82 protein-coding genes, 4 tRNA genes and 1 pseudogene (2 of these 87 cut by a window edge) are annotated in these 115,343 nt (G+C 61.8%); 29 read left to right on the top strand and 58 right to left on the bottom strand.

Annotated features, from left to right (window positions below):
* Together rpsG and rpsL are read right to left on the bottom strand one after the other, a co-directional pair.
* Positions 1-421, bottom strand: the 5' portion of a protein-coding gene (rpsG, locus tag ACCO56_RS13680; protein ID WP_433641304.1) for a 30S ribosomal protein S7. Its footprint begins 50 nt before the window's first position; 421 of the gene's 471 nt are visible here — the first part of the coding sequence; it begins with the start codon at positions 419-421; its stop codon lies beyond the left edge, outside the window.
* A gap of 64 nt (positions 422-485) precedes the next feature.
* Complete coding sequence (gene rpsL, locus ACCO56_RS13685) at positions 486-857, bottom strand: 30S ribosomal protein S12 (RefSeq protein WP_008837709.1); 372 nt, start codon at positions 855-857, stop codon at positions 486-488.
* Between the two features lie 487 nt (positions 858-1,344).
* On the opposite strand from rpsL, the gene ACCO56_RS13690 reads away from it, so the two are divergent.
* Positions 1,345-1,626 carry a transcriptional regulator gene (locus tag ACCO56_RS13690; RefSeq protein WP_433641518.1) on the top strand — a complete coding sequence of 94 codons (282 nt, stop codon included), beginning with the start codon at positions 1,345-1,347 and terminating at the stop codon, positions 1,624-1,626.
* Here ACCO56_RS13690 and ACCO56_RS13695 read toward each other — a convergent pair whose 3' ends face one another.
* From ACCO56_RS13695 to ACCO56_RS13830, 28 genes are all read right to left on the bottom strand, one after another.
* Positions 1,627-3,051 (bottom strand): APC family permease, encoded by a 1,425-nt coding sequence (locus ACCO56_RS13695; protein WP_433641305.1) that lies wholly within the window; start codon positions 3,049-3,051, stop codon positions 1,627-1,629.
* Between the two features lie 235 nt (positions 3,052-3,286).
* A complete protein-coding gene (rpoC, locus tag ACCO56_RS13700) occupies positions 3,287-7,483 on the bottom strand; it encodes a DNA-directed RNA polymerase subunit beta' (protein ID WP_433641306.1) in 4,197 nt (1,398 codons plus the stop codon).
* A 174-nt stretch (positions 7,484-7,657) separates the two neighbouring features.
* The gene (rpoB, locus tag ACCO56_RS13705) at positions 7,658-11,797 is read right to left on the bottom strand and encodes a DNA-directed RNA polymerase subunit beta (RefSeq protein WP_433641307.1); all 4,140 of its coding nucleotides are present in this window, start codon (positions 11,795-11,797) and stop codon (positions 7,658-7,660) included.
* Positions 11,798-12,049: 252 nt separating this feature from the next.
* Positions 12,050-12,427, bottom strand: a complete 378-nt coding sequence (gene rplL, locus ACCO56_RS13710) for a 50S ribosomal protein L7/L12 (protein ID WP_433641308.1) — start codon at positions 12,425-12,427, stop codon at positions 12,050-12,052.
* A 54-nt stretch (positions 12,428-12,481) separates the two neighbouring features.
* Positions 12,482-13,000 carry a 50S ribosomal protein L10 gene (gene rplJ / locus ACCO56_RS13715; RefSeq protein ID WP_433641309.1) on the bottom strand — a complete coding sequence of 173 codons (519 nt, stop codon included), beginning with the start codon at positions 12,998-13,000 and terminating at the stop codon, positions 12,482-12,484.
* A 362-nt stretch (positions 13,001-13,362) separates the two neighbouring features.
* Entirely contained in the window at positions 13,363-14,064 is a 702-nt protein-coding gene (gene rplA, locus ACCO56_RS13720) for a 50S ribosomal protein L1 (protein ID WP_433641310.1), read from the bottom strand.
* 4 nt (positions 14,065-14,068) lie between these two features.
* The gene (gene rplK, locus ACCO56_RS13725) at positions 14,069-14,497 is read right to left on the bottom strand and encodes a 50S ribosomal protein L11 (RefSeq protein WP_433641311.1); all 429 of its coding nucleotides are present in this window, start codon (positions 14,495-14,497) and stop codon (positions 14,069-14,071) included.
* A 153-nt stretch (positions 14,498-14,650) separates the two neighbouring features.
* Positions 14,651-15,178: a transcription termination/antitermination protein NusG gene (gene nusG / locus ACCO56_RS13730; protein WP_433641312.1), complete on the bottom strand. Its 528-nt coding sequence runs from the start codon at positions 15,176-15,178 to the stop codon at positions 14,651-14,653.
* A 23-nt stretch (positions 15,179-15,201) separates the two neighbouring features.
* Entirely contained in the window at positions 15,202-15,402 is a 201-nt protein-coding gene (secE, locus tag ACCO56_RS13735) for a preprotein translocase subunit SecE (protein ID WP_433641313.1), read from the bottom strand.
* Between the two features lie 359 nt (positions 15,403-15,761).
* Positions 15,762-16,511 carry a F0F1 ATP synthase subunit A gene (locus ACCO56_RS13740; protein ID WP_433641314.1) on the bottom strand — a complete coding sequence of 250 codons (750 nt, stop codon included), beginning with the start codon at positions 16,509-16,511 and terminating at the stop codon, positions 15,762-15,764.
* 355 nt (positions 16,512-16,866) lie between these two features.
* The gene (locus ACCO56_RS13745) at positions 16,867-18,129 is read right to left on the bottom strand and encodes an alpha/beta hydrolase (protein WP_433641315.1); all 1,263 of its coding nucleotides are present in this window, start codon (positions 18,127-18,129) and stop codon (positions 16,867-16,869) included.
* Positions 18,130-18,525: 396 nt separating this feature from the next.
* Entirely contained in the window at positions 18,526-28,098 is a 9,573-nt protein-coding gene (locus ACCO56_RS13750) for an isopeptide-forming domain-containing fimbrial protein (RefSeq protein WP_433641316.1), read from the bottom strand.
* Entirely contained in the window at positions 28,086-30,128 is a 2,043-nt protein-coding gene (locus tag ACCO56_RS13755; protein ID WP_433641317.1) for a site-2 protease family protein, read from the bottom strand. Before ACCO56_RS13755 ends, ACCO56_RS13750 begins: the two co-directional genes overlap by 13 nt.
* A gap of 18 nt (positions 30,129-30,146) precedes the next feature.
* A complete protein-coding gene (locus ACCO56_RS13760; RefSeq protein ID WP_433641318.1) occupies positions 30,147-31,925 on the bottom strand; it encodes an HlyD family efflux transporter periplasmic adaptor subunit in 1,779 nt (592 codons plus the stop codon).
* A complete protein-coding gene (locus ACCO56_RS13765) occupies positions 31,922-32,767 on the bottom strand; it encodes an efflux RND transporter periplasmic adaptor subunit (protein ID WP_433641319.1) in 846 nt (281 codons plus the stop codon). The genes ACCO56_RS13760 and ACCO56_RS13765 overlap by 4 nt, the downstream gene beginning before the upstream one ends.
* Positions 32,754-34,739, bottom strand: coding sequence for a TolC family protein (locus ACCO56_RS13770; protein WP_433641320.1), 1,986 nt, complete (start codon positions 34,737-34,739; stop codon positions 32,754-32,756). The genes ACCO56_RS13765 and ACCO56_RS13770 overlap by 14 nt, the downstream gene beginning before the upstream one ends.
* A gap of 137 nt (positions 34,740-34,876) precedes the next feature.
* Positions 34,877-35,446, bottom strand: a complete 570-nt coding sequence (locus tag ACCO56_RS13775; RefSeq protein WP_433641321.1) for a hypothetical protein — start codon at positions 35,444-35,446, stop codon at positions 34,877-34,879.
* 144 nt (positions 35,447-35,590) lie between these two features.
* On the bottom strand, positions 35,591-36,553 hold the full coding sequence (locus ACCO56_RS13780; RefSeq protein WP_433641322.1) for a DUF2950 domain-containing protein: 963 nt from the start codon (positions 36,551-36,553) through the stop codon (positions 35,591-35,593).
* 16 nt (positions 36,554-36,569) lie between these two features.
* Positions 36,570-37,967 (bottom strand): DUF3300 domain-containing protein, encoded by a 1,398-nt coding sequence (locus ACCO56_RS13785; protein ID WP_433641323.1) that lies wholly within the window; start codon positions 37,965-37,967, stop codon positions 36,570-36,572.
* A gap of 74 nt (positions 37,968-38,041) precedes the next feature.
* On the bottom strand, positions 38,042-38,809 hold the full coding sequence (locus tag ACCO56_RS13790; protein ID WP_433641519.1) for a transporter: 768 nt from the start codon (positions 38,807-38,809) through the stop codon (positions 38,042-38,044).
* Positions 38,810-39,058: 249 nt separating this feature from the next.
* Entirely contained in the window at positions 39,059-40,468 is a 1,410-nt protein-coding gene (locus ACCO56_RS13795) for a DUF1254 domain-containing protein (protein ID WP_433641324.1), read from the bottom strand.
* A gap of 119 nt (positions 40,469-40,587) precedes the next feature.
* On the bottom strand, positions 40,588-42,045 hold the full coding sequence (locus ACCO56_RS13800; RefSeq protein ID WP_433641325.1) for a DUF1254 domain-containing protein: 1,458 nt from the start codon (positions 42,043-42,045) through the stop codon (positions 40,588-40,590).
* Between the two features lie 183 nt (positions 42,046-42,228).
* Positions 42,229-43,134 carry a helix-turn-helix domain-containing protein gene (locus ACCO56_RS13805; RefSeq protein ID WP_433641326.1) on the bottom strand — a complete coding sequence of 302 codons (906 nt, stop codon included), beginning with the start codon at positions 43,132-43,134 and terminating at the stop codon, positions 42,229-42,231.
* A gap of 335 nt (positions 43,135-43,469) precedes the next feature.
* Positions 43,470-44,348 carry a helix-turn-helix domain-containing protein gene (locus tag ACCO56_RS13810; RefSeq protein ID WP_433641327.1) on the bottom strand — a complete coding sequence of 293 codons (879 nt, stop codon included), beginning with the start codon at positions 44,346-44,348 and terminating at the stop codon, positions 43,470-43,472.
* A 613-nt stretch (positions 44,349-44,961) separates the two neighbouring features.
* On the bottom strand, positions 44,962-45,141 hold the full coding sequence (locus tag ACCO56_RS13815) for a hypothetical protein (protein ID WP_433641328.1): 180 nt from the start codon (positions 45,139-45,141) through the stop codon (positions 44,962-44,964).
* Between the two features lie 73 nt (positions 45,142-45,214).
* Entirely contained in the window at positions 45,215-46,762 is a 1,548-nt protein-coding gene (locus ACCO56_RS13820; protein WP_433641329.1) for a DUF1254 domain-containing protein, read from the bottom strand.
* A 70-nt stretch (positions 46,763-46,832) separates the two neighbouring features.
* Positions 46,833-48,311, bottom strand: coding sequence for a DUF1254 domain-containing protein (locus ACCO56_RS13825; RefSeq protein ID WP_433641330.1), 1,479 nt, complete (start codon positions 48,309-48,311; stop codon positions 46,833-46,835).
* Positions 48,312-48,351: 40 nt separating this feature from the next.
* Positions 48,352-48,927, bottom strand: a complete 576-nt coding sequence (locus ACCO56_RS13830) for an SMI1/KNR4 family protein (protein WP_433641331.1) — start codon at positions 48,925-48,927, stop codon at positions 48,352-48,354.
* A 165-nt stretch (positions 48,928-49,092) separates the two neighbouring features.
* Here ACCO56_RS13830 and ACCO56_RS13835 point away from each other — a divergent pair, with 165 nt between their 5' ends.
* The 11 genes from ACCO56_RS13835 (at position 49,093) to ACCO56_RS13885 (ending at position 62,100) form a co-directional block, all read left to right on the top strand.
* Positions 49,093-50,112, top strand: a complete 1,020-nt coding sequence (locus ACCO56_RS13835) for a helix-turn-helix domain-containing protein (RefSeq protein ID WP_433641332.1) — start codon at positions 49,093-49,095, stop codon at positions 50,110-50,112.
* Positions 50,113-50,829: 717 nt separating this feature from the next.
* Complete coding sequence (locus ACCO56_RS13840) at positions 50,830-52,596, top strand: ATP-binding protein (RefSeq protein WP_433641333.1); 1,767 nt, start codon at positions 50,830-50,832, stop codon at positions 52,594-52,596.
* A gap of 126 nt (positions 52,597-52,722) precedes the next feature.
* Positions 52,723-53,079, top strand: a complete 357-nt coding sequence (locus tag ACCO56_RS13845; RefSeq protein WP_433641334.1) for a response regulator — start codon at positions 52,723-52,725, stop codon at positions 53,077-53,079.
* A gap of 145 nt (positions 53,080-53,224) precedes the next feature.
* Entirely contained in the window at positions 53,225-54,805 is a 1,581-nt protein-coding gene (locus ACCO56_RS13850) for an arylsulfatase (protein ID WP_433641335.1), read from the top strand.
* An 80-nt stretch (positions 54,806-54,885) separates the two neighbouring features.
* Positions 54,886-55,875, top strand: coding sequence for an HAD family hydrolase (locus ACCO56_RS13855; RefSeq protein WP_433641336.1), 990 nt, complete (start codon positions 54,886-54,888; stop codon positions 55,873-55,875).
* Complete coding sequence (locus ACCO56_RS13860) at positions 55,872-56,861, top strand: AAA family ATPase (protein WP_433641520.1); 990 nt, start codon at positions 55,872-55,874, stop codon at positions 56,859-56,861. Before ACCO56_RS13855 ends, ACCO56_RS13860 begins: the two co-directional genes overlap by 4 nt.
* Positions 56,862-56,869: 8 nt before the next feature.
* On the top strand, positions 56,870-57,856 hold the full coding sequence (locus ACCO56_RS13865; protein ID WP_433641337.1) for a DUF58 domain-containing protein: 987 nt from the start codon (positions 56,870-56,872) through the stop codon (positions 57,854-57,856).
* Positions 57,853-58,326 carry a DUF4381 domain-containing protein gene (locus ACCO56_RS13870; protein ID WP_433641338.1) on the top strand — a complete coding sequence of 158 codons (474 nt, stop codon included), beginning with the start codon at positions 57,853-57,855 and terminating at the stop codon, positions 58,324-58,326. The genes ACCO56_RS13865 and ACCO56_RS13870 overlap by 4 nt, the downstream gene beginning before the upstream one ends.
* Positions 58,323-59,309 (top strand): VWA domain-containing protein, encoded by a 987-nt coding sequence (locus ACCO56_RS13875; RefSeq protein ID WP_433641339.1) that lies wholly within the window; start codon positions 58,323-58,325, stop codon positions 59,307-59,309. The genes ACCO56_RS13870 and ACCO56_RS13875 overlap by 4 nt, the downstream gene beginning before the upstream one ends.
* The gene (locus ACCO56_RS13880; RefSeq protein ID WP_433641340.1) at positions 59,267-60,820 is read left to right on the top strand and encodes a VWA domain-containing protein; all 1,554 of its coding nucleotides are present in this window, start codon (positions 59,267-59,269) and stop codon (positions 60,818-60,820) included. Before ACCO56_RS13875 ends, ACCO56_RS13880 begins: the two co-directional genes overlap by 43 nt.
* Positions 60,817-62,100, top strand: coding sequence for a hypothetical protein (locus ACCO56_RS13885; RefSeq protein ID WP_433641341.1), 1,284 nt, complete (start codon positions 60,817-60,819; stop codon positions 62,098-62,100). The genes ACCO56_RS13880 and ACCO56_RS13885 overlap by 4 nt, the downstream gene beginning before the upstream one ends.
* 20 nt (positions 62,101-62,120) lie before the next feature.
* On the opposite strand, the gene ACCO56_RS13890 is transcribed toward ACCO56_RS13885, so the two are convergent.
* Positions 62,121-64,847: an autotransporter outer membrane beta-barrel domain-containing protein gene (locus tag ACCO56_RS13890; protein WP_433641342.1), complete on the bottom strand. Its 2,727-nt coding sequence runs from the start codon at positions 64,845-64,847 to the stop codon at positions 62,121-62,123.
* 387 nt (positions 64,848-65,234) lie between these two features.
* Here ACCO56_RS13890 and ACCO56_RS13895 point away from each other — a divergent pair, with 387 nt between their 5' ends.
* Positions 65,235-66,056, top strand: a complete 822-nt coding sequence (locus ACCO56_RS13895; protein ID WP_433641343.1) for a response regulator transcription factor — start codon at positions 65,235-65,237, stop codon at positions 66,054-66,056.
* Positions 66,057-66,277: 221 nt separating this feature from the next.
* Here the strand turns inward: ACCO56_RS13895 and ACCO56_RS13900 are convergent, their stop codons facing one another.
* The gene (locus tag ACCO56_RS13900) at positions 66,278-67,219 is read right to left on the bottom strand and encodes a complex I NDUFA9 subunit family protein (protein WP_433641344.1); all 942 of its coding nucleotides are present in this window, start codon (positions 67,217-67,219) and stop codon (positions 66,278-66,280) included.
* 55 nt (positions 67,220-67,274) lie between these two features.
* Complete coding sequence (locus ACCO56_RS13905) at positions 67,275-69,818, bottom strand: NAD-dependent epimerase/dehydratase family protein (protein WP_433641345.1); 2,544 nt, start codon at positions 69,816-69,818, stop codon at positions 67,275-67,277.
* Positions 69,819-70,030: 212 nt separating this feature from the next.
* Here ACCO56_RS13905 and ACCO56_RS13910 point away from each other — a divergent pair, with 212 nt between their 5' ends.
* On the top strand, positions 70,031-70,231 hold the full coding sequence (locus ACCO56_RS13910) for a hypothetical protein (protein WP_433641346.1): 201 nt from the start codon (positions 70,031-70,033) through the stop codon (positions 70,229-70,231).
* Between the two features lie 69 nt (positions 70,232-70,300).
* Positions 70,301-70,804, top strand: a complete 504-nt coding sequence (locus ACCO56_RS13915) for a GXWXG domain-containing protein (RefSeq protein WP_433641347.1) — start codon at positions 70,301-70,303, stop codon at positions 70,802-70,804.
* 118 nt (positions 70,805-70,922) lie between these two features.
* Here ACCO56_RS13915 and ACCO56_RS13920 read toward each other — a convergent pair.
* The 4 genes from ACCO56_RS13920 to ACCO56_RS13935 all read right to left on the bottom strand — a co-directional run bounded on the left by ACCO56_RS13920 (position 70,923) and on the right by ACCO56_RS13935 (position 72,884).
* Positions 70,923-70,998 (bottom strand) — tRNA-Trp (locus ACCO56_RS13920).
* Between the two features lie 243 nt (positions 70,999-71,241).
* A complete protein-coding gene (tuf, locus tag ACCO56_RS13925) occupies positions 71,242-72,417 on the bottom strand; it encodes an elongation factor Tu (protein ID WP_433641302.1) in 1,176 nt (391 codons plus the stop codon).
* 279 nt (positions 72,418-72,696) lie between these two features.
* Positions 72,697-72,770, bottom strand: a tRNA-Gly gene (locus tag ACCO56_RS13930).
* A gap of 29 nt (positions 72,771-72,799) precedes the next feature.
* Positions 72,800-72,884, bottom strand: a tRNA-Tyr gene (locus tag ACCO56_RS13935).
* 194 nt (positions 72,885-73,078) lie between these two features.
* Here ACCO56_RS13935 and ACCO56_RS13940 point away from each other — a divergent pair.
* Positions 73,079-73,933 carry a TrmH family RNA methyltransferase gene (locus ACCO56_RS13940; RefSeq protein ID WP_433641348.1) on the top strand — a complete coding sequence of 285 codons (855 nt, stop codon included), beginning with the start codon at positions 73,079-73,081 and terminating at the stop codon, positions 73,931-73,933.
* A gap of 40 nt (positions 73,934-73,973) precedes the next feature.
* On the opposite strand, the gene ACCO56_RS13945 is transcribed toward ACCO56_RS13940, so the two are convergent.
* From ACCO56_RS13945 to gcl, 3 genes are read right to left on the bottom strand one after another with little or no spacing between them, the layout of a single operon-like run.
* Positions 73,974-74,861 (bottom strand): 2-hydroxy-3-oxopropionate reductase, encoded by an 888-nt coding sequence (locus tag ACCO56_RS13945; protein ID WP_433641349.1) that lies wholly within the window; start codon positions 74,859-74,861, stop codon positions 73,974-73,976.
* 27 nt (positions 74,862-74,888) lie between these two features.
* The gene (hyi, locus tag ACCO56_RS13950) at positions 74,889-75,686 is read right to left on the bottom strand and encodes a hydroxypyruvate isomerase (RefSeq protein ID WP_433641350.1); all 798 of its coding nucleotides are present in this window, start codon (positions 75,684-75,686) and stop codon (positions 74,889-74,891) included.
* A gap of 10 nt (positions 75,687-75,696) precedes the next feature.
* Positions 75,697-77,478 carry a glyoxylate carboligase gene (gcl, locus tag ACCO56_RS13955; protein WP_433641351.1) on the bottom strand — a complete coding sequence of 594 codons (1,782 nt, stop codon included), beginning with the start codon at positions 77,476-77,478 and terminating at the stop codon, positions 75,697-75,699.
* A 179-nt stretch (positions 77,479-77,657) separates the two neighbouring features.
* On the opposite strand from gcl, the gene bhcR reads away from it, so the two are divergent.
* Positions 77,658-78,521, top strand: a complete 864-nt coding sequence (gene bhcR / locus ACCO56_RS13960; RefSeq protein ID WP_433641352.1) for an HTH-type transcriptional regulator BhcR — start codon at positions 77,658-77,660, stop codon at positions 78,519-78,521.
* On the opposite strand, the gene ACCO56_RS13965 is transcribed toward bhcR, so the two are convergent.
* A complete protein-coding gene (locus ACCO56_RS13965; RefSeq protein WP_433641353.1) occupies positions 78,500-78,667 on the bottom strand; it encodes a hypothetical protein in 168 nt (55 codons plus the stop codon). The two genes, bhcR and ACCO56_RS13965, sit on opposite strands and share 22 nt — an antisense overlap.
* A 354-nt stretch (positions 78,668-79,021) precedes the next feature.
* On the opposite strand from ACCO56_RS13965, the gene ACCO56_RS13970 reads away from it, so the two are divergent.
* Positions 79,022-81,265, top strand: coding sequence for a tetratricopeptide repeat protein (locus tag ACCO56_RS13970; protein ID WP_433641354.1), 2,244 nt, complete (start codon positions 79,022-79,024; stop codon positions 81,263-81,265).
* Positions 81,266-81,292: 27 nt separating this feature from the next.
* Here the strand turns inward: ACCO56_RS13970 and ACCO56_RS13975 are convergent, their stop codons facing one another.
* Together ACCO56_RS13975 and ACCO56_RS13980 are read right to left on the bottom strand one after the other, a co-directional pair.
* On the bottom strand, positions 81,293-81,802 hold the full coding sequence (locus ACCO56_RS13975; RefSeq protein ID WP_433641355.1) for a YHS domain-containing (seleno)protein: 510 nt from the start codon (positions 81,800-81,802) through the stop codon (positions 81,293-81,295).
* Positions 81,803-81,843: 41 nt separating this feature from the next.
* On the bottom strand, positions 81,844-82,434 hold the full coding sequence (locus ACCO56_RS13980; RefSeq protein ID WP_433641356.1) for an ankyrin repeat domain-containing protein: 591 nt from the start codon (positions 82,432-82,434) through the stop codon (positions 81,844-81,846).
* 350 nt (positions 82,435-82,784) lie between these two features.
* Here ACCO56_RS13980 and ACCO56_RS13985 point away from each other — a divergent pair.
* The 3 genes from ACCO56_RS13985 (at position 82,785) to ACCO56_RS13995 (ending at position 85,406) form a co-directional block, all read left to right on the top strand.
* Positions 82,785-82,860 (top strand) — tRNA-Thr (locus tag ACCO56_RS13985).
* Positions 82,861-82,886: 26 nt separating this feature from the next.
* Complete coding sequence (locus ACCO56_RS13990; RefSeq protein ID WP_433641357.1) at positions 82,887-83,660, top strand: NAD kinase; 774 nt, start codon at positions 82,887-82,889, stop codon at positions 83,658-83,660.
* Between the two features lie 282 nt (positions 83,661-83,942).
* On the top strand, positions 83,943-85,406 hold the full coding sequence (locus ACCO56_RS13995; RefSeq protein ID WP_433641358.1) for a DEAD/DEAH box helicase: 1,464 nt from the start codon (positions 83,943-83,945) through the stop codon (positions 85,404-85,406).
* Between the two features lie 70 nt (positions 85,407-85,476).
* On the opposite strand, the gene ACCO56_RS14000 is transcribed toward ACCO56_RS13995, so the two are convergent.
* Entirely contained in the window at positions 85,477-85,800 is a 324-nt protein-coding gene (locus tag ACCO56_RS14000) for a TfoX/Sxy family protein (RefSeq protein ID WP_433641359.1), read from the bottom strand.
* A 36-nt stretch (positions 85,801-85,836) separates the two neighbouring features.
* On the opposite strand from ACCO56_RS14000, the gene ACCO56_RS14005 reads away from it, so the two are divergent.
* On the top strand, positions 85,837-86,334 hold the full coding sequence (locus ACCO56_RS14005) for a GFA family protein (protein ID WP_433641360.1): 498 nt from the start codon (positions 85,837-85,839) through the stop codon (positions 86,332-86,334).
* A 47-nt stretch (positions 86,335-86,381) separates the two neighbouring features.
* Here ACCO56_RS14005 and sufA read toward each other — a convergent pair whose 3' ends face one another.
* Entirely contained in the window at positions 86,382-86,771 is a 390-nt protein-coding gene (gene sufA, locus ACCO56_RS14010) for a Fe-S cluster assembly scaffold SufA (protein ID WP_433641361.1), read from the bottom strand.
* A 225-nt stretch (positions 86,772-86,996) separates the two neighbouring features.
* Here sufA and ACCO56_RS14015 point away from each other — a divergent pair, with 225 nt between their 5' ends.
* Positions 86,997-87,311 carry a DUF1236 domain-containing protein gene (locus tag ACCO56_RS14015; protein ID WP_433641362.1) on the top strand — a complete coding sequence of 105 codons (315 nt, stop codon included), beginning with the start codon at positions 86,997-86,999 and terminating at the stop codon, positions 87,309-87,311.
* Positions 87,312-87,352: 41 nt separating this feature from the next.
* Here ACCO56_RS14015 and ACCO56_RS14020 read toward each other — a convergent pair whose 3' ends face one another.
* The 6 genes from ACCO56_RS14020 to ACCO56_RS14045 all read right to left on the bottom strand — a co-directional run bounded on the left by ACCO56_RS14020 (position 87,353) and on the right by ACCO56_RS14045 (position 94,076).
* Positions 87,353-87,727, bottom strand: a complete 375-nt coding sequence (locus ACCO56_RS14020) for an SUF system Fe-S cluster assembly protein (protein ID WP_433641363.1) — start codon at positions 87,725-87,727, stop codon at positions 87,353-87,355.
* 5 nt (positions 87,728-87,732) lie between these two features.
* Positions 87,733-88,977, bottom strand: a complete 1,245-nt coding sequence (locus ACCO56_RS14025) for a cysteine desulfurase (protein ID WP_433641364.1) — start codon at positions 88,975-88,977, stop codon at positions 87,733-87,735.
* 4 nt (positions 88,978-88,981) lie between these two features.
* Positions 88,982-90,250, bottom strand: coding sequence for a Fe-S cluster assembly protein SufD (sufD, locus tag ACCO56_RS14030; protein ID WP_433641365.1), 1,269 nt, complete (start codon positions 90,248-90,250; stop codon positions 88,982-88,984).
* A 9-nt stretch (positions 90,251-90,259) separates the two neighbouring features.
* On the bottom strand, positions 90,260-91,015 hold the full coding sequence (gene sufC, locus ACCO56_RS14035) for a Fe-S cluster assembly ATPase SufC (RefSeq protein WP_433641366.1): 756 nt from the start codon (positions 91,013-91,015) through the stop codon (positions 90,260-90,262).
* Positions 91,016-91,109: 94 nt separating this feature from the next.
* The gene (gene sufB / locus ACCO56_RS14040) at positions 91,110-92,624 is read right to left on the bottom strand and encodes a Fe-S cluster assembly protein SufB (protein ID WP_433641367.1); all 1,515 of its coding nucleotides are present in this window, start codon (positions 92,622-92,624) and stop codon (positions 91,110-91,112) included.
* A gap of 288 nt (positions 92,625-92,912) precedes the next feature.
* Positions 92,913-94,076 carry a cysteine desulfurase family protein gene (locus ACCO56_RS14045; RefSeq protein WP_433641368.1) on the bottom strand — a complete coding sequence of 388 codons (1,164 nt, stop codon included), beginning with the start codon at positions 94,074-94,076 and terminating at the stop codon, positions 92,913-92,915.
* A gap of 223 nt (positions 94,077-94,299) precedes the next feature.
* On the opposite strand from ACCO56_RS14045, the gene ACCO56_RS14050 reads away from it, so the two are divergent.
* On the top strand, positions 94,300-94,974 hold the full coding sequence (locus tag ACCO56_RS14050; RefSeq protein ID WP_433641369.1) for an alpha/beta hydrolase: 675 nt from the start codon (positions 94,300-94,302) through the stop codon (positions 94,972-94,974).
* Between the two features lie 100 nt (positions 94,975-95,074).
* Here ACCO56_RS14050 and ACCO56_RS14055 read toward each other — a convergent pair whose 3' ends face one another.
* Entirely contained in the window at positions 95,075-96,430 is a 1,356-nt protein-coding gene (locus ACCO56_RS14055; protein ID WP_433641370.1) for an esterase-like activity of phytase family protein, read from the bottom strand.
* Positions 96,431-96,711: 281 nt separating this feature from the next.
* On the opposite strand from ACCO56_RS14055, the pseudogene ACCO56_RS14060 reads away from it, so the two are divergent.
* A pseudogene (locus ACCO56_RS14060) lies at positions 96,712-96,891 on the top strand (YegP family protein); the annotation flags it as partial.
* Between the two features lie 360 nt (positions 96,892-97,251).
* On the opposite strand, the gene ACCO56_RS14065 reads toward ACCO56_RS14060, so the two are convergent.
* Entirely contained in the window at positions 97,252-98,370 is a 1,119-nt protein-coding gene (locus tag ACCO56_RS14065; RefSeq protein WP_433641371.1) for an anhydro-N-acetylmuramic acid kinase, read from the bottom strand.
* 104 nt (positions 98,371-98,474) lie between these two features.
* Here ACCO56_RS14065 and tyrS point away from each other — a divergent pair, with 104 nt between their 5' ends.
* Positions 98,475-99,728: a tyrosine--tRNA ligase gene (gene tyrS / locus ACCO56_RS14070; RefSeq protein WP_433641372.1), complete on the top strand. Its 1,254-nt coding sequence runs from the start codon at positions 98,475-98,477 to the stop codon at positions 99,726-99,728.
* 16 nt (positions 99,729-99,744) lie between these two features.
* Here tyrS and ACCO56_RS14075 read toward each other — a convergent pair whose 3' ends face one another.
* The gene (locus tag ACCO56_RS14075) at positions 99,745-103,170 is read right to left on the bottom strand and encodes a YhdP family protein (protein ID WP_433641373.1); all 3,426 of its coding nucleotides are present in this window, start codon (positions 103,168-103,170) and stop codon (positions 99,745-99,747) included.
* A 93-nt stretch (positions 103,171-103,263) separates the two neighbouring features.
* Here ACCO56_RS14075 and ACCO56_RS14080 point away from each other — a divergent pair, with 93 nt between their 5' ends.
* The gene (locus ACCO56_RS14080) at positions 103,264-103,740 is read left to right on the top strand and encodes a peroxiredoxin (protein WP_433641374.1); all 477 of its coding nucleotides are present in this window, start codon (positions 103,264-103,266) and stop codon (positions 103,738-103,740) included.
* 67 nt (positions 103,741-103,807) lie between these two features.
* Here ACCO56_RS14080 and ACCO56_RS14085 read toward each other — a convergent pair whose 3' ends face one another.
* The gene (locus ACCO56_RS14085) at positions 103,808-106,135 is read right to left on the bottom strand and encodes a Tex family protein (RefSeq protein WP_433641375.1); all 2,328 of its coding nucleotides are present in this window, start codon (positions 106,133-106,135) and stop codon (positions 103,808-103,810) included.
* Between the two features lie 517 nt (positions 106,136-106,652).
* Between ACCO56_RS14085 and ACCO56_RS14090 the strand changes: the two genes are divergently transcribed.
* Positions 106,653-107,918: a M23 family metallopeptidase gene (locus tag ACCO56_RS14090; protein ID WP_433641376.1), complete on the top strand. Its 1,266-nt coding sequence runs from the start codon at positions 106,653-106,655 to the stop codon at positions 107,916-107,918.
* A 177-nt stretch (positions 107,919-108,095) separates the two neighbouring features.
* Here ACCO56_RS14090 and prfB read toward each other — a convergent pair.
* From prfB to ACCO56_RS14105, 3 genes are all read right to left on the bottom strand, one after another.
* Positions 108,096-109,227 (bottom strand): peptide chain release factor 2 gene (gene prfB, locus ACCO56_RS14095; RefSeq protein ID WP_433641377.1). Its coding sequence is split into 2 segments (ribosomal slippage): positions 108,096-109,160 and positions 109,162-109,227, totalling 1,131 coding nucleotides; the frame shifts between segments, so codons are not numbered across the junction.
* 222 nt (positions 109,228-109,449) lie between these two features.
* The gene (locus ACCO56_RS14100; RefSeq protein WP_433641378.1) at positions 109,450-111,906 is read right to left on the bottom strand and encodes a penicillin-binding protein 1A; all 2,457 of its coding nucleotides are present in this window, start codon (positions 111,904-111,906) and stop codon (positions 109,450-109,452) included.
* Between the two features lie 200 nt (positions 111,907-112,106).
* The gene (locus ACCO56_RS14105) at positions 112,107-113,354 is read right to left on the bottom strand and encodes an N-acetylmuramoyl-L-alanine amidase (RefSeq protein WP_433641379.1); all 1,248 of its coding nucleotides are present in this window, start codon (positions 113,352-113,354) and stop codon (positions 112,107-112,109) included.
* A 625-nt stretch (positions 113,355-113,979) separates the two neighbouring features.
* Here ACCO56_RS14105 and ACCO56_RS14110 point away from each other — a divergent pair.
* Positions 113,980-115,343, top strand: the start of a protein-coding gene (locus tag ACCO56_RS14110) for an Rne/Rng family ribonuclease (protein ID WP_433641380.1). 1,528 nt of this gene lie beyond the right edge of the window; only the first 1,364 of its 2,892 coding nucleotides appear in the window; its start codon is at positions 113,980-113,982; its stop codon lies beyond the right edge, outside the window.

The following is a 115,343-nucleotide window of genomic DNA, read 5'->3' on the forward strand; positions in this document are numbered from 1 at the left end:
TGTCTTCGCGCTTCTTTACGGCGGTGCCGCGGTTGTTGGCGGCATCCAGAAGCTCGCCGGAAAGCCGGTCGATCATCGTGGTTTCGTTGCGGTTGCGCGCAGCCGTGATCAGCCACCGGATCGCCAGGGCCTGACGACGCTCAGGACGAACATCGACCGGAACCTGGTAGGTGGCGCCGCCGACACGACGCGAGCGGACTTCCACATGCGGCGCGACATTGTCGAGCGCCTGATGGAAAACAGCCACCGGCTCCTGCTTGGTCTTCGCCTGAACCTGATCCAGCGCGCCATAGACGATCGACTCGGCGATCGACTTCTTGCCGTCATACATGACGGCATTCATGAACTTGGTGACAACCAGATCACCGAACTTCGGATCCGGATTGATCTCGCGCTTCTCTGCACTGTGACGTCGGGACATGTTTCTCGTCTCTCGCTATCGACGGCCTGGCGCAGCACAAAAAAGCGCCAAAGCCGGGGAACCCTTACTTCGGACGCTTGGCACCGTACTTCGAACGGCGCTGCTTGCGGTTCTTCACTCCCTGGGTGTCGAGCACGCCACGGATGATGTGATAGCGCACACCAGGAAGATCCTTCACACGACCGCCGCGGATCATGACAACGGAGTGCTCCTGAAGGTTATGGCCTTCGCCGGGAATGTAGCCGATCACTTCGAAGCCATTGGTGAGGCGGATCTTCGCCACCTTGCGAAGCGCGGAGTTCGGCTTCTTCGGCGTCGTCGTGTAGACGCGCGTGCAAACGCCCCGCTTCTGCGGGTTGGCCTGCATGGCCGGAACCTTGTTGCGCTTCACCGGCGCTATGCGCGGCTTGCGGATCAGCTGGTTTACGGTAGGCATTAAACCTTCCTCTTGTCTCTCAATCTCGTGTCGCACGCCCTTGTTGGGGCCGTCTCAAGCTGTTTTCCATACGCAAATTCGGGCCGAAACCGCTCTCTCGCGGTCTTGCCCGAACAAAAAGCAGAGGAAGCGGAAGCCGCTTCTTGCGCGCCGGAAATGTCTTTCGCTCGTAAAACGAACCCTGTTTGAGGCCAACTCCAGCGCGCGACGCCCCGGAAAGGCAAGCCTCACATCGGCTCAGATGCGGCGGGTCATACTCGCAACGCCCCATTCCGTCAACCCCGCAGCGCCAAATATAGCGCGGAAAAACCGACGGGCCGGCTTCGATGAAGGTGCAGGAAATTTTCTTTCGCTATTTCGCGCGAAGGGCAACAGAATATGTCTCGCGAGAGGCTGTTGCCGGCACGTCGTCCTGACAGAATCGCCACAAATCGTTTCGAATCTTCTAAGCAGCTCGAGAAGGACAAGAATCATGAGTATCTCCGGCATGAACGACAACGAAAACCGCCCCGTCACAATCATCACGGGTCGCGTCTGGAGGCGGAAAGGCGGCAAGCCGGAGGGGGTGCATGTGCTACTCGTCGCCCCGGACGATGATTCCGCCGTTCGCATGGCGCTGGATGCCCTATCGCGGGAAGGTTACGCTGAAGCCGAGTTCGACCAGATCGGCGACCTTGACGGCGTGCCCGACGACGAGCCCCACCTCTCCGCCTACCAGGGCGCAATCGAGGGCGAGGTCTCGATCGTCACCTTCAACGCTCCCGACTGATCAGTTTATAGGTCCGGATCCGCCGATTTCTGCCATCTCGGGTTCCGACGGCCGCACGCCCGTCGCCCGATTGATAAGGACGGTGACGAACCACAACACGATGCCGATCCCGATGAGAACGCCGGCGATCTTGTACTGCACAGGATCCCGGCCCGTCCACGGCCCGGCGAGGAAGGCGCAGCAAACCGCGCCTACCAGCGGAAGGATCGTCGGCGCCCTGAAGTGACTGTGGGCCACAGTATCCTTGCGCAGCACGAGCACGGCCACGTTGACTATGGTGAAGACGCAGAGCAGCAGCAACGCGGTCGTGCCACCCAGGGCGGGGACCTCGCCGACAAAGGTGATCAGGGCAAATGCCAGCAGGCTCGTGAAGCCGATAGCGATGTAGGGTGTCCGGCGCGAAGGGTGAACTTTCCCCAGCACTGCCGGGAGCACGTGTTCCCGGCTCATGCCATACACGAGCCGGCTGGCCATCAGCATGTTGATCAGCGCGGTATTGGCCACGGCGAACATGGTGATGAAGCCGAAGATCGCGACCGGGAAGTTTGGCGCGCCCGCCTCCACGACCTTGAGCAAGGGCGTCTCCCCCTCCGCCAGCTCGGCGGGCGGGACAAGCGTGATCGCCGAGATGGAGACGAGGACATAGATCACGGCGGTGAACAGCAGCCCCGCCAGCAGGACCTTTGGGAAGATACGCGTGGGCTCCTTGCTCTCCTCCGCCATGTTGACGGCATCCTCGAAGCCGACCATCGCGAAAAAGGCAAGTGTCGTCGCAGCGATCACCGACCAGAACGCGCCACTGTCGGCGGATGCGGAGAATTGCATGACACGCGACACGTCGCCCTGACCGCCGAAGATTGCCGAGAGGCCGATGAAGATGATGATCAGAAGACCGGTCAGCTCGACACAGGTGAGCACCACATTGGTCTTCACGCTTTCACCCACGCCGCGTAAGTTGATGGCGGCCACGATCGCCATAAACGCCAAACCTATGAGCGTGATGCCGAAGGTGCCGGAAAGTCCAAGATTGAAGGCGCTCGACATGTTTGCCGCGAAGGCGCGCGACGCCGTCGACGCGGACGTTATGCCCGAGCACATCACGGCAAAAGCCACGATGAACGTCACGAAATGGATGCCGAATGCCTTGTGGGCGTAAAGGGCTGCCCCTGCCGCGCGGGGATATTTCGTGACCAGTTCCAGATAGCTGAAAGCCGTGATGAGCGCGACCACGAAAGCCACGAGGAACGGGAGCCAGACCACGCCGCCCACTTGCTTCGCGACCTGCCCGGTGAGCGCATAGATGCCCGTGCCTAGTATGTCGCCGACGATGAAGAGCAGCAGAAGCCAGGGACCTATGACCCTGTGCAGGCTGGGCTCGGCTTTCGCCGTCGCTTCGGAGGAATTGGTAGGGGCAGCTTCCGGCATGTCGGTATCCTCCAACGCAGGCAAACCATGCCCCCCGAGACAAGACTATTTCGCAGTGAGAATAGTCTGTCAAACGCGGTAGCCAGCCGCCCCCTTCACACCCATGGCGAGCATACCCCGGCCAGCCCCCTTTTGACCGACAATGAAGCGATTGCTTCGGTATGCCGCAAGCCGGCCCTAACAAGAAAGCCGCCGGGTTGCCCCGGCGGCTTCGGAATTTTCCTGGCGTCCGCCGTTACTGTGCGGCGGTCGACATGTCTGCAAGCATCGGATCGACCATCTCGACGCCGGATGCCTTGCGGCGTTCGTCGAGGATGAGTTCGTCGCGCGAGGTCGCGATGCGCCGGATCTGAGCCATCGTGCCACCGGTGCCGGCCGGAATCAGTCGGCCGACGATGACGTTTTCCTTCAGGCCCTGCAGCATGTCGGTCTTGCCGGCGACTGCCGCTTCGGTGAGCACCCGGGTCGTCTCCTGGAACGAGGCGGCCGAGATGAAGGACGGCGTCTGCAGCGAGGCCTTGGTGATGCCGAGCAGCACCGGCTGGCCGGCGGCCGGCTTCTTGCCGTCCTCGACCAGGCGGTCGTTGACCTCGTCCAGTTCGATCACGTCGACATGATCGCCCGGGATGTAGGTCGAATCGCCCTGCTCCGTGATCTCGACCTTCTGCAGCATCTGGCGAACGATCACCTCGATGTGCTTGTCGTTGATCAACACGCCTTGCAACCGGTAGACCTCCTGGATCTCGTTGACGAGGTAGGAAGCCAGTGCTTCCACGCCCTTGATCGCCAGGATGTCGTGCGGCGCCGGATTTCCGTCGAGGATGTAGTCGCCCTTCTCGATGGCGTCGCCGTCCTGCAGATGGAACGGCTTGCCCTTCGGGATGAGGTATTCGACCGGCTCCAGCGTCGAGTCATGCGGCTCGATGATGATACGGCGCTTGTTCTTGTAGTCGCGGCCAAAGCGGATCGTACCGTCGATCTCGGCGATGATGGCATGATCCTTCGGACGGCGTGCCTCGAAGAGTTCGGCAACACGCGGCAGGCCGCCGGTGATGTCCTTCGTCTTCGCGCTTTCCATCGGGATACGGGCCAGCACGTCGCCCGGCTTCACATGAGCACCGGGCTCGACCGAAAGGATGGCCTCGACCGAGAGCAGGAACCGGGCGTCGCCGCCCTTCGACAGCTTGCCGACCTTGCCCTTGGCGTCCAGCACCGTGATCGCCGGCTTGAGATCCGAACCGCGCGGCGTCGAGCGCCAGTCGATGACCTCGCGCTTGGTGATGCCGGTCGACTCGTCGGCCGTTTCCTGAACCGAGATACCGTCGACCAGATCCTCGAACGCTGCCTGACCCTCGATTTCGGTGAGGATCGGGCGGGTGTAAGGATCCCACTCGGCGATACGCTGGCCGCGTTTCACCTTGTCGCCGTCGTCCACATAGATGCGCGAACCATAGGTCACGCGGTGCGTGGCGCGCTCCTTGCCCGTCTCGTCGAGGATGAGGATCGCCATGTTGCGGCCCATCGCCACGAGATGGCCGTCGGAGTTGCGCACGACATTGCGGTTGCGGATCTGCACCGTGCCCTCATACGAGGCTTCCAGGAACGACTGGTCGACGACCTGCGCCGTGCCGCCCATGTGGAAGGTACGCATGGTGAGCTGGGTGCCCGGCTCACCGATCGACTGGGCGGCGATAACGCCGACAGCCTCACCGATGTTGACCGGGGTACCACGGGCCAGATCGCGGCCGTAGCAGACCGCGCAGACGCCGGTCCGGATCTCACAGGTCAGCGCCGAGCGGATACGGACGGACTGGATGCCGGCCTTCTCGATCGCATCGATGTCGCGCTCGTCGATCAGACGGCCACCCTTGACCAGCACTTCACCGGTCAACGGATGTACGATGTCGTCGAGCGCCGTGCGGCCGAGTACGCGCTGGCCGAGCGAAGCCACGACCTGGCCGGCATCGACGATCGGCTGCATGGTCAGGCCCTTTTCGGTGCCACAGTCGGCCGCGTTCACGATGCAGTCCTGCGCAACGTCGACGAGACGGCGCGTCAGATAGCCCGAGTTGGCCGTCTTCAGCGCGGTGTCGGCGAGGCCCTTCCGGGCGCCGTGTGTCGAGTTGAAGTACTCGAGCACGGTGAGGCCTTCCTTGAAGTTCGAGATGATCGGCGTCTCGATGATCTCGCCCGAAGGCTTGGCCATCAGGCCGCGCATGCCGGCGAGCTGGCGCATCTGGGTCGGCGAACCGCGCGCACCTGAATGCGACATCATATAGATCGAGTTCATCGGCTTCTGACGGCCGTTTTCGTCGAACTCGACCGCCTTGATGCGGCCCATCATCTCGTCCGCCACCTTCTCCGAGCACTTGGCCCAGGCGTCGACGACCTTGTTGTACTTCTCGCCCTGGGTGATCAGGCCGTCATTGTACTGCTGCTCGTATTCCTTCGCGAGCGCCTCGGTATCGGCCACCAGCTTGTGCTTGGTGTCGGGGATGAGCATGTCGTCCTTGCCGAAGGAGATGCCGGCCCTGCAGGCGTGGCTGAAGCCCAACGCCATGATGCGGTCGCAGAAGATCACCGTCTCCTTCTGGCCGCAGTGGCGATAGACCGTGTCGATCATCTTGGAGATGTTCTTCTTGGTCATCTCCTGGTTGGCGATCTCGAAGGGGACGTTGGGGTTCTTCGGCAGGAGCTCGCCGATGATCATGCGGCCCGGCGTCGTGTCGTAGATCTTCGACACGACGCTGCCTTCGGCGTCCACCGTCCTGTAGCGGCCCTTGATCTGGGCGTGCAGTGTCACGGCCTTGCTTTCCAGCGCGTGCTGGAGTTCGCCCATGTCGGCGAAGATCATGCCCTCTCCCGGCTCGTTCTGGTTGACGATCGAGAGATAGTAAAGGCCCAGAACCATGTCCTGGGACGGCACGATGATCGGAGCGCCGGAGGCCGGATGCAGGATGTTGTTGGTCGACATCATCAGCACGCGGGCCTCGAGCTGCGCTTCGAGCGACAGCGGCACGTGGACGGCCATCTGGTCGCCGTCGAAGTCGGCGTTGAAGGCCGTGCAGACCAGCGGATGAAGCTGAATGGCCTTGCCTTCGATCAGGATCGGCTCGAAGGCCTGAATGCCCAGCCGGTGCAGCGTCGGCGCGCGGTTGAGCAGCACCGGATGCTCGCGGATGACCTCGTCGAGGATATCCCAGACTTCCGGTTTTTCCTTTTCGACCAGTTTCTTCGCCTGCTTGACGGTCGAGGAATAACCCTTGGCGTCGAGACGGGCATAGATGAAGGGCTTGAAGAGTTCGAGCGCCATCTTCTTGGGCAGGCCGCACTGATGCAGCTTCAGTTCGGGACCGGTAACGATCACTGAACGACCGGAATAGTCGACTCGCTTGCCGAGCAGGTTCTGGCGGAACCGGCCCTGCTTGCCCTTGAGCATGTCCGACAGCGACTTCAGCGGACGCTTGTTGGCGCCGGTGATGACGCGGCCACGGCGGCCGTTGTCGAACAGCGCGTCGACGGCCTCCTGCAGCATGCGCTTTTCGTTGCGGATGATGATGCCCGGCGCGCGCAGTTCGATCAGCCGCTTCAGGCGGTTGTTACGGTTGATGACGCGGCGATAGAGGTCGTTCAGGTCCGACGTTGCGAAGCGGCCGCCATCCAGCGGAACCAGCGGGCGCAGGTCCGGCGGGATCACGGGAATGATCTTCATGATCATCCACTCCGGACGGTTGCCGGATTCCATGAAGTTCTCAACGACCTTGAGCCGCTTCAGGAGCTTCTTCTGCTTCAGTTCCGACGTGGTCGAGGCAAGTTCGGAACGCAGGTCGCCTGCGATCTTCTCCAGATCCATGCCGGCTAGGAGATCATGGATCGCCTCGGCGCCGATCATGGCGGTGAAGGAATCCTCGCCGTAATTGTCGACGGCGATCATGTACTCTTCCTCGGACAGAAGCTGATGCTGCTTCAGATCCGTCAGGCCGGGCTCGATGACGATGTAGTTCTCGAAGTAGAGCACACGCTCGATGTCCTTCAAGGTCATGTCGAGTAGTGTGCCGATACGCGAGGGCAGCGACTTCAGGAACCAGATATGGGCGACGGGCGCGGCCAACTCGATATGGCCCATCCGCTCGCGCCGAACGCGCGAGAGCGTGACTTCCACGCCGCACTTCTCGCAGATGACGCCCTTGTACTTCATGCGCTTGTACTTGCCGCACAGGCACTCGTAGTCCTTGATCGGGCCGAAGATGCGCGCGCAGAACAGGCCGTCCCGCTCCGGCTTGAAGGTACGGTAGTTGATCGTCTCCGGCTTCTTGATCTCGCCGAACGACCAAGACAGAATCTTCTCGGGCGACGCCAGCGAAATCCGGATGGAATCGAACACCTGCGTCGGCGCCTGAGGATTGAAGAGATTCATGACCTCTTGGTTCATGCCGTTCTCCTTGTCGGGACCGAAGTCCCTTTTCGATATTGTCGGGCATTGACGCCCATCTCGTGATCTCTCACCCCAACGCCGCCGCTCAGGCGAGGTTCACGCAAGTCATTCCTGCCGGCCCTCGGGCGGGCCGTGGGCGCATCGCGGCGACCCGCGATGCGCCGATCTTCATCACTCGGCCGCGTCGGGCAGGCGCGCCGGACCTTCTTCGGCCGTCCTGGAATTCTCCAGTTCGACATTGAGACCGAGCGAGCGCATTTCCTTGACGAGAACGTTGAAGCTCTCCGGAATGCCGGCCTCGAACGTGTCGTCGCCGCGCACGATCGCCTCGTAGACCTTGGTGCGGCCCGCGACGTCGTCCGACTTGACCGTCAGCATCTCCTGCAGCGTGTAGGCCGCGCCGTAGGCCTCCAGCGCCCAGACCTCCATCTCGCCGAAACGCTGACCGCCGAACTGCGCCTTGCCGCCCAGCGGTTGCTGCGTGACGAGGCTGTACGGTCCGATCGAACGCGCGTGGATCTTGTCATCCACCAGATGGTGAAGCTTGAGCATATAGATATAGCCCATCGTCACCTTGCGATCGAACGGCTCGCCTGTGCGCCCGTCATAAAGCGTCGACTGACCGCTGGTATGCAGCCCGGCCTGTTCGAGCATCTCGTTGATGTTGACCTCATGCGCGCCGTCGAACACCGGGGTCGCGATGGAGACGCCCCGCTTCATCTGTTCGCCGAGGCGCAGGATGCCCTCGTCGTCATAGTCGCGGACCGGCTCGTTGCGGTCGTTACCGGGGATGATGCTCTCGATCGTCGAGCGCAGCGGCTTGATGTTGCCGGACTGCTTGTAGGCCTCGATGAGCTCACCGATCTTCCGGCCCATGCCCGCGCAGGCCCAGCCGAGATGCGTCTCCAGGATCTGGCCGACATTCATGCGGCTTGGCACGCCCAGCGGATTGAGCACGATATCGGCATGCGTTCCATCCTCGAGGAACGGCATGTCCTCGATCGGAACGATACGCGAAACGACACCCTTGTTGCCGTGACGGCCGGCCATCTTGTCGCCCGGCTGCATCTTGCGCTTCACCGCCACGAAGACCTTGACCATCTTCATGACGCCGGGCGGCATCTCGTCGCCACGCTGCACCTTCTCGACCTTGTCCATGAAGCGCTGCTCGAGCGCCTTCTTGGAGTCGTCGTACTGGCCGCGCAGGGCCTCCAGCTCGCCCTGGAGCTTCTCGTCCTCGACGGCGAACTGCCACCACTGAGAACGGGGATAGTCGTCCAGGATCTCCTTGGTAAGCCTGGAGCCCTTCTTGAAGCCCTTCGGGCCTGCGATCGCGTCCTTGCCGACGAGCATGTCGTTCAACCGGCTGTAGACGTTGCGGTCGAGGATCGCCTGCTCGTCGTCGCGGTCCTTGGCGAGACGTTCGATCTCCTCGCGCTCGATCGCCATTGCGCGCTCGTCCTTCTCCACGCCGTGACGGTTGAAGACGCGCACCTCGACGACCGTGCCGAAGGTCCCGGGCGGCATGCGCATGGAGGTGTCGCGCACATCCGAAGCCTTCTCGCCGAAGATGGCGCGCAGAAGCTTCTCTTCCGGCGTCATCGGGCTCTCGCCCTTCGGCGTGATCTTGCCGACCAGGATGTCTCCGGGCTGAACTTCGGCGCCGATGTAGACGATGCCGGCTTCGTCGAGGTTCTTCAGCGCCTCCTCCGATACGTTCGGAATGTCGCGCGTGATTTCCTCGGGCCCGAGCTTGGTGTCGCGCGCCATGACTTCGAATTCCTCGATATGAATCGAGGTGAAGACGTCATCGGCGACGATGCGCTCCGACAGAAGGATGGAGTCCTCGTAGTTGTAGCCGTTCCACGGCATGAACGCGACGAGCACGTTGCGGCCGAGCGCCAGGTCGCCGAGATCCGTCGAAGGACCATCTGCGATGATATCGCCCTTCTCGATCCGGTCGCCGACATTCACCAGCGGACGCTGGTTGATGCAGGTATTCTGGTTCGAGCGCTGGAACTTCATCAGACGATAGATATCGACGCCGGACTTGCCGGGATCGAGGTCTTCCGTCGCCCTGATGACGATACGGGTCGCGTCCACCTGGTCGACGATGCCACCGCGACGGGCGGCGATCGCGGCGCCGGAATCACGCGCGACGATCGGCTCCATGCCGGTGCCGACGAACGGCGCCTCGGCACGTACCAGTGGCACGGCCTGACGCTGCATGTTGGAACCCATCAGCGCGCGGTTGGCGTCGTCGTTCTCGAGGAACGGGATCAGAGCCGCGGCTACCGACACCATCTGCTTCGGCGAGACGTCCATCAAGTCGACGTTTTCGCGCGGCGCCATCATCACCTCGCCGGCGTTCCGGCAGATGACGAACTCGTCCTTGAAGCGGCCCTCCTGGTCGAGCTCGGCATTGGCCTGCGCGACGAAGTGCTTGGCCTCTTCCATGGCCGAGAGATACACGACCTCGTTGGTCAGCTTGCCGTCCACGATCTTGCGGTACGGGCTCTCGATGAAGCCGTACTTGTTGACGCGCGCAAAGGTGGCGAGCGAGTTGATCAGGCCGATATTCGGGCCTTCCGGCGTTTCAATCGGGCAGATGCGGCCATAATGCGTCGGATGCACGTCGCGCACCTCGAAGCCGGCGCGCTCGCGGGTCAGACCGCCCGGTCCAAGCGCCGACAGGCGCCGCTTATGGGTTATCTCCGACAACGGATTGGTCTGGTCCATGAACTGCGAGAGCTGCGAGGAACCGAAGAACTCACGCACGGCGGCGGCCGCCGGCTTGGCGTTGATCAGGTCCTGCGGCATGACCGTGTCGATCTCGATCGAGGACATGCGTTCCTTGATCGCACGCTCCATGCGTAGCAGGCCGACGCGATACTGGTTCTCCATGAGCTCGCCGACGGAACGCACGCGGCGGTTGCCGAGATTGTCGATGTCGTCGATCTCGCCCTTGCCGTCGCGCAGCTCGACGAGCGTCTTGACCACGGCAAGGATGTCTTCCTTGCGCAGCACGCGCACGGTGTCCGCGGCATCCAGTTCGAGACGCATGTTCATCTTGACGCGTCCCACGGCCGACAGGTCGTAGCGCTCGGGATCGAAGAACAGCGAGTTGAACATCGCCTCGGCTGTCTCGAGCGTCGGCGGCTCGCCCGGACGCATGACCCGGTAGATGTCGAACAGCGCGTCCTGACGGCTCTCGTTCTTGTCGACCGCCAAAGTGTTGCGGATGTATCCGCCCACATTGATGTGGTCGATATCGAGGATCTGGATCTCTTCCTCGCCGGCCTCATTGAGAACCTTGAGGGTCTTCTCGTCGATCTCGTCGCCGGCCTCGAGATAGATCTCGCCGGTGGCATAGTTGACGATGTCCTCGGCAAGATAGCTGCCATAGAGGTCGTCGTCGGTCGCCTTGATCGCCTTCAGGCCCTTTTCGGCAAGCTGCTTGGCCTGACGGGCCGTGATCTTCTTGCCGGCCTCGACGACGACCTCTCCGGTATCGGCGTCGACAAGGTCGCTGACGGCCTTGAGGCCGCGGAAGCGGTCGACGTTGAACGGAATCCGCCAATGATCACCCGAGCGCTTGTAGGCGATCTTGTTGTAGAAGGTGGAGAGGATCTCCTCGCCATCCATGCCGAGAGCCATCAGCAGCGACGTCACCGGAATCTTGCGGCGACGATCGATGCGGGCATGCACGACATCCTTCGAGTCGAATTCGATGTCGAGCCACGAGCCGCGATAGGGAATGACGCGCGCCGCGAACAGCAACTTGCCCGACGAGTGCGACTTGCCCTTGTCGTGGTCGAAGAAGACGCCCGGCGAACGGTGCATCTGCGAGACGATCACGCGCTCTGTGCCGTTGACGATGAAGGTGCCGTTCGACGTCATGAGCGGCATGTCGCCCATGTAAACGTCCTGCTCCTTGATGTCCTTGATCGACTTGGCGCCGGTGTCCTCGTCCAGATCGAACACGATCAGGCGCAGGGTCACCTTCAACGGCGCGGCATAGGTCAGGTCGCGCTGCCGGCACTCGTCGACATCGAATTTCGGTGCCTCGAATTCATATTTGACGAATTCCAGCATCGACGTGCCGGAAAAGTCCTGGATCGGGAACACCGACTTGAAAACGGCCTGCAAGCCCTCGTCGGGACGCCCGCCCTTGGGCTCCTCGACCATGAGGAACTGATCATAGGATGCCTTCTGAACCTCGATCAGGTTCGGCATCTCCGCAACCTCCGGGATTTTTCCGAAGAACTTGCGTACGCGCCTGCGACCGTTGAAAGTCTGGGTCTGGGCCATCGTCGCTCCTTGCTGCCTTTCTTGGGGCGCACCTCGCCAGGCTCGCCTTGCAGTTCGTGACCGCCGCCGCGGCAGTCTTCTTCCAATTTGCTCGCCGCCTGCCGGCGGCAGGCCAAAACGGTTGAAAACCCGTTTCCTGAAAGCCGCAAAATCGGCCCTCAGGAAAGAGGTTCCCCATGACTCCGCCCCGGCTTCCCCGATTGCCCGGGGAATCGGCGGACAGGACCTGCCCGTCCGCCGAGAACCGTGACGCTACTTCAGTTCGACCTTGGCGCCCGCAGCTTCCAGCTGAGCCTTGAACTTGTCGGCATCGGCCTTGGAAACGGCTTCCTTGATCGGCTTCGGAGCGCCTTCGACCAGGTCCTTGGCTTCCTTGAGGCCGAGACCGGTGATGGCGCGCACTTCCTTGATGACGTTGATCTTCTGGGCGCCGGCGTCGGCGAGGATGACGTCGAACTCGGTCTTTTCCTCAACCGGGGCGGCAGCGGCAGCGGCACCGCCAGCAGCGGCGACGGCCACCGGAGCGGCAGCCGAAACGCCCCACTTCTCTTCCAGCAACTTCGACAACTCGGCCGCCTCGAGGACGGTCAGCTGCGACAGGTCTTCAACGATCTTGGCGAGATCAGCCATTTTTCACTTCCTTTAAAGGTTCGAACAGGTGTTTGGTGACAGCGAGGAACGGCCTCATGCCGCCTCGTCCTTCCGGGCGTAAGCGCCAATGACACGCGCGACCGAAGCCGCGGGAGCATTGACGACCTGGGCGATCCGGGTTGCCGGGGTGGCAATCATGCCCACCAGCTTCGCGCGGAGCTCGTCGAGCGACGGAAGCGTGGCGAGTGCCTTCACCCCATCCGCATCGAGAGCCGTCGCGCCCATGGCGCCGCCGAGAATGATCAGCTTGTCATTCCCCTTGGCGAAGTCGGACGCGACCTTGGGAGCCGCAACCGGATCATCCGAGTAGGCGATCAGCGTCTGTCCCTTGAACAGATCGATGATGGCTTCGGACTCCGTGCCCTGAAGAGCGATTTTGGCGAGACGGTTCTTCGCGACTTTGACGGTGCCGCCGGCCTGACGCATCTTCGTGCGAAGATCGTTCATTTGCGCGACGGTGACACCGGCATAGTGGGCCACGACGACTGAACCTGCGCTCTTGAACGCATCGTTCAGGCCCGTGACGAGTTCGCGTTTTTCCGCTCTGTCCACTGCCTATCTCCAGTTGACAGCCGCTTCACCTTGAAACGGCCATCGGTTGCCTTTTGCCGGGCGGGCCATCCAATCCTGGATCACCCGAACGACGCTCGAGGATCCTGCCCCCTTTCGCCACACCGGCCGGTCGCCCGGACGGAGTGCTGGACAAAAGGTCAACACGGTTCGAACCTTTCATCGGAGCCTTCGCTCCTTTGTCGGGTCTTCACCCGTCTCATGCAGGCCCCTGAGGAATTAAGGCGAGCCGCCTGCAATCTCGGACAGGATTTCCGGAAGCCTTTCGGACTTCCGGATCCGGGCCCAAGGGCCCGGAATTCGTTCGGGATCAAGCGCTTGGAGCTTGATCCCGATAATTCACATCAGGACGCCACGGTGAGGCTCGACAGATCGAGCCTCAGGCCGGGGCCCATCGTCGTGCTGAGCGACGCCTTCTTCAGGTAGTTGCCCTTGGCGCCGGCCGGCTTGGCCTTGGTCACGGCATCCGCGAAAGCACGGATGTTCTCTTCGATTGCCTTCGCATCGAACGACGCCTTGCCAACGCCCCCATGGACGATGCCAGCCTTCTCGACCCGGAATTCGACGGCGCCACCCTTGGACGCCTTGACGGCGCCAGCAACGTCGGCCGTCACCGTGCCGACCTTCGGGTTCGGCATCATGCCGCGCGGACCGAGCACCTTACCGAGGCGGCCGACCAGCGGCATCATATCGGGAGTAGCGATGCAGCGATCGAATTCGATCGTGCCCTTCTGGACAGTCTCGACCAGATCCTCCGCCCCGACGATGTCGGCACCGGCAGCGCGCGCCTCGTCAGCCTTGTCTCCCTTGGCGAACACGGCAACGCGCACGGTGCGGCCCGTGCCGTTCGGCAGATTGACCACGCCGCGAACCATCTGATCGGCGTGACGCGGGTCGACACCGAGATTCATGGCGATCTCGAAGGTCTCGTCGAACTTCGCCGTGGCACGCTCCTTGAGCATCTTCACGGCCTCGTCCAGGCTATAGGCCTTGTTGCGATCGATTCCCTCGCGGGACTTGGCAACACGCTTTGCAATCTTAGCCATCGTCTCAGCCCACCACTTCCAGGCCCATCGAGCGGGCAGAACCTTCGACCATACGCATCGCCGCCTCGACGTCGTTCGCGTTCAGGTCCTTCATCTTCGCCTCGGCGATCTCGCGAACCTTCTCGCGGCTGATCGTGCCGGCCTTGGCTTTTCCCGGTTCCTTCGAGCCCGACTTCAGGTTGGCCGCCTTCTTCAGGAAGAAGGTCACCGGCGGCGTCTTCATGACGAAGGTGAACGACTTGTCCTGATAGTAGGTGATGACGACGGGAATGGGCGAACCCTTCTCCATCTCCTGGGTCTGCGCGTTGAACGCCTTGCAGAACTCCATGATGTTGATGCCACGCTGACCAAGCGCAGGACCGATCGGGGGCGACGGCGTCGCCGAACCCGCGGCTACCTGAAGCTTGAGCTGGCCTGCAATTTTCTTAGCCATACTCTTGTCTGCCTTTTCGACGTGCCGGATATCCGGCGGTTGCAGTCTGGTGGTCCGGAGACGGACGGCCGGCTAAGCCGCCAGTTTCCTCCCACCTGTTTCGGCGGCAAGCCGCCGTCCCGCGCCACCGATCCGGCAGCGAGGACAATCGGATCAGCCCTTCTCGACCTGACCGAATTCGAGATCGACAGGCACCGCGCGCCCGAAGATCGAAACCTCCACCTTGAGCCTGGAGCGCTCCTCGTCCACTTCCTGGACGAAACCGTTGAACGACGCGAACGGACCGTCGGACACGCGCACCTGCTCGCCGATCTCGAAGGTGACGGACGGCTTCGGCCGTTCGACCCCCTCCTGGACCTGATGAAGGATGCGCTCGGCCTCCTTGTCGCTGATCGGCACCGGCTTGGAGTCACCCAGGAAGCCGGTGACCTTCGGCGTATTCTTGATCAGACTGAACACGGCGTCCGAAAGATTGGCCCTCACCAACACGTAGCCCGGAAAGAACTTGCGCTCGGCATCGACCTTGCGGCCACGACGAACCTCGACGACCTTTTCCGTCGGGACGACGATCTGCTCGATCTGATCGGCAAGCCCCTTCTGCTTGGCCTTGTTCTCGATATCCTCGGCGACCTTCTTCTCGAAATTCGAGTAGGCGTGGACGATGTACCACCGCGCAGTCATTCAGATACTCCGTAGTCGCCGGTCTATCGGGCAATGCCGAGGATCTGCTCGATCCCAAAGGCCATGAGCTGGTCTGCCGCGAAAAAGAAAATGGACGCGATCACCGCGAATGCCAGAACCATCAGCGTCGAGATCATGGTTTCGCGCCGAGAAGGCCATGTCACCTTCTGGGTTTCCGACCTTACCTGCTGGATGAAGGTAAAGGGATTGGTGGTCTTTGCCATGCGCCGCTCTACTTTCGAGACCCGTCGACCGGGCCACCTGGATGATCCCGCGAAGCCGGGAGATGTCGCCTGGACCGGAACGCCCGCGAATCAGTCGCGATCACTCCACCCATGCATTAAGGGCGCGTAAAGCAGGTTTCCCAGCTCCACGCGCCGCGTGTCCGTCCATCTACATAAAGCCGATTCACGACACATGCAAGTGCGATCAAACCGCTTTATTGTTCGGGCGCCGGCATGAGACCATCCAGTCGTCCCTTCCCGGCTATGGCCGGTCTTATGCCCCAAAACGCCGCTTTTGGCAAGGTGTCTTGTGATTCTGCGCTCTTTCCGCGCGTAAAAACGGCTTGAAGCGTTCGCAATCAGTGGCCTGGGTGGAGGGCATCGTTCAGATACATGCAGGTCAGCATCGTGAAGATATAGGCTTGAATGCCGGCCATCAGCAGTTCGAGTGCCGTGATCGCGACAGTCATAGCCAGCGGAAATACGGCACCGATGATCCCGACGGTCCCGAACCCCGACATGGAGACGATGAAACCGGCAAAAACCTTCAGAGTGATATGGCCGGCCAGCATCACGGCGAACAGACGCACCGAGTGACTGATCGGCCGGGAGAGATAGGACACGATTTCGATCGGAACGATGATTGGGGCGAGGACCAGCGGCACGCCTGAAGGGAGAAACAGCCGAAAGAAGCCGAGGCCATTCTTCCACAGGCCATAAATCGTCACGGTCAGGAACACCAGCATGGCCAGCGCGAATGTGACGATGATCTGGCTGGTCACCGTGAAGGCATAGGGGAACATGCCGATCAGATTGGCGACGAGGATGAACAGGAACAACGAGAAGACCAGCGGAAAGAACCGCATGCCGCCCTCGCCCGCATTGTCCCGGAGCGTCTTCGAGACGAACTCATAGGCCAGTTCGGCGATCGACTGCGCCCTGCCGGGGATCAGTCGTCTACCGGCAGTCGCCAGCAACAGGAACGCTCCACCGGCAACGGCCGCACCGATCATATGGGCCGCCGAGTTGGTGAAGGCGAATTGATGCCCGCCGAGCTCGAAGAGGTCGAAAAGCGGCTTGATTTCGAATTGTTCGATTGGTCCGGCCATGGTCTCTACTTTCGTGAATCAGTTGCTGGCGAGCGCTCGGCGAACGGCGAGCCGCGCCTCGCGGAAGCGCGAGCACGCGGATCGCCACGCAACAAGCGTGCCTTCGGCCTGATCATGTTTCGATTTTGGGATGTGACGAACTGGCGGGGATGCAAAAATGGCTCCATCGTTCTCGATGGGGCCGTCCCCGACGTGCTCAAGGCGCCGGTCGTCCAGCGCGCGCTGCTTCTAGCTCACGAAGGACCGCAAGCCAAGGGGCGTGATCTTATTCAACAGTGCTTCCCTGAACACTCAAAAATCGCGCCCGCCGGCAAAAGCACATTCATCCACTATCTCCTTCTTTGGCTCGGGCGCGCTAATGGGCTGCACTCTCGGCCTGCGCGCCGCTCGCCAACGTTTCCTCCAGCCTGATTCTCTTGGGAGGCGGGCCGCTCCGTTCTATGACGCTCACCGGCGCGGCGATCGTTGCTGCCGCGATGGTACCTACGTTCTTGGCCGTCCCGGCAACGACCGCGGTGATTCCCTCGGCCAGCGAGATTTGCGAGTCGGTGAGTGTCTGGCCCGTGATGATGCGCTGGCCGATCAACTGTACGATCTCCGGACTTTCGGCGAACTTGCCATGATGCAAACCGTCGTCAGTCTCGACCTTTGTGAGGTCGATCGCCGTGATACCGGCGCGCTCGAGCTGCGTGCGATAGGGCTCGGCCGTGGGATCGATCGCGCCAAGGCGCGAAACGTCGCCGGAGATCAAGCTCGACACGGCAAGTGCGCGGTCGTCCTGGGACACGAAGATCGTGAATTTCGGGCGGCCCTCCCCCATGTCGGTCCATTGCTTGGCGAAGACATCGAGGTCGATATCGGGTGAAGCGAGGATCACGTTTTGGATTTTGGGAGCGATCTTTCCATCCCGAATCCCCATTTGGCGAAGAGCCTCCATCGTCAGCCAGGTTCCCATGGAATGGGCAAGGATCGTGACATCCTTCACATCGGGTGCGGTTGCCAGGGCACGCAGTGCGTCTTCGAGCGCTGTGCGGGAGTAGTTCGTGCTTTCCTTGTCGTAGTTGTAGTCGAGCACGCGGGCGCGGGACGGCCAGGTGAACAGCATAGGCGTCGCCTTGGCGCCGGAATCGTGCACGATCTGCGCCAGGCGGAAGACCCCATCCTCGTACCGGTTGTTGAAGCCATGCACGAACAAGAGGATGTGGCCGCCGACGCTGTGCTGGCGAAACCATTCGCGAGCCTCGTCGCGCGACGCCAATTGACGCACGCGCGTCACGGCAAAATCAGTCTCAGGATTGGGCGGCAGGCGACGCGGCCATTGCACGGTGCCTGGCTTGCGTCGATCGTCCGGCGGGATCGACACCGCGACGTCCGTCAAGGCGAGGGTCGGGCTACGCTCGCCTGAAAACAAGGTGGCCGGGTCTCCAGACGGCTGGCGCGTCGTCCCTACCAGCATGTCGACCTGAGAGGTGGCGGAGGTCGCCACGGCTACCGGAGTCATCACGCCTTTCGGATGCCCCCCGCAGCCAGCCAGAATAAGGATAGCGAAAAGCGTGGAAGCAACCCGTCCGGGTTTCGGGGATTGGACTGCGACGCTGAGACCCAACTGTTCAGGCATCGGTGCTTTCTCTGACAAACTCATCAACTCCGCGCCCGCACGACAAAATGAAGACACCCGAATCTTTGCGCAGCCCTAGCTCTCCAGTTCGCAGGGTAGCTTCGCAGGCCAGCGGACGTGACTATTGGAGTGCATGCCAGCGAGCGATAGTTGGACTTTGGGATAATATTAACGATCTGGCAATTGACCGCATCGGCCAGCACTGTCCCGCCCCCTCTGGCGTGCCGGCCATCTCCCCACAAAGGGGAGATCATCTCGGCGTCTCTTCCGCCACGTTGACGATTGGCGAAACCATGCGTGAGCCGATTCTCCCCTTGTGGGGAGATGGCCGGCAGGGGTACTGCGCGGTACAGGCGGGAAGGCCAGGATGGATCTGGGGTCGCTCCGTGCCTAGGCCTAGTAGTCGCTGATCGCCGTGCCGCCCACCTCATTGAAGTTGATGTACCTGCGCGACGTCACCGCCAGCGGGTCCTCCGATGCTGCCATCTGGTCCCTCAGCACGACGTCGCTACCCGAATCCATGGCACTGAAAACGTCGAAGCGCCGGTGGAAATCGATCGGCGTGTTGGCGCCGGGATTGAAGAAGACGTTGGTCCTGTCCAACGGGCCCAACGCCGTCACTGTCGGTGGCGATGTGGTGACGATGGCCGAAACGGGCGCCGGTCCTTCGACATCCTTCATCATAAGTATCCAATTGCCGTCCGGGCTGGCGACGGTCGTTCCCGTGTCGATGGGCGCTCCGCCGGGGCCGATAAGGGTGATCCTTACCTGCGCGCCTGTCGCCGACTTTCCGGTGAAGATCGGCGCGATATAGAGCGGCTCCTCGATTTCTTCTTCCTCTTCCTCCTCGTCGTCGCCGAGCACACGCTCGATCTCGAATGGATCCGGCGCGGCGTTGAGGATATCGCTGTCAGTCGCGATGTTGTTGTTCGGATTGGCATCGCGCCCACGCGTGCCGTCCCCGTTCACCTCGACCACATTGACCGCTTGGTCGATATCGGCCGACGTGGGGAACATAACCTCGAGCGTCAGGCCGAGGATTATGGGAGGATCTCCGGGATTGACCGTGCCGAGCCTCCAGGTCACGACGCCGGTGGCAGGATCGAAGACGCCGCCATTGGTCGCGCTCACGAAGCGGAAGACGCGCGTGTCGATGACGTCGCGCACCACGACGCCGTCGGCGCGGAATTCGCCGACGTTCTGCACGGTTATCGCATAGTCGACGATGTCGCCCGGGGAGACCTCGTCGACGCCATTCGCCTTGGTGATCACGAGATCCGGATAGATCAGCCGGTCCGTGTGGGTGTCGATGTTGTTCTGCGGCGTCGGATCGGGGCCGCCTTGCCCGTTGTCGTTGATGGTCACGACATCGGTCGTGTCGTCGATCGAGGGCGGAAGCCCCGGACGCACCCTCAGCACCATGGTGAAGTCGAGCACACCATCGTCCGGCGACAGCGTGTCGAGCCGCCAGGTGACCGTCCCGGACACCGGGTCGAAGACCCCTCCGTCGCTGGCTGAAACGAACTCGAATACGGTGGTGTCGACGCGGTCGATAATCTGCACCCCGGCTGCGACGCGGTCGCCGACATTCTGGGCGGTAAGCGTGAACTCGACGGTTTCGCTGCCGCCGATCACTTCGACAGCGTTCGTTTTCGTCACGACGAGATCAGGAATGGCGCGGGTCGTGATTGTCGCATCGTCGATATTGTTCTCGGGCGTGGGGTCCGTCTGGATCATGTCTACCTCGGCGACGTTGATCAATTGCACGTCGCCTGTTCCACCGGAAGGCGCCGGCGAGAACGTGTCGCTCGCCTGCATGAAAAGTGTGATGAGCCGTGTTTGATCAGGAGGAATGTCAGCGAGCGCGACCGTGATCACCCGGGTCGTGAGATCGAAGGTGAAGGGTGTGTCCACGCCGTCCACACTGACGGAAAGGAGCTCCACGTCTACGGGCAAAACATCTGTGAACACGACGTTGCGCGCCGTTTCGACCACCGGATTGTCCAAATTCGGTGCGCCAACGTTCAGCACCTCAATGTCGTAGGTGAAGAGCTCGCCGGGCTCGACAATGTCGACGGACGCTTCCTTTACAAGTTGCAGATCCGGCCCGACAATCGTTACCGAATCCGTATCAGAGCGGGTATAACCGCGCTGTTCATCGGGCGCCTGAACGTCGGGAATGGTGTCGTAGCCGAGCGTGGACGTGTTCGGAATTGTTGCGCCGTCCGCGCCCGCTACGACCACGCTTTGCGCCGTGAACCTGATCACGAGCGTCGCGTTGCGCTCCAGCTTGTCGAGGTTCACCTGGAACCCGGTGCCGACAAGGGTCACCACGGCCGTTCCGGAACCGCCCTCCACCGTCGCGGTGATCGAACCCGGGTTCAACGTGAGCAGCGGGTCGTTGAAAGGATCCGAAACGACCAGGTCGAATGCGTCGACATGGGAGTTGGCGGTGTGGTTCACACGGATCTCGTAGGGGGCCGTCCCGCCGACCGGGACGAGGGGGAGAAGTGCGCGCTTGTCGATCACGAGGTCGGGTTCAACCAATGAAATCGTCTCGGTCGCATCGTCGGGCGCGATCCCGCCTCCCGCGCTCACCGTTGCGGTGTTCGAGATGACATCGCCGTCCTGGTTGAGAATATTGTCCAGGACCGTCGCCCGGTAGGTGACGCGGATCGTGTCGTTGCCGCTCGCATTGTCGCCGGGGTTGACGAGCTGGATTTCCGGCGTGCCGGGCGTGTTGTCGAGCTGGAAACTCAGCGTCGCCACGCCTGTGATCGGATTGACATCGAGCGTCGGGTTCACGATCGTCACGTCGCCGCCGGCGAAGCCGATGTCTTCGACTGTCAGTGAAGAGAGATCGATCCCCATCCAGGACTCGGTCACGTCTACGACCATCAAATTGCTGGTCGTCCCCTCGGAGACGGTGATATCGAGCGCGAAATCCCCTGTCTCGCCGATAGTGAGTTGATTACCCACGGTCTCCGCAACGGAGGAGGATTCGAGCGACTTTTCGATCGAAATCGGGAATGCGCCCAGCTGGACAGTGGCGTCATCCACGGCCTGGTAGTTGTTCAGGTTGTCATCGGGATCGATATCGTTGGGATCTGTGCTGTCTGGCGGAACCGGAACCGCGTCGTCGGTGAAATCGCCGTCGAGCAACCCCTCCGAGCCGTCGCGCTCGTCGGGGTTCGTTCCTGACGTCGAGGTCCAGCGCACGTCGACGTCGTTGGTCAGCGTCTCGTTCGGGGAGGCGGTGTTCGCCACCACCAGGGAATAGGTGAGCCTAACGGTCCCGCCGACGGCAATCTGGTTGATAGTCCCGGTGATCTGGCCCGCAGTGACCGTGAAGCCGCCAACCACCACGCCGTTCTCGTCCAGAACGTCGCCAGTAAAGTTTGTGTCCGCGGGCGCCGTGTCGGTGAAGGTCACGTCGAAGGCGTCCGACGTTCCGATATTGGTCAGCACCACCTGATAGGTGACCACGTCGCCGGCGTCCTGGATCTGGGCAGGATCGGTCAGCACCGTCTTGTCGACCGTAATGACCGGCTCAACGATCGCGAGCGATGCAGCGCCCGTAGCCCCAATCGTGTTGTCCGCCTGAACGTCCGCGGCGTTGTCGATCTGCTCCCCGTCCTGATTGATGCGCTCGTTCGTCACGACCGCGGTGTACGTGATTCTGATCGTGTCGTTGTCCGTCAGATCGCCGATCGGATCGCCCGGGTTGAGAAGCGAGCCGTCCGCGCTGTTCTGGAGCTGGAAGGTCAGCAGGCTTGCGCCCGGCACGTTCGGCGAGGGCACGAGCGACGCTCCGACGATTTGCAATCCGGCCGCGCCGGCGAAACCGCTCGGGATGATCGTCAGCGAACTCAGATCGATCCGCTGCCCCGCTTCGGTCAGATCCTGAACCACGACGTTCTGAAGCGTTCCCTCGAACACTTTCACGTCGAGCGTGTAGGTGACCGTCTCGCCGATCGTCGCTTGTGGGACACTTACCGATTTGACGAGGTCAATCACGCTGTCGGTGACGACTTGCGCCTGAGCTGTCGCTACATAGTCGTTCACGTCGCGGGGGAGATTCCCGATCCGCTCTCCCGTGGGCGAACCCGGATTTACACTTCCGTCGAGCGAACTCCACCTCCCGAGGACGCCGTTCGGGATGGTCTCGCTAGGCCCTACAGTGTTCTGCACTGACACTGTGTAGACAAGCTCGAATGTGGCACCGAGCGGAATATCGATATCCGCCCCGTCTATCGTCTGGATGGTATTCCCGACAATCTCGATCTGGTCCAGCACGTCGACGCCGTTGACGGTCGCTCTGACGAGGCTCGCGGCGAAGTCCTCCGGTATGCTGTCGGTGAAAGTGAATTCGAACGCATCCGACTTGGAGCTGGAGCTGTGCTGCGCGGTTACCGTGAAGGTGATTTCGTCCCCGGCGTCAACCGTGGCGGGGGCGTCGTGTGTCTTGGTGAGAACCAGTTCCGGCTCGACAATGGAGAAGGAAGCGTCGTCGGAGCTGCTCCCATTGTCATGCGTCCAGGTAACGGTGTTGGGCTTGGAATCGTTGTTCTGGTTTTCGAACACGTTGTCCACGCGTGCCTGGAAGGTGACTCGCAGGAAATCGTTCGACAAGTCGTTGTCGCCCGGGGTGACGAAGTCTTCCAGATCGAGCGTCAGGGTCTGTCCGGATTGTGTAAAAACAAATCCGGTGATCGGGTTGCCATCGCCGTCCTCAACTGTCCCGGTTCCGGGTAAGAACGTTATTCCCGGTGGCAGGATATCCACGCCGAGGGGATTGACGGTCGTGCCTTCGATGACAGGAATTTCGAACGTGTAGGTAACGATCTCGCCGATCGTAGCGGTCGGCTTGTCCACCGTCTTCACGATCGGGCCGGGGTCGGCGATGGTGACGGTTTGCTCGGTCTCGAAGAAATAGTTGTTGACCTCGTTCGGATCGTCGCTGTTGACGTTGCGCGGTACCATGTCCGAACCGTCACGGGTTTGGCTGACGCTGCCCGCGATATACGTCGCGTCATCCTCAGGATCGAGGGATGGGTTGAAATCCGTGATCACTGGCCTCGACGGATCGAATCCGTCCGCCGGGTCGAAATCCGGCAGAGACTGATAGGTGAGTTGCACCTCGTTGGTGAGCGCCTCCCCCTGAACCACGGCCTCAGCGACCGTGACGCGGTAGGTTATTGTCACGGTTTGAGTGCGCGGCAGGTCGAAACCGTTGACGGTCAGCGTGTTGGTGGCTGCGTCGAAGGCGATGTTGGCGTCACCGTCGAACCCTGCTGCCGTGAACCCGTTGAAAACAACGGAGCCGGGCACGATCTGCAGGTTGGGCGGAATCTGATCCGTTAGCGTCAGCGCGTAACCGTCGCCCGTCGACAGCGTGTCGTTGTGGGAAAGCGTCAGAGTGTAGGTGAGCTCGTCTCCTGCGTCGAGGTCCGGCGTGACCCCCGTCACGGTTTTCGCGACATCGATGGCAGGCTCGGTGATGGTGATGTTGACGGAATCGTCGAAATTCTGTGCCACGCCGGCTACGTCATAAGTGACCCGTGCGCCGTTGACGTGAACGTCGCCGCTATCGGTCTCCACCACATTCATGACTTGGGCACGGAATACCAGAAAAATCGATTCCTCCAGCGGGACCGGGTTGTCCGGGTCACCCACATTGAGGACTCCGCCGATGTTGAGCTGAAGCCTGTTGTTGATCCCGTCGCCATTGGTGTCGCTTACGACGACATTGCCCACGGTTAGTGCGTCCGGGTTGCTGAGGACGAGGTTCGAGCCGACGCGCACTTGATCGACCGAGACGATCCCCACAATCCCCACTGCGCCGGCGGCGTTGAAGAAATCAGTGTCATCGAACATGATGACATTGTCGGCCTGTCCGACCGGAAAGGAGACCTTCAGGACATACGTCAGCACCTCGCCGACCACGACGTTCGGGTCGGGGTCCAGGGGGTCTGGATTGGTCGGTAGGGCCGGATTCATCGGGAAGGCGATCGGCTGGCCTCCGAGCGAGGTGTTGAGCAGGAATTTCTCGATCTCGGGTCCCGAGATCGTCAGCGTATCGGACCCGCTTGTCGGGCCGAAAACCCGCTCGACCAGTTGGTTGCCCGACAGCGAGGAATAGCTGTCGATTGTTGCGGTGTTCTCCACGACCGTGCCTTCGATTGCATCGGGCTGGATCGTGACATTGAAGCCAAGCAGAAGCTTTTCGCCCTTGGCGATGGCAAAGGTCGGATCGGTAACCACGGTAATGACGAAATTGCCACTTGGATCAGTCGGGGGCGTGATCGTGACGGTAACGAGGGAAGGGTTGGCGTCGAGTTGGGTCTGGACGGAGCCGGTACCGGAAACGCTGACTTGGACAATGCTTGCAAAGACAGCGCCGGTCATGTCGGTGTCGGCGTCCGTGATCGTCAACCCGAAGGCGGTCGTGTCGAACGTGCCGGAGCCGTTCACGATCTCGTAGGTCATCAAGACGGACTCGTTCCCCTGCGCCTTGTCCGGGGAAAAGGTCTTGGTGATGGTGAGATTGGGCTCGACGATATCCACGCCTTCGGTATCGCTGACGGGATTGGTGGTCGGCGTGTCCAGGGTCGCCGTGTTGATCGCGCGCGTTCCTGCATCGAGCGCCGGATCGTCGGTCGCCTGCGCCTGATATTGGATAACGAAAGATTGGCCGCTGAGATCAGTGCCCGGCGCGGCATTGGTGATGAGGTTGCTGAAGTCGAAGGTCAGCGTGTTTCCCGTCTGGGTGAAAGCGAGTGCAGAGCCGTCCGACAAGGCGCCGCCGCCTTGCTGCACAATCCCCTCGAAGGTGACCGTTTCGCCATTCGCGTTGATGAAGGTCAACAGCAGAACCGGAGTCCCGACCAGCGCCATGCCTTGCGGCAGGACGTCGGTGACGATGGCCTGCGTCGCGCCGTCAGGCAGCGTCACCTCGATCTGGAACGTGCCGATCTCGCCAATGGTGAGGTCGTCGCCAGTGGTGAAACCCTGATCGGTGGCGATCAGTCGCTTGTCGATTTCGACGGTCTGCGCCGTCAATTCCGCGTCGTCGGTGAATTGCCCGTCCACCCCCTCGGTAAAGTCGTTGCCGCCCTCGATGGCGGCAAAGGAGAGTATCTCGGCGGTGTTGTTTACAGTGATGCCCGGATTGAGGTTGTCCACGGCGACCAACTCATAGGAGATGATGATGATGTCGTGGCCATTGGCGGCGCCGCCGGCCGCAATTCCTCCGAGACCGTTGGCATCGTCATCGTTGATCGTGATGCCGGTCCCGCCGAAAAAGTCGTCGATGGTGCCGGTGAAGCTCACGAGCGATCCGTCGCCATACTGCACGGTCAGCACCGCGCCGGCGGGGATCGCGAAACCCGGCGGGAGCGTGTCGTTGATCACGACGTCGAAGGCGTCCTGGCCGCCGGTGTTCTGCACGGTCACCGCGAACTTCACCGTATCGCCGGCATCGAAGCCCGACATGTTGCTGTCGATCGGCGTCGTTGCCAAATCCGCGGCGGTAAGGGTGGAGGTCGTGGTGAAACCGGCCGCGCCGAGGGCGAAAGTCATCTTGCCGGGCGCGACCCTCGTGGGGTCGAACGCCAGAGAATTGTCGACCGCTCCATCCGCATCCGTGGCCACGGTTCCCTTGGTGAGCGACAGGACCGGCTGGCGCAACACGACATCGTCGATGATGATATCCGTGTCGACGTTCCCCTGGCTGTCGGTGTTCTGGATCTGCGCCTGGTTGGTGAGGAGAAGGCCGTCGGCAAAGGGATGATCGGTGGCGGTGATGGTGTAGAGAAGCTCGATCACGCCGGACTGAGACGGCGCAAGGTCGAAGTCGGCGAAGCTGAAATTTATGGAGTTTGCCGCGCCGTTGGTCGTCACCGTCGGGTTCGGTGCAATTCCTCCGGATATGAGCGTGTCGCCCGTGCCGAGCGTGACCTGGTACGGCGCTGGGGTACCCGTACCTCCTACGAAGACGAACCCCGATCCGTTCCCATCAACGTCGAAGACCGGCGACGGCAGGAAGTCGGTGATGTTCAGATCGTTCACGTCCGCCGACGAAACTTCGATTCTGATACGATAGGTGACCGTGTCGCCCGGCGCGATTGTCGGACTGCCGCCAGATGGCGGCTGCCCGTTGATCGCCAGGACGGACTTCGTCGAGTTGGGCGGTGTGATGTCCACATCGCTGCCCGAGCCGTCGGGTTGCGCTGGGTTGGTGCCGTCTCCCGTCGCGCTGTTCAGCGTAGCGTTCACGGAATTTGCAAGCGTGTCACTGACGACCACCGGCGCACCGCCGTTGCGGTAGTTCTCCTCGATCAGCGCGTAATAGGTAAGGGTCACCCGTGTTGGGCCCTGCTGTGCATCGCCGTTGAAGAGGTCGCCATAAAGTATCTCGTCCAAGGCGCCTGCATTGCGCACTGCCGCGCTCAGGAAGAAGGTGACCGATTGCGACCCGTTGGCCTGGAAGGTTGTGGCGATCTCCGTCTCGTCGCCCGGTTCCAAGGTTTGAGTCAGAGGGAAGAGATAGACTTGGCCGTTCATCTCGACGCGGAGCACCGGCGTGTGGTCGAGCGTAGCGTTGTCCGTCGTGTCAAGCGTCAACCCATCCGCAAGGACATCGGTCAGGACGGCTTCCCTCAAAGCAAGGTAATCCGAGATGTCGGCTTCGATCGTGTATTGCACATACTTGCCCGGCGCCGCCGCCCCGCCACCTTCTATGTTGGACATCTTCAGGACCGTATATGGGCGTATGATGACGTCGATGCTGTCCTCGAGCTGGCCGCTATTGTCCGGGTTGATCGCAACCTCCGAACCGTCGGCCGCGGCATAACTGGCGGAGACGACCTCCGCCTGATTGGTGGCGAGATAAGCGGCCGGACTGTCGACGTTCATCTCGTCGAGGTCTGTGCCGTCGGCAGCGAACTCCGGCGCATAGGCAGTCAAGGTGATGACGATATCGCCTTCGCCTGTCCGGCCTGTGACGGTGTCGAAGGTCCATTGCGCCGTGGTGATCGTATCAATACCAGGAACGCCCTCCGCCGTGCCTCCAACCCCGGGGGCGGTCTGACTGCTTGCTGCGACGTTTGTCGTCGCCGTCAGGAAAAACAGGTTAGTCGGAAGCAGGTCCTCGATGTTGATATCCGTCACCGTCACACCCGTCGCGATATCGACGGAAATCGTGTAGGTGAAGGGGAAATTCGGCCCCTGGGCCGTCTCGCCCTCGGCAAGCTGGAGTTCCTTGTCCAACCGCATCACGATGGGAGTGATGGTGTCCGATACTGCGGCGCCCTGCTGCACCGGCGGGTCCGTCGTCGGGTTGTCGAGGGGATCAAGGCCGAACTGGAATCCGCCGCGTGCCGTCACGGTGATGTCTTCGCCAGGCACCGCGCCGGTTTCGGGATTCGCGTCCGGACTATCGTCCAGCGTAGCGGAAAAGACGAGGTCGATCGCCGGCTGGTCCGGCGTGTAGCTGCCGAACGGGGCAAGAACGTTGATCCACGTCTCGCCTACCGTCGAGCCTATCGGCAGTGCCAGTTGCCCGCCGACATTGTCGAGCGGATGCTGAGTGACCGGATTCCCCGAGCTGTCGACCCATTGCGTGCCGTCCCAGGTTCCCACTTCCTCGGTCTGCAGCGAGACACCCAGATAGGTGACGTCGTTCACCTCGATGCCCGGTCCAACGGTGACGTCCACGAACGGGCCATAGCCCGTGCCTTGCGGGTCGGCGCCGGTATTGTCGAACGTGACCCCGAAGGTGAAGCTTTCGTTGATGAGTTCCTCGTCGGGCAGGTCGACTACGGTCGCCACAGGCGTCGCGCTCAGCAACACTCGGTCTTCGAGCCGGCGCAGGCGCGGTCGATAGTATGCCGGGACCGTCGGGAGTCGAGCCTGTCCCCGCGCCGAGCCGCCGGCCTCGGAGGGATTCAAGTTTGTCAGAGCGTCCATCTTGAAGGTTCCCTCAGATCGAAATCGTCAAACCAGCCGCGGATGATCGTGTTGACGGGCCGCCAGACGACATTTGAAATCAGGCGGCCCGGTGCGCCCGGATACCAGCCTCTCGTGCTGCCCTCGGGGGAGAAGGTGGAAAGGAAGCGGGTCTCGGCAAGCCTGCGCTTCTCGCCGCTGGCGTCCACCGCGAGAGGCCCGCCGCCCTCGGCAGTGATCGAGGCGGGCGGCAACTCGATCGCGACGGCCGGATCGAGCCTTTCGAGGAGGACCGGCAGCGAGGATATTCCGAAGCCCAACGGCCGGAAGGTGAACCGTGCGGAACGGCTTTTCAGCAACGCCACATCGTCGGGAAGCAGCCATGCCTTCACCTCCAGCGTTTCGAGGTCGGCGATCTCGCCGATCAGATCGCCGCGTTTCACCCAGGCGCCCCGGAGATCACGAAGTTCCCCACCGAAGATGATGCCCGAACGCGGAGATCTCACATCCAGCTCGCCGAGCCGCCGCTCGGCCTCGCCCATCTCCTCGCGCACCGCCTCCAGCAGCTCGCGCTTGCCCTGAAACGCGGTCGGGTTTTCGCTGCTGCGCGCCTTCTCCAGCTCGATGCGGGCATGTTCGTGGCGCGCCGCAAGCCTTCTGTATTCGGTATCGAGCGCATGATTCGCCAGGGTCACGACAGGGCTGCCCTTCTCGACGTTCACCCCTTCCTTCACCGAAATGTCGACCACCGCGCCCGAGGCTCCTGCCCGAAGCTGCAGGCTGTCCCGGTAGTCCACCACGCCCGGTGCGGAAATCCAGGTGGGTATGGGCGCGAACCAGAGCGCCACAAGGCCCGCGGCCGCCATCGCGCCGCGCAGCGCCGCCCGCCGCCGGGCCGCCGGGCCGATCTTCCAGATTGTTTGCAGCAGCCGGCCGAGCGGAACGAGCAGCATCCCCCAGATCACCGCCAGGGCAAGCACCAACCCGAAGCCGAATGCAAGCCGTGCTGCGAGAATGCTTAACGTAGCGGCGAGAACCAGACGCCAGGCCAGTGCCGCCCAGCCGTAGAGTGCAATCAGCGGTGGGTGCGGTTCCCTCGCCGGGACGCCCGTGAGGTGGCGGACGGTAAAGTCGCGCGTCGCCGCGGCGCCGCGCTGATAGAGATTTGGAACGCGCAGCAAATCGGTCAGGGCGTAATAGCCGTCGTAACGCATCAGCGGATTGGCATTGAAGACGATCGAACTCACCATCGTAGTGATGACGAGCGCGTGCAGGAACGCACGCCAATCTCCATCGGGTGCCCAGGACCAGAGCAGGACGGCGAGCGATCCGAGGCCCAGCTCGCCGACGATGCCGGCCGCCGTGATGTGCAGGCGCCGCCACCGGCTCTCTAGGCGCCAAGCTCCGGTGATGTCGACATAGGCGCCGAGCGGCAGGAAGATGATGAAGAGCAGGCCGAATTCGCGCACCTCGACGCCGTGCAGGCGCGCGACGATGCCGTGCTGAAGTTCATGCCAGGCCTTGCTGATGATCCAGGCGAGCCAGAACATCAGAACCAGGTTGACGCTCAGTACCGCCTGAAGCTCATGATAGAACTCGCTCCACTGGGCGATCAACGTGGCGAGCCCCACGCCAAGGAGGGCCAGCCAGCCGACCAGCATGGCCGGGCTGTAGAGCCATCCGAGGGTGCGTGCCCCCCAGGCAAAGAAGCGGTCGCCCGAGCCTAGCCTCAGCCGTTGTGATACGGGCCCTATGCGCCGGGCGGCAGTCACGCCCTGAGGCGGCCCGGCCCTCTGACCCAGCAACAGCCCGTGCGCCTCCAGCTCTTCGAGCACTGGCTTGACTTCCAACTGCGATAAGGCGGCATTCGGCCGATCGCGAAGCAGGCGCTCATAGGCTTGGGCCGGCGATCTCTCGCCATTGAGAAGCCGTGCAAAGGCCGCGGTATCGCGGTCGGTTTCGATGAACGCGCCTCCCATAGGATCTTCGATCAGCACGGCCTTGGCGGCATCGCCTTTCCGATAGAAGAAGCGAAGCTCGGGGCGGAGCATCGGACGGTCCTCGGCCATCTACAAAGCCCACCGTTCAAGCGCGTTCCACGCATTGCGGAAGAGGATCTTGCCGAGCATGGCGGATCCCGTCGGAAGGAGGACGACGCCTTTCTGGCCCGGTCTCAAGGCGCTTTCGGGATTATCGATCCCCGTGCGCAGCGGGATGACCGTTCGCTCGTCGATCGTCTCGGCGCGCGCGGCGCGGGAAAAACCGCTGACGGTGACCGGTTCGCCGGACACTCCGTCGAGGTGGAGCTTGCCCTCCGTTACAGAAGCGAGGCGCTCGTAATCCTCGACCGGCACGTCGATGCGAACCCGCAGCCGGTCGAGAGGCGCCACTTCGGCGACGATGTCGCCTTCTCGCACAGGTGCGCCATCGGAATGTTCGAACGGGCTCGCCAGGACGACGCCGTCGATGGGCGATTTGAGCTGTAGTTGTGAGATCTGCCAGTCGAGCAGGTCGCGTTCGGACGCGAATGCCTCGCCTTCGAGCCGTGCCAGTTCGGCCTCCGTTACCTCCTTGGCTCGAACGGCTGCATCGCGCGTTCGAAACGCCTCTTCAGCCTTGGCTGCAGCCGTCGCCCTGGACAAGACGAGCTCCTCACCCTCAAGCTCGGCGAGCGTATCGCCCCGCGCCACGGTATCGCCGGGTGCGGCTGAGGTGTGCCGCAGCACTGCGTTGAACGTTGCGGTGACGAAGCTGCGGCCCTCCGGTTCGAGTTCGGCTTCGGCGCGAATACGGTCCGGGATGGGCACGAACATCGCCACGACCACGAGACTGGCGGCCACGAGCGCGCCGGCGTTCTTCGTCCATCGCCTTAGCACCCTTGCCCTGTCGCGGCCCGGCGCTTCGGAGACGGAATCGAGCAAGGTCTGGACGACCACCCAGTCTTCCGCGCCCAGGCGCGTGAACGCAGGCTTCGGATCGACCAGCAGGCATGTTGGCCGCGCGGTGTCGCGAGGGTCGCCGGCGCGAAGGGCCACAACCGTGTCGGCCTTCAGGATCGCCGTGAGCGATCCCACCTCCTGCCCGCGCTCAAGGATCGGGCCGTCCGCTCCGTTCGAGCGGGCGACGAGATCGCGCACGGCCTGCTCGCCGACGGAATCCCTGCGCGCCGGACCGGACGGTGCCATTCCCGCGACCTTTCCGTTGGAGGCAGCGATGATGACCTGGCGGGTTTCGAAGGCTGAAGCGAAGAGGGCGGCGAGTTCGACGGGATCCGCCGGCTTCGTCCCTCTCAGCCGGAGGACCAGCGTGGATAGCGCACCCGGTAATCCATCATCATCGGATCGGGCGGCGGGATTGAGTACGCGGCAGGCGAGTTCGAGCGTGGCGCGTGCCTTTGCCATCTCGGCTTTATTGCCAGCCTTGAGAGCCGCAACGGCGCCCTTGCGATCCTCAAAGCCGCTGGCGATCACGAACAGGCCGGGCAAGGCGGAGGAGGGTTCCGCGCGCGTGCCGGAGCCGCGAAGTGCCTCGCTCGCGGCCATTCGCAACTCACTTGCAAGCTTGGTCCGGATATCGCGATGACGAGCGTCGATCGTCAGGTCGCTAACGACCAACGTTCCGTTTTGCTCGACGACAAGCGCGGCCGCATCTGCGTCGATCAGCTCGGCCAGAGCCGCCAATACCGGAGCCGCGCCGGACTTGTTGTCTCCCCGCGACAGATCGACCCGCCTCAATCCCGACCGCAGCCGATCGTACAACGGCGGCGCTTCACCCTTGCCGCTTTCGTGCGGGCCGGACGACGTGCTGATCCGGGCAACCGGCTCCTTGATGTCGACCGGCCGATTCATCGCTCGAGCCCGCCCACCGGCAGAGCCAGCACGAGCCGCTCGCCGCCAAGCAGTTCGTAGCCGGCATTGTCGATCTCGACGCTGATCCGCCGCATGCCTGTCGGTGCATCGACGTCGAGCCCGAGATTGCGCAGGCGCGCCTCCATGGCGCGGTTGGCGCGTGACAGCACCACCGTCAGCGCCGCCCCTTTTGCGACCTTGCCGATGCATCCCGACGGTACGAAGAAATCCGCATGAAGGCGGTCGAGCTTGAACAGCGTGACGACCCGGGCATCGCCCGCCGAGCCGACAAGCTCGCCAGCCTCGCGATGCACTTCGTTTACAACGGCGTCGAAGGGCGAGCGAACGTCCAGCAGCGAAAGCCGGGCAGCGACGGAGTCGGCGTCGAGGCCTGCAATTCGGAGTTCGTCCTGGGCCGATTGGAGTTCCGCTTCCGCGACCGCCAGCTCCGCTTTTGCCGCGATCAGCTCCAGCGGCCGAACGGCGCGGGACTTTTCGAGCTTGGCGATTTCTTCGGAACGTCGCCGGGCGTGGCTGAGCTTCGCTTCGGCTGCGGAAAGCCTGCCGGTCGCCTCGGCCCGGGCGCGAGCACCTTCTAGCTCCGCCAGTGTGACGGTCTTGTCAAGGTCGGCGAGGATATCGCCGGCCTTCACACGATCGCCGGGCTCCACCAAAATATGGGCAACGATTCCGGGTTCGCGGGCCGCAACCTCAATCACCGCCGCCGGTTCGGTAAAACCGGTCGCTTCCTTCAGCTCGCAATCCAGAGGCTGTGCTGCCGCCTGGGTCCAGACGAGTGCGCCGGCGGTCAATGCCCAGGCAACGCACCTACGGCGTTGCACCTTTCTGTCTCCTTCTGTCGGAAACGCCAACCGCGCGCGGGTCGGCAAGGATATTTTCGCTCTGGTTGACGGTCACGGTCGCGCCGTCCTTCGACACGGCGCCCTTTGAGACGACGATGCGATCAAGACCGCCGTCTCCGCCGACACGCCTTGCCTCCACGCCGCGAGCACTGAGCATGGTGCCGGCCGTGCGCTCGATCGTATAGAGCGCAAGGTTGTAGGATAAGGTGGCCTCCAGCAGGCGCTGTTCCGCGTCCGCCCTATTCTCGATGCCGGAAATAAGGGTGGCGAGGAATGCGCTGCCGCCTTCCAAGCCTTCGTCGGCGCGCGTTCTCAACGCTCTGATCTCCGTGTTGAGGGCGGCGAGTTCCGTCTCGCGAGCCCTCATTTCCTGGTATGCGGTCCGCGCCTCCCGCACGGCGACCTGCGCTTCGAGGAGGATCGTGTCGCTCACATTCCTCAGCTGCGATGTGAGTTGGCGCAGTTCGAAGCGCCGCCGTGTATAGACCGAGCGGTCGCGCTTGTTCTGGAACGGCATCTTGAAGCGGACGCCGACGAAGCTGTCGACATCGGTCTGGTCGAATTGGTCCGACATCGCCTGGCCGACATCGAAGTCGCCGGCGAGACCGGCATTGGAGATGCCGGCGGTCAGGTCCAGATCGGGCAGTAGCTTGTTCCTGGCAACCCGCTCACGCAGTTCGGCGCCGCGCAATTGCAGGGCGACCGACTTGACCTCGGGACGGTTCTGCAAGGCCAGCAGAGCGACATCCTCGAGAGGAATATCGGTGAATTTCCGGACAGGACGCTGTCCCGGTATCAGCTCGACACGGTCGCCATAGAGCGAGGTATCGCTGAGCAGCGCGCTCAACCGCGCCTGAGCGTTGTCCACGCCGGAGCGTGCACGGATGACCGAAGCTTCCGCTCTTCGAATGGCCGCGGCAGCCTGTTCCGCCTCGCCGGCACGCGCATCCAGATCCGCTCGTGCCGAGATGCGCGACGCGACCTGCCGAAGATCGCCGACGAGCCGCTGACGCTGGAGCACACGGCCACGTTCGCCGTAGAGTGTCCAATAGGAGCGGACCACTTCGGTGAACTGGTCTTCTATCTGCCGCTCGAACTCGGCGACGCTGCGGTCGCGTTCCAGCCTCGCGAGCCTCATCGGAGCGGCGTTGACGTCGATCCCCGCGCCGTCCAGCAGCGGCTGTCTGATCTCGAGCCGGATATCGGCATTCGCCTGGTCATTGGGAACGAAGAACTCGGAATTGCTTCTTTCTGTCCCCACGCCCTGTGAGAGGCGCACTTCGCCGCCGGTCACCAGTGGTTGGCCGATGCCGACTCTGGCACCGAAAACGTCGTTGGACAGGTTTTCCGGCGCGGTGGAAGACGTGCCCGTTTCGAGCAGGCTCGACCGTGGATTTTCCGTGCTGTCGTAGTCTCCCTCCGCGAAGAGGAACGTGTCGAACCGGCCCTCCTCTTCGGTCACGACCGTATCGCGAATCAACGGGATATCCGACGAAGCAGCCAGCTGATTCGACCGCGCAAGCATCCGGTCGATCAGGTCATCGATATCGAGTGAAACAGCCTGAGACCCCGGTTTCTGCCGCTGGGCGACGCCTTGCTCCCAATAGGCGGCCGCCGGTGCGCCGCCGCGCGGCAGCGTTTCCACTATCGCCGGCATCATCGGCTGGGCGTCGGGGCCGCGCGGGGTCGAGGCATGAACCACCTTGCCGTCATTCGTAGCCTCGCGAGGGCCGAGATCGTGTTCGGCATAGGCTACGAAGCGCCGATATTCCTGCTGGACGCCCTGCGCGATCTCGCTGTTCGGATTCACGTCACCGAACACATCGGCCGCACAGCCCGAGAGCAGCGCTACCTTGGCGAGAACCAACGTCGCGCGGGGAGACGATAACGAGCGCAGAACCTGCGAAATATGGAGCAAAAGGTGGCTGGGAACATAAGCTGCATTTCGCATCGAGAATCCTCGTGCAGCCCCATCCCGAAATGCAACGTGAAGTACACAAAAGAATGCGTCAACAAGAACTTGAGCGTGCGGGACAGAATTCTGCGAAGTGTTGCTATCTTGTACGACAAGCTTCCAAGCCATTGATCTCAAATCCTGAACCCCGCGCCAACTTGGACGTCGTCCACCTCATCGAAATGTAATTTGAGCGGCAGTAAGTCATCCTTGGTGGTCGCATGAAAAACCGCGCCGTCGGCTCCCTTGTGAATTGTAAAAGCAGCCGACCATATGCCGATCAGAAAGCCGCCGCGGTCGCGAAGCTCGATGCTGTGGCCGACAAGGTCGCGCATATCCAGTCCCCTCGCATCCTTGCTGGCGACGAGCTCCAGGCAGATCAGGCCGTTCCCGTAAAAGCGCCAGCACACTTTCTGGAGGGTGCAATCGTCGACCTCCAGCGCCGGCCAATCAAACTGTGCCCAGCGAAGAGGTTTGCTCTCGTGGTCGATCTCGCCCCGCTGGACCGAAACCGATTCGCTGCGAAGCTGGTTCTTGATCGGCAAGGTCGCCTGCTGGCGGCCAAGCGCAATCCATGTCTCGCCCGAACCGCCCGATAACAGCGCGTTGACGTTGGCGAGCTTGTCTTTCGCCGAATCTGCAACCGGGAGCTTGCCGAGAAGAGGTTTGGCGAGAAGGGCAGCCAACTGGATCATGCGCAGCACCGCATCATCGTCCGCTCCAGCGGATGGCTACTGGCACGGGTTCGGTCGCTTCGTTCTGCGCCGTTAGGTGGGTTGCCGACGCGTAACGGAATGACGGGGTGGACGGCGACGACAGCAGCCATCATCTGATCCTTCCGTACCTTCTCAGTCGGCTACGACGCTCCAGCTCTCATCGGGATTGAAGCGGTCGATATATTTGACGATCTGTTCGGTCGCGGGGCCGAGATCGGCCTCGTAGACGATACCATGCTGGTTGACCGCGAAGATCTTCACGCCGGTTTCGGCATATTTCACCGGCCATGCGACCAGCGCGAAGCCGCCGATCATGTTGCCGTTGATGACATAGTCGTAGGCGCCTCCGGCGATGTTGTCGCCCTGGCCGTTCAGGATCTTGAAACGGTAGCCGAAATAGCCCTCGCCCTTTTCGGCGTCAGCCAATTCCGTCTGGCTGAGATCGCCTGCCGGGCTCTCGCCGTTGATCTCGTCGCTCGGCCAATAGAGACCGTCGGTCATGCCTTCGCTGCTGATCAGCTTCTGCGCGAATTCGAGCACGCCATCTCCGTCGCGGTCCGCCTCCGCATAGTCCTGCTGCGCATCCACATAGGCGCGCATCGTCGCGATCGCCTCCAGCTCGTTCTCGCCGACGCGCCGGTTCACGATCTCTTCCAGCCCGGCATAGGTGTCGAACGACCACTTGCCGTCGTCTCCCCTGACGATCGGAAACGGCAGCGGCCACAGCCGATCGCCGATCCTCAATATCCTGCGGTCGTCGAGCTCCTGCACGACCACTTGCTTGGCGGCGCCTTCGCGTATCTCGGCGAAGGTTTCCATGGCTCCATCACTGTCCCTAGCCTTTTCGGCATCGAGACCGAGAAGCTTGGCCACCCCTGCGAAATCGTCCGCGACCAGCGCCGACTTCAGGGCGTCGACGGCAGCATCGGCGGTGTCGAAAACCGGTGGTTCTTCACTCGCCGCGAAAGCAGCCACGCCCTCAGCTGCTGTTTCCTCCTGCGCGACGGCGGAAACGGAGCCAAAGACGGTTGACGCCGCCAGCAGGGCGGCGATGCAGGCTGAGCGAAGAAATTTGTTCTGAACGGTCGTCGTCATGATCCTCTCCCCGTCTTCAACGCCGGCGGCCGCCGCCGCGATGGACGGCGCGATGACCGCCGCCTCCGCCACGATGAACGGCCGGACGCCCGCCGCCGCGGTAGCCTCCGCGCATGGAATGATGGCCGCGATTGGAATGCACCGCCGAGACCTTGCCGCGATTCACGTGGCCGAGGCTGCTCGGGCTCTTCGGCCGATGATCGACCCTTGCCGCAGGCCTCGGCTTGCCGACGGGCCGATTGGCATGAGTGCCCTTCTTGACGGCCGGCTTCGAAATGCTTGGCTTCGATCCGGCAGGCCTTTTCACATCCGGCCTCCTGCCGGCGTCCGGCCGGTTCACGTTCTGCCGCGCGAGCGACCCGTCGCCCGGCCTGCCCTTCAGACCCTCGAGCGTGCTCTTGCGGACGTCCCTGGCGCCGCCGGCCCTGGCGGGCAGTGCCGCCTTCCGCTCATTGCGGATGTTTGCCGCGCGGTTGCGGACGGCATTGTTGTTGTTTGCCTTGACCTTGTTTCTGATGTTCGTGCGATCGAACTTGGCCAGCTGATTGCGATCTATGTTGAGCTTGGAGCGGTCGACATTCTTCCAGTCGATGTCGTTGAAATTGACCTTGCCGTTGAAGTCCCTGTTGTTGAAGCAGCGGTTGCAGTCGACGTCGATGTCGCCGCCGTCCCAGCGACCGCCCCACACGCCCCAATCGTCCCAGTCGACAGCGGCGGCCCACACGGCACCCGTTACCGCCGCCGCGAAGAAGGTCGCGCCGGGATACCAGTAGGAGGGGTACGGTTCGGGATAATAGCTGACCGGCGCAATCGGGTAATTGGCGGAATAGAGCATCTCCGGCTCATATTGCGGCACGTATATCTTCTCCGTGCTCACCGGCTGGATGACGATGTTGTCGCCCGATGTCTCTACCTTCACCTTGTCGTCGGTCTTGATGATGCCTTTGGCAACCGCCTCCTCACGGAGCTGCTGGATGGCGATCAGGACGTCCTTCTGCTGAAAGGCGATCGCATCGCCGAAAGTTTGGGTCCATTCGAGGTCGTCGCTCATCATCTTGACGACCTCGGGATAGTTGAGCAGCGAGATCACGCTGCCGTCCCAGCTATCCTTCGGCTTGAGATTCTTGTCCTTGGCATAGTCGTCGAGGAAGCGCGCGGCCTCGACGATCTGCAGTGGGTAGAGCGCAGCGGCCGAAATCACCGCGATCAGTTCGTCCGGATAAAGGGCGATACGCGCCACCAGTATTTCCAGTTCGTCGGCGCTCAGGGGTTCAGGCGTCTGAGAGGCCGGCGCGCCCGGAGCAGCGGCAGCGGTCTGCTCCTGGGCAATGGCCGTCACACCCGAAATTCCGCCGGCAACCGAGAGCATGGCTATGGCTACCGTACCGACCGAGACTAATCTCCGTACACTCATGGCGGTCGTCCTCATGTTTGCCGCGTGTATCCTGTCAATTGACCGAGTTTCTCTCTGCTATGTTCTCGCGCCCTTCATTTCTTGGGGAACAGGAAGGTGATCGAGGCTCGCGCCCCGAATCCATCCGGTCCGGAGTCGGGGCTTTCGGCCCAGTAGCGAACACCCGCCTGCAGGCTGACCGGCTGCTCGCCGAATTTCACCAGCTTGCTGACCATGAAGTTGATCGGCACCGACCAGGTCTCGGCGGTCCAATCGTAGGTGGATTCCGTGTTGAGCGCGAAGGTCCACGCATCCGGCGTGGTGTAGGAGATGAAGGGCTGCAGGAAGGTGGCATTCACATCCGGCCGTGCTTCCGGCCCGGCAAAAGACCAGATGTGGTTGGCGAGCATGCCGTAGGTCCAATGCCCGGATTGCTTCAAGATCACGCCGGTTGGACCCGCACCCCATTTGTCACCGGTCAGCAGCGTATCGGTGCCGGTCGGAAGCAGGAAGATCGGGCCCACACCCCAGATGATGCCGCCCGGTCCCGGCGCCTTGGGCGAAAAGAACAGGCTCTGCGACGTGTCGCCGAGCCCGAACTGGGAGCCGGACGGTCCGGCGATGTCGTCCTGCCAGATGACCGGCAGGATTGTACGCGAGATCAGGTTCCAGTCATCGTTCAGCGAGATCGGAAGGACCGGCTGGATATTCAGTGTGACCTTGTCGCCGTCGTTGGGTCCGAAGCCCGAGTCGTAGTTGAACTGGAACGGCACGCTGATCAGCGAAGCGACCGGATTGGACAACTGCTTCGCCAGATCCGCCTCCTGGGCATGAGCGGAAGCCCCGACGAACAGGGCACTCATCGCCGCGACTACGAATGGTAGCAGTTTCGAATTCACTCGCTCCCTCCCTAGAAAGTCCCCTTCTGCCGGCGCGCCAATGAGCTCGAACGTCGCCATTGTTAGAGCGCGCGCGATCACGTGATAGTTGGACCTTGGGGCAACTTGGCTATGTATCATGAATCACTCGGAACTTCCCGCGCTCCGGAGAAGGACGGCCGCGTGCAGTCAGCCAAGGGCCTACGTCCGGTATCAGGCCTATGGAGCACGTTCTCATTGTTGCTGCGCGATAATCGGCTGCGGTGCCTTCCACGTGCCGTCCAGAAGCGCGCCTTGCGGTCCGTACATCCTGAGGACCATGTAGAAATTCCCCCTCGCCGGAGTGGGCAACCAATTGGCCTCCTTGTCGCCGCCCGGCGAGGTGTTCTGCAGATAGATGTCCACCGAACCGTCCTCATTGGTCTTCAGCCCCTCGGTGCGGCTTCCAATGGCATAACGGCTGATCGGATTGTCGACCAGCAGGCGGTTCGGGAGGTTGTACATGGTCATTGACCAGAAGTATTTGACGTCTGGCACCTGCTCCTTGTCGAAATGCAAAACGTAGTTCTTGGACGAGTCGAGCGGCTGTCCGTCTCCCCCGGCCTGGAAGGCGTTGTAAACGGCTTCCTCTTGAGAGTTGCCGTAGATTCCCATCGCGGCACCGACTGCGCGATCCATGATATAGCCTTCGCCCAGGAACTCCCGCGTACCAAACAGTTCGCGGGAGCTGGTGGTCCGCGCGACCGTGTCGTTCAGCTCCTTCTGCGCGTCGGCGATCCCGGCTTCGATAGCCTTTCGGATTTCGGGTTCGAGCGCAGCGGCATCGAAGGCGCGTCCGGCACCGATCCCGATCTTCGCGAAGCGCTCGAACGTCTCCGCTTCACTGGGGACGGCAGGGGCGAACTGTAAGATGAAGTTCAGGTAATCGATGAAATTTACCGAGTTGGCACGCGCCTCGTCCCAGGCGGGAAATTGGTTCTCGGCGGCTGGTGCCGGAGGCTTGTTACCGAGGAACTCGCTGAGTGGGCGGATACGATATTGCTGTTGCTGCGCTACCAGACCGGCACGGTCATCCTCCCCGGTCCAGGCCGTGCGTGTCAGCGTGCCGGCCATTTCCGTTTCGAATTTGAGAACGCCTTCGATGCCTTGCGGCGTTTCACCTTCCCAATCCGGTCCGACGAGCAGATAGTCTCCCGCCTCGGTGCCGGTCGCGCGCGAGCCGATATAGTGCGCGTTGTGGGTGTAGAGATCGAACCATTGCAGGACATAGTACCGATCAGGCGCGGTTGGCACCGACACGACCATCGGCTCCGCCCTGAGATCGAGCCAAGCCCAGGAATAGGGCGTGTCGTTGCTAGGCGTCACTATGTCGGTGTCCGCTGGTGTGAAGCCGCGCGAATAGTGCCGGAAGCGGTTGAAACCGCCGATATAGCCGGGGAAGGACGGGTCCTTCACCTGCTGGAACAGCGTCTTGTAGTTGTAGAGCATCGCATAGGCATAGAGATAGGCGTCCGCTGCGATCTCCCGCGCCTCTTCCACAGCCACGGGCTGCGCCCTGACCGGCGGCGTGAGAGCAGTCGCCATCGCGATGCTCGCAGCGGTGGCCAGCGCGAATTTCGCCGTCCGAAAAGTGCCGAGTTTCATTATCCTTCCTCCACCACGTTTCTGCCGATCATCGGGCACTGCGCGCAGATGCCATGCCGCGCGCAACTCATACTGACAGTGCCTTCGGGCTGCAGGTCACTCAATCCTTTGCTTCGACCTCATTTGACCAATTCGAAATCCGCCATCTTGAATGTCTTGTCGAAAAAGGGCTGCTCCGGTGCATAGAGGCGGAAATAGACAAACCAGCCGTCGTCGCCGACAGTCTCCATGTGGTTCATTTCAAATCCTGCCGGTGCTTCCGGTCCGATGAACAGATCGATGCTGCCATCCTCGTTGTATTTCAGATCCTTCATCCGGCTATCGAGGCTGACATCTCGGATTTCGGTGCCACCATTGTCGTAAGGGCGCCGCGTATTCTCGCTGTAGAGCGTCAGTGACCAGAACTGCCCAACTGGGACCTTGGCCGGCACGTGCAGCTTGTAGCTCTTGTCGGCGCGCAGCATGTTGCCCTCACTGTCGCGCTTGGTGGTCATGTACACTTGGCCCTGGCCGGGTTGGGGGTCGACCATACCTTTCGTGCTAGCGACCGCCTCGTAGAACCAGGTTCCTCTCTGGTCGATTTGGGCGATATCGGCAGTCTCCTGCTCGATCTGGAAGTCGAAACTCTTGTACCAGGAGGTCCCCTCCCAGAAGGGCTCGACGTAGCGCGGGTTGACTTGGAGATTGCGGAGCATCAACTCGCCCATCGCCGCACCCTTCAGCAGGATTTCCTTGAGGCGATCGTCGGGCTCGAACGGCTTGCCTTTCGCGACGCCGAGCGGCTCGAGCATTGCCATCCATCCTTTGTCGACCTCGCGAACCGGCTCTTCCTGTATGATCTCGGATAGCTTCTGCCAGTAATCCAGGCCACGTGGAGCGGTGGCGCTCCATTCCACGTCCTTGCCGCGGATGAACCTGCTCGGCTTCGTTTCGCTGCCGACGCGCCCCATTTTATACTCGGACGTGAACTTGTCATAGTAAGCCGGGTCGGTGTCGAGAATGCGCAGGCCGATGAAGACGTTGTTCGTCACGCTCTGAAAGACGTGGACGCCTTCCTTCTCATATTTGGAAGGATCGTCCTCCGGGCCGACGACGATGTAGCTCGCGCCCTTGCCTTTATCAGGCCCGGTAAGGCCAAGGTCGAATACCGGCCTCTGCCAGAAATCGAGCACGCCGCCGGCCGTCTGGCCTGCCGGATAGTCGATCTGGATCGCCCCGTCCTTGAGATTGCTGAAGTTGAAGATATAGGGCGTCGTCAGGTTTGCCGTGACGATGCCGCGCTTTTCTTTAAGCGACTCGAGAACCACGAAGTCGGTTTCGTTTTCGACGCCATAGGCCTTGCCTTGGTTTTCGCGCCAGGTGGTGACGCTGACCAGCGGCGTGCTCCAAATGTAGGCCTGCGATGCACGCTGATAGTCCATCTCGTCATACAGTCGCTTGGATGCGTCATCGTTGAAGTAGCTATCCTGAAGCTCGACGTCGCCAACCGGGGTCTCGATCGTCTCGTCACCATGGAGCTTTGCGCCCTCAAGCGGGACGTCGTCTGCGTACGCCAGCGGGCCATCGCGACCGTGCACAGCAACGCCACCGCACTCCAGGGTATCAGCTTGCCGCTCATGATTTCCTCCTTGTCACACGCTCGGCTGGCCTTGGAGGGAACCATCCGTCTGGCCAGGTACCAGCCGAAGGTCTTCCCTTCCTCTACGTCAATATTGCGCCCGATGCATGATCCGGAGCTATGCAGATTTTGCCAAACTGGTTCAAAGTATCCTGTTCGGCCGATGTGATCGGCTCTTGACTAATGTCTGGCTGGGATTCTCTCCGAACAGCATCCGGTACGATTTCGATAGTCTACCCAATTCGCCAATGCCGTATCGTCGAGCGATCATGGAAACCGTCACGTCTTCTCCCCAATCCGACACAAGGTCTCGCCGAACGCGGTTCAGACGTAAGATGCGCACATACGCATCCGGGGTGATTTCGAGGACCTCGGAGAAAGCGCGGAGCATTGTTCGTTGCGAGGTGGCAGCGGCTGCGGCGAGCGCCGGCATCGAGATCGCCGATGACAGATTCTGCAGAATGTACTGACGGGCTCGCTCGACGATCGTTACGCGTCCGTTGCGGCTCGTACGCTTAGCTTCCCATGGCGCAACGCCAAGGCGACAGATGGCCGCTCCAAGAAAGGGGCCTGCGATCTCATCCGCGGTTTGATTGCCGACGGACGCCTCACGATGAATGCGCATCAATTGCAAGGTCATCCATTCGAGCGAAGTGCGGGGGATCGCTTCCCTGTGGAGGCCGCTGGTCTTCAGAAGGCTTCGATCGAAGACGACGCCATGATGCGCCACTTCTTCGGCAAGTTTTCGCGCGGACAGCGTAGCAGCGAAATAAAGCGCCCCGGACCCATAATGAGCGTCGAGGTGGGCGCCGGGATGGAGAATCGCAATGTCACCGGCATCGGCCTGGTGGAGCGAGAATAGCGTACCCAGTCCGGCCCGGAGGTTCACGAGAAGTGTGATCGCATCGGCTGAAAGCGGCCCACTGAGAGCGACCTTGCCTTCGATCAGACCGCTGCTGAAAATAATACCCTTCGCGACCGAGTATGCGAGACTTCCTCTGAGATGGGGGCCCGCCATCTGCACGGCGTCGAGGTTCGCCCCGAGCACGGCATTTCGGAATTGTTCAAGTTGGCGAACATCGAACCGTTGCCACGTACCCGATGAGCCTCGCATAGCATCCGCGTCAAGGATGCTCGGGAACGCGCTCGGGAGGTTCGTCCCAGAGTTCATCGGTGGGCGTCACCGCACCACGCCGGGGCACGTGGACCGGCCCGGACACCGTTGTTGTCGTCAGTCCAGCCAAGAAACGATGGTTTGGGCGCGATCTGTCTTCGCGTCCCACCGGGAACACAGAGCTTCGGCGAACGTGCCACGGCCGATCCTCCCTTCATTCTGGTAGGGTAGGAAAGCCGGCACCGGCGAACTATGCGCTTTTTGCCAATCTAGTATTTTGAAGTGGTAGATCGCTTGTCAGCCGGGGCGCGGGTCTGCGCCAAGGTCTCGCTAGGTCGTTCGCCAAACAATTCGCGGTACCATCCCGCTAATCGTCCAAGCTCGCTGATGCCCCATTGGTTGGCGATGACGGTGATCGTGCAAGCCTGTTCCACGTCGCCAGCAAGGCCTTCTCGGATGCGATGCAGTCGCAGCCGCCGCACGTAAATCTGTGGCGTATCGTCAAGAATATCGGCGAACGCACGGTATAGGGTCCGGACCGACGTGTGGGCCGAGGCCGCGATTGCATCGAGTGATATCGGCTCTGTAAGATGCTCGTGAATGTAGTTTCGAGCCCTGTGGACGATCCGAGCGTGCTGATTCCGACTGTCGCGCCGGTTGTGGTCGATCGGCAGTCGTCCAAGGTGATCGATGAGAGCCGAAAGGAGTTCCATGCTGACCGCGCCGACGGTGGTGTGGCCAGCATGGATGAGGTCGAACTTGCGGAGCAGTTGCTGCTGAACACCTTGCGCAAGCCGACGGGAATGAACGCCGGAGCCACCGAGGACCTTCCTGTCGAGCATCAATTCACGCTTGGCGGCTTCCGCCTCCAGGCGCTCCTCGGAGAGGGTGACAGCCGCATAAAGCGACCCAGGCGTATACAGCGAGTCATGCTCGTCCGCAGCGTTGAAAATGCCGACGCCTCCCGTTTCGGCTTCCGTAAGCCATTGCCAACACCCGGGTTCGAGCCTCAGGCCGGCACCGAGAGTTACCTTGTCGCTGGACAGCGGTCCCCGGAGAGCCACCCTGCCTTGAAGGAGACCACTCGAACAAACGATGCCGTCATGTTCTGCGAACACGAGGCTGCCGGAAAGCGGCGCGGTGGACATTTGAGTGGCCTGAAGATTGGCATCGCGGACGGCCGCACTCAGGTCCTCGATCCGCTCGATCGCAATTCGGTGAAAAGGCTCTGCCCCGCTAGCGGGACACGGGACACGAGTTGAATCCAGCACTGGAGCGCCTGTGGTTGCCCTTTGAAACTCGATCGGCCGAAGTTCGTACCTCCGCGTCAAAGTGAAGCTCAGTCCGATGGACTGGCCGCAGAACCGCCGGAGCCACAAGCTTCGCCGATCTAGATCCCATTGGCAGCGCCGACCTTCAGAGACGATTGTTGGGCTGTGCGCGACGATGCGAAAGTTGGACCTTGGGGCAACGCACCGACCCCTTCAGTCGAGCAAGGCCGGATGATCTCGGCATAGTGATCAGTGTCAAACAGGATAACACGGAGGGCCATTATGGATTCAGGCCTATCCATCGGCTAAGTTCATGCTGCCGTTATATTAAATGGAATCACTTTGTCGCGCCTGCCGTCTGTCTTCCGGCCATTGATCTTGTTGCTGGCCGAAGCCGGGGAAGAGCCAGTCAAGCGTCTGCTGATCATCTATGAGAACGAAAGCACGCTGTTTGCCGTAACCGAGGTCGCTCGCGGCTTGAGGGAGGGGTTCAACGGCGGATGCACAGACCCGGATCGAATTCTACAGCGAATATCTCGATTCCGTCCGTTTCCCCGGTTCTGATAATCTCGCTCGGCAGGCGCAGTACCTGGCGGCCAAATACAGGGATATTCCGCTCGACGTCGTACTGACCGCCGGGCCGGGGGCGCTTCGGTTCCTGCTCGATCATCGCAAGGAGATCGCACCCGGCATCCCCCTGGCCTTCGGAGGGCTCACCGAATCCACCGCGCTGCCGGTAGCCGCTAGACCCGCTCAATCTTGGGCGGCTGCCATGAACCGTCGAGGATAGGCTCCTTGCCCCAGTAGGCGCGGATGTAGAGCGAGAATGTCCCGTCCGGAGCCGGGAGCCAATTGCTCTCCTTGTCTGCGCCCGGCGATTTCGCGCCGGCGTAGAGTGTCAGCGAGCCATCGGGATTTCGCTCGAGGTTCTTGTTCTTGGTGCCGAGCGAGTAGCGCTTGAGATCGTTCGCATGGAAGAGATGCTTGTCGTTATACATCGTCAACGACCAGAAGCCGTTGACCGGCGGCTCCTGCCCTGCGGGGAACGTGACCGAATAGGCTTTCGATCCCTCGAGTTGCGCGCCGGAACCATCATAGTCTGTGTAGAAATACTGGGTTTCGTTCGGACGGTTGTCGAACATGTTCGACTTGGACGTGCCTGTGCGATTGAAGTAGTCGATACCCCATTGAGCGTTGTTGGTCGAGCGGTTCCATCCGTTGCCTGCCGGCCTGCCATTGTGTTTCCATTCGAAGAACGGCTTGATCACTTTCTCCTCGGTCTCTACGGCCGTTTCGATCAGGACCTTTTTCAATTCCGGATCCTTGGCCGCTGCGTCGAGGAGCAGCCGGAACTGCTGATACAGCGCCTCCTCGCCCGGCAAGGGATCGACCGTGTCGACGACCTCGGGGAACTGGTCGAAGTACATTTCTGGGATCACCCATTTAGTCTCGCCGCCGCCGCTATCGCCGTCCGATTGTGGGACCGGGATGTCGGGGGTATTGGCCCAATCGATTGTCTTCATCTCCCCGGTGAAATCCTTCAGCGGATAAAAGACGACCTGGTTGATCACGGACTGAATAGCCTCCTTATCTTCTGGCGTGTCATCCTGGAAAATGCGCGGGATAGCGTTGCCTAGCGCGGTGGGACAACGGATGACTTCCGTGATGCCGTTGGGTTTCAACCCCTCCCACTTCGGACCTGCGAGCAAATAGAATCCCGGCTTCGACCCGTAGGGCTTGCCGAGTTGGCCGAACTGGTCCGTCCGCTGATCGTACAGGGCGTAGACCCAGAATCGGTCGCCGAAGTCTGGAACCTGCGCGACCACCGGTTCTTCATCGAGCGAAAAGAACCCGAGCCCATAGACGACATCCTGATTGGGGCAGGTTACGAAGGTCTCCGATGGTTCGATGTAATCATGCAGCATTCCGACCTGACCGCGCGGCGCGGCTGGCAAGATACCGCCGAGCAGGCCGGGATGCGGTGCCTGCGTTATCTTAGCGTAGCGGTTGATCATATTCACCATAGGCCAGCCCCAGATATACGCCATTTGCGCTATCGTCCGGGCGTAGTCAGGGTGCATGACGATACCGGTTGCCGGCTGAGTAAGTTCGCGCGTCATGGCGGCGCTCTCTGCATGGGCTGCCCCCAAGCCAACGGCGACCGACGCGACCGAAAGTGCCGCCGGGACGGCTGCTCCGGTGCCGAAAGCGGCAAGGGTCGCTCCGCCAATGCTGCTCTTGAGGGCGTCGCGCCGGGTGATGTCAAAATGGCTACTGGTTCTGGTCTTCATTTACGTTCTCCTGAAGTCACCTAAGTTTGGTGATCGAACAAGGCGCGCCTCGCGACGAGCCGCCCCGATTTCACTTCACCTTGACCAAATCGTCCGGCTTCCAGGTCTGATCGAAGAACTCAGTACCGGTGCCATAAAGCCTCACCGTGGCAAGGAAGTTGCGGCCCTCGACTGTCTGAATCCAGTTGGCTTCCGGAGCCTCGGCGGGTTTCTGCGGCCCGAACCACAGGTCGATCGATCCGTCCTGATTGGTCTCGACCTTGTTGAAAGCGTTGATCGATGGCAGGAGTTGCGCCGCCTCGGGCATGGTCCCGTCGGTGATGTTGTAGGCGGTCACAGCCCAGAACAGCTTTGCCGGTGGGTTTGGAGGCAGGTGCAGTTTGTAGGCTTTCGAGCCATCGAGGAAGTCCCCGTCGGCATCCCGAAGGGTGGTGGGATATTTCGAACCCGCATCGAGCGTGCGCATCACCATGGCCGGTGCGGACGAGTAGGCAACCTGGAAGTAGGTCGCTCTCTGGTTCACGTCGAGATAGCTGTCCTGCAGCCATTCAGCAGTCGCTCCACCCCACACGTTTTCGTATTGCCGGTCCGTGTAGTATTTATTGCGGCCATCGGGTCGACCCGTCTGCCGAAGTGCCATGATCATCTTTGGCGCGGTTTCGACAGCCTTCTTGAGCAACTCCTGCTGCTTTTCGGTCGGCTGGAAGGCTTGCCCCTTGATGATGCCGATGGAGGCGAGGACGCCCCGCAACTCGGGATCGATGGCAGACACGGGTTCGTAGTCGACGAACTCCTTCAGCTTGGTCCAGTAGGTGTTGTCCACCGGATACATCATGTTGATGCGCTTGCCCGAGCCGTTGGGGAACTCCATCGGCTTGATGTCCTTCTCGCTGCCAGACAGCGGGTAGATGCGGGTCTGTTCGGCAAGCGCCACGGCCGGGTTCGGATCCGGCCCATTCTCGCCCTTGGTCATGATCGTGCGAAAGAACAGGAAGACGTTGTAGGTGGGCGACTTGAAGGCGAAGTAGCCCTTTGGCACCTCTCCGTCATAATCCGGTGGCAACAGCAGATAGAGGCCGCCACGAGCGCGATCCGGTCCAATCGCGCCGACATCGGTGATGGTGCGCTGAAAGAAGTCGGTGAACATGCCGATGACGTTTGGCGGCGCGGCCACGACCAGCGGCCCAGTCTCCTTGAGGTCCAGGTAGTTCATCGAATAAATGACGTCGGCATTTGGCGTCGGCACCCAGGCGCGACTGTCCATGCGATCCTTCCAGATCGGCAACACGTTGTAGCCCGCGCCGAATTCGGCCTCGGAACCGTCGCGCATGCCGATGACGTTCAAGGCCGGCTGCATGGTGAAGTAAGCGTGGATCGCGCGTTGGTAGAAAAGCTCGTCAAGCAGCGACTCGGCTTCCGCCTGCTCCAGCCATTTGCCCTTGTTGATCTGCTCGACCAGTGGCGGCGCGGCTGTCTCCTGGGCGAGGACCGAGGACAGGGACAGCACTGACGCCAACGCCGCTGTCACGAACGTTGCCTTGGATTTCATAGTCTTCTCCTTTCGCCCATTGGCGCCCTTCGGCGAGTTCTCAATCGCTCAATCCGTCGTACCCATCGTCCAGCCGCCACTTTCCGGCATCGAGACCGTCTGCAACCCGCCAGAGGAGCTCGCCAATGCTTCGCGCGAGGACGGTGCGCTCAGGCTGGTCGTAGAGAAACCAGATGACTTGGCCGTACCGATGAGGCGGCTCCCGCCGGAGATCGATGCAATAGTGATCGCCGCTAGGGCTGCCGAAGAGAGGGAGCCAGTTTGCCGACCATGCCGCAGCTTGCACGAAATATCCGCCATTGCCGTGCGCGGCTGGCCGTAATTCGGTTTTGCAGCCATATCGGAGACAAAGATCTTCCCAGGCTACAGCTACGAGATCCAGCGGGAGCCATCGCTGGTTGAGGTAGAGGGTGGGAGCCCCCTCGGGCTGGCCGTCATGGGCAGCGTAGAGAAGCCGGATGTCGGATGGCAGCGCTTGCCCGAACTTGGCCTCGATCCGTCGAAGGGTGCCGGCGCCTATTCCTGGACGAAGGAACGGCAGTCGATCCGGGTGATTTCGGGCAATCCAGGCCTCAATGCGCTTCAGCGACTGCACGCCGTCAAGCAAGGTCGACATGGGGTACTCCCTTACGGAGACGGAGTAGCTCGACATTTACCAAGTCAAAAAGACCGAATGCGAGGATAGGGTTGCCATCTCTGGCCTCAAGACCATATCCGTGCCAATAATTGACCCAGCGTGCCAAAGTTGAGGGAGAGCACCGCTAGTAACCAGGAGGCAAGATTGGGCCCCTCGACTATCGCCAGCGCGCAGTTCTCGACCCGGCAATTTGACGTCTGGCGAGACAGCATTGCTGTCGTCTTCGACGTCGAGCGTCGTTCACAAGATGCCGGCACGGCTTTCAACGCCGATGTCGAAGCGTTCCAGCTCGGTGACATGGTGGTTACCAGCGCCAGTTTGGACGAACAGCGCTATTTGAGATCGTCGACCCGAATTCGGCGAGACGGCATGGACCAGTTTGTCTTGAATCTCTATCGGACCGGCGGCTGGCGGTCTCAAACATCACGGGGAGATTTCGCCGGTACAGCCGGTCAGGTCTGCGTATTGGATCTGGCTTGCGAACTGGTCAGCGACGAACCGCCTTCCGATCTAGTCGCATTGTTCATACCGAGATCATTGCTCGAGGACCGGCTCCCCGATCTCGCCGCGCTTCACGGAAACGCGCCGAGTGGTGCCTATGCACTGCTCCTTGCCGAGTATATGGACTTGCTGGCGCGACGGCTGCCGACATTGCCGGCAGGCGATGAACACGCGCTCAACCGAGCCACTTGCGAAATGCTGACGGCTTGTCTTGCTCCCTCCCTGGAAGGCGTTGAGGCCGCGCGTCCCGGTCTCGAGATGGTCCTTCAGCGCCGCGCGAAGCGCTTCATTGAGAAACACATCAATTCCACAGAACTTGACCCGGATACGATCTGCAATGCCGTGGGCGTATCTCGCAGAACACTCTATAGATTGTTCGATCAAGAAGGTGGAGTGCAGCGGTATGTCCAGACCAGACGGCTTGAGCGCATAAGACTAGCCTTGGCTGATCCGAAGGAAACCAGGCGCATTTCCGAAGTCGCGGCCGAGTTCGGGTTTCTGCGCGGCGATCATTTCGCCCGAGCGTTCAAACAACATTATGGACAATCCGCGCGGGACATCCGCTATCTGAGGCTCCAGCCGGAAACGGGCACTGAAACGTCTCCCTCGAAGCTTGACGAAACCCAAGGTTTCGATGACTGGATTCGAGCACTCCATGCATAGTGCGCGCCATAGCCGCTCGATGTCTCCGCGTTATGTTCCGTAACATTGTGGCGCATATTTTCCAGGTGGCACGGTAAGTCTCGGCGCTTCGACGACATGTCTCGTGGATCCTGTCGTCCGGCGGACAGCCACCACCGATCAGCCAAGTTCGAGCGCCGCAAGCTGTTAACTTAACTTCTACGCGACCGCGTTCTCTAAAGCGCTCGGGCGCACCTAAGCGAATTGTTAGTGCGCTACCCGTGGCCGCGGCCGGAGTGTGTCATATACTGATTGCCCGGCTGCATCCCCGACGGGCCGAACGCCATCCGCGAGGAATTCGGCACCGATCGCGCCTACCAAGACGATCTTATTCAGGTTGTCGCGGGTGCGTGTGTGATTATCACGTCGGTGTCGAACATTCCGGCTTCTTCGGCACAAATGTTAAGGCCGCTATAGTTAGGGGCGCGTGCAACGACGGGCTAGTTGGACCCCGGGGGGTAACGAAGCTGTGCGCCCGACCGACGCCGTGCATGACGATCAACTTGTCAAACAGAATACACTGAGGGCCGTTATGGATTCCGGCCTTCCCATCGGCTAAGTTCATGCTGCCGTTGAATTAATGGAATCATTTTGCCGCGCCCGCCGCTCACCTTCCGGCTGCTGATCTTGTTGCTTTGCTTAGCCCCGGCGCTGGGCAAATCCTCTTCCGCCGAAGCTGGGGAAGAGCCAGTCAGGCGTTTGCTCACTATCTACGAGAACGAAAGCACGCTGTTTGCCGTGACTGAAACTGCTCGCGGCCTGCGCGAGGGTTTTGCTGGCGATCGGCAGGCCCGGGTCGAATTCTACAGCGAGTATCTGGATTCCGTCCGCTTCCCCGGTGAAGATCACCTGGCGCGACAGGCGCAATACCTGGCGGCCAAATACGGAGACATTCCGCTCGACGTCGTGCTGACTGCCGGGCCGGGCGCGCTCCGGTTCATGCTCGAGCATCGCGAGAAAATCGCGCCCGGTGTCCCCATCGTCTTCGGCGCAATCACCGAATCCACCGCGAAGTCCGTCGCGATGACGACGGACATCTGGGGCGTCGTAAGCCGGTTCGACCCCGTCGGAACGATCGATCTGGCGATGACCCTCCAGCCGACAGCGGAACGGATCGTCGTCATGACCGGCTCATCCGAATTCGATCGCCAGTGGGAGGCTCGAGCCCGCGAGGAACTTACAGGAAACTATCGAGGGCTGAGTGTCGAATACGTCTCGGGGCTGGCGCTGGAGGGGTTCAAGGAAACCTCTCGGCAGCTTTCGGCCGACACGATCCTGTTGATCCTCACCATATTCGAGGACGCCTCGGGCCGCACCTTCGTACCCCGCGAGGCTGCGGCCGAGATTGCCGCCGCTTCTGCTGCGCCCGCCTATGGCGTCTACAGTTCCTTTGTCGGCACCGGCGTGGTGGGCGGGTTTGTGGAGACGTTCGAGGGCGTCGGCATGGACATGGCGGCTCTCGCCAAGCAGATCATGTCGGGCGCTCCGTCGGAGCAGCGGACTGTCGCCTCGACCAGCCGGCCGGTCGTCGATTGGCGACAACTGGAACGCTGGGGCATCGGCAACGACCTTCTTCCCTCAGGTACCCAGATCGAGTTCCATGAGCCAACGGCCTGGGAGCGATATCGCCTCGAGATCCTCTTGGCTCTGGCGGTGATCGCGCTCCAGGCGGCAACGATCGCCGGCCTCGTCGTCCTCGACCGGCGGCGACGAACGGTCCAGGAGGAATTGGCCCTGGAACGTCTGGAGCTGGCCCATCTTTCGCGGACCACGCAGCTCGGCCAGCTCTCGGGGGCCTTCGCCCACGAATTGAACCAGCCCTTAACGTCCATCCTCGCAAATGCCGAGGCAGGCACCCGGCTGCTGGATACGACCCCACTCGACCTGAATGAATTGAAGGATATTCTGGAGGACATCGCGGCGGACGACAGGCGCGCCGCGGCGGTGATCGCCCAATTGCGCCGGCTGATGGTGAAGGGAGAGGTGGAACTCGAGCGGGTGGACCTCAACAAGGCTGTGGCCGCGACGATCGAACTGGCCCAGAGCGAACTGGTCGCGCGACAGACGGAGGTCGTTTTTCGACGGCAGCAGAAGGAACTTCCGGTCCAGGGAAACCTTCCGCAGTTGCAGCAGATTGTCCTGAACCTGATCTTGAATGCCGCCGAGGCCATGTCCCGCCAGCCATCCTCAGAACGTGAAATCACGATGGAAACGCGGACCTTGCCGGACGGGACAAGGCAATTGTCGGTGGCCGATCGTGGGCCGGGAATTCCTCCCGAGATGCGCGAGAAAGCATTTAAACCTTTCGTGAGCGGCGGAGCGACAGGCATGGGCCTCGGTCTCTCCATCTGCCGTTCGATCGCACTGGCCCATGGGGGAACGCTCGCTTTCGAAGACCACGAGGGCGACGGTGCACGGGTGATCCTCAGCCTGCCCCCTATCCAGCCGATCGGACACGTCGCGTAGGCGTAGTGGACGAGACAGGTGCCCGTTCCGACGGCGAACGGGCAATGGCCTGATTGGCCCCAAGGCCAACTACGACGCCTCTCCCCGTTGTTGTAGACGATGGGAATGGAACGCGTGGCATCATTGGTGGCCATCGTCGACGACGACGACTCCGTGCGTCGAGCGCTCCACCGGCTCATCCTTTCACTTTCCTACCAGTCGCGGACGTTCGCTTCGGGCGAAGAATTCCTCGAGGCCTTGCAAGAATCCACGCCCGACTGCGTCCTGTTGGACCTGCACATGCCCGGATTGAAAGGATTGGACGTTCTGCATCGCATGCGAACAGAAGGGCGGCACGTCCCGGCCATCGCGATGACCGGCTTCGATCAGCACGGGATGCGCGAGAAATGCTTGAAAGCAGGTGCGGCTGCCTATCTGGTCAAGCCGCTCGAGCGGGCGGTCGTGGCAGCGGCGATCGCAGACGCGACCGCGACTTCGTCGTGAGGAAAGCACCGGGCGGAGCGAAGCGATGCCGACGTTGCCCCAAGGTCCAACTTACCTAACGTCCTCTCGCCTGAATAATTCGCTTGGACCCTTTGCGGTCGCAAGAAAGAACGCGTCCCTTGCAAGGGCAGATCAGGAGGCATCGATGAGACTTGCAGCCTTGACGACCAGGCTCAGCGCGGCGGTGTTCACGCTTGGCACGGCATATCTTGCCACGCCCGCCATCGCGCAGGAGCAACCGCAAAAACCCAACATTCTGGTGATCTTCGGCGATGATATCGGCACCTGGAACATCAGCCACAACAACCGCGGTATGATGGGCTACCAAACGCCCAATATCGACCGAATTGCCGACGAGGGCGTGTCGTTCACCGACTATTATGGCCAACAAAGTTGCACTGCCGGCCGCGCGGCCTTCCTCGGCGGCAACGTGCCGGTCCGCACCGGCATGACCAAGGTCGGCTTGCCGGGCGCTCCTCAGGGCTGGCAGACGACGGACGTCACGATCGCGACGGTGATGAAATCCCTCGGTTACGATACGGGTCAATTCGGCAAGAACCACCAGGGCGACCGCGACGAGCATTTGCCCACAAATAACGGCTTCGACGAATTCTTCGGCAATCTCTATCACCTCAATGCCGAGGAGGAGCCCGAGAACCGCGACTATCCCGGCGACATGAAGCTGGCCGATGGCCGTACCTTCCGTGATGCCTTCGGTCCTCGCGGCGTGATCCGCTCCTCCGCCGACGGCAAGATCGAAGATACCGGGCCGTTGACACGCAAGCGCATGGAAACGGTGGACGAGGAAACTCTTGCCGCGGCCATAGATTTCATGGATCGCAAGACCAAGGAGGGAAAACCCTGGTTCACCTGGTGGAATGCCACACGCATGCATTTCCGAACCCATGTGAAGGAAGCCAACAAGGGGATCGCGGGACCGAGCGGCAACGAATATCACGACGGCATGGTCGAGCACGACAGGATGGTCGGCCAGATTCTCGACAAACTCGAGGAGCTCGGTGTCGACGACAACACCATCGTCCTCTACACGACGGACAACGGCCCGCACTACAATACTTGGCCCGACGCCGGCACCACGCCCTTCCGCAGCGAGAAGAACTCGAACTGGGAAGGCGCCTACCGCGTGCCGGCCTTCGTTCGCTGGCCCGGTCATTTTCAAAAGGGCGTGACGCTGAATGGGATCATGGCCCACGAAGACTGGCTGCCGACCTTCGCGTCGATCGCCGGAAATCCAAACATCAAGCAACAATTGCTCGACGGCGTCGAACTGAACGGCCGGAGCTACAAGAACTACATCGACGGCTACGACATGAGCGACTATCTCACGGGCGAGACCAAGGAGTCGCCGCGACACGAGTTCTGGTACGTGAATGACGATGGTCAGATCGTTGCAGCGCGCTATGACGATTGGAAGGTGGTGTTCCTGGAGAATCGCGGCGAAGCCTTCGGCGTCTGGCGTGAACCCTTCATCGAACTGCGTGTGCCGCTTCTCTTCAACCTGCGGCGCGACCCGTTCGAGAAAGCCCAGCACAATTCCAATACCTACAATGACTGGTTCCTCTCTCGACCCTTCCTGATCGTGCCGATCCAGGCGCTAGCAGCTAAGTTCCTGCAGACGATGAAGGACTACCCGCCAAGCCAGACGCCGGGCTCGTTCAACCTCAGCACCATCGAGGAGAAGCTCAAGGCCGGTGTGAATAATTGAGTCTGACGACGACGATCGGGGTGCCTGACCGGCGCCCCGATAGTGCCTTGGCACGCTGTCATCTCGATGGGAGGTTGAAGATGGCCAATATATCCGTCACCGTCACATTTGCCGCCGCGCAGGCTTTGCTGGTCGCACTGCCCGCCATTGCCGACCCGCTGCCGTCCTGGAACGACACCGCTACCGAGACCGCCATCATCCAGTTCGTCGAGCGCGTTACGGATCCGGCATCGGACAACTTCATGCCCGCCGCCGACCGCATTGCGGTGTTCGACAATGACGGAACGCTGTGGAGCGAACAGCCGGCCTATTTCCAGGGCCTCTATGCGCTCGACCGCCTCCAGGAAAAGGCCAACGCCGACCCGTCGATCCTAACCTCGGACGCGCTCAAGGCAGCGGCCAAAGGCGATATGAAGGGAGTGATGGCCGGTGGAATGGAAGGATTGATCGAGATACTCAATGTTTCCCATTCCGGCATGTCCGTCGATGATTTCGAAGCCGACGTGCGCGAGTGGCTGACCACTGCCAAACATCCGCAATCCGGCCTCGTCTACTCCGACATGACCTTCCAGCCGATGCTGGAACTGCTCACCTACCTTCGGGACAACGATTTCACGACCTACATCGTCTCCGGCGGGGGCGTGCATTTCATCCGGGCCATCTCGGAAGACGCCTATGGCGTGCCGCCGCAGCAGGTAATCGGCACCGAAGGCAAGACGCTTTACCAAGTGGTCGACGGCAAGCCGAGCCTCTTGAAGGACGGCGGCATCTCCTTCGTAGATGACAAGGCCGGCAAGCCCGTGGGCATCGATCGCCACCTCGGCAAGCGCCCGATCTTTGCCGCCGGCAATTCGGACGGCGATTTCGAGATGCTCGAATGGACGACGTCTGGTGACGGCCTTCGCTTCGGGCTGATCGTCCACCATACCGACGCCGAGCGCGAATTCGCGTACGATCGCGACAGCCATTTCGGCACTCTCTCGAAAGGGCTGGACGAAGCGGCGAAGCGCGGTTGGGTGGTCGTCGATATAGCAAAGGACTGGAGCAAGGTTTGGTCGGGCAAGCAGTGACGCCACGCGAGCAGATCGAGGACCTGCGCAGCCGGATGGGAACAGCCATCATCGGCCAGCAGGAAGTAATCGAACGACTGCTGATCGGGCTTCTCGCCAACGGCAACCTGCTTATCGAAGGGCTTCCCGGGCTTGCCAAGACTCGCGCGATCAAGGCGCTGGCCCACAATCTGGAAGCTAAATTCAGCCGCATCCAGTTCACACCGGACCTCCTGCCCTCCGATGTGACCGGGACCGAGGTATACCATCAGTCGGGCGGTAAGGCCGAGTTTCGCTTCGAGCCGGGGCCGATCTTCGCCAATATCGTTCTGGCGGACGAAATCAATCGCGCGCCGGCAAAAGTCCAGGCGGCACTTCTGGAGGCCATGGAAGAACGCCAGGTGACGGTCGCGGGCAAGACGCATGCCATGGAGCCGCTGTTCATGGTCATGGCAACGCAGAATCCAATCGAGCAGGAGGGCACCTATCCGCTGCCCGAAGCACAGATGGACCGTTTCCTGATGCATGTGCTCATTACCTATCCCCCCGTGGAGGACGAAGTCGAGGTGGTCGAATTGGTTCGTGGCGAGGAAATCGCCGCGATGAAGGCGCAGAAGGGCATGGAGGCCAGCAAGAAGCCGTCCGCCATCCCGCAGGAAGCCGTCTTCGCCGCGCGGCGCGAGATTGGCGCGATCCATGTCTCGGCGGCGATGGTGCGCTATATGGCCGATTTGGTGAATGCCACGCGCATCCCGTCCGAATTCGGTAAAGACTTGCCGCGCTGGATCGAGATCGGCGCCAGCCCGCGCGCATCGATCGCGCTCGACAAATGCGGTCGCACGCATGCATGGCTGGCCGGCCGCGACTATGTCGACCCAGAGGACGTGCGCGCCATTGCACCCGACGTGCTGCGGCATCGATTGGGCCTGACATTCGAGGCGCAGGGCGAAGGTGTCACGCCCGACAAGGTGGTCGGTGAACTACTCAAGCAAGTCGCGTTGACCTGAGTGCAATCATGCGGGACAGGCCGGCACGAATACGCGCAGGCATCGAACGCCCGGCGGGCGCGTCGCAAGCCGAGGATACCCGCATTCGCGTCGATCTCGCCCACCTGCGGAAGTTGGAGGCGCGTGCGCGGCGGATCAACTTTCTGCCGCGCCAACCCGCTCGCAGCGTTCTCAACGGCAGGCACGCCTCGCGGCTGCGCGGGCGCGGGCTGAATTTCGAGGAACTGCGCGGCTATCTCCCGGGCGACGACGTTCGCACCATCGACTGGAAGGTGACGGCTCGTACCGGTGAACCCCACGTCCGCGTCTATACGGAGGAACGCGACCGCCCGACCCTGATCGTGGTCGACCAACGCATGTCGATGTTCTTCGGCTCGGTTCTGAACATGAAATCCGTGACCGCCGCCGAATGCGCCGCGCTCGCAGCCTTTCGCATCTTCGACCAGGGCGACCGCGTGGGTGGAATCGTATTCGGCGATACCGAGATCGCCGAGATCAGGCCCGGGCGCAGCCGCAAGTCGCTGACGGCTTTTCTAACGGCGCTGAGCGATGCCAACGGACTGTTGAACGCCGATCAGCCTCCAGTGGCGCCGATGCCGATGAACCGGGTCCTGCAATCGGTGGCGCGGATCGCGCCGCGCAACCATCTGGTTTTGCTGTTCAGCGATTTCGACGAGGTCGACGAGACGACGCATCGGCTGGTCGCCGGCCTGTCCCACCACAACGATCTGGTGCTCGTGCTCGTATCCGACCCTTATGTCGAGGAAATACCGGCGGGCGTGAAAATAGTCGTATCGGATGGTACGCTGCAGGCAGAAATCGACACCGCCGACAAGACAGCGCACCGCCGGCTGAATGACATGGCGCAGGGCCGGCTGGCCGAGATCCTCGACTGGCAGAGGCAGCTCGGGGTACCTGTCCTCCCGCTGACAACCGGGGAAGACAGCGTCGAGCAGATGCGGCGGCTCATGGGCTTGCCGGGGCGAAGACGATGAATGGCGACCCCAAACCTGTTACCCTGCTCGATCTGCTCGGCCGGCTGATCGAGGCACCTGAACCGCCGCCGGTCTCGATGACGCCGCAGACCTGGGGCTGGGCAGTGGTGGCCCTGATCCTTCTGGCGGCCTGCACAGTCGGCGCAATTCACATCTGGCGCCGTTACGAGGCCAACGCCTATCGCCGCCATGCGGTCAAGGAACTTGAGGCAGCTAGAGGCGACCCTGCGGCAATCGCGGCAATCCTCAGGCGGACTGCGCTCGTGGCGTATCCGCGCCGTGAGGTGGCAGGACTTGCGGGCGACGACTGGCTCCACTTTCTGGATTCCCAGGTCTCCGGAAGGGACTTTCTCGAAGGACCTGGCCGACAGGTAGCAGTTGCTCCTTATCGAGACGCGCGAAACGCGCCGGCGCTTTACGCAGTCGTCAGAAACTGGATCCTTCGGCACCAGCCGGAGAAAACGCGATGATCACGCTGGCCTTCCCGTGGGCGCTGCTTCTTCTGCCTCTGCCGCTTCTTCTCTGGTTTTTGTTTCCACCGCATCGAGAACATGTGCCGGCGCTGCGCTTCCCCTTCTTCAGACGGATCGTCGAGACTGCGGGCTCCAAGCCCGGCGAAGGGGCCGTAGTTTTGTCGCGCACTCGGCTGCAGATGGGGGGAGCCATATTGGTATGGCTTCTATTGGTTCTCGCTCTCGCCCGACCCGAGCGCCTAGGCGAACCTGTCGAGATAAACAAATCCGCCAGGGACGTCATCCTCGCCATAGATATATCGGGTTCGATGGACGCGAAGGATTTCAACACCCCGGCCGGAACAAGGAAGCAGCGACTGGAGGGTGTGCGCGGGGTCGTCGACGACTTCATCGCCGGGCGCCAAGGCGATCGCATGGCGCTGATCGTGTTTGGCTCGAAAGCCTATTTGCAAGCTCCGCTGACGGAAGACCTGCGCACCATCAGCGAGCTGTTGAACCAGACAAAGGTTGGAATGGCCGGACCTCACACGGCGCTTGGCGACGCGGTCGGCCTGGCAATCCGCACTTTCGAAGCCAGCGACATCAAACAGCGGCTTCTGATCCTGCTTTCGGACGGAACGGATACGGCCAGCCGCATGAGCCCCGTAAACGCCGCTGAGATCGCGAACGATCAAGATATCGAGATCTACACGATAGGGGTTGGTGATCCCAATGCCTCGGGTGAGGATCGTGTCGACCTCGCAACGCTGAAAGACATCGCAAGCCGCACTGGTGGTCAATATTTCTTTGCAGAGGACGAACAGGGCCTCCAGCAGGTTTACGACAGGATCGACCAACTCGCGCCGCGCCAGGTGGAGACATTGTCCTACCGACCTCGGCAGGCCCTCGCCTTCCTGCCTCTGGCGGCGGCGAGCATGATTGGAACGATGACCGTTGCATGGCTTTCCCTGGGCAACGCGCGCAGGAGGCAGCGGGCCTGATGGAGATCCAGCTCTTTCTCGAGGCCTTTCACTTCCTCAGGCCGGCCTGGCTCCTGCTTTTATCGGTGATCGCGCTGATCTGGTTCTTTGTGCGGCGCCGCGCCACCCGCCCTGCAACGCCTGTGGAAGGAATTGCTCCACACCTTCGCAAGGCAATGACCGTCGGCGGCGAATACAGACGTCGCTTGCTGCCGATCGACGGTGTTGCGTTGATCCTTGCACTCGCCGCGCTCGGGGCCGCCGGACCGACCTGGTCGCGCGTGCCAGACCCCTTTGTCGCGCAGACCGCGCCCCTGGTCATCGCGCTGAAGGTCACCCCGTCCATGACGGATAGCGACGTGGCCCCAACGCGGCTGGAGCGTGCAAAGCAGAAGATCCGCGACCTCCTTGAATTGCGAGCCGGCGGGCGGACTGCATTGGTCGCCTATGCAGGCTCGGCGCACTCCGTGGTGCCCATGACCGAGGATCCGAGTGTCGTCCAACCCTATCTTCAGGGACTGTCGCCTGAAATTATGCCCAAGGAGGGCGCGGATGCGGGGGCGGCTCTCGAACTCGCCCGCAGCTATCTTGCCAGAGAGAGTACGCTCGGCGGGATATTGTTCGTGGCCGATTCCATCGACACGGCCGATGTCAACGTGCTTGGCAATGTCGAAGACGCCAGCCTCGCCGTGCTGGCTGTGGTGCCCGAAGGCGGGAGCACCCCAGGCATGGATCGCCTGACCGTTCCGGTGGTTCGCCTGACGCCGGACGATGACGATGTGCACGCGCTCGAACACAGCCTGAACGCTGCTTATGCGCGCGCGTTGACCGAGGAGGGAACCCAGCCCTGGGACGATCGCGGATGGCTGCTCGGCTGGCCGGCCGCACTTCTTGCGCTTCTGTGGTTCCGCCGTGGTTGGACGATGCGCTGGTCGCTCGTGCTCGCACTGGGGGTGGGCCTGACGCCGACCGCACCCGCCCATGCCGAAGGCATCGTAGACTGGTTTCTGACACCGGATCAGCAAGGCCGCCTCGCTTATCAGCGCAAGCATTACGATCGCGCTGCTGAGTTGTTCGTCGATCCGATGTGGAAGGGCGAGGCGCTCTATCGGGACGGTCAGTATAGCGAGGCCGCAAAGGTCTTTTCGCGTGTCGACACGGCGGCGGCGGCATTTGTCGAAGGGATGGCACATATCAAAGGGCGCGAATACCGGGAAGGGATTGCCGCCTTCGAGACGGCTCTCCAGCGGGATCCAAACTTTCCAGGCGCGGCCGAAAATCTCGAGACCGCCAAGGAGATCCTCGACTACATCGAGACAACCCGCGAGCAATCCGACACAGGCGAAGAAGCTGGCGAAGGCGCCGACGATATCGTCATGGACAACAAGGATGCACGCGGGGCCGATACCCGGATCCAAGGTGGGGCGGACGACAAGCTGCTGACGACCGAGCAATGGATGAACACGGTCGATACCGATCCCGCGGACTTTCTGCGTCAACGTTTCGCCATCGAGGATGCGACGAGACAATGAGATTGCTCTTCCTCATCGTCGTTTGGATTGCAACGTCGGCAGGCGCCGTTCGCGCACAGCAGCCGGTTCAGCAGCCTATCGTTGAAACCGAGCTGGACAGCGCGGAAGTGGTTCCCGGCCAGTATGTCACCCTTCGCGTCACAGTCCTCGTTCCGACGTGGCTGCCGAAGCCGATCGAGTTTCCATCGATGGAGGGGCCGAACATGCGGGTGCGGCTGCCGGAGCGATCGACCGGAGCGACGAGCCGCACCATCGATGGCGAGGAATGGTCGGGCGTCAGCCGGAATTACCTGATCTCGCCGATGGTGGCGGGAACCTTCGACATCCCCGCCCAGGATGTTTCCGTCACCTATGCCAACCCGGGGAGCGCCCAGGCGCTCCAAGCCGTGCTTAAGACGGACCCCGTCAGGATCAGGGGCGTCGTGCCGCAAGGCGCCGAGGACCTCGATCCCTTCATCGCCGCCAACAGCCTGAAGTTGACGCAGGAGGTCAGCCAGCCCACGACGGGCCTGCTGCCTGGCCAGAGCATCAAGCGGACCGTCACGGCGCAGGTGGAAGGCGTATCGCCAATCGTGCTTCCCGAACTGATGCCCGAGATCCGCATCGACGGGATCGGCGCCTACCCTGACCAACCGTCTGTCGCAGAAAAGGACGAGCGCGGCCTGTTGTCGGGGAACCGTTCGGAATCGGTAACTCTCATGGCTGAGGGCGGCGCGCAGGGCCGTGTCCCGGGGATCGAGCTGCGCTGGTTCAATCTGACGTCCGGCACGATCGAAACGGCTACCCTGGACGGTTTCGACATATCCGTCGAAGGCCCGCCTGCCTCCAGGCCGGTGCCCGAGAGGTCGATATTATTGCTGGCGGCTGCGGGACTTTCCGCCCTCGTTGCGCTTGCCCTGCTCGCGCTCTTGATCCGCTGGCTCTGGCCGCGTGCAGCAGCGACTTATCGCCGGAGAAAGGCTCGCCGTCTCGCGAGTAAGGCCTGGGCGGAACGAGAAATGCTGAAAGCCATTCGCCATCGCGATTATCCCGCCACGTTGCGCACCATCGATGAGTGGGCCTCACGCACGCCTGCAACGGACGGAGTCCTTGTGGCCTCCGTTCATGGAGCCCTAACCAAAGTGGGGAGATCGATCTACGGTCCGGCTCGGGAGAAACCTTCGCCCGCAGAATGGGAAGCCGTGCATGATGCGGTGAAGGCGGCATTGGTCAGCCGTGCCCAAAGCACCGGGAACGGACTTCCACCGCTCAATCCGTCGCGCGCCACTGGTCGCCGTTAAGACGCTCACTGTCGATCTTTCTACCACCTCACCTTGAGCCCGATCTCGCCGCCGAACGCATTGTGGTCGGCGCCGTCGATGTCGAAGGCGTAGGTCACATTGCCGAAGGCGGACAGGTTTTCGCTGATCTGGTAGGCCGCGCCTCCATTCATCTCCAGCCAGGTCCCGCCGGTTTCGAGCACCAGCGGAGTGGTGTTGAAGAAGACGGCCGGATCCGCCGAGAAGCCATGCCAGAGATTGACGCCGAGATGCGCAAGAAGCTTTTCTCGGTTGTATTCCAGGCGCGCGCCCACTCTGCCGGTGAAGGCGTCGTACTGGTCGTGGGCGATCACGGAGAACCGATCTCTGCTGTCGTCGAAGTCGATGTTCTGCCAGATCAGTTGCGCCTGCGGCTCGATCGTCCAGCCATCGGCGATCGCGAAGGGCAGGCCCGTCTCGGCCGAGGCGGCAAAGCTGGTGCCGTCGACATCCCCTTCGATGCCGCGCCGCGACGTGGCGGTGCCGTTGAGCCAGCCATATTTGGCGACGACATCGACATACCAGCCGCCCGGCGAAGTATGGGTCCAGTAGGCGGCAATGCTATCCTCGGTCAGGTCGAGACTGCCGGCCTGCAGGTTCACGCCGCCCAATATGTTGGCGCTGATGTCGCCCGATGACTCGCCATGGGTGTAGAACAACCCGAAGCGATCGATATGGCCGTTGTCGTGTTCGAAACCGAGAAGGTCGCTGCCGGCCTGCAGCCCCCAATAACGACCGTCGAAGGCCGGCGCGAGTTCGAAACCGGCGACGTTCAGCGTCGCGTTGGCGCCCAAATCGCTCCCCCCGCCGAACACGCGGCCCCAGATGGAGGGTGGCGGGCGGATGCCGTCATACGGCACGTCGGCGCCCTGCGGTTCGGGAAGCCGATAGAACAACGCGCCGTCGCCAGCCAGAAGCGATTGGTCGCCCCGCCGTTGATGGAAGGTACCGAGCGTCATCAGCCCCATCCGTTCGGCCACGAGCGGCGCAATCACATGCCCGGGGACTTCCGGGCGCACGAACGGGATGACCGGCGGTGACGGTGGTGGTGGCGACGGTGGTGGTGGCGACGGTGGCGGCGGCGGCGGTGGTGGCCCCGGCGGCGGTGGCGGTGGTGGTGGCCCCGGCGGCGGTGGCGGCGGTGGTGGCCCCGGCGGCGGTGGCGGTGGTGGTGGCCCCGGTGGCGGTGGAGGCGGTGGAGGCGGAGCTGACCTGGAGCTCCGCAGGAACCAATCGTTGTCCGTCTCTGTCGACGGCGTCACACCGCCTTGAAACAGCAGATATTCGAAAGCCCCGGCGGCGACAGGCGCACCGAGCACAAACGCGTCGGCTGTGGTGGTGGCACCGTTCGTCGCATCGACCACCGGGATGCCGTTGGCGACTGTCAAGGCTCCAGGTCCATCCACATTGGTCACCAGAATGCTCGTCGAGCCGCTCCCCTGGCCGCGGTCGATGATTAGTCGATCCGATGGAGAGCCATCGGTGCCAAGAAAAGTGTTGAGGAGAAGCCGTCCACCTTGGCCGACATAGTTGCCGCTTATCGTGAACGTGTCGTGCAGGGAAGTTCCGGAACCAGGGGTTGGCGCGTCGTTCGTCATGTCAATCGCGCCGGCATTGTTCACCGTGACCAATTGCGACGAATCGAACGGCACGATGCCGTAACCGTAGGAGTTGCCAGCCAGGATGGCGCTGGTGGAATCGATCGAAAGGGCCCCGGTGCCGGTTCCCGCGTCGCCGAGCGTCAGAAGGCCGGTCGTATAGATGAACCTCAGTTGCGACCTGTTTATGACCTGGATGTCTTCCCAGCGGATAAGGTTGGAGGGATGATCACCAGACTGGCCGCCGTCGTCATTGGTCGTCCTCTCCAAGACGAGCGTATCGCTTCCCAATCCGCCATCGACGATCTTGCCTGCGGTCAGGTTGTTCTGCGTCAGAAACCCGAATTGGGCAAGGTCGTCTCCGTCGCCCATCTGGACGGTGGCCGAGATATTCCCCACCAGCCAAGTAAACGTATCGTCGCCGGCGCCCATGTCGACGGATGTAGAAACATCTCCGGCCAACAGTCCCAGCGTGTCATTTCCATCACCGAGAGAGATCGTCCCGGCGAAGAACCCGTTGTTGAGGACGGTATCGTGGGAATCTCCCGAACTCGTGACGCCGTTCTGGACCCTGCCGTCTGCAAAATTCACGATGACATTGTTGCCCGAACCGGCGAGGGAGATGTTCCCGTCGATCAGGCCGTGGTTGTTGAGCCTGAAGCTGTTATTGTCTGTGGCGACGATGCCGTTGGTCAGTGTGCCGTCATTGTTCAGGGTGCTCGTTTGGGTTCCCCTGACCACAGCATCGACATCGAAGGCCGCGGATTCTTCGACATTGATCGTAACGGACGTGCCGGTGAAGGGACTCGGAGGCGTGTCGACGGCTCCGGTGCAATCCCAAACGCCGGGAGTCGCTTCCACGCATTCGGCCAAGGCCTGCCGATTGCCCAGGCACAGAAGCGCGATCGCCGCGGCAGATTGAAGAAGCAGGCTGCGAAGGATTGGCCGGTAGCGTTGCGCCTGCTCGCGACTGCCCAGATTCAGGAGCCGCACCGATGCGGCCGAAGGGATCCCCGTTCGCTCGGCCTCATGTCTCGAACCATTGGTTCCAGTTTTGGTTATCCAGACCGTGCCGACGAATAGCGCTTCCGACTCTGTCGTCTGAGCGGACCGCTCGGTTGCTGGCTTCATCCTTGCTTCGATCCCCACTTCTCGCAAACTTCTTTCGGACTTCCCGCATAGCCGGCCGCGTCGACAGCGTACCGAATGCCAGTATGCGACACCCTCTTCAGCGTCGAAATCTCTCATGGAAAGCAAACGCCGCAATAGTTGGACCAAAGGCCAATTCGCAAATTTCCGCAGCAGCTTAGCCCATTGCTGTCGATCCCGGATTGAATACAGGCTCCGCAGGAGAGTTATCGAAGGATTATTCCTGCATCGACTTGACCAGGCCCATCCCTCACGAACAGCAGCCCACGGCGGAAAGAAAGGTTGAAATAGAAACGCTAGGGAGAGATGATGAGTTGTGCGAGGTGTTGGGTTTGCGGCCTTGGAATCCTGCACGAGCCGAAGGCGAACATGTTCAGTTCCTTCGCCTCAACCAAAAAAATGAGCCGGGCCGCGATTCTTCGTGCTCGCACATGGGGCATGCTGACGTTTGACGATGGCCGCAGCACAGGGGAAGGGCTGAACCGAATTCGCCGTCGGTGCGAGGACCGGCTCATGGGAGAAATCGCTTCTACCGTCTACCTGGTAGATGACGATATGCGTGTTCGTGCGTCGCTGACGAGGTTGCTTTCAACAGCGGGGCATTTGGTCCAGTCTTATGCAAGCGCAGAAGATTTCTTGAGCCATCACGATCCCGCGGTTCACGGCTGCGCAGTCATCGACATCAACTTGCCGGACATGGGCGGGTTGGGCGTCCAGCAATCCCTCCTCTCCGAGCATGTCGACCGGCCCGTTATCTTCGTCACCGGGTTCGGGGATATCCCCACAAGCGTCCGGGCGATGAAGGCCGGTGCCGTGGACTTTCTGACCAAGCCCGTGGACGCGTCCGTCCTTTTGGCTGCGGTGGAACAGGCGCTGGATCGCGATCTGCGGAGCCGGCGCGAGGGGCAACTGAAACGGTCGGTCAGGCAACGGCTGGCGAGCCTTACGCCGCGAGAAAGCGAGGTTCTTGTTCATGTTGCTGCGGGTCGCCTCAACAAGCAGATCGCAGCCGAGCTCGGGACCGTCGAGAAAACCGTGAAGGTGCATCGCGCTCGCATGATGAGGAAAATGGGCGTCCGCACCGTCGCGGACCTCGTGCGGCTCGCCGCATCCATCGGGATCGCCGAACGGCAGGATAGCGAGCCGGGATTGGCCCAGGGCCAACTACGCCGGCACCAGGCCTTGCTGTAAGGGTTCACAGCACTAAACAGCCGCATGGACTTTCAGCGTGGCGTCGGGGCGATCGCGAGATCGAAGAGTCGCCTCCGGACATAGGCAACCTCGCCCGCCATTGCACGAGGTGGCCCTGTCGCGGCTAAAGCATATGGCCCAAAATGCAGTGTTTTGGATAAACGATATGCAAAACGACGTCCTAAAGCCTGTCGCGCTAATCTCGGTTCGCGCGACAGGCTTTAGGCGATCGTGCGAACCACGTCGTCGACGCGACGCGGCTCGATGCCGAGCGCCTCGAAACCTGGCAGGTCGACGTCGGCAACATTGTCGTGGCGCATGAGCTCGATCTGATTGCGCGTGAGCGGCACACCGGGAACAAGCTCCACGGCGGCGGCCAATACAGCCCAGACGCCAAACGGCATCGGCATCAGTCTGGTGCGGACCTGCAGCAGGCGGGCGACCCTCTCGACCAGTTCCCTGTAGGAATAAACGCGCGGGCCGGCGCATTCGAAGACGCGAGCAGTGCCGCCGTTGTGCACGAATGCGAGCCGGGCGACCGCTTCCGCGACATCCTCGACATAGGCAGGCTGAAGTTTCGTGCCGCCATCGCCGAACAGTGGGTAGATCGGCAGGAGGCGAACCAATCGCACGATCGTGGTGAGAAACGCATCGTCGTGTCCCACCATCACCGCGGGCCGGACGATCATCGCGCTGGGAAACGCGGCCTTCACCGCTTCCTCACCGCGCCCGCGGGCGCGGATGTATTTAGAGTCCGACAGCGGATCGGAGCCGATTCCAGATATCTGGATGAAGCGTCCGACGCCGGCTTGGCGCGAAGCTTCGGCCAGATCACCCGCAGCTTCCACGTGCACGCGCTCAAAGGTCTGCTCGCCATGCTCCACATACAGGCTGACGGCATTCACGACCGTATCCACCCCTTCGACAGCCGCCGACAGGTGGGCTGTGTCGAGCACATCCGCCTCGATCGCTTCCGGAAGCCTTGTGGAGGAGGAGAAGTGCCGGTGCACGCCTGCCGGATGGCGCGATGCGGCACGGACGATGTGGCCCCGCGCCAGCAGCCGCTCCACAATTCGTCGTCCGAGAAAGCCGGAGCCGCCGAAGACGGTGACCATCGCGGATGTTTTCTCTCCTGCTGATTTGCCCGGCATCTTCGTTTTCATCTCCGACCTGCATACCCATTGGAGGCTTGAATATTCGCCCCTCCGGCAGCCCCGATCAGACGATCGCCCTGTCCCATCCGCCGTAATGTTCCTCGCTGCGCATGCCGCGCGGCAGGCTCAGCAGGATCAGCGCCAGCCCGATGACAAGGCCGGAGAGGGTTGCCGTCACCGTCCCCCCGTCGAGCACGAGTGGCGAGGCCGCAACCCAGACGCCCAGCCCGACATTGAGGAAACGCACCGGCCGCACCACCTCGGCCATGGCCGTAACGGCCACCAGGACGACGAGACAGCCGACGACATGATCGCTGTAATAGAGAGGTGGTTCGCTGCCGAAGACGAGCGGCGTCGTCATCAAAAGCACACCGAGGCCAGTGCTTACGACGAGCGTCCAGGGGAAGTTGACGCCGCCGGTGACGAAGTCGCGCAATACGCTCGGAGCGGGACGGTCGAGATCGGGCTCCGGCGTCTGGTTCTGAGAAAGAGCCGGACCGCCCCTCCAGAAGGTGCGCCAGAACGGCTCGCCCGCTTTCTTTGCTCGCCATAGATACTGGATCGTCGCCAGCACCTCATCGATCGAATAGGGAATAAGCACGACCGTGACGGCCGCCTGGATGATGCAGAGCGTGCACAGCGCGCCGATCAATGGCGGCTGGATGATGATGAAGCTGACGCTGACGATACCGAGCGGGATGACCAGCAGACCGAACAGCAGCACCATCCATGGCATGGCACGCCAGCGGCGATGATCGCCGATCGCGCCGGCGAGGATATCGAGTGCATAGGCGAAGGCGCCGAGTCCGGCATCCGCGATCGGGAAGCCTTTGGATACCCACGACGTCACCACCGCCTCGCTGCCGTTCTGAACCGGCGCCTCGCCCGGCCCGAAGAACGGGTCCCACAGCTCGTCGATATGTCCCATCTGGTAGGCGGCGAGATAACGGGAGACGAACAGGCCGACCACGGCGAGCGCCACGATCGGGATGCGCTGCGTAAAGGAGGAAGGTGAATAGCTCCAGCCGAGGGGCCGGTCGTCGTCGGCCGCCAAGGCGCGACGGCTTATGCCCGGCGTTGGTGGGATCATTACCGCGAAGGCGACGATCAGCATGCCGACCAGCGTGTCGATCCCATAAGCGGCGGCACTCGTGGTCCAGAACACAAGCGGCGCGGCCATGACCCAGAGGGCGACGGCCGCGGTGACCCACTGCACCCAGCGCCAGTGCCGGTACATGCCGACCAGTGCCAATATCGTCACCAAGAGACCAGAGATCATTTCGCTGACCGCGAGCCGCGCGTTGCGCAACTGGAGTTCCGCGATTTCGTGTCCGAGTGCTGGCGGATCCGGTGTGCTGACCGGGTCGAACAGGCCGAGCATCAGTGGCGACGTTATCAGCCAGAGCCCGAGGGCGGCGTTGGCCAAGGGTGCCCAGAGCGTCGATCTGCGGTGCCGCTCCATCGCGGCCTCGACCTCTTCCTTGCTCCGCTCGAGCGGGCCTTCAAGCCGCATGCTTGCCTGTTCGATCTCGGGCTCGGATGCTGCCACGACGGCGGGATCGAGCTTATTCTTCCCATACCAGCCGGTGGGATCCTGCTTCAGCCGGCGGATCATTTCCGGAAGCGTGCCGAGCAGGCTGTGCCTCGGCTTCCAGCCCAGCAGGGATTTCGCCCGTGCGATGTCGATCTCGTAATGGTCGTCGGAGTTCTCGACCATCCACGGCTTTATGTCGGAATCCTCGTCGAGCACCTCCGTCTGCATCCAGGCGCCGAGCTTGGCGACGCTCTTCGGCAGGACGAACGTGCGCCAGTCTTCGCCATGGACGAGCTGGCCGATGCGCTTCTGCATGTCCTCGTAGGACGGCGTCTCCTCTTCGCCGATCAGCAGTACGGTCTCGTCGGGAAGCTCGTGTCGGCGATCGACGGTGCGTACCACGGCATCGACGAGATCGTCCTTGTGCAGGTAAGGCTGACCACTTTGGATGTCGCCGGTGAAAAGGTACGCCATCGGCTGCCGCTCGAATATGCGGGCGATCTGCTGCGCGATGAAGGCGGCCCGGCAGTCCTCGTCATAGACGCCGGCGAACCGCAGGATCGCCGTCTTGATGCTGCCGCGTTCCCTGGAGATCAGTTGCTCGGTCTCGGCCTTCGACCGCGGATAGGCCCACGCCGGGTCGATCGGCGAATCCTCGTCGATCCTGGTCCCCTTCCCCGGACTTGGCGCATGCACGAGGAGAGTGCTGGAGAAGACGAACTGCTCCGTCTCGACCGCCTTCAGCGCATTCAGGAGCCGGCGCGTGCCCTGCACGGTGACGGCATCGTATTTTGGGTTCTCTTTTCCGGTCGTGTCGTAATAGGCGGCGAGATGGATGACGGATGCGATGCGTCCGCCGCTGCGCTCGCGTGCCGTTTCGATCGCCTTCTCCACGCTTTCTTCCGACGTCAGATCGATCTTGATCGTCTCCATGCCGGCCAGCGGCCGTCTCGGATTGGCCAGATCGAAGCCAATGACGCGATAGCGGTCCCTAAGGCCCTTGGAGATGGCCTGGCCGAGGAAGCCGCTCGAGCCGGTGATCAGGACGGTGGGACGAGCGATGTTCTGTTGCATGTCAAAGCCACAATTCACGACGGCGCGGGAAGTTCACCGGGAACTCATGCCTCGGTGAAGTTTTCACGCGGCGCGCCGGGCGGCTCGTCGCCCTCGGAATCGCCAGCGCCGGAGAGACTGGTGGAACGTAGACCCCTGCCCAACGTTCGGTCTGGCGAATCCCGCGATGGATGCGGTTCAGGCACTATCCGGATGGGAAAGGGCGTTCTGGAATGGGTACCCGCGAATTCAGCGAGCAGCCGCTCGAGGAGAAGGCGATCACGGGAGTGATCGAGGAGCTGGAACGGCAGGCGGCCGAAAACCCGTCGAAGCTCGAGATCAGACGGGATGGCGACAGAGTGATCGTCAATGGCGAAATCGAGGTCGACGCGCTCGTGATGGTCGTCGTCGGTGCCCTGGCCGGCGGCCCGTAGCGCTGGCGCATGGTCGGCAGCGAAACCTCCGTGCGCCCGGCTTGGCTGTGCTCCTGGCGCCAAACCAGCGTGTCGACGAACGATGCGCTGTCTCGCTTCGACCATCTGGCCGCTGTCGATCCGGCCGAGTTGGGCGGCCGATGGTGCGGATCAGGCCTTCATACAGGGCATCGGCTGGACGGGCTGCTCGAGCGGTTCGGCTGGTACGGCAAGGAATTCCAATCCTCCGAAGCCGTGTACCCGCTGCTCTTCAAGGATTCAAAGGACCGCATCCATTCCGTCGATCCGGTGCGCCTTCCGCTTGGCCTCGTGCTGCGGGAGCCGGCGCTCGCTCGGAGTGGGCCTGCGCTCGGGATTTTCTCCACCCTGCTGCCTCTGCTGCGGACCCGCAACCCGACCGCGCGCCTGCGAGAGATCACGTGTCGCGGAATACCAAGCGCTGCCATCGTCTACGACCGCATCCCGGTCATAGACCATCTTCGGAGAATAGACGACGCGCGAATTCTTGGCCTGATGGATCTCCGATCGATGCCGCACCCGCTATTCTTCCTACTCTCGCGCGATCGCGACTGAGCGTCTGGCTTCATCCCGGCTGTCGCGACCGGCTCAGCACCGTGGCTGATCCGCCTGTTCGGAGATGCCCTGATGCGGCGGGCCGTGGCAGATTCTGCGGAGGAATCAATGATTGATCTGGCAGGGGCAACAGGGCTCGAACCTGTGACCTGCGGTTTTGGAGACCGCCGCTCTACCAACTGAGCTATACCCCTGCGTCGCCGCGCGCGAAGCGTGGCAGGCCGCTTCCTAAGGATTTCCGAGCGCTCTGTAAAGGGTGCTTTGCGTACCGCACGGGCAGGATGGAAACTTTTTCCCAAGCCTTTCCCAAACCGTCCAAAATCGCCGAGGGCCAGGCGGCTGCGCGACGCCGTAAAGCAGCGGTCGGACTACCCCAGCCGGAAAAAGAACAGGGCGGCCGAAGCCGCCCTGTACTGTCATATTCGTGAAATCCGCGATCACTCGGTGATCGAGACGACGATGCCTGCGCCGACGGTGCGGCCGCCTTCGCGGATGGCGAAGCGGAGCTTCTCCTCCATGGCGATCGGCACGATCAGCTCGACATCGACGGTGATGTTGTCGCCCGGCATCACCATCTCGGTGCCTTCCGGCAGCTTGACCACGCCGGTCACGTCCGTCGTGCGGAAGTAGAACTGCGGACGGTAGTTGGTGAAGAACGGCGTGTGGCGGCCGCCCTCGTCCTTGGTCAGGATGTAGGCCTCGGCCTTGAACTTGGTGTGCGGCGTCACCGAGCCGGGCTTGCACAGCACCTGGCCGCGCTCGACGCCCTCGCGGTCGATGCCGCGCAGCAGCGCGCCGATGTTGTCGCCCGCCTGGCCCTGGTCGAGCAGCTTGCGGAACATCTCCACGCCCGTCACCGTCGTCGACGTCGTCGGACGGATGCCGACGATCTCAACCGTCTCGCCGACCTTGACGATGCCACGCTCGACGCGGCCCGTCACCACCGTGCCGCGGCCCGAGATCGAGAACACGTCCTCGATCGGCATCAGGAACGGCTGGTTGACCGGACGCTCCGGCGTCGGAATGTAGCGGTCGACCTCTTCCATCAGCTTGCGGATCGCATCCTCGCCGATCTCCTTGTTGGAGTCTTCCAGCGCGGCAAGCGCCGAACCCTTGACGATCGGAATGTCGTCGCCAGGGAACTCGTTCTTCGACAGAAGCTCGCGCACCTCGAGCTCGACAAGCTCGAGAAGCTCGGCGTCGTCGACCTGGTCGACCTTGTTCAGGAACACCACGATAGAGGGAACACCAACCTGGCGGGCCAGAAGAATGTGCTCGCGCGTCTGCGGCATCGGACCGTCGGCCGCCGACACCACCAGGATCGCGCCGTCCATCTGCGCCGCTCCCGTGATCATGTTCTTCACATAGTCGGCGTGGCCGGGGCAGTCGACATGCGCATAGTGACGGTTCGGCGTCTCGTATTCGACATGCGCCGTCGAAATCGTGATGCCGCGCGCCTTCTCTTCCGGCGCCGCGTCAATCTGGTCATACGGCTTGAACTCGCCGAAGAACTTCGTGATCGCCGCCGTCAGCGACGTCTTCCCGTGGTCGACGTGACCGATCGTCCCGATGTTCACATGAGGCTTCGTACGCTCGAATTTACCTTTGGCCATAGTCTCTTCCTTGGGCGGCTTGGGCTTCAGTTCGGTTCTGAATGCGGCCGATTAGCGACAAAGGCCAAAAAATACAAGCGTCTTTTGGCCGGTGCCATGGCCACGCAGCGGGTCGTGGCCTCGGACCGGCGCGTGGCGAGCAGGTGTGGGCTTCATCCTCCGCTCCTCTTCCGCTCGTCGTGCGACAATGTTTTGCCCGGCCACAGTCGCCCAGTTGCGAAAATCGCGCAAGGCCATATGCCCAACCCGCTTGTCCCTGCCGTGCGTCGTGATTGGCGTTGGAGCGGGTAGCGGGAATCGAACCCGCATATTCAGCTTGGAAGGCTGCTGCTCTACCATTGAGCTATACCCGCGTCGCGTTCCAGGGCTACCGGTCCGGCAGTGGTGGAGAGGGTTGGATTCGAACCAACGTAGGCAAAGCCAACGGATTTACAGTCCGTCCCCTTTAACCACTCGGGCACCTCTCCAATCTGCCGACGGAGCCATGCAACGAGGCATTCTCGCGGGCGTTCCGACGGGGCCGAAGCCTTCCTCCGAAATCCGCGAGGCGCCTTATGGAGGTAACGTTTTTCGCTGTCAACCACACGAGTGGAAAAGCATGGTGAAATTCTGGAATAGCAATCATAGGCAATGCGACGCGCCGGCATTATAGAAGGTCGCCATGAGCGACGATAAGAAATCCGGCACGCCGAAAGACAGCCACTATGCCCGCTTGCGCCGGGCACATCGCGAGCAAAAGGGCAGCGCGACGCATTTTCGCCCGAAACAGCCGGTGCCGCCGGGTGCGAATCCGCCGGAAGGGTTGGTGCGGCTCTATGGCCTGCATACCGTTCGGGCTGCCCTCGACAATCCGCGCCGCAAGATCGGCAGGATGCTCGTGACGCGTAACGCACAGGACCGCCTGGGAATTGCCGATCTGACTGCCCTGCCCTTTCCGGCCGAGTTGGTCGAGCCGAAGACGATCGACAAGATCACCGGCAGCGAAGCCGTCCACCAGGGCGTTCTGATCGAGACCGAAGCGCTCAAGCCAAAACGGCTCGGCGCGCTCGGCGACACATCCCTCGTGCTCGTGCTCGACCAGGTGACCGATCCTCACAATGTGGGCGCCGTCATGCGTTCCGCCGTGGCGTTCGGCGCCGGCGCCCTGATCGTGACTGCCCGTCATAGCGCACACGAATCGGGTGTCCTTGCCAAATCCGCTTCGGGTGCGCTCGAGCATATCGATTTGATCGAGGTCAGAAATCTCGCCGAAGCGCTGAGCCAATTGCACGAGGCCGGCTTCCAGACGATCGGCCTCGATTCGGAAGGGCCGGCGGAGCTGGAAAAAACCTTCGCCGGCGAGAAGGTCGCGCTGGTCCTGGGCGCCGAGGGAAAGGGCTTGCGGCAGAAGACCCGCGAAACGGTCACCTCGCTTGCCCGTCTCGACATGCCCGGCGCCATCCGTTCCCTCAACGTTTCCAACGCCGCGGCGGTCGCGCTCTACGCCGCCGGAAGGTTCCTGGCGAGCAGCGAATAGCGAATGCCCCCCCGCGCGCTCACGGCACAAGCTTCTTTCCCTATTCGCTCACCTGATGTCCTGCCATTCGCTCGAGAGCCCGGACCAGCGCGGAATGATCCTGCTTGGCGCCGCCATTCGCCGCGCATGAGTTGAACAACTGCTGGGTCGTGGAGGTGTTGGGCAACGACACGCCGAGTGCCTTGGCGCCTTCGAGCGCGAGGGCGAGATCCTTCTGATGGAGTTCGATTCGGAAGCCCGGATCGAAGCTGCGGCTGATCATGCGTTCGCCATGCACTTCGAGGATGCGCGAAGCAGCGAGCCCGCCCATGAGCGCCTGCCGCACCTTTGCCGGATCCGCGCCGGCCTTGGAGGCAAACACCAGCGCCTCCGCGACCGCTTCGATGGTGAGCGCCACCACGATCTGGTTGGCTACCTTGGTCGTCTGGCCGACCCCGTTCTCGCCGACCAGGGTGATGTTCTTGCCCATCTTCTCGAAAACCGGCTTCGCTCGTTCAAAGGCGGTCTCACTGCCGCCGACCATGATGGTGAGCGTCGCGGCCTTCGCCCCGACCTCGCCGCCCGACACGGGCGCATCGAGATAATCGCAACCAAGCGCCTTGATGCGTTCAGCGAATTCCCTCGTCTCGATGGGCGAGATGGAACTCATGTCGATCACGAGCTTGCCCTTGGTGAGGCCGACCGCAACCCCGGCCTCCCCGAACAGCACCTCGCGCACCTGCGGCGTGTCCGGCACCATGGTGATCACGATGTCGGCGGTGCGCGCGACGGTATCGTGGCCGGTCACGGTCCTCAATCCCTTATCGACTAGCCAGCGCGGCGGTGCCCGGCGATGATCGCTGGCGACGAGTTCGTAGCCTGCGTCGAGCAGGTGCCCCGCCATCGGCGCGCCCATGATGCCGAGGCCGATGAAGCCGATCGTTTCCATGTCGGATGTCCTTCCCGTCTTCCCAGTTCAGGCTGCGGCGCTGCCCTTGCGTGCCGACGCGGCGTACCAGCCAAGTCCTGCTTCCGTGCCGTTCCTTGGCTTGTATTCGGCTCCCACCCAACCGCCGTAGCCGATGCGATCGAGATGAGCGAAGAGGAACGGATAGTTGATCTCCCCCGTCCCCGGCTCATGACGGCCAGGATTGTCCGCGAGCTGAATATGCGCGATGCGCCCCAGATTGACTTCAATCGTCCGGGCGAGATCCCCTTCCATGACCTGCATGTGGTAGATGTCGTATTGCAGGAAGAGATTGTCCGAGCCGACGCGGTCCATGATCGCCATTGCCTGACGCGACGTGGTCAGGAAGAAGCCGGGAATGTCGCGCTGATTGATGGGCTCGACCAGCAGCCGGATCCCTGCCTCGTCGAGCCTGGTTGCGGCATAGGACAGATTGCCGACCAAGGTCTCTTCCAGCGTTTCGCGATCGATATCGGGCGGCGCGATACCGGCAAGGCAGTTGAGCTGTCCGCAATTCAGGGCCTTGGCGTAGCCGATCGCTACGTCGATCCCGCGGCGAAATTCCTCGATCCGGTCCGGCAGCACCGCAATCCCGCGCTCACCGCCCTCCCAATCGCCGGCCGGCAGGTTGAACAGGGCTTGGGTGAGGCCGTTCTTTTCCAGGCGAGCCGCAACCACCTCCGGCGGATGGTCATAGGGTCCGACATACTCCACCGCCTCGAAGCCGGCGCGCGCGGCGGCATCGAAACGGTCGAGAAAGCCGTGCTCGGTGAAAAGCATCGAAAGGTTTGCTGAAAAACGCGGCATTTGTCTTCCTCTAGTCCAGCAGTACGACAGCGGTGGGCGCGTCCTCGTTGCCTGCGGCGAGTTCCTCGAACTCCACGACGGCATCGATCTCCGGTCCCATCGAGATGTTGGTGACCCGCTCGAGAATGAATTCGAGAACGACGGGCACCTGGTGTTCGGCCATGAGGCGTTTCGCTTCTGCGAAGGCTCCCGCGGCTTCCTCCGGCCGACGGACGCGGATGGCCTTGCAGCCCATCGCCTCGGCGACGGCAATGTGATCGACGCCGTAGCCGGCCTCGGCATCATCCAACCGGTTGACGTTCTCGAAGGCGAGGCTGACTTCGAAGTCCATGGAGAAGGGCCGCTGGGCCTGGCGGATCAGACCGAGATAGGCATTGTTCACCACGACATGGATGTAGGGCAGACGGTGCTGCGCTCCGACGGCGAGTTCCTCGATCAGGAATTGGAAATCGTAATCGCCCGACAAGGCGACGATCTCACGCCGAGGGTCGGCCGCCCGGACCCCGAGAGCAGCCGGCAATGTCCAGCCGAGCGGGCCGGCCTGGCCGCAATTGATCCAGTTTCGCGGCTTGTAGACATGCAGGAACTGCGCCGCCGCGATTTGCGAGAGCCCGATCGCCGACACGTAGCAGGTATCCCGGCCGAAAGCCCTGTTCATCTCCTCGTAGACGCGCTGCGGCTTTAGCGGCACCTCGTCGAAATGCGTCCTGCGCTTCATCGTCTTCTTGCGCTGGCGGCATGCGTCGGCCCAGCCCGACCAGTCGCGCAAGCGGCCCTGCGCCCTCCATTCGGTGGCGACATCGAGCAGTATCTTCAACGCGGCGCCCGCATCGGAAACCACGCCGAAGTCCGGGGCGAAGACACGGCCGATCTGGGTCGGCTCTATGTCGACATGGATGAACGTCTTGTCGGCCGTGTATTTCTCGATCGACCCCGTATGGCGGTTCGCCCAGCGATTGCCGATGCCGAGAACGAAATCGGCGGCGAGCATGGTCGCGTTTCCATAGCGGTGCGCGGTCTGCAGGCCGCACATACCCGCCATCAGCGGATGATCGTCGGGAAGCGTTCCCCATCCCATCAGGGTCGGCACGACCGGTACGCCTGTGATCTCCGCCAATTCGACCAGCAGATCCGACGCATCCGCGTTGATGATGCCCCCACCCGCCACGATCAGCGGCTGCTTGGCCTGATTGAGCATCGTCAAGGCTTTCTCGGCCTGTGCCCGCGACATTGCCGGCTTCACGACCGGCAGCGGCTCATAGGTTTCGATGTCGAACTCGATCTCCGACAGTTGCACGTCGAGGGGCAGATCGATCAGAACCGGGCCAGGCCGGCCGGAGCGCATGAGGTGGAACGCCTTCTGCAGAGCCATCGGCACCTGGTAGGGCTCCATGACGGTGGCCGCCCATTTCGAAACCGGGGCCGCGATCGCCGCGATGTCGACTGCCTGGAAGTCCTCCTTGGTCAGTCGCGCCCGCGGTGCCTGGCCGGTGATGCAGAGAATTGGGATGGAATCTGCCGAGGCGGAATAGAGGCCGGTGATCATGTCCGTCCCGGCCGGACCCGACGTTCCCAGGCACAGGCCGATATTGCCGGCGCGAGCACGGGTAAAGCCCTCGGCCATATGCGACGCGGCCTCGACATGGCGGGCCAGGATATGACGGATCGACCCTCTTGCCTTGAGCGCTGAATACAAAGGGTTGATCGCGGCCCCGGGTACGCCGAAGGCGACCGACATCCCTTCCTTTTCGAGAACGAGAACCGCCGCGTCAACGGCGCGCATCCTGGCCATGCCCGAGCCCTCCATGAGTTCTGTTGGAAAGAATGTCAGCGAGAAGGGTATTTTTCAATTTTTTTAGAATATTTTTTCATACTCTAAAAAAGAATACTTCCCTTTGATTCAACACGGGTTTCGGTTTTTCACGCGTGGACGGGTTTTCACGATGTAAAATATTTTTCTATAATCGCCGGATGGAAACTGCGGAAAAACGTCAGCGTGGCCGACCACGCTCCTTCAACGCGCCTGCCGAAACGGCATCGGTCCAGTCGCTCGACCGTGCTCTGCGCGTATTCGCCGTCGTCGCCGGCGGCGACGGAATGTCGTTGAGCGAAATTGCGGCCGAGACAGGCCTTGCGGCTTCGACCGCCTATCGGATGCTGATCACCCTGGAGAGCCATACAATGGTCGAGTTCGACCGCGCGGACCAATTATGGTCGATTGGAGTTGGAGCTTTCCGCGCGGGTTCGGCGTTCCTGCGCCGGCGAAAGCTCGCCGACCGAGCCCGCCCGGTGATGCAGGCCTTGATGGAAGAAACCGGCGAGACGGCCAATCTGGGGGTGGCGGAAAACGACTGCGTCGTATTCGTCAGCCAGATCGAGACCCACCAGGCGATTCGGGCTTTCTTCCGACCGGGCTCGCGCAGCCCTTTCCACGCGTCGGGGATAGGCAAGGCGATCCTGGCCCATCTCGACCCCAGCCGTGTCAAGGCGATTGCGGGCAGCGCCGGGCTTCCTTCCTACACGCAGCGCACGCTCGTCGGCCTGCCTGCCCTCACCCGGGATCTCGCCGAGATCGGGGTCCGCGGCTGGTCCGTAGATGACGAAGAACGTTTTGAGGGCATGCGGTGCGTGGCTGCGGCGATCTTCAACGAGTTCGCCGAGCCGATCGCCGGCATTTCCATTTCCGGACCGACCGTGCGGGTAACGCCGGAACGCCTGAACGATATCGGTCCGTTGGTTCACAGGGCCGCCGCCGAGGTGACAAGCATGATCGGCGGCGTCGCGCCCGTCGCGGACGAAGGCAAGGCTTCCGATCAGCCGATGCCGGTCACGTGACGGAGATAGAAGGCGAGCGCGACGAACCCGATCGCGAATGCGACGCCGTTCCAGTCGATTTGCTTCGATCGCGCCAGCCGCAAGAGCTGCAGCACGACGAGCCAGATCGCTAAGACCAGAAGCGCAAAGACAGCCAGCCTGACCATGGAATGTCCTCGGAACCTGCTTGTCCGAGCATTCTGAACGCTCGATCTGGCGAATTGATGTTCCTCGAGGCGTCCTGTGTTCACTCGGATATGCGCAGTCTCCGTTCCCTCCAGCGCGATGGGAACACAGCAACTGAACGTCATCGAATGCCAACCCGATTACAGCTTTCGGCCAGTTGGTAAAACGAGGAACAACGACCTACCTCACCGATATTCGCAAAAAGTTTGCCTTCGTCTTAGGTTCCTATCGGCTATATTTACGAAAAATAGACCATCTGGTGTAGGCGACCACAAACTCCAGTAAGTGGATTTCTCTTTTCCCCTCGGTTACTCTCTTGGACAAGGAGACCGAGCATGGAACGTCGGCTGGCCGCGGTCCTTGCCTTTGACATGGTGGGTTATTCCCGCCTGACGGGTTTGGACGAGCAGGGTACGCTGGCGGCGCTACGGCGACATCGCAGCGCAATCTTCAATCCGAGAGCTGCCCAGTATCACGGGCGCGTCGCCGCACTTACCGGCGACGGGGCAATGATGGAATTCTCCAGCGTCGTGGATTCCGTCTGCTTCGCGGTCGAGGTTCAGATCGCCCTGCGCCAGGAGAATGCCGCCATTCCGGAGGACCGGCAATACCGCTATCGGATCGGCATCAACATCGGCGACATCGTCCACGAGAACGGCGACATATATGGCGACGGCGTGAACGTCGCGAAGCGAACGGAGGAAGTCGCCGACCCCGGCGGAATCTGTCTTTCCGGCACCGCTTTCGAACAAGTGAAAGGCAAGCTCGATCTCACTTTCGAGGCGCTCGGCGAGAAAAGAGTCAAGAACATCGCCGAACCGATTCTCGTCTACCGCGTGAAACTTGACGGGAAGGCCGAGGCGCTGGCCACGCCGGCAACAGCCGCGAGCCCGCCCGCCGTTTCGGTGCGACCAGCCGCCACCCGAAGGGCGGCGTACGGAACGTTGGCAGCACTCTTCATCGTGACCGCCGGCGCCGCCTTCTGGTGGTGGCAACCATTGACCTCATGGCTGCAGCCGCAGGAGAGGTTTGCATATCCGCTGCCGGACAAGCCTTCGATCGCCGTTCTGCCGTTCATCAATGTGAGCAACGACGCCGAGCATGATCATCTTGCCGAAGGACTGACCGATGATCTGATCACCGAATTGTCCAAGGTGTCGGGCTTGTTCGTTATCGCACGACACTCGGTCTTCGCGTTGCAGGACTCGGCCGACCGGATACAGGAGATCGCCTCCGAACTCGGCGTTCATTTCGTGCTTGAAGGCACGTTGCAGCGAGCCGGCCAGCGGCTGCGGATAAACGTGAAGCTGATCGACGCGCTGACCGGTCTATCATTATGGGCCGAGCGCTATGATCGCCAATATGCCGATATCTTCGCCGTCCAGGACGACGTTATCGGCAAGATCATCTCTGCCCTGTCGGTCAAACTCAGCAAAGGCGAACGCGACCACCTGGCACGAATCCCCACCGACAATCTCGAGGCCTACGACTATTATCTGCGGGCCGAGCACGAGGGCTTCCTCTACAGTGACGTCGAGACATATCGGCGCACCTTGTCCTACTATCAGAAGGCGATCGACCTCGATCCCACTTTTGCCGAGGCGCACGCCGGCATTGCGCGTGTCGCCGTCGATGTCTGGCGCAACGACTACAATTTCCTCTGGTCGGCGGCGGTCGCTCGTAAGATCGCCTATGATGCAGCGGGCCAGGCGCTGAAGCTCGACCCGGACAACGCGCGCGCCCATACGGTCCTCGCCCTACTCCAACTGGTGGATGGGCGCGAAGCGGAAGCGCTGGATTCGGCGAACCGTGCCGTCGAGGTGCAGCCCAATGATGCCGAGGCGTTCGCCAATCTGGCGTTGATCCTTGCCCAGACAGGCAGCCATGACCAGGCGATCATCGCACTGGACAAGGCCCTACGCTTCGAGCCCGCGCCGCCGCCCAGCTTCAGGCTGCTCGCCGGCGTCGTGCTCTACACCGCCCGGTCCAACCGGCGTGCAATCGCGATGCTGACGGAGGCGGGCAACGCACTGCCCAATGCCGAACCTGCGCGCGAATACCTTGCCTCGGCATATGCCCATGAAGGCGAACTCGACCAGGCGAAAGAGGAGGCCGCCAAGCTGCTCCAGCTATTTCCGGACTGCAGCCTGACCTACTACAGCTATCTCTATGACCACTGGCTGGGCGAGGATTTGAACTACCATCTCGATGGACTGAGGCAGGCGGGAATCACGCAATGGCCGTTCGGTTTCGAGGGTCGCAACGACGATCGCGTCGGCGGCGCGGCGTTAAAGGACTTGACCACAGACAAGAGCTGGGTCGGCAAGCACAAGAACGGAACCGAGTTCGTCCAGTTTTTCGACAGTGCGGGAAATACCGCCTATCGGACGTCGAATACCAACATCACAGGCGTGATCCAGATCGAAGGCAATCAGCTCTGCGAGAAATTCGAGGGCTACTTCCTGGATCGAATGACCTGCGGCTATGTCTACCGCAACACCGGAACGGAAGAGCCTGCGGCCGGATACGTCCAGGTGACGCCGCAGGCTCTCAAGTTCTTCTCGCTCGCTAGCCAATAGCTGCCCCGCGGGTCTCGCAAACGCGCTCTACTGGGCCTCTTCCCGTGCTTTTTGCGCAACGATGGTCTTTTCGACTTCAGGCCAATACTTTTTGGCATCGACCACCTTCGTCGGGATCTTCTCAAAGCCCGAAGCGGCACCCGGGTCGTAGCTCAGATAGAGCTTGCCCTCGATGATCCGCCAGGCTTTCGGATCGATGTTCGTCGTGATCGTACCGAACGAGACCCCGTCAGCGCAAAGACCGCCATACTGCGGGGCATATTTCACCGGGTCTTTCTTGAAGAGATCCCGATTCTCCGCGCTGGCGAAATGCCACGTCGCTCCAAGCCACCGGTATGAGAATGCCTCGGAGCCTTCTACTGCCTTATGGTCGGTGAAGTAGGCGACCGGATCGTATCCCTTGATCGCGACATCTCCGAAATAGCCGGTGTTGACGAATTCATCCGCTGCCGCCGCTGGAGCGAACAAGCCAAGCGAAGCGCCGCAAAGCGCCGCGGTAGCCCACACTCCAATCGCAGCCTTTTGTTTTTTGACCATGTAGACCTCCTTGTCAGCGCCGCTCATGGCTGGCGCCGACCTCATTTTCGCTTGGTGCACTCCGTGAACAGCCAGTCGCCGACGATGTCAGCGGTCTGGCAAGCAGCTCCAGCCTTCAGCAGAAGAGTTGCTGAATCCCAGTGCTCGCGCCAGCCCGCCTGCGTCAGCGGGGTGTACCCGTTTCTTTCCTTTGCCTCGACCTCGGCCTTTTGGCTCAGCAGGAAGCCGACCACGTCGGCGTGCCCCTCCTCGGCTGCTGCATGCAACGGCGTCATCTTGTAGAAGTTCTCGCTGTCATTGACCGAGGCCCCCTTCCCGACCAGCAGTTCGACGACATCCAGATGACCGCCATAGGCCGCGGCATGAAGCGCGGTCAGGCCGTGCTTGTTGCGGATCTGGATATTGGCGCCACGTTCAATCAGCAGCGCCACTTCATCCTCGTGGCCGGCAAGGGAAGCGATGAGCAGCGCCGGTTCGCCGGCCTGGTCCCGCTCTTCCAGGGCAGCACCCTGGTCCAAGAGTTGCTTTGTTCTTTCGATATCGCCCTCACGAGCCGCGTCGTGCAGAGCGCCCGCCTTTGCCGCGGGCATGTCGAGAAACAGACAGGCGATCAGCATGAACAAATATTTCATGGCGACCCTCCGTTCGCGTATCTGGTTTTTACAGCGGCGGAATTTATTTTAATTTAGCACTCTCAACTATATCGAATCAACAAACCGGACATCTCCCCGGGAATACAATTCCGGCGTGCACCTTGAATTTTCAATTGCTGCCTTCGCCAAGAAAAAAGCGGCACCAATAACGAGTGAAGAGCCTCCGGAAACGATTTCGCCCCAGGGAAAACCACCGATCAGACCTCGTCCGCGAGGGGCAAAAGACAGCTGGCCGGCGACAGAGGCGCATCTCGTTCCTGTGCGACGAACGCTCGAGAAACCACAATTGACTTTACTGGCGCAGCGAATGTGCTAACCGGAGCGCCAGTGCCCTTGTAGCTCAGTTGGTAGAGCACCTGATTTGTAATCAGGGGGTCGCGGGTTCGAGTCCTGCCGGGGGCACCATTTCAACCCATTCCAGCTTCGAGACGATGCGCAACACCGGACCCGTCTTCGCCTTCGTCTCCTCCGATGCGCCGGATGCCCGAGAAGCTGCCGAGCGGCTCAGCGCTCGCTATGGCCAGGCTGACCTCGAGCAGGCCGAAACGATCGTAGCGCTGGGCGGTGACGGGTTCCTGCTGCAGACGCTTCGCGAGACGATGGGTTCGGGAAAGAAGGTCTACGGCATGAACCGTGGCACCGTCGGCTTTCTGATGAACGAGTTCAGCGAAGAGGATCTGAGGGAGCGCATCGCAGCCGCCGTTGCAGAGACGATCCGGCCGCTGGAGATGTGCACTGTCGACGCCGATGGACAGGTCGAAACGGCGCTTGCCATCAACGAAGTGTCGCTCTTCCGGCAATCTTATCAAGCCGCCAAGGTGTGCATCTCGATCGACGGCAAGGTGAGGCTCGAGGAACTCATATGCGATGGCGTGATGGTAGCGACGCCGGCCGGCTCCACTGCATACAACCTTTCGGCCCATGGTCCGATCCTGCCTCTCGACGCGCCCCTCCTCGCGCTGACGGCGGTCAGCCCGTTCCGCCCCCGCCGCTGGCGCGGCGCGTTACTTCCAAACAAGGTGACGGTGCGTTTCGATCTACTTGAAACCGACAAGAGGCCGGTCAACGCCGTGGCCGATCACACCGAGGTCAAATCGGTCGTCGAAGTGACGGTCAAGGAAGCCTATGACGCAACGGCGACTTTGCTTTTCGACGCCGGACACTCCTGGAGTGAACGAATTCTGGCCGAGCAGTTCCGGTATTAGCGACGCAGGTCTCTCGGTGGCATAAGGCAAGACCGGACCGAAAATCCCTCTTCGCTTCGCGTGGTTGTTCTGACACCATTGAAAACCAGAGAGACGAAATTAAGTATAAGGGGTCGGCGCCACGCGGACTTCGCGCGGCGTGTTGACAAATTGCTAACTTCTCCGTATCGCCATGCACATCGTGCAGACGCGAAGCGTTTGCGGAGGCTGCCCATCGGGGCCTCGCAACCAGCCAAAGACACCAGACACTTGTCCTTAGAAGATCAGACCGCTCAAGAAGCGTTGACTTTCGCAAGCCTCGGCCTTTCACCGAAGGTGCTTTCCGCAGTCACGGATGCCGGTTACCGAGAGCCGACACCAATTCAGGCCGGTGCTATACCGCACGCCCTGCAGGGTAAGGACGTGCTGGGCATCGCCCAAACCGGCACAGGCAAGACCGCCTCCTTCGTCCTCCCCATGCTGACGCGGCTTGAGAAGGGCCGCGCCCGCGCCCGCATGCCGCGCACATTGATCCTCGAGCCGACACGCGAACTCGCGGCGCAGGTCGAAGAAAACTTCGTCAAATACGGCAAAAACCACCGCCTCAACATGGCTCTGCTGATCGGCGGCGTCTCTTTCGACGAGCAAGATCGCAAGCTCGAGCGGGGCGCCGACGTGCTGATCGCGACGCCGGGGCGGTTGCTCGACCATTTCGAGCGCGGCAAGCTGCTTCTTACCGGCGTCGAGATCCTGGTGATCGACGAAGCCGATCGCATGCTCGACATGGGCTTCATTCCCGACATCGAACGCATCTGCAAGCTGATCCCGTTTACGCGGCAGACGCTGTTCTTCTCGGCCACCATGCCGCCGGAGATCACCAAACTCACCGAGCAGTTTCTTCATGCGCCGGTGCGCATCGAAGTGGCCAAGGCAGCCACGACCGCGTCGACGGTCACTCAGCGCCTCGTCAAGGCTGGTTCCAAGTCCTGGGACAAGCGCGCGGTGCTGCGCAAACTCATCCGGGACGAGGAAGAAGGCCTGAAGAACGCCATCATCTTCTGCAATCGCAAGGTGGAGGTCTCGGAGCTGTTCCGCTCTCTCGTGAAGCACGATTTCAACGCCGGCGCCTTGCATGGCGACATGGACCAGCGCGCCCGCATGACGATGCTGTCCAACTTTCGCGACGGAAAGCTCAAGCTTCTCGTGGCGTCCGATGTCGCTGCCCGCGGCCTCGACATTCCCGATGTCAGCCATGTCTTCAATTTCGACGTGCCGATCCACTCGGAGGACTATGTCCACCGTATCGGCAGAACCGGCCGCGCCGGCAGATCGGGCAAGTCCTTCACGATCGTCACGCGCTCCGATACCAAATATGTCGACGCCATCGAAAAGCTGATCGGCCAGGACATCGAGTGGCTCGACGGTGATCTTTCGACCCTTCAGGCCAGCGACAGCGAACAAGATGCGCCGCGCCGGGGCCGCGGTGCGCCGAAACGCGCTGGCCGCAAAGGCGAGAGCCGGCCCCGCAACGAGCGCGGGGATCAGCACGCCGACCAGGATGCTTCCGCTGTTGTCGTGAGTGCCGAGGCGGTCGAGGAACATCGCGCCCGCAAACATGCGATCCGCGCGGAAAATGCCGAGCGCAAGGCGAAGCACGAGCGGCGAGACGACCGTCCGCGTCGCCATCGCGAGGATGACGATGTCAACACGGTGGTCGGCTTCGGCGACGACATACCGGCCTTCATGAAGGTCGCCGTCAAGATTTGACTCCCCCTTGCATCGGCTTTTCCGCACGATACTTTCGGGCAAATCCGACCGGCGTCGTCCAATCGCTGATCTATTTTCCGGCTCTCAGCCCGGCTTCATAGGCCTTCCGCGCCCAAGGCGTCATCGCGTCGGCATCGTCCAATGCGCCGTCCGGCGCCGTCCAGTACGGCATCGCGACAAGCTTGCCGTGACGCGAACCGGTATATGTCCACTGCGTGCAACCCGCCGCGGCAAAGTCCGGCGCAGTTTCCGTGTCCGCTTTCAACATCAGTTCGCCACGAAGCTCGACCGCCACGATCACGCCATTGTGGTAGATGCCCTTGCCTCCGAATAGCTTCTTGACCTGAACCGGCCCCAGGCCCGAAAACAGGTCGGCTATCGCGTCATTGTCCATGATGATCAACCTTCATTCGAACGGAGGGAAGCACTGATGCCGATGATGCTCAAGGGTTCGTGCCATTGCGGCGCGATTCACTTCACCGTGCAAAGCCACACGCCCGTCCCTTATCAGCTCTGTTATTGCTCGATATGCCGCAAGCAGCAGGGCGGCGGCGGTTACGCCATCAACCTCGGAGCGGATTCGCGCACGCTCAAGATCACGGGCGAGGAACATCTCGGGCTTTACAGGGCGGAAATCCAGGATGACGAACGTCCGCATCGCGAGACTTCAACAGGTGAAAGACGGTTCTGCCGCGAATGCGGGGCCGCCTTGTGGCTCTACGATCCCACCTGGCCGGACCTGGTTCACCCCTTCGCTTCGGCGATCGATAGCGAGCTGCCCAAGCCGCCGCAACGCGTCCACCTGATGCTGAAATACAAGGCGTCCTGGGTCGAGCCGGACATTCGCAAAGGAGACAAGGCCTTCGAGCTGTATCCCGAGGAGTCCATCGCCGACTGGCATCGGCGCCACGGTCTCTGGGTGGATTGATACCAAGGCGGCCAGTATTTGCAGATGGGGAGAAGCGGCTCGGCGGCTCAGGCCGCGTTTGCACTGGCGCGCGCGTCGGCGAGAGCCTTCAGATCGGCCGGCTTCAGCTCCACCGATTCCCCGCAGCCGCACGCGGAACTCTGGTTGGGATTGCGGAAGGTGAAGCCGGTCCGCAACGTGGTGATCTCGAAGTCCATCTCGGTGCCAAGAAGGAACAGCGCCGCCTCGGGCGCGACATAGACATGGGCGCCGCCATGTTCGATGTGATCGTCCTTGGGGTTCGCCTCGGTCACGAGATCGATCGTGTATTCCATGCCAGCGCAGCCGCCTTTCTTGACGCCGACGCGAATGCCATGAGCATCGTCGCGCGATTCGACGATCTCGCGCACGCGGGCCGCGGCCTTGTCGGTCATGCTCATGACGGCAAAACGAGCCATGTCATTCTCCATTATCGCGCAGGTTGAAGGGCCTGCGGAATGATTCCTGCCTAAGATGGGGAAGATTCACGTTCGGCGCAACCCCATGGCACGTTCCCAACCCGTCCTGATTTTTAAAGAGAAATCCGCCCGTTCCGTGGAAGAACGCCCGTAAAAATGGAAGTGGCGGGGAACGTCTCGCGATTTCGGGGGTTCCTGCTTCTGTTCGACAGAAGGAGAAGAGACATGGATATCCGACTGAAGAGCGTGGTCGTTGCGGCCTTGCTTCTGGGTGGCACGGGGGTCGTAGCGGCACAAGACGTCATCATCGCCCCAGAACAAGAGACCGTTATCCGCGAATACGTCGTCAAGCATCAGGTCCAGCCCGTCGCACCGCCTCCGGGTGTGGAAATCACAGTGGGAACGACCCTGCCCGACACGGTGGAAGTCCAGAGACTTGATGTTCCAGACATGCCCACGAGATACAGCTACGTGGTGCTCGATGGGCGAACCGTTTTGGTCGAACCCGAAACGCGCAGGATCGTCCACATCATGCAGTAGGTCTTGCCGTCGGCACCGTAAAATTCCAAAGCGGTGCCCCGTCAATACCAGCCGACAGCGACTTGCGCCTCCTCGGACATGCGGTCCGGCGTCCAGGGAGGATCGAACACCATGTTCACCTCTACATCGGAGACGCCCTCGACGGCACCGACAGCGTTCTGGACCCAGCCGGGCATCTCGCCTGCTACGGGGCACCCGGGGGCGGTAAGGGTCATGTCGATCTTTACCGTGCGGTCATCTTCGATATCGACCTTGTAGATGAGGCCGAGTTCGTAGATGTCCGCCGGGATCTCGGGATCGTAAACCGTCTTCAGTGCGGAGACGATGTCGTCGGTCAGCCGCGCCAATTCCTCGGCGGGAATGGTCGAAGCCGAAAATACCCCGTGAGCGGTCGTCTCGGTCGTTTGATTATCCATCGTCGTCACCCGAAGAATCTCCGCGCCTTTTCCAGCGCCTCGGCCAGAACGTCGATCTCTTCTTTCGTATTGTACATGCCGAAGGACGCCCTGCATGTGGATGTGACGCCGAAGCGTTTCAACAGCGGCTGGGCACAATGCGTGCCGGCCCGTACCGCCACGCCGGCGCGGTCGATCACCATCGACACGTCATGGGCGTGTATGCCCTGCAGCTCGAAGGAGACGATGGCGCCCTTCCCCGGCGCGTCACCGAAGATACGCAGCGAGTTGATCGAGCGCAGTCTTTCGTGCGCATAGTCCTTCAGCTCCGCCTCATGCGCTGCGATGCGTTCGCGTCCTATCGCCTGCATGTAGTCGAGCGCCGCACCAAGCCCGATAGCCTGCACGATCGGCGGCGTGCCGGCTTCGAAGCGGTGCGGCGGGTCGTTGTAGGTGACGTTGTCTTCGGTCACCTCGAAGATCATTTCGCCGCCGCCATGGAAGGGCCGCATCGCCTCGAGCATTTCCTTGCGGCCGTAGAGGACACCGATACCTGAGGGACCATAGACCTTGTGGCCTGTGAAGACGAAGAAGTCGCAACCCAGGTCCTGCACGTCGACGGGCATGTGGACGGCGCTCTGGCTACCATCGACCAGGACCGGGATGCCGCGCGCATGTGCGATGCGGCAGATCTCCTTGATCGGCGTCACCGTGCCCAGCGCGTTCGACATCTGGGTGATAGCGACAAGCTTGGTCCGCTCGGTGAGCCGCTTCTCGAACTCTTCCAAGTGGAACACACCGAGATCGTCGACGGGCACCCAGACAAGCTTCGCACCTTGCCTTTCCCGGATGAAGTGCCAGGGCACGATGTTGGAATGGTGTTCCATGATCGAAAGGACGATCTCGTCGCCCTCGCCGATATTGGGCATGCCCCAACCGTAGGCGACCGTGTTTATGCCGGCCGTCGCGTTCGAGGTGAACACGATCTCTTCCGTGCTGGCGGCATTCAGGAAGCGCCGCACCGTTTCGCGCGACTTCTCGTAGGCGTCCGTCGCGGCGTTGGACAGGAAATGCAATCCGCGATGGACATTGGCATATTCCTGGCTATAGGCGTGGGTGACCGCGTCCAGCACCATCTGCGGCTTTTGGGCCGAGGCGCCATTATCGAGATAGACGAGCGGCTTGCCGTAGACCTCGCGCGATAGGATCGGGAAGTCGCGGCGGATTGCCTCGACGTCGTAGAGCTCCTCGATCTTACCGGGCGCGTTCATCGTATCACCCATGCGTCGCGAACCACGCGTCGAGCCGTGCCTCCAACGCTTCGACGATCGGCTCTTCCTCGAACTCCTCGACCACCTCCGCCAGGAACGCCTTCACCAGCAGCCCGCGCGCCGTCTTCTCGTCGATACCGCGCGCCATCAGATAGAAGAGATGGTTGCGGTCGATCTCGGTTACCGTCGCGCCATGGCCGCAAACCACGTCGTCCGCGAAGATTTCCAGTTCGGGCTTGGTCGAGAACTCCCCGTCATCGGAGAGCAGCAGTGTGTTGCACGCCATCTTGGCGTCGGTCTTCTGTGCGTACTGGTGCACGTTGATGCGCCCCTGGAAGACGCCCCGCGCCTTGCCGGTGACCACATTGCGAATGAGCTCGCTCGACCCGGTGTGGGGTACGGTATGGTCGAGCACCATCGTCACGTCGGTATGGCCATCCCCGGCAAGCAAATTCACGCCGCGCAGTGTGAAGTACGCGCCCTCGCCGGAGGCCCTGACGCGTATCTCCTGCCGGACGAGCCTGCCGCCGGCGTTCATGACGAACAGGGTAAGCTTGGCGTTCGCGCCGATATCCGCATTGAATTGGCCGAGATGCGTCGCATCGTCCGGCTGGTCCTGCACGATGATATAGACGACATCAGCGCCCTCGCCGATCAGCAAATGGCTGACGGACGAGACAAAGGCCGCACCGGTGCCGGTCTGCCGCTCGACGACCGTGGCCTTGGCTCCCGCGCCGACCCGGACGGGGAGGCGTACATGCGTCTGCCCGCCGGCCTGGACGTTCTGCAGTTCCAGCGGCGCGGCTAGCTCCGCACCGGGCGCGATATCGACGAAATAGCCGTCCGCGACGAAAGCCGCATTGATGGCGCCGATCGCGTCATCCGGACCGGCCAGCTCCATCGCAGGCGCGAAGCTGCCGTCGATCAGCTTGTCCTCGAGACGGCTGATCGCAACGCCTTCGATTTCGGGGGTCTTCTTGGCGGCAACGCCGTTCAGCACGGCGAGCACGGCCGCATCGGCAAGGACAGGCTCTCTTGCCTCGGCCTTCGCTGTCTGGTCATAGGCCGGCACGGCCGTCAGCATCCGACGGAAGTCGGTATAGTGCCAGGATTCGACACGACGGGTGGGAAGACCAGCCTTCACAGCCTCGATTGCCGCGTCGCGCTTGATCATGACCGCGCCGTCGCCGGGCAGCAGGGAGAGCCGCTCGTCGAAGCCGTCGACAAGCGTGGCCTCGGCAGGCGTGCGCTGGAGTTGCGTATGCATGTTCATGTCGGTCACCTACGCAGCTTCTTCGATGATGCCGGCATAGCCGTTGGCTTCCAGTTCGAGCGCCAGGCTCTTGTCGCCCGACTTGACGACCTGCCCCCGGTAGAGGACGTGCACGGAATCGGGGACGATGTGCTCGAGCAGCCGCTGATAGTGGGTGATCACCACGATCGACCGATTGGGCGAACGCAGCGCGTTCACACCGTCTGCAACGATTTTCAGCGCATCGATGTCGAGCCCGGAATCGGTCTCGTCGAGCACGCAGAGCTTCGGCTCCAGGAGCTTCATCTGAAGGATTTCGGCACGCTTCTTTTCACCGCCGGAAAAGCCGACGTTCAAGGGCCGCTTCAGCATGCTCATGTCCATGTTGAGCGCTGCCGCAGCGTCCTTGACCTTCTTCAGGAGATCGGGCGTCTTCAGCGGCTCCTCACCGCGCGCCTTGCGTTGCGCATTGAGCGCCACCTTCAGGAACTCCATCGTGGCGACGCCCGGTATTTCCATCGGATATTGAAAGGCGAGGAAGATACCGGCAGCGGCCCGCTCGGCCGGGTCCATTTCGAGGATCGAATGCCCGTCATAAAGGATGTCGCCGTCCGTCACCTCATAGTCCTCACGCCCGGCGAGGATGTAGGAGAGCGTCGACTTGCCCGATCCATTCGGCCCCATGATCGCGGCCACTTCGCCGTCCTTCACGGTAAGATTGAGCCCGCGGATGATCTCGGTGCCGTCTTCGACGATGCGGGCGTGGAGGTTCCTGATTTCCAGCATGATGAATTTCCGTCTCGTATAGCGGCGCATCGAGGCGCCATGTCGGTCCTGCCAGCCTGTCGCGCCGGCCACTGTTTCGATCGTGCGGGGCCGTCTAGCCCACGCTTCCTTCAAGGCTGATGCCGATCAGCTTCTGCGCCTCGACGGCGAACTCCATCGGCAGTTCCTGGATCACTTCCTTGACGAAGCCATTGACGATGAGCGCGATCGCTTCCTCCTCGGGGATACCGCGCTGCATGACGTAGAACTTCTGATCCTCGGAAATCTTGGAGGTTGTCGCTTCGTGCTCGAACTGTGCGGTCGAGTTCTTGGCTTCCATGTACGGCACGGTATGCGCGCCGCACTGGTCGCCGATCAGCAGCGAGTCGCAGTTGGTGAAGTTCCTCGCATTCGTCGCCTTGCGATGCGCCGACACCTGCCCGCGATAGGTGTTCTGCGAGAAGCCGGCAGCGATACCCTTGGAGATGATGCGGCTCGACGTGTTTTTGCCGAGATGGATCATCTTGGTGCCGCTGTCGACCTGCTGATAGCCATTGGAGACCGCGATCGAATAGAACTCGCCGCGTGAATTGTCGCCTCGCAGGATGCAACTCGGATACTTCCAGGTGATGGCGGAGCCCGTCTCCACCTGAGTCCAGGAGATCTTGGAATTCTTGCCCCGGCAGTCGCCGCGCTTGGTGACGAAATTATAGACGCCGCCCTTGCCCTGGGCATCGCCCGGATACCAGTTCTGCACCGTCGAGTATTTGATCTCGGCGTCATCAAGCGCGATCAGCTCGACGACCGCGGCGTGCAACTGGTTTTCGTCGCGCTGGGGCGCCGTGCAGCCTTCGAGATAGGAGACGTATGCTCCCTCCTCGGCAATGATGAGCGTCCGTTCGAACTGGCCCGTATTGCGCTCGTTGATGCGGAAATAGGTGGAGAGCTCCATGGGGCAGCGCACGCCCTTCGGCACGAACACAAAGGATCCGTCCGTGAACACAGCCGAATTGAGCGTCGCATAGAAATTATCGGTCGTGGGTACGACAGAGCCGAGATATTTCTTCACGAGTTCCGGATGCTCGCGGATGGCTTCCGAGATAGAACAAAAGATGACGCCGGCCTTGGCCAGCTCTTCCTTGAAGGTCGTCACCACCGAGATGGAATCGAGCACCGCGTCCACCGCGACACGCCCGGATTTGTAGACGTTGTCGTTGGCGTCTTCGAGGTCGGTGGCCGGCTTCTGCACGCCGGCGAGAATCTCCTGCTCCCTCAGCGGGATGCCGAGCTTCTCGTAGACCTTCAGGATCTCCGGATCGACCTCGTCCAGGGAACGCGGGCCGCTCTGGTTCTTCGGCGCTGCATAATAGTAGATGTCCTGGAAGTCGATCTTGGGATAGTCGACGCGCGCCCAGGTCGGCTCTTCGAGGGTAAGCCAGCGACGATAGGCGCCGAGACGCCATTCGAGCATCCAGTCCGGTTCGTTCTTTTTGGCGGAGATGAAGCGGATGATATCTTCGCTCAGGCCCTTGGGGGCCTTTTCCATCTCGATCTGCGATTCGAAACCGTATTTGTACTGGTCCACATCGATCTTGCGGACCTGCTCGATCGTCTCCTGCACAGCAGGCATCAGCCGTTCTCCATCCATGCCGGGGTCAAGGCCCGGCCGTTTTCAAACTATGGCACCGCGAAGCGGCGTAGTTCCCATATAGTGCGTTGCGATCGGGAATTCACCCGCCAATCGCCGAGGCGCCTGCAACGCTGCGAAACCTCCGGCCGAGGCCGGAGAATTCTGGTACGGCAACATAGCAATCTGCCGTTCCAAACCTTTGTTCGAGCATCGGATTCTCGCCGAGGCTCGAATTCTCCTGATGCAGGTCTTTGTCAAAAAAGCGCAAGACACTTTTCCGAAACCTGCTTACGCGGCCCTTTCTCTGCCGGACCGGCGCGCCAATATCCCGTCGAGTGCCGACTTGAAAAGCGCGATCTCCTCGCGCGTCGTCGACAGCCCGATGGAGAGTCGAAGGGCGCCAGCCTGGTCCCCACGCCCCATCGCCTTCAGCACATGGCTTGCCCCGACCTTGCCCGACGAGCAGGCCGATCCCGCCGACAGCGCCACCCCCGCAAGATCGAACGCGATCTGCACCGTTTCGGCTTTCAGGCCCGGTATGGAAAAGAACGTAGTGTTGGGCAGCCGCTCAGCGCCGCTCCCGAAAATCTCGATACCGGGATCGCTGGCGGCAAGGAAGGCTTCGATCTCGTCACGCAGCGCACGCACTTCCCCCATGCGGCCAAGGCCCTCACGAGCCTCGCGGGCGGCCGCGCCGAAACCGGCGATGGCGGCGAGGTTCTCCGTGCCGGCACGATGGCCCTTTTCCTGGCCGCCGCCCGTGATCAGCGGTTTCGGCATCATCAGGTCGGCGGCAGCGACAATCGCGCCCGCCCCCTTGGGTCCACCAATCTTATGCGAAGAGACGATCAGGTAATCGCCGCAAGTTCTTGTGATATCGAGAGGTATGCGCCCTGCTGCCTGCACGGCATCGAGCACCAGGACCCCGCCAGCCTCCCTCACCACTTTGGAGACCTCGGCGACAGGCTGGATGACGCCGGTTTCATTGTTCGCCGCATGGATTGCGACCAGCGGCAGGCCTGCAGACCGCTCATGATGGCCGAGCGCGGTACGCAACGCCCCGAGATCCACCACTCCCTGCCGATCGACACCGATCACTTCCACCTGGTCGGGCGCGAAACGTCCCCCGCCAAGGATGCAGGGATGGTCGGCTGCGGAAACATAAAGCCGAGCCATGCGCAATGCGCCGCGACCCATCTGCCAATCAGGAGAAAGCAGCGTCGTGGCGGCCTCTGTGGCGCCGGACGTGAGGAAAACGTGTTCGGGCTTGGCTGCGACCAACGCAGCAACTTCACGCCGGGCCTCCTCGATCAGGCGGCGCGCCGCGCGGCCTTCGCTGTGCACGGAGGACGGATTCGCCGGCATCGACAACGCGTCGGCGACAGCCGCACGCGCATCCGCTGTCAGTGGCGCGCTGGCATTGAAGTCGAGATAGGCGCGATCTGCAGCCATTCCGGTATTTTCGTCCTGTCAACTCACGTTTACGTGCGGGCTGGCGTTATTTCCTTGAAATCTCAAGGTCAGCCGTCCTATCTACCCGCTTCGAAGGCTGGGTGCTACCCAGTTTTGAACAATTCTAAACTAGCTTCTATGGAGCCGCCTGCGTCTCGTCAAGGCCGGACCGGGATATGTTCCCCGGTGGCCTCCCCGCAGGGCCCTGTCAAGTGGAGTATTTATGCCAGAGGTCATTTTTGCAGGACCCGCGGGTCGCCTTGAAGGCCGCTACCAGCCGTCCAAGGAAAAGAGCGCGCCGATTGCCATCATCCTGCATCCGCATCCGCAGTTCGGCGGGACGATGAACAACAAGATCGTCTACGACCTCTTCTACATGTTTCAGAAGCGCGACTTCACCACGCTGCGCTTCAATTTCCGCGGTATCGGTCGTAGCCAGGGCGAGTTCGACCACGGCACGGGCGAGCTGTCGGATGCCGCCGCCGCGCTCGATTGGGTGCAGTCGCTTCATCCGGATTCGAAGAGCTGCTGGGTCGCCGGCTATTCCTTCGGCGCATGGATCGGCATGCAACTTCTGATGCGCCGCCCCGAAATCGAAGGCTTCATCTCCATCGCACCTCAGCCGAACACTTACGACTTCTCCTTCCTTGCGCCTTGCCCGTCCTCCGGATTGATCATCCACGGCGACAGCGACAAGGTAGCGCCGCCGAAGGACGTCCAGACTCTCGTGGACAAGCTGCACACGCAAAAAGGCATCACGATCACGCAGAAGACTATGTCAGGCGCGAATCATTTCTTCGCGAACCACAGCGACCAACTGATCGAGGAATGCGCCGACTATCTCGACCGCCGGCTGGCCGGCGAGCTGGCGGACCCCCGCCCAAAACGCCTGAAATAGCTGGCGCCGCTGGCCCGGGCCTAGAGTTATGGCGGCTTGGGGGTCGGATTCCACGACGAGGTAGATGGACGGGAAGCGCCTGACGGCGCTTCCCCTATCTTTACTTGGCTTTCAGCAGATCGCCAACTTCGAGCAGCACGAACTCGTTGTCGTCCGCTTTGTCGAGCGCCCTGCCCGCCGAGAATGGCAGGTTGTTGTCATTGCCGACCACGATGTGGCTGTCGTCCACCACGTCGACATTCTCGATGGTCACGAACGGCATGTCGTAGAAGCCGTCGCCGCCGCCCTGTCGCTTCTTGTTGTCCGGATCCGATATCCTCAAGAGATCGATATACCCGATCTTGCGCACGGCGTTACCGGCATTCTCGTCGGTCATCTCGATCTTGTAGACGCGCTTGACCTTGGACGCCTGGGCGAAGCAATCGGGTTTCGGATCGGCCGGATCGGCACAGGCCTGCGCTGTCACGCCCGCGCCATTGTCGCGCTCGATGACAAGGGCGGTCGTGGCGTCGATCATGTTGAAGTCGCCGATCGCTTCGCCACCTTCCGCAAGCGGATAAAGCCAACTTCTGCCGGTCCATTTCTTGCCGGCGACATCGAACTCGACGATCCGCAGCGCCGTCTTCCCATCCGCTTTTTCGACAGACCCGTCGGGCATGTAGCGAGGGCCTTCCAGAAGGCCATAAAGCTTGCTGCCGTCCTTCGACATGGCGAGGCCCTCATAGCCACCGGAACGCTTCAGGTTGAAGACAGGGTTCTTTGCCGTGGGGTTGGCAGGCAGCGCAAGCTCCGGATGATCGGGGGAACGCACGGATTCGTCGTCCACCATGGTGGCGAATACGTCGGTCAGCCTGCCTTCCCTGTCGAATTTCAGGAGATAGGGTCCAAACTCGTCGCCGATCCAGAAACCGTCGGAGACCGGCTGGATCGATTCGATATCGAAATCCGCGCCCGTGAGGAAACGGTTGTCGCTGCCTTCCAGAACGATCGGGAAAGGTGCCTTCTTGTCGGGATCGGTCAGAAAAACCGTCTTCATGCGATCCACGGAGCCGGCTTCCCAGTCGAATTTCAGATGATGAAGCATAAGGGCCGCGTCGCTGGAATTCAGCTTGCTGCCGAAACCATTGTCCGAAAGAGACCAGAACGTGCCATCCCCGTTGGCCTTGATGCCGGAGAACCCCTGCACTGGTTGGCCGTCGAAAGGCAGTGAAAGTCCCGTCGGCCGCAAGCCGTCCTTGCCCGGCACCGTGCCGAGACCTCCAGCCCGGCGCCGGTCTGACGTCGTGAATTTTCCGGACGTCCGGAGATGCTGCGGGGCATTCTCCGGTGCTTTCACCATGGTATTGGCCGGAAGGATCGCATGCCCGACGAGCTTGGCGGCGAATTCCTGTTCGTCGGCGGGAGCAGCAGCGGTCAGCGCGATGATCGCGGCTGCCGCGAGAAGTGAACGTCGCATGGAAAGAACCTGTTTCCCTGAGGTGGATTGGAACAGCCTCCAGCTATGTCCGCCCCATGTCGGACGGGTGACATTTGCATGAAACTTTGATGATCTCCGCCGGCCATCAGCGCCAAGCCATTTTCGCGGCATCGACGAAAACCCCGGCATCCTATTGAAAACAAGGGATTTTCAGCGAGCGAGGCGGGACAGCTCCAGCGTGTATACTACAGTCGACATACTTCTCGCTTCGTGTCACCTTTCCCGTGCTTAGAATCACCCGAATACTAAGGGGACGTTTCATGTCTAGCTTCGAAGTCTACAAGGACAAGAAGGGTGAGTTCCGCTTCCGTTTCCGTGCGGGGAACGGCGAGCCAGTGTTTGCGTCGGAGGCGTATAAGACCAAAGCGTCGGCTCTGAAGACGATCGAGTCTATCCGCAAAAATGCGGCGGATGCCGCACTGAAGGACATCACCGTGGCGCCGAAAGCGGCTCCCGCCAAAACTGCCAAGCCTGCCAAGAAAGCTCCGGCCAAGGCCAGCACGGGAGCAAAAACCGCTGCAAAGGCTAAACCGGCTGCAGCGGCCAAGTCGACAGCAGCGGCAAAGACGACTACCGCTGCAAAGGCGAAGGCACCTGCGAAGTCAAAAACAGCCGCCGCCCCGAAAGCCAAAAAGGCTGCCCCGTCGAAGGCAAAAGCTACGAGTTGATCGGGTTCGATCGGCACCGGCATGCAAGCATGATTTCGGCTTTGCTCCGGCTCTGTTTCTGCAGGCCGGGGTATTTGTGGCGGGAGGCTTCAGCGGGAATGGTGGCGCTGGCTCTTGTTCAGCCTCATAGTGTCATGGCGTCGCGAACACGCCGCCCGTTACGGCTTCACGGCACCCGGTCGTCGTCGGAAAAGTGAGGGGCAGCTCTTCGCGGGCCCTGACCGCAAGGTAGGCCCATGCTTCGGCCTCCATGGCATCACCGTCGAGGCAGACATCCTCCGCCAGGACGACCTCGGCATCGACAACACCTGCGCGAAGGTCGCGCAGAATGTGCGGGTTCTTGCGCCCACCGCCGCAAATGACCCAAAGCTTCGGCTGCTCCGGCATGTGCTCCGCTGATTTCAGGATCGCTTCCGCGGATACGGCAGCCAGCGTTCTTGATCCGTCCGCCAGCTCCAGCCCCGCCACCTCGGCCAGTGTGAAATCGTTGCGATCGAGGGATTTTGGCCCGCCCCTGGCGAAGAACGGATTGCCGAGGTAACGCTCGACGACCGCCCGGACGACACTGCCCTCGTTGGCAATGGCGCCACCGGCGTCGAAGGGGACGCCGCCTTCTCGCGAGACCCATTGATCGATCAATGTGTTGCCGGGCCCGCTGTCGAAGGCGACGGGATCACCATGCTCCGGTACGTAGGTGACATTGGAGATGCCGCCTATGTTCACGAAGACGACGGGGAACCGCCCGGCAAAGGGTTGGGGCAGCGTTCCCGCGAGCGCGGCATGGTAGACCGGCACGAGCGGCGCCCCCTGACCGCCATGCGACATATCGTTTGCCCGCATGTCGTAGACGACTGGACATCCCGTGAGCTGTGCCAGCAACCGCCCGTCGCCGATCTGTACCGTCACCCCTGCCTCGGGCCGATGCAGAACGGTCTGACCATGGAAGCCGATCATTTCGGGCCGGCCCCAGCCTCCAGCGGCTTCGCGCAGAAATCGCGCGACCGCTCCGGCGTGCAGCCGCGTGATCTCATGCTCGAGCGCCTGGAGATCACCAGGCCGTTCCTCCCGGCGCACGATCGCCTTGGCGTCGCCCAGCGCCTTCTCGATGCGCCTGCGGAACGTCGTCTCATAGGGGACGAACATCGACGGCCCGCGTTCGACGAGATGTTCTCCGTCCGTGCGCAACATCGCGACATCGATGCCGTCCATCGACGTGCCGCTCATCAACCCGATAGCGCATGATACCGCCATTTCGACCGCCGTCCTTGTGATTCCTGATGCACGGATGCTAAAGGCGCGGCAGCCGTAGTGCCAATCTCGCGGCCACGATATGTTTTCCGCCGAAAGAAGAGACCATGTCCGCCTTCAAATCCGACTTCCTGCGCACGCTTTCCGAGCGCGGCTTCATCCACCAGATCTCGGATGAAACCGGTCTCGACGAACTTTTCGCCAAGGAGGTCGTGACAGCCTATATCGGCTTCGATGCAACGGCGAAGAGCCTGCATGCCGGCTCGCTTATCCAGATCATGATGCTGCACTGGATGCAGAAGACCGGGCATCGTCCCGTCGCGCTAATGGGCGGCGGCACCTCGATGATCGGCGACCCGTCCTTCAAGGACGAGGCGCGGAAGCTGCTGACCCCGGCCGATATCGACGCCAACCTTGCCGGCATCCGTCGCAACTTCGCTCCTTACCTCGCCTTTGGCGAGGGTCCACGCGATGCGATGATGGTCAACAATGCCGATTGGCTAATGGGTATCAACTACGTCAACTTCCTGCGTGACGTTGGCCGGCACTTCTCGGTCAATCGAATGCTCTCCTTCGATTCCGTCAAACTCAGGCTCGATCGCGAACAGTCGCTCTCTTTCCTCGAGTTCAACTACATGATCCTCCAGGCCTACGATTTCGTGGAGCTGAGCAAGCGTTACGGCTGCCGGTTGCAGATGGGCGGCTCCGACCAGTGGGGCAACATCGTCAACGGCATCGACCTCGGTCACCGCATGGGCACGCCCCAGCTCTTTGCGCTGACTTCGCCGCTGCTCACCACATCCTCGGGCGCGAAAATGGGCAAAACCGCCTCCGGCGCCGTCTGGCTGGACCCGGACATGTTGAGCCCCTACGAGTTCTGGCAATATTGGCGAAACACCGAGGACGCCGATGTCGGCCGGTTCCTGAAGCTCTACACGACCTTGCCGATGGACGAGATCGCGCGGCTCGAGGTTCTGGGCGGCGCTGAGATCAATGAGGCCAAGAAGACGCTGGCGACCGAGATCACCGCGCTGCTGCACGGCCGGGAAGCCGCGGAGACGGCCGCGGAGACGGCGCGCAAAACCTTTGAGGAAGGCGCACTGGCCGAAAGCCTGCCTACGATCGAGATCCATAAGGCGTCGCTCGAAGCCGGCATCGGACTGCTTTCCCTGTTCGTTATGGCCGGTCTGGCGGGCTCGAACGGCGAAGCCCGTCGCCATGTCCAAGGCGGCGCGGTCCGGCTCAACGACCAACCCGTGTCGGACGGGCGCCGCAGCGTCACTCTCGCCGATCTCACTGGGGAGGGCGTGATCAAGCTGTCGCTCGGCAAGAAAAAGCACATTCTCGTCCGGCCCGCTTGAGTGCCGGCGGGAGCGATCAACGGAACTCGAAGATCGACCGAAATATGCCCGGCGCGATCGCCGAGAGCGGGTTGATCTGGAGGGCCGGTGAGCTGGCCTCGCCGGCCAGCCGGAAGGTCACGCCGATCAGCCCCCGGTCGCGCCCATTGCCGAGGATCTGCCCGAACAGCGGGATCTCCCCGAATATACGGTTCAGCCCATATGCCGGCATGAAAGTGCCGGTCATATTCATGTTGCCTGCCTGATCATAAAGCGTTCCCTTGAAGATCAGGCCGATGAGCGGACCGCGCAGCACGCCACGATCGAGCAGCAGGCTGCCGGGCGCCTTCTGGATTGCCGCGAAACCGCGTTCGAAATGTACGCGCGACGTATCGATGTCGCTGCGGACGGCCTGGTTGAGGCTCCGCTGGTCTCCGGGCGGCGTCGTGGCCACGATCGACGCCAGCTTCGGCTCGTTGACGATCCAGAAGCTCGACGCGTCGACATGACCGCGCATGGGGCCGTCGCCATCCCCAGTAAGCGCCAGCCGGATCGTGCCGCCTTCCATGTGCGGATAGAGATCAAGAAAGCGAAGGACGGAACCGGCGTCCGTCGAGCGCATCTCGAGCGTTCTGCGACCGCGCTCGGTTGCGCCGATCACGGTCACCTTGCTGCCTGCGTCGGTGACAGCCGAGACATCCAGGCCGACGACACGATCCCCAGTGCCCGTGTATTCAAGCTTCACTTTCGACAATCGTTCGCCATGAAAGCCCGTCAACGCCTTGACGTCGGCATCCACGGTCACAGTCATCGCGCCGGAAGCCTTGGATGAGCCGGCCTTCTCCGAAGTCACCTGTTTGATGAGCGAGCGCACATCGAGCGAAGCGCCCGATACGTCGACGGCGTAACCTTTGCCGGCGCGCTTGATTGCGACATTGACATCGTCGCCCCGGTTAAGGCTGACCGTGCCGAAGCGGGCCGACGACAATTCGCCTCCGGCAAGAACGATGTTGCCGGCCACGGCAAAGGATTTCCCCTCCAGCCTGAAATCGGAAAGCGTCGTCGTTTTGTCCGTGGTCGCCATCCGGAAGGATGCTGTGGCGGCGATGCCGGGCCCCTTGCTCCATCCGATCCATGGCAGGTCCAGCTTCGCATTGGTGAGATCCATCTGCATCCGGCGCTCGCTCCCCTCGCCACCGGCGTCGAACTGGACCTTCACGGAGCCGTCGAGCAGCGTTGCCAGACCCGGCGCGATCTTCTCACGAGCCTTGTTGTCCAGCACGATCGCCACCTTGCGTTGGCGCTCGACGGGGCTGCCGCCGATGGGCTCGACGAGATCGATCTCCGCGGGTGCACCATTGAGCTTGGCCTTCGCCTCGATCACCGCTTTCGTCGGATCGACGACGATCGTTCCGTCCGCTTCGGTCGCCAACTGGCCCTCGAAAGGTCGGGTGACGGCGAGATCCTTGAAGTCCAGCGCCACGAGCCAATTCAGCTTCTCCCCCTGAGCGGCCTTGCTCAGGGGGATGTCGGCCTTCACATTGCCGGAAACTTGGCCGGAAAATTCGTCGGCGGTCATGCCTATGTGACGCATCGCGTTGATCGGCTCATAGGATGCGAGCTCGGTCACTGCCTGTGCATCGCCGGTAATATCCATGTCGAGAGCGCCGATTACTTTCGGCAGATTGGCCTTGCGGATGGTCAGCGTCCCGTCGCTGGCCGCCACTGCACGACCGCTCGGCAGATAGACTGTGCCTGAGGAGAGCGCGATGTCGACGTCATTGCCCCGGAAATCGATCGTTCCGGCCGCATCGCGCACCGGAGGGATGCGGCCCGTAACGTCGAAACGGGTTCCGGTCACCTTGAAATGGCCGGAAATCTCGTCCCCCGTCAGTGGAATACCATTGCCGAGACGTCCGGGCGGCACACGGAACGCGATATGTCCATCGGCGACCTGCCCACCGAACAGGTTGTTGAGCGCCCATCGCCGGGCGCCGCCTGCCGCGGTCCACGGCCAGATCTGCTTGACGTGGGACGTCGGCAGTCCCGGCAAGGAAAGGGCCAGGGACACGCCAGGAGCCTTGCCGCTGACGAAATCGACTGCAGCTTTCCCAAACACCTCGCCTCCTGTGGTGCGCACGCCGAGCTCGTCTATCTCCAGGCGAGCCGAGACAGGATCGAACGTCCCGGCGAGCCGGCCCACGAGATCGAGCGCCGGTTCGGGCGAATCCGGCGGAGCAAGCGTGGCCTGGTTGCTCACGAGTTCATATCGATAGGCCGGTGCTTCCGTCGGGTCGGAGCGCGGTCTCGGCCCCACCGCGCCGTTGAAATCGAAACGGGAGCGGCCGCTGACGATTCTGCTCTCCTTGATCTCCAGCTTGCCGGTGCCGGTGACCAGTTCGGCGACGACAGCCATGCTTATGTCGAGATCGTTGCGCGGATCGATGCGGATCACGGAATCGCCCATGTCCAGCGAGATGGCGAGGCGAGACACTTTACCCTCGGCACCTTCGTTTCCGGAGATCTTCAGATCGACTTCGCCGATCGATGTTTCGCGAGCCGGATCGGTCGGCGCACCGGCTGCCGGCTGCGCGGCAGCCGCGAGGGGCGAGGAGGAAACGGAAAGATCGAGCCCGCCGATGCGACGTGACGCCTCGTCTCGGGCGGCCGTTCCCTTGATCGCGATCTCGCGGCCGTCCACGACCGTCTCCGCCGAAAAGGAAAGGCGACCCGTGAGGGACTGACCGAGCGTCGCGTGATTGATCATGATGGAGCGCAAGGCGCTCCCCTCGGCCAGGACGATCTCGACATTCTCGAGTTGGGCGCTCCGTGTCGAACCGACATTGAAGGCATCGAAAAGACGATGGACGGCCGCGAACACGGCATGCGCCACCAGATCGGGATCGACAAGGCCGTCTTCTCCGGTCAACGACGCCGTCCAGACAATGTCTTCGCGGGCAGGCAGCGCGCCGATAAAGATCCGGGCGTCCTCGACCCTGGCGCTGCCGAGCTTGATCTGTCCCGTGACCAGCGGCAGGGCCCTGATGCCGAAGCGTATGCTCTTCGCCGTGACGACATCGGTCGGAGAGGATCCTGTCGTGGCGAGCCGGACGTCATTGACCTCGACGGCGATGAAGCGCGAGCTGTCGAAGGAGATTCGCGCTGGCCCGAGCGTCGCCGCTACGTCGACCCCCAGCAATTTTTCGACCGCCGCTTCCGCCTGGTCGCGCACGCTGTCGGTGCTTACGCCTGAGATCCCAACGAAATAGAGAAGCAGCCCGAGGAGCAGCGCGATCGAAGTTGCAACCGTCACCAGCCCGGCGCACGCACCGAGGGCGCGCCGATGAAGGGACCGCTTGGTCTTCCAAAGGTCTTGGCCGATCGCGGACGGAAGCGTGTGGAGCTCGGCGATGTCCTCACGCCGGAACTTTACCTTTTCGTGTCTCGGAAGCTCGTGCTCCAAGCAGTTTCCTGACTATTCTTCGGCCATAGACGAATCCGCAGCTCCTATTATAACTGCGAGAGCGCGCGCGTAACCTCAAACAACGGCAAGGATATGACTGAGTTGGTGATCGGCGATAGAGCGCCGGAATTCGAGTTGCCACGAGACGGAGGTGGCACGGTGAAACTGTCGGACTTCCCAGGCAAAGCAGTCGTCCTCTACTTCTATCCTCAGGACGACACCGAGACCTGCACTCAGGAAGCCATCGAATTCTCAAGGATGCGCCCCGAATTCGAGGAGGCGGGCGCCGTCATCGTAGGCGTTTCGCCCGACAGCGTCGGCAAGCACGACAAGTTCAAGGCCAAGCACGAGCTTACCGTCGAGCTTGGAGCGGATCAGGAGCGCACGGCCATCGACGCCTATGGTGTCTGGGCCGAAAAGACGATGTTCGGCCGAAAATATATGGGCGTGGTGCGCAGCACGTTCCTGATCGCGCCGGACGGAACCATCGCCCGGATCTGGCGCAAGGTCAGGCTTCGCGGTCATGTCGAGGAGGTACTGGCCGCCGTCAGAAGCCTTCCGGCAGTCTAGCTTCCCTGCTTCAGCGCCGTCTGCCGATCTGCTGCATTGGCAAGCAGCCTGCTCGCCTGCGCTGCGGTCATCGCTTGCGCTTGAGGGCTTCGGCGAAAGCTGCGCCGAACGCCCCTTGGGAGCTCTCTTTTGCTCGCCCTGCCGAACTCGAGCGGTGGGAAGACTTCGAGGGTGAGGTCCGTGGCTGCGCTTTTTCGGATCGGTGATCCGGCCTGCCGCCCGCGCCATCGCCGTGTTTGCGCATCGTAAGCCCGATCCGCTTGCGCTTGATGTCGACTTCGACGACACGCACCTTCACCACATCGCCGGCCTTGACCACTTCATGAGCGTCCTTCACGAAACGGTCGGCCAGTTGAGAGACATGCACCAGCCCATCCTGGTGGACGCCGATATCGACGAAAGCGCCGAACGCCGCGACATTGGTGACGGTGCCTTCGAGCACCATACCCGGTTTCAGGTCTTTTATGTCGTCGATGCCTTCCGCGAAGGTCGCAGTCTTGAATTCGGGTCGCGGGTCGCGGCCCGGCTTCTCCAACTCCGCAATGATGTCTCGCACTGTCGGCAGGCCGAAGCGTTCGTCGACAAAGAGACGGGGATCGACCCCCCTGAGCCTGGCGCTGTCACCCATCAGGGAACGCAGGTCGCGACCGCATGCTGCGACGATCTTCTTGGCCACGCCATAGGCTTCGGGGTGGACCGCCGAAGCATCGAGCGGCTCGCTGCCGTTCGGAATGCGAAGGAAGCCCGCACACTGCTCGAAGGTCCGCTGGCCGAGCCGGCTGACCTTGAGGAGTTCCGCGCGGCTCGCAAACGCGCCGGTGGCGTCGCGGTGTGCGATGATCGCCTCGGCCAACGACGGGCCGAGGCCGGAAACCCGCGCCAGAAGCGGCGCCGAAGCCGTGTTGAGATCGACACCGACGGCGTTCACCGCGTCCTCCACCACGGCCTCCAGCGAGCGGCCGAGCCGGTACTGGTCGACATCGTGCTGATATTGCCCGACGCCGATCGATTTCGGCTCGATCTTCACCAGTTCCGCGAGCGGATCCTGAAGACGACGCGCGATCGAAACCGCGCCACGCAGCGACACGTCCAGATTGGGGAACTCGGCGGCCGCGGTCTCCGAAGCCGAGTAGACAGACGCGCCCGCCTCGCTGACGATGACCTTCTGAGGCTTCGGCGACGGCATGTCGGCGAGCAGGTCGACGACGAGGCGTTCCGTTTCGCGGCTGGCCGTGCCGTTACCGATTGCGATCAATTCGACCTTGTGCCGCACGATCAACGCGGCCAATTCCGCCTGTGCCCCTCGCACATCGTTCCGCGGTGCAAACGGATAGACAGTGGCTGTGTCGAGCAGTTTTCCGGTCTGATCGACGACCGCGACCTTGACGCCGGTGCGGATGCCTGGATCGAGCCCCATCGTAGCGCGTGATCCCGCTGGAGCCGCCAACAGCAAGTCCTTGAGATTACGTGCAAAAACCCGAATGGCTTCATCTTCGGCACGTTCACGAAGCTCGCGCATCAGGTCGAGTGACAGCGACAGCGACAGCTTCACCCGCCAGGTCCAGCCGACGACCTCCGCGAGCCATAGATCGCCGGCCCCTTGGCGACCGATTCCATAGGCCTCGGCGATCATGCGCTCGACAGGCTTGACTGCCGAAGCGTTGTCCGCGTCGACTTCGATCTCAAGCGAGAGCACATCCTCGTTGCGGCCACGGAACATGGCGAGTGCGCGGTGGCTCGGAACGCCCGACCAGCGTTCGACATGGTCGAAATAATCGGAGAACTTGGCACCCGCCTCTTCCTTGCCCTCGACGACCTTGGATCGCAGGAAAGCCTTTTCCCTGAGATAGCTGCGCAGGCTTCCGATCAGATCGGCATTTTCGGCGAACGTCTCCGAGACGATGTCGCGCGCGCCTTCGAGCGCCGTTTTGACGTCAGGAACGTCGTCGGTGAGGTAGGTCGCGGCCAACTCCGCCGGAACTGCCGAACGGTCCGCTAGAATTGCCTCCGCTAGGGATCCCAACCCTCTTTCCCTGGCGATCTCCGCGCGGGTGCGCCGCTTCGGCTTATAGGGCAGGTAGATGTCTTCCAGCTCGGCCTTGGTCGTTACAGCCGCGATCTTCGCTTCCAAGTCGTCCGTAAGCTTGCCTTGACCGCGGATCGATTCGAGGATCGTGTCGCGTCGTGCATCGAGCTCGCGGACATAGATCAGGCGCTCGGCAAGCAACCGGAGCTGGCTGTCGTCGAGGCCTCCCGTGACCTCCTTGCGATAGCGCGCGATGAAGGGCACCGTCGCCCCCCCATCGAGTAGGCCGATCGCTGCCGCGGCCTGATCCGGCTTCGCGCCGATCTCTGCCGCGATGATTCCGGCGATACGTCTGATATCTGCGGCCATGTCTTTCCCAACAATTCTCGATCGGGCGGCGAAGATAGGTTCAATCGCCTCATCGTGCCAATGCTCTTGAGGCACTTCCACAAGAAAGGCGCCCGCGGATATTCGGCGATGCCATAGCACCAGCGTATCGCGGCGAGATCACGCCGGAACACACTCGCCGCCTCAGACGTTGGCGATCAGTGATCAACAAGGAGAACACCATGCTTCGATCCATCATTCTATGGATGCTTGGCATCCCCATTCCCATTATCATTCTCCTATGGCTATTCCTCGACTGAGACGGAAAACGTAGGAGAGCCTGGGGCAGCGCTTGCTATTGAAAAGATGTGCAAGCGCTGCCCCAGGCTTTTGTTCGACACGGGTTGTTTTCGACACCCGGCTCGCACCGGCAACCAACATTTTTTTGCCGAAATTGTCACCGCTTCGCCGCTACTCCGCGCGACCGGAAAACCTTTGTTAACCCTAACAATGTGTAATCGAGCCGTCTTCAGTCGTAGCGGCAGAGAAGCTAAGTCCCGTGAAAGCCCCCGGTCAGACAGCCGTTTTCGGCAAACGCAAGGAGCCGCATACCGTCATCATCGCACGCGGCAATGAGATCAGGCATTTCCAGATCCGCCCGTGGCTGGCGGCGCTTGCCGGTTCGGCACTTTCCGCGATCGCCGTGGGTTATCTGCTCGCAACGTCCTATCTGGTCCTGCGAGACGACCTTATCGGCGCTTCGGCGGCTCGCCAGGCCCGGGTGCAACAGGCGTATGAAGACAGGATCTCCGCCTTGCGGGCCCAGGTCGACCGGATCACCAGTCGGCAACTGCTCGATCAGCAGCTTATGGAAAGCAAGGTAAGCGAACTGCTCGAACGCCAGAGCCAGCTGTCACAGCGGCACGGGCGCCTGAGCCCGATCCTGGAACGCGCCGGGGTCACCGACGCGGACGCCCCTGCTCCGGTTCCTGTCCCCACGACCAAACCCGACATTCGTGCCAGCTTGAGTTTGACGCAGCCGCTGCTGGACCGCGCCTCGGGGAGCTCTTCTCCTTTCGCGTTCTGGTCCCCGCGCGAGGCGGTGACGCGCGACGAGTCTTCCGCCAACCAGGCAGACAAGCTCTTTATCGCCATCAATCAGTCGCTTCGGGATATCGAAAGCGAACAGCTCGCCCGCATCGCGTCGCTGGCCGAAAATGCGACCCAGACCGCCGATACGATCGCGCAGGCTTTGGAGGATGCCGGACTGCCGGTCGATTCCGAATATGGCAAACAAGGCATTGGCGGCCCGCTCGTGGCAGTCGACACCGCATCGATGTTCGACACCAAAGTCAATGAACTCGACGAGGCGCTCAGCCATCTCGAAGCCATGAAGAAGGAAGCGCGCAAGTTCCCGATCGCCAACCCGGCTCCTGGTCGCGGCGTGTCGAGCAGCTTCGGAGTGCGCCGCGACCCGCTGATCGGGATGCCGGCGATGCATGCCGGTCTGGATTTCCGCGCCCCATCCGGTTCTCCGGCGCTGGTCACGGCGCCCGGGACGGTGACCAAGGCCGGATGGAATGGCGGTTATGGACGCATGGTGGAAGTCGACCACGGCAATGGATTCTCAAGCCGCTACGCTCATCTCAGCAAGATCCGCGTCAAGGTCGGGCAAAAGCTTTCGACCGGCGACACGGTCGGCGATGTCGGCTCCAGCGGCCGCTCGACCGGCCCTCATCTTCACTATGAGATCCGCAGGGACGGCAACGCCATCGATCCCGTGCGTTTTCTCAAGGCCGGTCGCAAGGTGAATCAGTTTCTTTAAAGCGTGTCTCCCGAAAGTGTGCAGCGGTTACGGGAAAAAGACATGCATAATCGAAGACGCGACGCGCTGTAAGGCGCCGTAACCTGCCGACCCCGAAGACGTTCTTCGCAGAACGATGCGCCAAGGACGACGGCGGCAATCCGCTTCACGGCCGTCGTCCTCGGGAGCTCTATTCCGTCAATCGAGATCCGCGACCGGCTGCCCCGCCCCACCTTCGATGCGCTGGGACAGCGAGGCTTCCATGAACTCGTCAAGATCGCCGTCGAGAACATCCTGCGGGCTGGTGCTCTCGACGCCGGTGCGCAGGTCCTTCACCAGCTGATAGGGCTGCAGCACGTAGGATCGGATCTGGTGCCCCCACCCGATGTCGGTCTTGGCCGAAGCCTCCGCGTTGGCCTTCTCCTCCCGCTTCTGCAGCTCAAGTTCGTAAAGGCGCGCCCGTAGCATGCTCCATGCCGTCGCGCGGTTCTTGTGTTGCGAGCGTTCCTGCTGGCAGGCGACCACGATGCCGGTGGGGATATGCGTGATGCGCACCGCCGAGTCGGTGGTGTTGACGTGCTGGCCGCCTGCACCCGAAGCCCTGTAGGTGTCGATACGCACGTCCGATTCCGAAACATCGATCTCGATCGTGTCGTCAATAACCGGATAGACCCAGACGCTGGCGAAGGAGGTATGACGCCGCGCATTGCTGTCATAGGGCGAAATTCGGACAAGCCGATGGACACCGGACTCGGTCTTCAACCAACCATATGCATTGTGCCCCTTGACCAGGAGGGTAGCCGACTTGATGCCCGCCTCCTCGCCGTCATGGATCTCAAGGATCTCGACCTTGAACCTGCGCCGCTCCGCCCAACGCGTGTACATGCGCATGAGCATCGATGCCCAGTCCTGGCTCTCGGTGCCGCCGGCCCCGGCATGCACTTCGATATAGGTGTCGTTGCCATCGGCCTCGCCGGAGAGCAGGGTCTCGATCTGCCGGGCCTTGATCTCGCCCGACAAGGAACGGATCGCGGCCTCCGCCTCTGCGACCACGCTCTCGTCCCCTTCCTCCTCGCCGAGTTCGATCAGCCCGACATTGTCCTCGAGCGCCTGGTTCAGCCCCTTGATCGCCTTGATGTTGTCATCGAGATGCTGACGCTCGCGCATCAGCTTCTGCGCTTCCTGAGGATCGTTCCACAGCGTGGAATCCTCGGCGCGATTGTTCAGGTAGTCCAGCCTCTTGATTGCCTGATCCCAGTCAAAGATGCCTCCTCAGCAGGCTTATGGCCTGCTTGATCTCGTCGACCAGGTTTTGGGTTTCAGCACGCATAGCGAACTCGTTCTTGTTCCGTCCTCGCGCCACCGATCGAAACAAGCCCAATCCGGGACAGGGCAGGTTTCACACGATGCGCGGGAGCTGTTGAATCGGCGTGGACCATAGGGAGCACCCGCCTGCCTGTAAAGCAAAATGGACGAATGCGGCGGTCACCGATCATCTGCGCAGACTTTGCCGGCACTCGGTTATGCGATTACCGCATTGTCGGCAACTCGATCAATACAGCCCTCCGCCGCCGCCCTGGATGGCCTTGCTCGCCTGCGGCGAGAGGGCTTCGCCCGACCCGTTGGAGCCGTCCTCGCCCATGCCGATGACCCAGTAGCTGTCCGCCGGGCCGGTGCCGGGCTTGAATGCCTCCATGATGGTTCCCGGTGCACCTTCAGCCGCTGCCATGCCGGTCTTGCGGTTGATGGCGATCAGCTTCATGCCGTCCGGGACCTGGAAGTCGACGATCGGGGTATCCTTCAACGCCTGCCCCATGAACTCCTTGAAGATCGGCGCAGCCAAGCCGCCGCCGGTGGAGCCTTTGCCGAGCCCTTGGGGCTGGTCATAACCCATGTACAATCCGACCACGAGGTTCGGCGTATAGCCGATGAACCAGGCGTCCTTTTCGTCGTTGGTCGTGCCCGTCTTGCCGGCGATCGGACGGCCGAGTTCGGAAACGGTGACAGCCGTGCCGCGGCTGACCACGCCTTCCATCATCGACGTGATCTGGTAGGCGGTCATCGGATCGAGCACCTGTTCGGCATTGTCGATCAGTTCCGGTTCCGCCTGGCCGGTCCATTCCGTCGCGACGCAGCCTTCACAGCCGCGCTGGTCATGCTTGAAGACGGTCTTGCCGTAGCGATCCTGGATGCGGTCTATGAGTGACGGCCTGATCTGACGGCCACCATTGGCCATCACCGAATAAGCCGACACCATGCGCATAACGGTGGTCTCGCCGGAGCCGAGCGACATTGCAATCAACGGACTCATCTTGTCGTAGACTCCGAAGCGCTCTGCATATTCGGCGACCGTTTTCATGCCCATGTCGTTGGCGAGGCGGACCGTCATGAGGTTGCGCGAACGCTCGATGCCGTTACGCAGCGTCGAAGGGCCGGCGGCCTTGCCGTCGTAGTTCTTCGGCGACCAGACCGTCGTGCCGTCATTGATCGTGATCGGCCCGTCCATGATCACCGAGGCCGGCGTGTAGCCGACATCCAATGCCGCCGCGTAGACGATCGGCTTGAAGGACGAGCCCGGCTGACGATAGGCCTGCGTGGCGCGGTTGAACTCGGATTCCGAGAAGGAGAACCCGCCGACCATGGCGAGCACGCGCCCCGTATGCGGATCCATCGCAATCATGCCGCCCGAGACTTCCGGCAGCTGACGCAGCTCGTAGGCCGTTTCCGAGTCATCCTTCTTTTGCACGAAGACCACATCGCCAGCCTGCAGGACCTCGGCGGGAGACGAGGCCTTGACCCGCTTGCCGCCGACGACATGACGCATGGCCCAGCTCATGTCCTCCGCCGCGACCGTACCTTCTTCGCGCTTGCTTTCGAGAGCGCCAGAGATTTCGCGCTTGGGTTGAAGACCGATGGAAAGGCCCGACTTGGAACTGTCGAGCACCACGGCCAAACGCCACTCCGGCACATCGTCGAGCCCCTTGACCTTGCCGAGCGCCTCCCCCCAATCTCCGGAAATGTCGATCTTGTCCTTAGGCCCACGATAGCCGCGAAGCCTGTCGAATTTCAAAAGGCCGTTCTGCAGCGACTTGCGGGCCATAAGCTGAAGTTTCGGGTCGAGCGTCGTGCGCACCGACAACCCGCCTTCGTAAAGCGCTTTCTCGCCATAGCGGGCGATGATCTCTCGCCGCACCTCCTCGGTGAAATATTCGCCCGCAAAGAGATAGCTGCCGCGGCGGCGCGGCGAGACGCCCAAGGGCCCGGCCTTGGCCTTGTCGCCTTCGGCGCGTTCGACGTAGCCGTTCTGCACCATCTGGTCGATCACCCAGTTTCGCCGCTCGATCGCGCGGTCCGTGTGACGGAACGGATGATAGTTGGACGGCGCCTTGGGCAGCGCCGCGAGATAGGCGGCTTCCGCGACGGTCAATTCGTTGACCGACTTGTCGAAATAGGTAAGCGCGGCGCCGGCGATGCCATAGGCGCCCAGCCCGAAATTGATCTCGTTCAGATAGAGCTCGAGGATCAGATCCTTCGAGTAAGCCTGCTCGATGCGGAAGGCCAGGATCATCTCGCGGATCTTGCGTTCGTAGGTCTGATCCGATGTCAGCAGGAAGTTCTTCGCCACCTGCTGCGTGATGGTCGAGGCCCCGACAGGACGGCGTCCCGAGCCGAAATTCTGTAGATTCGTCACCACGGCGCGAGCCAGTCCGCTGACGTCGATTCCGGGGTGATGGTAGAAATTCTTGTCCTCGGCGGAAAGGAATGCGGCCTTGACGCGATCCGGCACCGCCTGAATGGGGAGATAGAGCCGGCGTTCGCGCGCGAATTCCGCCATCAAGGCCCCGTCCGAGGCATGGACTCGCGTGGTCACCGGCGGCTCGTATTTCGCCAGCACTTCGTAGTCCGGCAGATCTTTGGTCAGCCCGCTGAGATACATGGCCACGCCCGCCGCCGCGACGAGCGCCAGCATCACGCCGACGCCAAAGAAATATCCGATGAGACGTATCATGCCCGCTCCAGTGAAAGGGCCGGGATATCCTCGTCGATCACGGCCGCAATGCGCCGTAACCGTCCCGATCCACTATGGTCAACTCTTGTCGCGCCGTTGTGGGCAAAATACGGCAGCACCGAGAAGCCCGTCCGAACTAGCGGATTAAATCACGGACTGTGTTACCCTTGCAACGGCCGGCAGGGAAGCCGGTGCCGTCATCAACCGCCGGCACCTATCTTGGCAGTGGCGAACAAGCCGACGGCCGAGGCGATTCCGTCGATCGCCTTGCCGCGCCACGATGCATCCTGCAGTTGCTGCTCGTCGTTCGGATTGGAAAGATAGCCGAGCTCGACCAGGACGGATGGGACGTCCGGCGCCCTGAGCACCCTGAACCCCGCGAAACGATGCGGGTTGTTGATCATCTCGATATTGTTGGACAATTCGCCAACGAGAGAACGAGCGAAGCGGATCGAGAAATTGTGCGTCTCCCGCCGGATAAGGTCGACCAGTATGTCGGAAACCTCGTGATTCTCTTCCTCGAGCTCGATACCGGCAAGCTGGTCGGAAAGGTTCTCTCTACCCGCCGTCGCTTCGGCCTCGGCGTCCGATGCCTTGTCCGAGACCGTGTAAACCGTCGCTCCCCGGATGTCCTTCAGGCGAATCGTGTCGGCATGGATCGAGATCAGAAGGTCGGCCTCGTGCTGGCGAGCGATGCGCACGCGCTCGTCAAGACGCAAGAACTCGTCTTTCTCGCGCGTCATGAAAACATCGTACTTGCCAGCTGCCGCCAGCTTGGCCTTCAACTCAAGGGCAAAAGCCAGTGTGATCGACTTCTCCACACTGCCGTTCAATCCTTCAGCGCCACCGTCTATCCCACCGTGACCGGGATCGATGACGACGGTGAAGCGCTTGCCTTCACGTGGTGTCGCCTTCCCGAGGCGGTCCGCTTTGGGGGCCGCGTGCGTGGATCCCGTCGTTTCGACCTGCAACGAGAGCGCAGCCTCGAATTGCCGCTCCGATGCCGCGACGATGTCTGCCATCAACCTGTAGCCCGGCTCGGTCTCGTTCTTCACGACATCCAGCTTCTCGACCTCGAACGGACCTTTGCTCGTGAGGATCAGCCGGCTCTTGCCTTCACCGATATTGCCATAGCGTACCCCGCTGATCAGTCCCCTCGCCTTGAGGTCGCCCGCCTTGACGGCGAAATTCGTCTCTGGAAGATCGATGACGAGGCGATGGGGGCCGCGCAAGAGAAACCAGTTCGGCTCGGGCTCCCGATCGAACTGGATGACGAGACGCATGCGCGCCGCATCACCCACCATCTTGTAGCCGCTGGCTTTCAGCGGCTGGGCCCACAGGGCTCCTGCGGGCAGGCTCGACATGATCAGGACAAGGCAGAACCGGAAGAGCGCACGAAGCAGCGGGAAATTCGCCACGCGCCCTGTCATCGCCTCTCGAAAACTCATGAAACCTACCGCTCGCGTTGGAAGCCGCACCATACCTATTGGACCGAACCGGTACGAAAACAATCAACGATTGGTAGCTTTTTATGGTTAACCAAGCCTTTCAACACCATATGCCGCAGCGGAACACCTTGTAGCCGGCATCGAAATCCGGGGTTGCCACGACACGCTCCAAATCATAAAAGCGACTTCGGATCATCGCAATGCCCGGAACCGGGTACCCGCGCTTGACAGACGAGGCCAGCGGCGAAGACGGCCCAGTCGCGGCACGCGATCGGGGCGAGGTGATTCCGAAGGTTTTCTTCAGGGCCAGCGTAATGCGTAAGCCCTGATGCAGGAAAAACGGCCGGGACGGGACGTCCCGACCGGCTCTGGCAAGAGCATAATAGCTGGTCCGGTCTCCGGGCCTTGGTTCAAATGGTTCCGCAAGGCGGCAGAATGGCGTCATACACAACTGTGGGCAAGAACGGGGAATCCCGCGCCGAAACGGCCGCGGCTCGCTTGTCGGTTGTGTCGGGCCGGTTGTCTGCGAACCCCACATTGTCCGGCATCGCTGCTGCAACAGGTTCAAGGCAGGGCTCTCTCGCCCGCAGGCCTCGGCTGACGGCTGCCGGGGAGACAAGAAATAATGCCCAACAAAATGCTAATAGACGCCTCCCACCCGGAGGAAACGCGGGTCGTCGTCGTCCGCGGTAATCGCATCGAAGAATTCGACTTCGAATCGCAAGACAAGAAGCAGCTCAAGGGGAATATCTATCTCGCCCGCGTAACGCGGGTCGAACCGTCGCTGCAGGCGGCCTTCGTGGAATATGGCGGAAACCGTCACGGCTTTCTCGCCTTCAGTGAAATCCATCCGGACTACTATCAGATCCCGGTAGCCGATCGTCAGGCGCTGCTGCGCGCCGAAGCGGAAGCCGGCGATTCCGATGATGACGAGGATGGCGAGGCCGAGGATCGCTCCGAACGCAATCGCAACCGACGGCGCCGCCGGGGCGGGAAGCACCGCCGAGACCATGAACGGCGCGAAGGCGAAACCGCTGACGACGTCGTAGCCCCTAACGAGGAATTGCCTGTCGAAGCCTCGGAAGAGCTGGTCGCCTCCGACGGCGCCGAGCCATCCGTCGAGGCGGAGCAGCCGGCCGAGGTCTCTGAAGATGTCCATGCGGGAAATGATGTCGTCGAGGAAGCGACCGACGAGGACAATGCCGAAGAACCGCCGGTGACGTCGATCGCCGCCTCGATCGAGGCGGATACGATCTCCGAGGCGATCGCCGAGACTGCTGTCGAGGCGCCCGAATCCGACGAGGATCGCGGTACCGTAGAGGAAGTCAGCACGGCTCAGGGCGAGGAAAGCGAAGTGGAGTCCGTCGGCGCAGAGGATGCGCTCGAGGAGATCCGCAACCGCCGCAAGCCCATGCGGCGACAATACAAGATCCAGGAAGTCATCAAGCGCCGGCAAATCCTGCTGGTGCAGGTGGTCAAGGAAGAGCGCGGCAACAAAGGCGCGGCACTGACGACATATCTTTCGCTCGCCGGTCGCTACTCGGTGCTCATGCCGAACACAGCACGCGGCGGCGGCATTTCGCGCAAGATCACGAACGCGCAGGATCGCAAACGCCTCAAGGAAGTGGTCCAGGATCTCGATGTCCCGGAAGGCATGGGCGTCATCCTTCGTACGGCCGGTGAAAGCCGGACCAAGGCCGAGATCAAGCGCGATTACGAATATCTGATGCGGTTGTGGGAGAATGTCCGCGGTCTGACGCTCCAGTCGACTGCCCCTGCCCTCGTTTATGAGGAAGGGAGCCTGATCAAGCGTTCCGTCCGCGATCTCTACAACAAGGACATCGACGAGATCCTCGTGGCAGGCGAAGAAGGCTATCGCGAGGCCAAGGACTTCATGCGGATGCTCATGCCGAGCCACGCCAAGGTTGTCCAGCCTTATCGCGAGAGCACCCCGATCTTCGCCCGCAATGGCATCGAAGCACAGCTCGA

It is taken from the genome of Mesorhizobium sp. 1B3, from assembly GCF_050958605.1.
Classification (GTDB): domain Bacteria; phylum Pseudomonadota; class Alphaproteobacteria; order Rhizobiales; family Rhizobiaceae.

Excerpts from the sequence above, each read along its gene's own strand:
- rpsL (WP_008837709.1), bottom strand. The coding sequence starts at position 857 with ATGCCTACCGTAAACCAGCTGATCCGCAAGCCGCGCATAGCGCCGGTG.
- ACCO56_RS13690 (WP_433641518.1), top strand. The coding sequence starts at position 1,345 with ATGAACGACAACGAAAACCGCCCCGTCACAATCATCACGGGTCGCGTC.
- ACCO56_RS13695 (WP_433641305.1), bottom strand. The coding sequence starts at position 3,051 with ATGCCGGAAGCTGCCCCTACCAATTCCTCCGAAGCGACGGCGAAAGCC.
- rpoC (WP_433641306.1), bottom strand. The coding sequence starts at position 7,483 with ATGAACCAAGAGGTCATGAATCTCTTCAATCCTCAGGCGCCGACGCAG.
- rpoB (WP_433641307.1), bottom strand. The coding sequence starts at position 11,797 with ATGGCCCAGACCCAGACTTTCAACGGTCGCAGGCGCGTACGCAAGTTC.
- rplL (WP_433641308.1), bottom strand. The coding sequence starts at position 12,427 with ATGGCTGATCTCGCCAAGATCGTTGAAGACCTGTCGCAGCTGACCGTC.
- rplA (WP_433641310.1), bottom strand. The coding sequence starts at position 14,064 with ATGGCTAAGATTGCAAAGCGTGTTGCCAAGTCCCGCGAGGGAATCGAT.
- rplK (WP_433641311.1), bottom strand. The coding sequence starts at position 14,497 with ATGGCTAAGAAAATTGCAGGCCAGCTCAAGCTTCAGGTAGCCGCGGGT.
- nusG (WP_433641312.1), bottom strand. The coding sequence starts at position 15,178 with ATGACTGCGCGGTGGTACATCGTCCACGCCTACTCGAATTTCGAGAAG.
- secE (WP_433641313.1), bottom strand. The coding sequence starts at position 15,402 with ATGGCAAAGACCACCAATCCCTTTACCTTCATCCAGCAGGTAAGGTCG.
- ACCO56_RS13740 (WP_433641314.1), bottom strand. The coding sequence starts at position 16,511 with ATGGCCGGACCAATCGAACAATTCGAAATCAAGCCGCTTTTCGACCTC.
- ACCO56_RS13745 (WP_433641315.1), bottom strand. The coding sequence starts at position 18,129 with ATGCCTGAACAGTTGGGTCTCAGCGTCGCAGTCCAATCCCCGAAACCC.
- ACCO56_RS13750 (WP_433641316.1), bottom strand. The coding sequence starts at position 28,098 with ATGGACGCTCTGACAAACTTGAATCCCTCCGAGGCCGGCGGCTCGGCG.
- ACCO56_RS13755 (WP_433641317.1), bottom strand. The coding sequence starts at position 30,128 with ATGCTCCGCCCCGAGCTTCGCTTCTTCTATCGGAAAGGCGATGCCGCC.
- ACCO56_RS13760 (WP_433641318.1), bottom strand. The coding sequence starts at position 31,925 with ATGAATCGGCCGGTCGACATCAAGGAGCCGGTTGCCCGGATCAGCACG.
- ACCO56_RS13770 (WP_433641320.1), bottom strand. The coding sequence starts at position 34,739 with ATGCGAAATGCAGCTTATGTTCCCAGCCACCTTTTGCTCCATATTTCG.
- ACCO56_RS13780 (WP_433641322.1), bottom strand. The coding sequence starts at position 36,553 with ATGACGACGACCGTTCAGAACAAATTTCTTCGCTCAGCCTGCATCGCC.
- ACCO56_RS13785 (WP_433641323.1), bottom strand. The coding sequence starts at position 37,967 with ATGAGTGTACGGAGATTAGTCTCGGTCGGTACGGTAGCCATAGCCATG.
- ACCO56_RS13790 (WP_433641519.1), bottom strand. The coding sequence starts at position 38,809 with ATGAGTGCCCTGTTCGTCGGGGCTTCCGCTCATGCCCAGGAGGCGGAT.
- ACCO56_RS13795 (WP_433641324.1), bottom strand. The coding sequence starts at position 40,468 with ATGAAACTCGGCACTTTTCGGACGGCGAAATTCGCGCTGGCCACCGCT.
- ACCO56_RS13810 (WP_433641327.1), bottom strand. The coding sequence starts at position 44,348 with ATGTCCACCGCGCCGCTTTCCGGCAGCCTCGTGTTCGCAGAACATGAC.
- ACCO56_RS13815 (WP_433641328.1), bottom strand. The coding sequence starts at position 45,141 with ATGATCGAGCAGGAACCGAAGCGCCCCCGGCCCGGCGGTCAGTACGAC.
- ACCO56_RS13820 (WP_433641329.1), bottom strand. The coding sequence starts at position 46,762 with ATGAAGACCAGAACCAGTAGCCATTTTGACATCACCCGGCGCGACGCC.
- ACCO56_RS13825 (WP_433641330.1), bottom strand. The coding sequence starts at position 48,311 with ATGAAATCCAAGGCAACGTTCGTGACAGCGGCGTTGGCGTCAGTGCTG.
- ACCO56_RS13830 (WP_433641331.1), bottom strand. The coding sequence starts at position 48,927 with ATGTCGACCTTGCTTGACGGCGTGCAGTCGCTGAAGCGCATTGAGGCC.
- ACCO56_RS13850 (WP_433641335.1), top strand. The coding sequence starts at position 53,225 with ATGAGACTTGCAGCCTTGACGACCAGGCTCAGCGCGGCGGTGTTCACG.
- ACCO56_RS13855 (WP_433641336.1), top strand. The coding sequence starts at position 54,886 with ATGGCCAATATATCCGTCACCGTCACATTTGCCGCCGCGCAGGCTTTG.
- ACCO56_RS13865 (WP_433641337.1), top strand. The coding sequence starts at position 56,870 with ATGCGGGACAGGCCGGCACGAATACGCGCAGGCATCGAACGCCCGGCG.
- ACCO56_RS13870 (WP_433641338.1), top strand. The coding sequence starts at position 57,853 with ATGAATGGCGACCCCAAACCTGTTACCCTGCTCGATCTGCTCGGCCGG.
- ACCO56_RS13875 (WP_433641339.1), top strand. The coding sequence starts at position 58,323 with ATGATCACGCTGGCCTTCCCGTGGGCGCTGCTTCTTCTGCCTCTGCCG.
- ACCO56_RS13880 (WP_433641340.1), top strand. The coding sequence starts at position 59,267 with ATGGCTTTCCCTGGGCAACGCGCGCAGGAGGCAGCGGGCCTGATGGAG.
- ACCO56_RS13885 (WP_433641341.1), top strand. The coding sequence starts at position 60,817 with ATGAGATTGCTCTTCCTCATCGTCGTTTGGATTGCAACGTCGGCAGGC.
- ACCO56_RS13890 (WP_433641342.1), bottom strand. The coding sequence starts at position 64,847 with ATGAAGCCAGCAACCGAGCGGTCCGCTCAGACGACAGAGTCGGAAGCG.
- ACCO56_RS13895 (WP_433641343.1), top strand. The coding sequence starts at position 65,235 with ATGTTCAGTTCCTTCGCCTCAACCAAAAAAATGAGCCGGGCCGCGATT.
- ACCO56_RS13900 (WP_433641344.1), bottom strand. The coding sequence starts at position 67,219 with ATGAAAACGAAGATGCCGGGCAAATCAGCAGGAGAGAAAACATCCGCG.
- ACCO56_RS13905 (WP_433641345.1), bottom strand. The coding sequence starts at position 69,818 with ATGCAACAGAACATCGCTCGTCCCACCGTCCTGATCACCGGCTCGAGC.
- ACCO56_RS13910 (WP_433641346.1), top strand. The coding sequence starts at position 70,031 with ATGGGTACCCGCGAATTCAGCGAGCAGCCGCTCGAGGAGAAGGCGATC.
- tuf (WP_433641302.1), bottom strand. The coding sequence starts at position 72,417 with ATGGCCAAAGGTAAATTCGAGCGTACGAAGCCTCATGTGAACATCGGG.
- ACCO56_RS13940 (WP_433641348.1), top strand. The coding sequence starts at position 73,079 with ATGAGCGACGATAAGAAATCCGGCACGCCGAAAGACAGCCACTATGCC.
- ACCO56_RS13945 (WP_433641349.1), bottom strand. The coding sequence starts at position 74,861 with ATGGAAACGATCGGCTTCATCGGCCTCGGCATCATGGGCGCGCCGATG.
- hyi (WP_433641350.1), bottom strand. The coding sequence starts at position 75,686 with ATGCCGCGTTTTTCAGCAAACCTTTCGATGCTTTTCACCGAGCACGGC.
- gcl (WP_433641351.1), bottom strand. The coding sequence starts at position 77,478 with ATGGCCAGGATGCGCGCCGTTGACGCGGCGGTTCTCGTTCTCGAAAAG.
- bhcR (WP_433641352.1), top strand. The coding sequence starts at position 77,658 with ATGGAAACTGCGGAAAAACGTCAGCGTGGCCGACCACGCTCCTTCAAC.
- ACCO56_RS13965 (WP_433641353.1), bottom strand. The coding sequence starts at position 78,667 with ATGGTCAGGCTGGCTGTCTTTGCGCTTCTGGTCTTAGCGATCTGGCTC.
- ACCO56_RS13970 (WP_433641354.1), top strand. The coding sequence starts at position 79,022 with ATGGAACGTCGGCTGGCCGCGGTCCTTGCCTTTGACATGGTGGGTTAT.
- ACCO56_RS13975 (WP_433641355.1), bottom strand. The coding sequence starts at position 81,802 with ATGGTCAAAAAACAAAAGGCTGCGATTGGAGTGTGGGCTACCGCGGCG.
- ACCO56_RS13980 (WP_433641356.1), bottom strand. The coding sequence starts at position 82,434 with ATGAAATATTTGTTCATGCTGATCGCCTGTCTGTTTCTCGACATGCCC.
- ACCO56_RS13990 (WP_433641357.1), top strand. The coding sequence starts at position 82,887 with ATGCGCAACACCGGACCCGTCTTCGCCTTCGTCTCCTCCGATGCGCCG.
- ACCO56_RS14000 (WP_433641359.1), bottom strand. The coding sequence starts at position 85,800 with ATGGACAATGACGCGATAGCCGACCTGTTTTCGGGCCTGGGGCCGGTT.
- ACCO56_RS14005 (WP_433641360.1), top strand. The coding sequence starts at position 85,837 with ATGCCGATGATGCTCAAGGGTTCGTGCCATTGCGGCGCGATTCACTTC.
- sufA (WP_433641361.1), bottom strand. The coding sequence starts at position 86,771 with ATGGCTCGTTTTGCCGTCATGAGCATGACCGACAAGGCCGCGGCCCGC.
- ACCO56_RS14015 (WP_433641362.1), top strand. The coding sequence starts at position 86,997 with ATGGATATCCGACTGAAGAGCGTGGTCGTTGCGGCCTTGCTTCTGGGT.
- ACCO56_RS14020 (WP_433641363.1), bottom strand. The coding sequence starts at position 87,727 with ATGGATAATCAAACGACCGAGACGACCGCTCACGGGGTATTTTCGGCT.
- ACCO56_RS14025 (WP_433641364.1), bottom strand. The coding sequence starts at position 88,977 with ATGAACGCGCCCGGTAAGATCGAGGAGCTCTACGACGTCGAGGCAATC.
- sufD (WP_433641365.1), bottom strand. The coding sequence starts at position 90,250 with ATGAACATGCATACGCAACTCCAGCGCACGCCTGCCGAGGCCACGCTT.
- sufC (WP_433641366.1), bottom strand. The coding sequence starts at position 91,015 with ATGCTGGAAATCAGGAACCTCCACGCCCGCATCGTCGAAGACGGCACC.
- sufB (WP_433641367.1), bottom strand. The coding sequence starts at position 92,624 with ATGCCTGCTGTGCAGGAGACGATCGAGCAGGTCCGCAAGATCGATGTG.
- ACCO56_RS14045 (WP_433641368.1), bottom strand. The coding sequence starts at position 94,076 with ATGGCTGCAGATCGCGCCTATCTCGACTTCAATGCCAGCGCGCCACTG.
- ACCO56_RS14050 (WP_433641369.1), top strand. The coding sequence starts at position 94,300 with ATGCCAGAGGTCATTTTTGCAGGACCCGCGGGTCGCCTTGAAGGCCGC.
- ACCO56_RS14055 (WP_433641370.1), bottom strand. The coding sequence starts at position 96,430 with ATGCGACGTTCACTTCTCGCGGCAGCCGCGATCATCGCGCTGACCGCT.
- ACCO56_RS14065 (WP_433641371.1), bottom strand. The coding sequence starts at position 98,370 with ATGGCGGTATCATGCGCTATCGGGTTGATGAGCGGCACGTCGATGGAC.
- tyrS (WP_433641372.1), top strand. The coding sequence starts at position 98,475 with ATGTCCGCCTTCAAATCCGACTTCCTGCGCACGCTTTCCGAGCGCGGC.
- ACCO56_RS14080 (WP_433641374.1), top strand. The coding sequence starts at position 103,264 with ATGACTGAGTTGGTGATCGGCGATAGAGCGCCGGAATTCGAGTTGCCA.
- ACCO56_RS14085 (WP_433641375.1), bottom strand. The coding sequence starts at position 106,135 with ATGGCCGCAGATATCAGACGTATCGCCGGAATCATCGCGGCAGAGATC.
- ACCO56_RS14100 (WP_433641378.1), bottom strand. The coding sequence starts at position 111,906 with ATGATACGTCTCATCGGATATTTCTTTGGCGTCGGCGTGATGCTGGCG.
- ACCO56_RS14105 (WP_433641379.1), bottom strand. The coding sequence starts at position 113,354 with ATGAGTTTTCGAGAGGCGATGACAGGGCGCGTGGCGAATTTCCCGCTG.